Genomic DNA, 115,343 nt, shown 5'->3' with positions numbered 1-115,343 from the left:
GCAGACGCTTACCTGCGCGTAGCAAGATTCCGCCTATGCAAATACTGTTGCCGGTAAAGCAAGCACGCTGGCAAGCGAAAGCGCAGATCGTCTGTTTGTTGTTACTGCTTGCTATACCTTTGCAGACCGGGCAGCTGCGCGTTGCTGCCGGTCTGGGATTCGCATTCACTCAGATCTGGCTGGGGGCATTATTGTTGCGGGTATTGTGGAAATTCCGCGTGTTGCAAAAGACCTGAGAACTCCGGATAACATTGATTTCCTGCATTATTTTTATTAATAAGGATATTAATAAAATAATTTTACGTGTTTTTACGTATGAAAAAAATGTCTCTTTTCGAAAAAAGTTCTTGACCGTTTTTTAAAGTCGATTTACAGTAGATCACATGAAATCTCAAAAGCACATCACCGTTGCGCAACAAACAGAAGCCGGCAAACAGCTGGCTGTGACTGTTTCCGCACTGATGCTGCTATCCCTACTAGTTATCCTAGCGCTACGACTAAGCTGATTTGCTGCGTCGTCTGAAGTGCCTGCACTTCACCAGGTTCCGCCAGCCGGAATCCATTCCAACCCGGTACACAATAGCGTTTCATCCAGTCACCAGCGTGACTGACAGGATAACAACATGATCATTTTTTTCAGCTTACTGACAGTTTCTCTGCTGCACACCGTCTTCGCCGGCCGTAAGTCCGCATCACTACGACTAACGCGCGGCTGACCGGCCTCGTGTCCCGTGGCAGCCGGTCGCCTCTGACGCCACAAATCTTAATTTAATTATTTAATTTTAAAATCAGGATCAGCTATCGCTGAGGGCTTGCTGCATCCTGATCGTCAGAGAACAGCCATGATCACAACGCCATCCGTAAAATACCGACCAGCCGCCACAGTGAATTTGCCGGACCGCCAGTGGCCTTCGCAACGTATAACCGCTGCACCGGTATGGATGAGTACGGATTTGCGTGATGGCAATCAATCGCTGATTGAACCTATGAGCATCGCGCAGAAACTGCGGTTTTTTAAGATGCTGGTACAGATCGGTTTTAGAGAAATTGAAGTGGCGTTTCCTTCAGCATCTGACACGGAATTTCAGTTCGTACGTGAACTGATCAGCGGCGGCCATATTCCCGATGATGTGACGATAGAAGTGCTGACACAGGCGCGTGAAGACTTGATCCGGCGCACGATTGATGCGGTCGAGGGCGCGAAAAGTGTGATCGTCCATTTGTATAACCCTGTTTCTCCGAGCTTCCGGCGTATCGTCTTCGGAAAAAGCCGTGCCGAAATTCTGGCGCTGGCAAGCACCGGCACGCAGTTAATCCGTGAACTGACGGATGCGCGGCCTGCAACCAGCTGGCGTTATGAGTATTCGCCGGAAACTTTCAGCATGGCGGAACTGGATTTTTCGCTCGAAGTCTGCGATGCCGTCAGTGATATCTGGTGTGCTGATCGCCACAGCGAAACGGACATCATCATTAATTTGCCAGCCACAGTCGAAGTGTCCACGCCGAATGTCTACGCGGATCAGATTGAATGGATGCACCGCCATTTAAAACGACGGGCACAAACCGTATTGTCCGTCCATCCACATAATGATCGCGGTACCGGCATCGCTGCGGCTGAGCTGGCGCTGATGGCGGGGGCAGACCGTGTTGAGGGTTGTCTGTTCGGTAACGGTGAACGTACCGGCAATGTGGATATTGTGACGCTTGCCCTGAATCTGTATACCCAGGGCATTGTGCCGGGACTGGATTTTTCGGACATCGATGCAGTACGCGCCGTCGTGGAAGGTATTAACCGCATTCAGGTGCATCCGCGCCATCCTTACGCGGGCGATCTGGTGCATACCGCTTTCTCAGGATCACATCAGGATGCGATACGCAAAGGCTTTGCACAGCAGCAACCGGATCAGTTCTGGGAAGTGCCTTACTTACCCATCGATCCGCAGGATATCGGCCGCAGTTATGACGCAGTGATTCGTGTCAACAGCCAGTCCGGCAAAGGTGGCATGAGTTATTTGCTGGAGCAGGCTTACGGCATCAGTTTGCCACGCCGTATGCAGATCGCACTGAGCCGCGAAGTACAAAAGGTGGCAGACGCCACCGGCGCTGAAGTCAGTGCCGACACAGTTTTTCAGGTGTTTTCGCAAGTGTATTTGCAAACGCCACATCATCTCGCTTATCAAGCACATCAGGTTCTGGATCACAGAACATCGCCATCAGACGCCGCGCAATTATCGTTGCGTACGGATCTGCTGTTGCACGGCCAGCCACGAGCGGTCATTGCGGCAGGCTCTGGCTTTCATGACGCCTGTCAGCAAATGCTGAACAATCTCGGATTTAAGGTGCAGTCGGCGCAGTGGACTGTGATGCCGGATAAAAATGCGCACGGCAAAGTGTACGTGATTGCTGAAATTCATACCGATCAGGGTTTTGCCTGCGGTGTGGCGCATCATCAGGACACCGAAGCGGCAGCGATCAGTGCTGTGTTTGCCGCAGTTTCGGCGCAAATACCGCAGCCAGAAATACAGGCAGCAGCGTAAATAGCGGCTATTCCGGCTTACTTGAAAAGGCAGCAGACGCTGCCTTTTTCATTTTGCGAGACAACAAACCTGATGCCCGGAAAACACTTACACTACAGGATGCGCGGTAAATTCCGCATCCGGCTTCAGTTTTCAGCTTCATCGTTCATTCATACAGGAGAAAAAGATGAGTCAGCATCTGGCAAGTATCGTTTGGCAGCGTGGTGAGCAGGTTTTCAGTGACAATCAGTACAGCCGCGCCCATGAGTGGCAGTTTGACGGCGGTTTACGGGTTCCTGCATCGTCCGCACCGTCCTCCGTTCCTTTGCCGATGTCAGTCGCTGAAAACGTTGATCCTGAAGAGGCCGTTGTTGCGGCGCTGGCCAGTTGCCATATGCTGTTCTTTCTCGCATTCGCCTGCAAAAAAGGCTACATCGTTGATCATTATGAAGATCATCCGGTCGGCACGATGGAAAAAAACGAGCGTAACCGCCTGTATCTGGCGAATATAGTGTTGCAGCCGAAAGTGACTTTTTCCGGCGATAGCCAGCCGGATCAGGCAGCGATTAATGCCTTACATGAACTCTCGCATGATCATTGCTACATCGCGAATTCGCTGAAGGCTAACGTGGTAATTAAGCCGCTGTGAAATTGCCCGGACAACAGAGTGATCGCTGCTGAGCCTTGGCGCGGTCACTCTGAATGAAGTTTAAGTTCTCAGGCGAGATGATCAGTTTTTTGCATTTCGCGGCGTATTCCTGTCAGCAAATCGTCTTGTGTAATGATGTCTGAGCCGCGTTGTAAAGCAATCAGACAGGCACTGCGTAAGACATTGATGACAGAGCCACCAGTGATTTCGTATTGATCTGCAATTTTTTCCAGATCGATACTTGTATCCTGTTTTACCGGGTTATCGAAAGCTTTACGCCAAAGCCGCAGACGTTCACCTGCATCCGGAGCAGGGAAATGAATTGCGGAATGTAAACGGTGCATCAATGCGCTGCTGAACGGATTTTTTTGATTTGCAGCCAGAAGTACAACACCCGGATAACTGTTTATGTGCTGCCAAAGACACGCTATAGTCTGTGGAATATTACTTTGGTAATCCGGGCAACCCCCATTGCTTAACAGGTCTGCCTCATCCAGATAGAGTATCCATCGATTGACCGCAGCCAGCTCAAACAGGTTTTCCAGATGTGCTTCCGCATCTTCAGGGGATGCAGAGATGACGAGGGCAACAGAAATTTTGTAAACTCTGAGGCCTGCGCTCTTTCCTAGCAGACTGGCTGTCAACTTCTTACCTGCACCGGGTGGCCCATAGAACAAGCTCCGATAGCCAGGTTGAATAAATTTATTCAGATGCCAGTCGTGCATCAGCTTTTCTGCGTTTACTGTCCAAGTGAGAATTTCTTGTGCAGCCTGCATGGTGGAATCGCAAAGGACGAGATCATCCCACGACAGTGCTGTTTCCAGTCGCTGTGCAGGGAACCGCGTAGATAAGGGCGGATCACTCTCTTCACCGGTCAGAATAAAGGCTAATTTTTCGGGGCGGATTTTTAAGGGCGCAGAAAATACAGAGAATCCGGTAGCGGTGATATTTCCGGCTGTAGCAAAATCGAGTATCCCGGTGCTGTAAAAAAAATGTGTGGTTTCGAACAATGCCGCTAATGCGAACCGGCGCGTCAGACTTTCGCCTGCCAGAATAAAGACAGCAGTTTCTACGCTTGGCAGAAAGCCGGTTCCGGAATTGTCCGGCACTCCGCCAAACTCTGTAAACCCGCGATCCATCGCGGTATTTTTTAGCAGAAAGGGGGCCAGTAACTGTGGTCGGAGGACCGGTGCCAGTGCCAGAATCAGGATCAGTCTTTCACTGGTGCTCATGCAGTGCTGGCGCACAAGCTTCGCGTATGGAGAGGGATCATCATCAACAGGCGGAGGCAATAGTTCGGATATGTCGCGATGGACGCATTCCTGACCGAAATACAGGCTGATGGCGGTGTCTATCATTTCTGCGCACCAGGTCAGTTCGCGTTCAAGTGTGGCGGCGTTGGCCGCAGCAGTATTTGTCATTTCCAATCCACTGTTAAGTCAGTTTGCATCCGGGGAAGTCGGATCAACGTCATATTGAAGGGAAAATCCTTCAACTGCACATCGTAAGCTTCAGATTCGACTTGCAAATGCCAGTGCGCAGTGTCTTTGTACAGACTGGCGTTGCGCAGTATAAAATAGCCACGCAATGCGTCAACAGACGAATCCCGAATCGTGCTTCAGTTGTATAAAATAGCCTGAAGTTCTCATCCGGATACAAATCGTTCAATGATAGTCATCGGCATTACTGCCGGCAGTTGTGCTTCCGGTGCAAGTCCGCAGAGTATTTTATTCAGATATTGACTACGCATTGCGACTGACACGGGCAGAAAAATACTTCTTCAGTGACGCTTACAATGGTGCTGCCGCCCGTGGCAAAGTCAGAACAAAACACACCCCGTCATCCAGATTGCTGACGCTGATCGTGCCGCCCATTTTCGCCATATAGGTTTTCGCAACGAACAGGCCCTGACCGCGCTGGCCCATTGCGCCGGCTTCAGCCTGATCCGAAACACCGTATTCAAAAATTTTATCGATCATTTCTTCAGGAATTCGCGGGCCACGGTTTTGAATACGGATCACTGCATAGCGTTCATCCGCCTGTAATCCGATTTCAATGGCGGTATCCGGCAGGCGGTAACGCAGCGCATTGTTCAGGATGTGACTGAACACATCTTCCAGCGAATGTGCATCGGCCTTAATCCAGATGTTTTGTTCCGCGGCAGGGCGCGGTTCAGTCCAGATCAGATCCGCTATTCCTGCGTCCGGCGCATATTCGATCAGAGTGCTCACGAACTGCTGCAACACCAGCGGCGCAATATCCAGCACACTGGCCTGAAATGCTTCAGAAGGGGAAGCGTTGCCGTACAGGATAGTCAGCGCCTGTTGCATACGCTGCAGATAACGCAGGCTTGGATCATCCTCGCGCTGATGTAATGCTAGCAAAGACTGCAGCGGTGACATGATTTCGTGCCCGACCGCATGCCACATATCTTTTTCCTGAGCAGCGCGGATTTGTTCCCGTTCCAGATCTTCGCGCACGCGGCGCAGCAAATCCTGCAGACAGCTGGCCAGTACGCCCAGTTCATCAGCGCTGCGTAAGTCATTCAGATTAAACTGATCGATACCCTGACTGGCTTTGACGTGGCTGGATAAGGCTTTGGCGCGTTTTGACAGTAAAGTGATGCGGCGCATGATATTCACTTCCAGTAAACCCCATGCCAGCAACAAAGCCAGCAGCATCGCAGCTACATACCAGCTGATACGCGCTGCCACGATGGTCAGATTCTGCAGGGCACTGCGCTGATCGCCGGTCAGGCTGAATTCCACCGGAAACGCCGCGGTGTTCAGCACTTCTTTGCGCTCCAGCCGCCAGATACGTTTTTCCACTGGCAGCCAGTTTATTAAACGAATTAATAAAGCCTTCTGATCCAGCGCCTGTGCGCTGTCTCCCTGCAATTGCAGATACGATTTTTGCTGATCCAGCCTGCGGATTTCAATTTTTTCACCGGCCAGCAAATGCTGCTGTAAATCGCGCAGAGAAAAAATTCCGCTGCGGTTTTCATGGTCGCTGTCCAGCAATACCTGCTCACTGTTGGCCGCTTTGATTTGCGCATGAATACGCAGACGATTCAGATCAGTCGGCGGCCATGCCGGATTGCGGTTGGTGTAAATGGCCGCCTGCCATTGTGGAATTGCGATGCGCACAGAAAAGAAAGCAGTGCGCTGGCACTGGCTTTCATCGCCATTGGCCGGTGGCTGATTACAACGTCCCTGTTGCCAGACCAATGCACGAAAGTCTTTGTACGGCTTACTTTTACCTGCTTCCAGATCGCTGACCAGAAAACCAGTGAAGCGTCCGCGTAATACGGGTGCGGCATTGTTTTTACTGGCGTCCGCTTCGAACGGGGCGATCCAGTGAAAGTCCTGATCATCCACATTCAGGGTCAATTCCAGCCGGTCTGCTTTACTCAGATCGCGTTCGCCGCGTTCATGTTCGGTCAGTGCAGGCGCATTGAAATGCCCTGCCAGATACAGGAAGGCACCGCCCCACGGGCTGTTACCGATGCCGGCGCATAAATCACCGTTTTCGCCGTATTGCTGCAGACACCCGGACATCGCAATCGCTTGCTGCACCTTGCTCTGATCATCAAAATCCAAAGCAGCGAATGGCAAAATCACCGGATGCAGGCCGGTGCTGGCTTCGTTCAGCATGCCGGGATTCAGCAAAGCCAGTTGCCCGCTGGGATGGCGCAGTAGCGCGGATAACTGTTGCTGGGTTTTATCAAAATGCGTCTGGTAAGCATCCAGCGCAAGTTGTTTTTCCTGTTGCAGCAGCGATAAAGCCAGCGCTACCGTGGCAATCGCCAGCAGTAAAAAAATACCGCGAAAGACAATACGCAGCCGGTAAGCTGCCAGCCACAGGCGCTTCATTCGCTCACCCAGCGGAAGCCGCGCAATGGCACGTTTTCAATCAGATTAAAGTTCGCATCAATTTCGCGGAAGGCGTCGCGGATAGTGGACACATGCTTACGGATATTTTCGCGGTTGCGTCCGCTTTTCACCACTTCGTATAAATCGTCATAAGTGACGACCTGTCCCTGATGTTCCAGCAACACCGCAAGAATACGCTGCGCTGTCAGCGGCAGATTCACGCGCTGGCCGCGCCAGATCGGATTACGCTGGCGTAAAGGATCAAGGCTGATGCTGACCGGTTCCGGTGCTGCTTTTTGCTGTGATTTTTTTTCACGCACGGCACGCAAAATTTCCAGCAGTGTCTCGATGAAATCATCTTCGCTGAAAGTGGCTTTTTGCAGATAATCCCAGGCATCCAGCGCTTTCATGATGCTGCGGTAGATGGTGGCAGGCATCGCAGATACCACCAGCACCGGCGTCGCGCTGTGCTTATTGATCGCATTGATGATGGCGACACCGGCATGCCGTTCGCGCCCGAGCTCAATATCCAGAATCACCAGATCGTAGTGTTCGCGCAGCAAGGCAGCTTCGGCATCGTCGCGGTTAAACCACTGATCCACCCGCGCTTCCGGTTTGGCAGCATTAATCCACTGGCGCAACTGGTTACTGGTCGGTTCGTCGTCTTCTATCAGGGCGATCTTGATCATGATGGCTTGGCAAATATAGCAATCTGCCAAGCCTAAACGGAGTGCCGTAAAAAAGCCAGCCATCCGGCTGTGAGTGTTTCTTCACAGGCGACCGGCGGCGGTCATTTCGGGCAAAAAACAGGCTGAATGCTGTGTTCAGCACAGCAATCCGGCTGTCGTCGGCAGAAAGTCTGGTTGTCCGGAAAACAGAAATGACGATATTTGCACATCCAGACTGTTCAAAGTCTGGCGACGCTTTTCCATCAAGGACTGTTGAGGTGATTAATAGTGTCGTAGTCTCTGTCTATGTTCCTGAATGGAAGCAGTATATGGATGTTGATAAGACAGCATTTAAAATGGAAAACCTGTTTGATGAAGTATCAAACATTGTATTGACCAAACCTCAAGTTTTTACAAAAAGCGCAATTGAATTAAAGAGTGTGCCAGCGTTTCATTCGCAATATGGATTTCCTGAATCGGTATTTATTGATAAAACAAAAGGCCAATGTGACGAATATTTAATTACTGTTTCAGATTTTAAACGTTTGTAAGCGACTCTTTCTCCTCACGCATCCTTCTCATACTCCGCATCAATCAATGGAAATCAAACACTGGAAATTCCATTTGTTTGAAATGATGCAAATAACTAAAAAGGGGATGATTACCCATCTTTAGTGCGCCATTGCACTCAACAGTTCTTTACTTAGAACTATTGCCGAAAAACTTGATGCAGGGCGTTTTGTATTGAAACTCAATTACTACATCAAGGTAGTTGAGATTGTTCCCAAAATTAGGAACCTTGGCATTTGGATTGTCACTTTTGACAACGACTTTCGTTACAGCTGAACCGTATTTTTTCTCTACCTGCATATCTATTTTATTTATTTCCGCAGAGAAGTCGCTATTAACCTCATCGAAGGATTTCTGTTGGTTTTCAGCTAGAGTTTTTGCCTTGTCAAACGCCAATTTTTCTAGTTTGATAAGATCTTGCCCGCCAATCATAAGCTGATGAGAATGGATAGCGTTTGCCATCGATGCACATTTTACTGATTGAGAATACGTTGGTGTGTCAGTATTACTTGTGGTTTGACTTTGGATGATGGTCGAGCTGTTGTTGTTTGAGACGCATGCACATATTGAGAAGCAAAGTGTGAATATACCAACGATTCTAGTTTTCATTACTTACCTTTATTTTAGATGTCTATAGCTAACTGTAGTGGTCAACTAATTTTGGTCACATCGTTATAGCCAAGCCAACAACTGTGCTCGGCTTCGTTGGATGCCAAACCACCATTATGGTGATGCGGTCTGAGCTGGCTGTTGTGGCACAGACTGTAATCCAGTATTGCCTTCTCAGCTTGCACAAATGAACCGTAGCACGTAGGGCGCATTAAAATGCGTCGAACCCTGTTATTTTAACATTTTAACATCAAAATGCGGTGTTCAGCACAGCGCCCCGGCGCTCGTCGGCAGAAAATCCGGTTGTCCGGAAAACAGAAATGACGATATTTGCACAGATGTCAGAACCAACCGCTGTTTTACGTTTTTTAGCCGCAACCCGGTATCACACTCAATCGGCGCATTGCAATGCGCTCTACGAGGTAGGGGATACGCCTCACGGACTTTGGCTCATCTTCCGCGTGGGCACAAGAGCGGTGCCTGTCCTACTTGGCTGCGTTACGCTTTACCGCGTTATCTTGTGTTCGTCGAAATTCCAAAACAGCATGACTCTAACCTTTACCGACTCCCCACAAATTCGGGTGATTTCTATCCTGAATTTTTAAACGCATCGTTAAAAAAAATTCTTTGATTAGCATTTTTATTGCGCGAAAAACTTTTCCTGAAGAGATAGCAATGCTCGCCAAATACCGATAGGCAAGCGGAAACCCTCCGGTTGCAGCCGTTAAAAAAAACTGCTCAGCCTCTTCTAGATTTTTTTCACTACCAACACCAAACATACTCATTATTCCTAAGTAAATACCAGCCTGAGGAACATCATTGATATAAGCTTTATTTAAATGAATCTGGGCTTGAGACACATCCCTTTTAACCGTCACACTTCCTTCAAAGTACATCCGTCCGAGACCAAGGTGCGCAATAGGATCATCACTTTCAAAAATCGATTTACGATACCATTTAGCTGCCTCTTCTAAGTCTCTCTTGAATTCACATTTGTGGTGCTTGTATCCGGTTTCATACAGTTCTGCAATACGTGCAGTTATTTGCCAAACTCCCGCTTGCTCCATTTCCTGAAAGATTAAAATCACCTTCAGAATATCTCCTACAGTTAAGGCTTGCTCAGCTTTCTCACGTAGAGAATCGATATAACTTTCATCTAAATTCATAGTATGAGCTTCCCTTGGTATTTAGTTCACCATCAGGTAAATCGCTATTATTTCTTTTTTGCTAATGCTTTTGCCGATTCCACCATTTTCCACGCGCCACCTTGTGACTATGCTTCCCTCGGTATTTAGCGCGTAGGGCGCATTAAAATGCGCCAAACCCTGTTATTTTAACGTTTTAACATCAAAATGCGGTGTTCAGCACAGCGATCCGGCGCTCGTCGGCAGAAAGTCTGGTTGTCCGGAAAACAGAAATGATGATATTTGCACAGTGGTAGTGCTGCGAGGCAATCAAAGCCACGGGTTGCAAGTGCCGTATGGTGCAGGGAGCAAGAGAGAAAAATCCCCCGCACCATTGCGGCGCGGGGGATGTTGTGATTAGTAGCCGAAGCCGCTCAGGAAGGCTTTCGTGAAGCCCAGCGTGCCGGCTTTGCCATAGGTGTTACAGGTTGGCGAAGCGTAGCCCGGTGCGCAGTCTTTATCACGGTCGAAAGACCAGAAATGCACGCCGGCAAGGCCGTTTTGCTTGGCGTAACTGACTACGACGCTGATGTCTTCCAGACGGAAGGTTTCGTTCGGCGTATCGTTACCACCGATCATCGGCGTGATTTCGATTTTGCTCAGCGGAATGCCGTATTGCTGATTCAGGTTGATCGCTGCCTGAACTGCCGACGCGCCCATATCGCATTCGCCATTTTTGACGATGCAGTTACCACCGGAAGGGCTGCCGTAATCCATGGTCATCAGATTGATCGTGTAATTACTCAGTTGATATTTCTTGATGTACTTAATCACCAGTTCACCGTAGTAGTTCAGGCTGGGGCTGACATTCCCACCCAGCGTGGCGATGGTGAAACTGTAGCGCAGCTTAGGCCACTTCTTCTGCGCATTGGCCACGCGTTGCACCAGATTGCTGATATCGGCTTCGGTCTGACCCGCTTCAATATCAAAATCGATACCGATCAGATTGGCGGAGCTGTAGCGATTAATGAAGGCGTCGAAACCTGCATCGCTGGCACAAGTGAATGAGCCTGCTGCACCGCCGGTCGCCAGAATGTATTTCTTGTTCTTGCTGACCAGCGCAGGAATGTTGGCAGACGCAATCGTTGCACCGGCAACGCCGCCCCAGTTTTCAGCGCCGCATTCGCCGGTGGCAAAAGCCAGCGTGACAGTCGATAAATTTGCAGGCATCGCATCTGCCAGCGTTTGTGAGGAACCGGTTACCGTGGTCATCGCCATATTGGTATTCCAGTTCATATTGATGCTGATGTCTTTGTAAGGACTGAAGATAAAGCCCGGTGCAACACCGGTTGTGCCTGTACCGCCGGTTCCGCCCGTGGAACCGCCAGTAGAACCGCCCGTCGATCCGCCGGTAGAGCCGCCAGTGGAACCTCCTGTCGATCCACCCGTGGAGCCTCCGCCTGATCCGCCGGTCGAACCGCCAGTCGAACCACCTGTTGAACCACCGGATCCGCCGCAGACGCCCTGATCTGTCCATGGCTGACCGGAACCGGCAGGGCCGCTGAATTGTTGCGGATCATTCGCCTGTGTCCACCAGTTGGCTTTGTAGTTATGTCCGTTTTCGCTGGCGAAACTGCCACCGGCGTAAGCCACACTGCTGCTCCATGCAGCTGCGCAACTATTGCTGTTACCGCCGGTACTGCCACCTGTACTGCCGCCACCGTTTCCACCGGTTCCGCCCGTGTTGCCACCGGAACCGCCCGTACCTCCGCTACCACCGCCGGTATCGCCGCCACCACCTGCAGTGCCGCACGCGCCCTGATCTGTCCACGGCTGTCCGGTGCCGGTTGCACCATTGTTCTTCAAGGGTTCATTTCCCTGCGTCCACCAGTTAGCGACATAGTTGCGACCATTTTCGCTGACCAGTTTGCCGCCGGTGTATGCCGTTTTTGCATCCCACGCTGCCGCGCAGCTGGCGACTGCTGCAGCCGTCGCTGATAACTTGCCGGAAGGTACCAGCTTACCTGACGTGTTCTGAACAACAGACTGGCCGTTCAGTACGACCGGCAATGCAGTGCCGGATAATGCTTGCGCAGATTTCGGCGCAGAGTCCGTGCCGCCGCAGGCAGTTAACAATAAGCCCACGGTCAGCGGGGCCAGTAAATGCAGATGGTGTTTCATGATATTCCTTTCTGTAGAGAAACGGATACCAATGTAATACCATCAAATTGAGCCTATTTTTTAAACTGGCTATTGAATATTAAAAATCGATCAAAAATACCAATAAAGATCGAATATGTTAAGAAAAAAGCAAACATTGCTTACAAGTAGATTACATTTTTCTCATGGAAGTGTCAGATAGCATGGCTTTAAGTGGTATTGCCTTATTCGGGATTCCACGGAATCCGCCACAGCTTGCCACCAAAAGCAATACACTGAAACTGGACTACGATGTTTCTTTTGCTATGCAAAAAAAGAAACAATAAGTTTATTGAGAAATGCGCTGTGCCATAACATCTTGTTGCAAAAAATATTGTTGTCAGCGGCGTGGCAGAAATGCCGCACCGCAGGCTTGGCTTTCCAGTAAAACAGCGTCAAATGTCTATGGTGATGGGCTGATCACGCGGGCGCTGCGTCGCGAATCTGCGCGGAATACAGAGTAATCCGCCATTTTGTGAGGAAAAAACAGGGCAGGCGGTCTTCGTTATTTTCTGTTTGCCGCCTGAACCATGTTCTGAAAACGACCTGCTTGCGCTTACAGCTTGGCGCTGCGCATTTTCAGTCGCAGCCACTTTTCTATACCTTCCAGTGTGGCATTACCATCTTCACCACCCAGCTGATTCGCGTAAACCGTGGTAACCAGCTTGCCATTGCGATCAAGCAGAGCAAACGAAGGAAAAGATTTCACACCAATCTGATTGAACAATAACTGGTCAGCACCTGCAGCTACCGGCCATTGCAGCGCATATTGCTGCAGATATTGTTTCGCTTCTTCGGCTTTATCCGGGGTGATGGCAAGGACATGAATATCCTTATTACGCAGCATGATCTGATTCAGCACCGGCACTTCACGGATGCAGGGCGCACAGTGTTCGGAATAAAAGTTGATCAGCACATATTTACCCTGAAACTGCTGTTCGGACAGCGCTTTGCCGGATAAATCTGTCAACTGCTTCAGCGGAAATTTGTCACCAGACGCAAGGCTCAGGTTCGGTAATTGCAGGTATTCGTATTCGGCTGCCTGCGTCAGCGGGGAAATCGCTGTATTCAGCAGCATCAGACTGACCAGTCCAAAACGTTTTAAGCCAGAAACGAATCGCATGTACCGTACTCCCCGATCACATATAAAATTTCCAGCGTGAAATTGTATTTTTAAATAGAACGACTTGCAATGCAATTTGCATGCTGACAATGTTGAGCATGACCAGCTGCCTGCAGGCTGGCGATGAATGTGTGAATTTTTCTTCACAGCGCGGAATGAACATCACCGAAGTATGTAAAGACTGGCAAGGCGACGGCATTGTTTGCTCGGCAAGGGGCGGCGCATGATGGCATCACGTTGCAGCGAACACTGCAGCCCGTCAGACAAATTACTTAACGGAGATGATCATGTGGAGTGGCTTAAAAAAAATCACAGCAGCGATTCGTAACAGCCTCGGCTGGGGCGCAAGAAAAGGTTTGCAGGGCGCAAGCAATGCCAGCCATCTGGCGGTGAAGGGTGTGCGTCAGCTGAATACCCGCATGATCATGGTGGTGGCCGGTGTCAGTCTGAGCGTGTATGGCGTCTACACGCATACGCCGGTACACAGCGTTGCACGTGGCGAAGCGGTGTTACGCAGTAATCAGTGGACTGGCAGTATTGATGTGATTCGTGAAGGCAGTTTTATCAGCGTGCCGGGCTTTCATCAGATTCAGCAAGTATCGCTGCGTGATCAGTTATACCGTCCGGACAACAGCGGTAATGCGCAGGGCGGTGCGCCGTATCAGTCGGTAGAAGGTTTGTCGCTGGGCGTGGAACTGGCAGTGCGCTATGCGCTGGATAACGGCAAGCTGCCACAGTTTTCCGGTATGGATCAGCATCAGATCGACAGTCAGATCGTGGAACCTGTGGTGCAGGCTGTGATTTATAAGGCTTTTTCCCGTTACACTGTGAAAGAAATCTTCTCCAGCAAACGGGCGGAAATTCAGCAAATGATTGAAACAGAACTGCGCCCGCGTCTGGCTGCAGACGGTATCACGCTGCGCAATGTAATGCTGGGTAAAGTCGATTTACCTGCCGACTACAAAAAAGGCATGGAACGTCTGCTGGCAGAAGAACTGGCTTCAGAGAAAATGCGCTACACGCTGGAACTAAAGGAGAAAGAAGTGCAGCAAACCGCGCTGGAATCTGAAGCCCAGAAAATCCGCCGTGAGAAAGAAGCTGAGGCGGCCGCAAAAGAACAAATCATTGCCGCCAGAGCGCAGGAAGAAGCGATGAAGCATGTGCTGCCATTCAAGCAAAAGCAAATTGAACAGCGTCAGTTTGAAGCGGAAGCCGAGAAAGTGGCACGGATTAAATCTTCTGAAGGTGCGGCACAGGCAAGGGTGATTGAAGCTGTCGGTGAAGCGGACTCGCGCCGCAAGCTGGCCGATGCTGAGGCCTACCGTCAGGATCTGATTGGTAAAGTCACCAGCACGCAAATGGAAAGAGAAGGGCAGTTACTGAGCAAACATCCGTTGCTGATTCAGAAAACCATGGCAGATAAACTGTCGGACAAAGTCTCGGTCATCATTGCGCCGCCACCAGCTGACGGTGGTTTCATCGGTGCCAGCTTGTTGGGACAGAAAGCAAACAGCAATCCGGCGATGAACCGTGTCAGTGATACGCAGCAGCCGGGTAATCTGAATACACAAAATCAGGAGAATTGATCATGTTGTTCAGTTTTGTTGCTGCCAGCAGCTTTGCTTTAGTGATTCAGGATGCCGCTGCCTTAAGAGCTGCTCCCCGTGACAGCGCCTTACAGCAAACGGCCTTGTATCAGGGAGATATGGTGGAAATTCGCGGCAGCAAGCTGGATTATCTGCAAGTGTATGACTACCGCCGCGAACGCGGCGGTTATATCCGCGCCCAGCAACTGCGTCCGCTGGAGCTGAATCCGGCGCAGGCTGCCGATAACCGTATGGTGTGGCGTTATCTGCGCGATGTGCCGGGTGCAGAAAGTCTGGGAATCGCCTACACCGCGGCTTATCTAAAAGCAGCAGCGCCTGCCGACATCGACGCAGAAGCATTTGATGCGCTGGGCAGTTTTGCAGACCGGCTGGCGAAGCGGGCGAACAATAAACCTGCCGGAAAAAGTGCGGAGCTGGCGCTGGCAGGTCACTTAGAATCCGCTGCGTATTACGGCGTGCAAATCAAACGGTATGAGCGTGATGGTAAAGCCTGGTTTTGCTATGACGGCGAAGCTTACCGTCGTGTACTGGCGATGCGCGCTACGGCAGAGCAGCAAGCGAAAGCAGCGCTGGCGCTGACCCGCAGCGATTGCATCAATCCTGCGGTGCTGGAAACTGACAGGCAAGCGCACGATGTATGGCGTGCCGAGGTGCTGGATAAAGTTGATCAGAAAGAATTGCCGGATTTGCTGAAGCAGCGTCTGCGCTTGCGTAAAGCCGGTATCTGGTCAGCGATTGCGTTTCAGCAGGCACGTAAAGGTCAGCCATATCAGGTGGCGGGAAGCCGTGCTTTGCAGGAATTTACCGGATTAAAAGCGTCTGAACTCAGCGATGAAGATCAGCCACTGTATAACGAAGCAGCGTTGCGTGTTGCGGCAAGCCGCTGGGCCAGCCTGCCGGAAAAATTACCGCAAACTGCCGCTGCATCCGGTTTGCATCTGACCGCACAAGCCGGTGCGCCGGGTGAAACCTGCCTGACGCTGAGCGACGGTGCGGCGCCTGCCAAAGCCGGACAAAACAATACACTGGCGCGTCGCTGCACCTACGGTATGGCATGGATGGCATCGCAGCGCGTGCATCCGCAAAATCAGGCGCTGGTGCTGGCAGTGCAAACGCTGGAAGGCTGGCGCGAATTGTGGCTGTGGCACAAAGTAGACCAGCAATGGGTGGTGGATGTGATTCCACCGGCAAACAGCGATCCTGATCTGGCCTACGTGGATTTTGCCGGCTGGATACCCGGTAGTAACGATAAGTTTTTACTGGCACGCGAAGCCCGAACCGATGGCCGCTATCAGCGCAGCTATGAAGTCTTCAACCGCCAGAACCTGCAAACCGAAACCAGCAGCGAACGCCTGCGCAACGTGGCGCTGTTCAGCAAATGGCAGGATGCGCAATGGCAGGGGGCCAGTCTGATGCAGCGCTGAAAAGCGCTTATTTAGGTCAATTAAAGGCATGACGGGTGAGCAACGATTCTCGCTCCCCCATAAGCGACTTAAACAAAAGAGTCTGATTGAACGTAGAAATCATGATTAGTTCAGATTTCTCATCATGAATGATTTGATTCTATTCAGATTCAAATCAGTCAAATCCCGGCATTGACCTCGCGTTTAGATTTTTATAGCATCAGCTGTGATATATAATAACGTGGTCCAATTAAATTTCCCATAGGAAATAAATGTCATATTTAATTTTGATGTTGATCTTAATGTGGAAATTCTCTGCTCGGAAGAATGGGTGAAGAGAAATATGCTACTTTAATTTGTAAAAAATTATAGTTGACACTAATTGCTAAACTATTTCAGCGGGAAAATTTTTCATGATTTCATCACATTCAAGAATCAGCAAAATTCAGAATCTGCTTGCTTCGGAAATTGACGGCAAGGTGATTTTAATGAACATTAAATCCGGAAAATATTTTGCCTTTGATGATGTCAGTAGCGACATCTGGAGTCGCATCGATAGTTATCCACTTTTCATGGATCTTTGCAGTTCACTTGTCAGAGACTATGAAGCAGATCCGGCTGTAATAGAAACAGATGTTGGCAACCTGCTCAACATCCTTAAAGAAAATCATCTGTTATCCATTACCGGCGAAGAATAATCGATCACATACTCCACCATGTAAGGACAATACGAAATATGCCTGATTACTCACTGTGCGGTTGGCATTTAAGATCAGATCGATCACTCCCTCTGGTAGCTCCTCTCTGCAACAGTTCCGCAATACCTGACATCGATCTGAAACACGGTCCGATTCCTCAGATTGATCTGCCGGTTATTTTCTCAAGCCCTTTTATAACCATTTATGCGGATAACCTGGCACTGATCAACGTCGGAGAGACGGTGTCTATTCTGGTGTCGGATGGGCGAAAGATCATCGTAGACGCTCCGGCAGCCACGCCTCAGGCAGAAGTCATGACCTTTTTACTTGGTCCGGCATTGGGTATGATTTGTCATCAGCGACAGATATTGCCTCTGCACGCCGCTTCAATCAGAATTGGAAATACTGCTGTCGCTCTGGTCGGCCAGTCCGGAGCAGGAAAATCAACTTGTGCGACGGCACTTATCAGCAGAGGACATCAACTACTGTGTGATGATATCTCAGTCATTAATTCAGACAATGCCACGGTTCGCCCCGCTTTTCCTGCTATTAAGCTTTGGCAGGACGCGGCGAAAGCACTTGAGATTCGAACGGATGAACTCTGTAATGTTCGCACCGGTTTACAAAAGTTCCATTACCCTGTGACATCTGTGTCCGAAAGTGTACCAACAGAACTGAGGGCAATCATTATCCTCGAACCAAGAACCCATATTGCATCAGCAAGGTTGACACAGTTGAGCAAGATTAATGCCCTTGCGCAGCTACGGAGGCATATTTACCGGGCCCGGCTATCCCAATTAACCGGGGCAGAACAGGCCTGCTTCAAACAACTGGGGCAACTGGTCAGCAAAGTGCCAACTATGCTATTAACTCGTCCCGACAATCTCTTGCAGCTGGATCAAACCATTAACCTCATTGAAGAAACCTTCTCGGCATGAGTACTTTTATCTGGCTGGCCTCCTATCCCAAGTCAGGCAATACCTGGATCAGAGCTTTCCTCAGTAGCGTAAGGCAAAATGGCAGCTCTGTTGATATCAACCAGCTGGATGTTGTCATACAACCTTCCGCCCGAATGTTTTTGGATGATCAGCTAGGAATTGCGACCGTTGATCTTACTCAAGAGGAAATCTTGCTAGCGCGCCCGGCAGCGCTATCAGCTTGCAGTTTATATGCTGATGACGTGGTGATGCATAAGGTTCATGATGCCTGGATACGTAACTCAGTTGAGCAAGCGCTCTTTCCACCGGAGCTTACCCGCGCCAGTGTCTACATTGTCCGCGATCCGCGGGACGTCGCCATTTCATTTGCCCATCATTTAGGCAAACCGATTGATTACGCGATAGACCAAATGGCTTCAAATGACGCGTCTTTGGGGGTAAATATTGGCCGATTTACCTACAACACTTGCCAGCCACTGCGCACGTGGAGCCAGCATGTAGAGAGCTGGCTGGACCAAGCCAGCCCGGTTCCTTTGCTGGTCCGGTATGAGGATATGCAGGCAGACCCGGTAGAGCAAGGCACTTTGATAGCGCGCCACGTAGGTTTCGACTGCCCCGCATCAGTGTATGAACGCGCGGTTCAAAACACCAGTTTCCACGAACTAAGTAAGCAGGAAAACCAGAATGGTTTTCTGGAAGCGCTGTCCCCGGGGCGGCGTTTCTTTCGCGCAGGTAAAGTGGGGGGCTGGAAAAATGTACTCTCTTCGGAACAAATTACTCGTATTGAGCAAGTGCACGGACCGGTAATGCAGCGGCTGGGATATCTTTAAAAGAATAATAAAGGCAAGCAATGAGTGCTATTTGCGGTATTGTGCAATTTGATAAAGCGTTAATTGCAAAACAACGCTGTTTAACCGTTCAGGCAGCACTGGAGCCATATGGCCGGCATGGACAGGGGTTATGGGACGGTCAGCACATTGTGTTGGGCAGTCGGTTAACAAAATTACTACCGGAAGACCAGTACGATCAGCAACCATTGCAGGGTGGAAATGGCCGGTTTGTCCTGATTGCCGATGTGCGCCTGGATAATCGGGAGGAACTTGGCCGTAAACTGGGTATTCCTTTAGCCCGCTTACGAATGATGGCTGACGCAGATGTACTATTGGCTGCCTATGAACTTTGGGAGCAACAGCTGCTGGAGCATCTGGTGGGCGATTTTGCCTTTGCAGTGTGGGACAAGCAGCAGAAAACTTTGTTCCTTGCCCGCGACCAGATGGGCAGACGCCCGCTCTTTTACCATAAGGGCGACGGCTGGTTTGGTTTTGCCAGCATGCCCGCGGGACTGTTAGCCTTACCTGAAGTGCCAATGGCACCTGATGAAGAACGAATAAGGGACTTATTACTACTTCTGCCAGATTCAAGCTCTGATCACAGTTATTTTGCAGGTATTTACCGATTGCATCCCGGTCATTACGCGATTCTCGAGGCAGATGGAAGTTTTTATTCTAAACGCTATTGGGCGCCGCCAACAGAAGAACGCATTTTTTTCAAAAACGACGATGACTACGTTGAAGCTTTTCTGGAAAAACTAGAAGAGGCTGTTCGCTGCCGTTTACGTTCTGCCGGGGGGATAGCCAGTCAACTTAGTGCAGGCTTTGATAGTGCCACGGTCACCAGTATTGCAGCCAATTTACTGGGAAAAGACGGGCAGAAGTTACATGCTTATACATCGGTGCCCAACCCGGAAGGGCTCTCTTCATCATTTCAGAATCGCATCGTAGATGAAAGTCCTTTGGCAGCGCAGGTGGCGGCACTGTTTCCTAACATTCAGCATCATCTGATAAGAACCGACGATCAGAGCATTGTCAGCATGATGGAGTGTATGTTTAAACACTATAATCGCCCGGCAAAAAATGTTATTAACTTGCTGTGGGATATGTCTATCGCGCAACAATCCTCGGCTATGGGGGCGACAACTCTTTTAACGGGGGAGTTAGGAAATCTCACGATCAGCTATCATGGCCCGCTGGTACTTAATACGCTGTTGCGTGAAGGACGGCTGATTGAGTTAACAAAGCAACTGTCGATGCAGCTACGTAATGGTACTCCGCATAGCCGTCTCTCTGTTCTGTACCATATGCTGATGCCGTCGCTTCCCGATAGCTGGCAGTCCGCTCTGGAACAGACGGTTGACCGGATGAAAAAAAGGAAATCACCGGGCATGAATATTCATCCGGACATCGCCACAAGTCGCGCTTTTCAGCAATATTGCTGGCAATCAGGGCGCAGGTTTAACGGAACTAAAGTTTGGTATGAGAGCAGGGTATGGCGCCAAAAACTGCTTACCAAACGTGACTTCGGTGAATTTGTTAAGGGGACCTTGGCCATCTCTGGTATTGACCGGCGTGACCCAACGGTAGATATTCGCCTGATTCGCTATTGTCAGGCGATTCCGGTTGAGCAATTCAATAAAAACGGCATTAATCGATGGCTGCTTCGCCGAACCTTAACCCGCTACTGGCCGCAACAGGTAATTGTGTCGAGAATAAAGGGGCTGCAAGGGGCGGACTGGTTATACAAAATCACCAAAGAGCAGCATGAGTTATTCAGAGAGTTTATATTGCTCCCAGAGCAGCCAATGGCTAGTCGCCTTTTCGACCTGGCTTCAGTACAAAAAATGCCCGACACTCAACTAACTCATTACCAGCAGGCAAACAATCTACTGAGCTTAGTTGCTATAGCACATTTTTTAAGGCTTGCATCAGAGTAACAAAAAATAAAAAAATAATAATTTTTCTATGGAGATTTTTAAAAAGAAAAGCCCGTTAATTTACGGGCTTTTCTTTTTGGAAGCTATTTTTTACCTTAACTGGAGAAAGTACCACCATCATTAGCACCGTCTGGTCCTGCCATTGTTAAATCCTGAACATGATGTATCTCGACAGTGGGCGTAGACCATTTCTTGAGAGTTGAAACAGTTTCTGTTTTTGCTTCAGCAAGAGACTGCGATAAATCCAGTGTCATAATTCCTCCTATCCTCAAAATTAAATTAATACTACTGCATTCTGTTCGAACCGGAATCTCAAGTCAATAACAAAAATTTTAATGCAGAAACTTGCAAGAGATTTGTGAAAAAACCACTGATTTTAGTGGTTGATATCTCAAAAAACAAAAAAATACCATATGATAATTAAAGGCACCTGTAAATGCCTGCAGCAGCATAGCGATACCGTTTATTCACAACTACCAACACCCCCGGCAATACCCTTCAAAAATCTGAGCATATTATCGCTGTAGCAATTAGATGGACATTGCGGACGGTGGCTTTTTTTTTAAGAGAGGTAATATGGATCCATATGTAGGTGAAATTACCCTGTTCGCGTTTAACAGGGTTCCTCAGGGTTGGCTGCCTTGTAATGGCCAGCTCCTGCCTATTGCGCAATATACTGCGCTCTACTCATTACTGGCAACAACCTATGGCGGTGACGGCAAAACAACCTTTGCCTTGCCCGATCTGCGTGGCAGGGTTACGGTCGGCATGGGCTCAGCCCAGGTTTCTCCTTCCTACACCATGGGACTAGCTGCAGGTGAAGAAAGCGTAACACTGACCACCAGCACTATCCCAGCTCATACCCATCCTGTAGAAATGGTCAACGGCGCACCAACCAGCAATAACCCACTGGGTAAAATGCTTTGCCAGTCAAAAACGAATATTTACGCACCGGGCACATCAGGTATTCAGCCGCTTCATTCAGGCAGCATGAGTATTGCAGGCGCCTCCCAGGGGCACGAAAACCGACAACCATCTACGGCACTGCAGTTCTGTATTGCCACCGTCGGTTTATATCCACAACGGCCTTGAACCAGCGCCGGTAAACAGATCACCATCAACAGAAAGGAAGCAATATGGAGGCTTACCTGGGTCAAATCCGTATATTTGCCGGGGACTTTGCGCCGAGTGGCTGGTCGCTATGCGATGGTTCCACGCTGAATATCAGTGGAAATGAAGCGCTGTTCGCACTTATCGGCACCACCTATGGTGGCAATGGCAGTACAAACTTTAAATTGCCAGACCTGCGTGGTCGGCTCCCGTTACATTTTGGTAAGGGGCCAAGCACATCAACCCCAACTACCTACACAATTGGGCAAACAGTGGGTGTTGAATCGGTGACAATTACCGAAGCTAACCTGCCAGCGCATACGCACACAGTCAATGCGACCCAAACTACTGCCAACCAGACTAGTCCTATGGGCAATCCCTTGCTGGGAACTACGGCCAGTGCGTTTTATGAGTTAAGTACATCTTCAGGGTTTGCGACAGTTGCTTTCAACAATGCGGCCTTACAGCCAGCCCCCGGGGGAGGTACAAGCCACGACAATAATATGCCTGCACTTGTGCTGAATTACATTATTTGTACCGTAGGCCTGTATCCCGATCTGCAGTAAATCAGACACTTACGAACATAAGACAAGAGGATAATATGGATGACGCATATATCGGTGAAATCCGCATCGTACCCTGGGGCTGGGCGCCAGTCGGATGGCTAATATGTAATGGCCAATCATTGCAGGTCATGCAGTATCAGGCTTTGTTTGCCGTTATCTCCAATAGGTTTGGCGGAGATGGCAGAACTACTTTCAGTGTCCCCGATCTGCGTGCCAAAGCAGCCGTCTGCCAAGGTCCGGGTATGGGTCTGACTAACCGGGTACTGGCTCAAAGCTACGGAACCCCAACAGTGACTCTGAACATTAACCAGGTACCTCCGCATAACCATACCTTGATGGCGGGACAAAATTCAGCCACACCGGGTGCCTACATTTCAACCCCGGCCAACAACACCTACATTGGTCATGGTACGGTGCAAGGTGACCAGAGCTATACTACACAGGTGACTCCCCTGGTTCCTATGAGTTCTACGGCAGTATCATCCGTAGGAGCAGGTGGCGCACATGAAAACCGGCAGCCATTTCTGGTAATGAACTACATTATCTGTTACGACGGAGAATTCCCAGTCAGGCCATAAGCTCATGGCTTGAAAAATACCGGGTCATAAATGCGGATAACTGAACCACTACGGGAATAGGGAATATCCTGTTCCGGATAACAATCGTGGGAAAGGTTCGCATTTATGCACCGGTGCGTGACATCAGAGGACGGCGTATAACAAGCAGGGCCAGGTGACTGTTTTCTATCCTGAACCTCAGCTTGAATTTCTAATCCTCTGCCTGCAGTAAATTCAGCAATTGTCCAGGTTCGTCAACATAGATAAAGAGAAATTTCGGCGCAGGTCGGGAGAGCATCAGACACTGCAATACCGGAGTCGTATCAGGTTTGAGTTCGATCACAATATTTGGTGTATCTGCCGGTGTGATGTTGATGGTGTCCAAAACAGAAATTTTTTGCTGTAACAGCCACAGACGCTTGTCCTCTCGCATGATGAAGGCGTGTTGTATAGCATTGCGTGGAATGCTGGCTTTAAAGCGATCGCCGATTCGCAGAAGCAATGCGTCGCCGGTGAGTACATGCTTGGTGGCTCGTACCGCATAGCGGTCAGCCAGCAATGTCAGCAGAGTGTAGGCAGCAATCGCAAACAGAATCGTTTCAAGTCGCGCTCTGAGGTGTAGGTCTTCAATAACCAGCGATAAGATCAGTCCGTGCAGTGGCAACTCCACAAACAAGCCAAGCAGTATGATGATGACGATAGTCTGATATTGCCCTTTTTTCAGATAGCCGAAGTGGTGACCTGCGGGCGCTTGCCAGGGATAGGGCTTGCGTCGCAGCCAGCACAGCAAACTTCTTAGTAACCGCCATTGCATTGTCAATAGTGCAGGTAGAACGGGCGGTGCCCATCCCAGCAATGCTAACAAGCGATAGTGTCGGCGCCAATTGTGTTGCTGTCGCCGAATAACCGGAAGGTCGGCCTTGTACTTCATTCCCAGCAAAATGATGGCGATCGTCGCTGCCAGCGGCATTGCCAGTGCCGGAAAGTGCAATAAACGGCTGAGCTTGGCAACGAATAAACCGCCCGCCAGTGCCAGAAAACTAATCGCATACCAACTGAGTTTTTGTATCCAGACGGGCACTGTTGTTCTCCGAAGTCGGGGAAGTATCTGTGTCATACAGTAAAGTCATTTTATCAGTATTTGCATTCTGACATCTGCAGGTCTTATGCAGGTCTCCGCATGATCAATTTCCTGTCAGCCAGACTTTCTGCCGACGACAGCCGGATCGCTGTGCTGAACCCCGCATTCCGGCTGTTTTCGGGCTAAAAACAGACTTTCGGATGTTCTCTGGTAGCAGATGTGGTTGCACATGCGGAATCGCTTTGCTTTTGTACTAAGCTGTTACCGATGCCGGCGGCGCGTGCTGATCAGCAGAACTGTCCTGAATGTGCTTTTAAGCGGAGTGAAACCATGCATCAGCCAGCAGGTTTTCAGACCGTGGTGCCGTATCTCTTTGTGGATGGCGCAGCGGCGTTTTTGCAGTTTTTATCGGAAGGTCTCGGCGCGCGTGAAATGTTGCGCCATGCCGAGGGCGAGCGCATCGCGCACGCACAGGTGCTGATCGGTGATGCGGTTATGATGGTCAGCGATACCGCGCCGGATTTTCCGGCAATGCCGTCATCGTTTTATGTGTACACCCCGAATGCTGATCAGGCGGTGGCAAAGGCAATCGCCGCAGGCGCGGTGCTGATCAGTGCGGTGGAAGATAAACCGTATCATGACCGGCAGGGCGGTGTGCGAGACCGCTGGGGCAATATCTGGTGGATCTCGCAGCGGCTGACTGCTGAATTGTACTAACCCCCCCCTCTAAACTCTGCAGTATTCCCCCGCGCCGGAATGGGCTGCGGGGATTCAATACATGCCTTACACAGAGGCAATGCAGTCTCTTCTATGAAATTATCATAAAAATATTTATTCATAGAAATGTTGATTTTCATTAACATGTAATATTGCATATTTATAATATATTTACATGGCAATAACACGGTGCGTTGATGGCTTTCCGGTTGATGTTTTCTTACCGGAGGCGTTCTCTATCGCCTGCCGGCGGAGATCAGCGACAGTCATACGGGCCCCGCTGATAAAGATTCCGTACCGGAGCTGCCAGCGGTCCGGCGGAAACCGCGCTTGATAATTTCTACGGAGGAGAAGTGCATGAATTTTTCCCAGATGCCGGTACGGCAGAGTTTGCTTTTGGTGACAGGGTTGCTGATGGCTTGTTTGCTGGTGTGCGGTTTCACCGGCCTGCACAGCCTGACGGCAATGCAGACGAGTTTGCAATCTGTGTATGAGGACAGGCTGATTGCAATGGCGCAGCTGGATCAGGTGATCCGTTCCGAAGAACGTGTGCAGGCAATGCTGGCCCGAATCAGCCAGAGAGGTGCAGATGACTCAGCCAGTGAGATTGTGGCAATCGGACAGTTGCAGCAACACGCAGACCGCTACTGGCAGGACTACATGGCGACATATCTGACTGAGGATGAACAAAAACTGGCGCGGGAGTTTGCGCGGTTACGTCAGCAATATCAGCAGAGCGCGGTAAGTCCGCTGTTACAGCCGCAGCGAGGCGACAGCGAGCGCGCGGCGTGGCTGGTATCAGCCATCCGTCAGTTTGAAACGATGCGGCTGCAGCTGGATAAGCTGATTCAGCTGCAGCAGGATGTGGCGCAGCAGGAATATCTGCTGGCGCAGAAAGCCGTGGCACGGCAAAAGATACTGATGATTGCCGGTGTTCTGTTCGCATTCCTGATTTGCGTAGTTGCTTTGCGCTGGCTGAACAAAACCGTGGTGCAGGCGCTGCAGCATGCTGTCAGTGTTGCGCAGCAAGTCGCACGTGGCGATCTGACACATCCGGCCGGTGTGCACGCGAGGAATGAAACCGGACAATTGCTGACGTCGCTGGATCAGATGAATTGCGGGCTGGGTGATCTGGTCTGGCAGGTGCGCGATGGTGCTGCACATATTGCACGCGCCAGCAATGAACTGGTCAGCGGACACGAAGATCTGGCACGCCGCACGGAGATACAGGCGGCGGGTTTAGAAGAAACGGCCTCGGCAATCGAGCAACTGACAGCCGCCGTCACGAATAATGCAGCGCATACCCAGGAGGCAGACAGGCAGGCTCAGGCTGCCTGCACGGATGCCGGTCACGGCGAACAAGTGATTGCACGTCTGGCTACCACCATGTCCGGCATTAAGCGCGGATCTGAGCAAATGGCAGAGATTATTAATGTGATTAACAGTATCGCGTTTCAGACCAATATTCTTGCGCTGAATGCAGCAGTGGAAGCGGCGCGTGCCGGTGAACAGGGGCGCGGGTTTGCGGTGGTGGCATCGGAAGTGCGCAGTCTGGCGCAGCGTTGTGCCAGTGCTGCGCTGGATATACGCAGGCTGATTGAATCGTCGGTTGCGCAAGTCCGTACCGGTGATCAGTGTGCGCGTGATGCCGGTGAGGTGATGCAAAACATACGTGCTACGGTGCAAAGCGTTTCCACGTTGCTCAGAGAAATTTCTACTGCCAGCCTTGAACAAAGCGAAGGCATCGTTCTGATTAGCCAGACAGTCGGGCAAATGGAACAGTCAACCCAGCAGAATGCGGCGCTGGTCGAGCAAGTGAATGCCGTGACCTGCCAGTTGCAGGGGCAGGCAGATGCACTGAATTTGCTGGTCAGCCAGTTCCGTTTGCGCGAACAAGTCCGGCGCTCTGCCGCACTGATGCTGGGATCTGCCGGAACAACCAGGGATAGCGCAGCTGTTACTGAGTCCCGCCTTACTGCGTGAATGGCGGAATGGTGAGGTCGCTAATTCGCGAAGTTGCTGTAACTATGATGCAGATATCCGCATGTGCAATTTCCCGTCCCCCAGACTTTCTGCCGACGACCGCCGGGGTGCTGTGCTGAACTCCGCATTTCGGGCATTTTTGGCGGTTTTCCGGCTCACCCCGGGCTGACTCTGGGCAGATTCTGATGAGTCTGCGCCTTGCGTGTTTTGGTCCGCACCAATCCGTCAGCCAGCATTTCCTTCGTCCGGCCACGCTGGTACCGGCCGGAACGAAAGGAAGTAAGTCAGGGCAAAGAGGGTGATCAGGCGGCAGGCAATGCAGCCAGTGCTTCTGTCACGCTGGCAGCCATGGTTGTGGTGCTGCGGCCGATCAGCTGGCTCAGTGTATGGCTGTCATCGAATAAACCGCCTTTGGACGCACCTTCGTCAGAATCTGCCAGCAATGCGGCGAAACCGGCTGGGAGGCCGAAGGATTCCAGTGCAGCCTGATATGCAGCCGTCGGCATATTCTGAAATTGCACAGGTTTGCCGGATTGCGCTGCGATTTCGGCAGCCAGTTCACTGAGGCTGTAGCTGGTGTCGCCAGCCAGTTCCAGCACTTTCCCGCCAGCGTTTGCATCCTGTAAAACTGCTGCCGCCGCTGCTGCATAATCCGCTCGGCTGGCAGAACTGATGCGGCCTTCGCCGGACGCGCCGAGTACAGCGCCGTACTGCAAGACCACCGGCAGGCTGCCCAGATAGTTTTCGGTGTACCAGCCATTGCGCAGAATGGCGTGCGCAATGCCGCTGTCGCGCAGGATTTGCTCAGTAGCGACATGTTCCTGCGCCAGTGCCAGTGGTGAACGGTCGGCATGCAGCAGACTGGTGTAAGCGATCAGTTGCACACCTGCTGCTTTGGCAGCCTGAATCACATTGCGGTGTTGCGCTTCGCGCTGGCCGATTTCACTGGAAGAAATTAACAGCAAGCGCTGCACGCCTTGCAAGGCTGCCTGCATGGCGGCGCTGTCATTGTAGTCAGCCTGACGTACCTGCACGCCTTGTACTGCCAGATCCGCAACACTGGACGGCTTACGGACAATCGCGATTAACTGCGATGCCGGAACGGTTTTGAGTAACTGAGCTATCACGAGACGGCCGAGCTGGCCGGAAGCACCGGTAATTGCAAACATGTTTTTTCCTTTAACGAAACTGGTGAAGACAGGCAGATTCTGCTACCGTTCCTGATGTTCAGCCAGCCAGCGACAGGCAAGGGTGAATTTCTTAAAAGGAAATGATGATGGATCAGCTCAAAAGTATGCGCCTGTTTTGTGCAGTGGTGGAAAAGGGCAGTCTGGCCGCCGCTGCGGAAGTGCTGGAGATGTCCACGCCGATGGCGACCAAGTATCTGAACGCGCTGGAAACCCGGCTGGGAACGCGCCTGATTCAGCGCACCAGTCGCCAGCGGCGGCTTACGCCTTCCGGTGAAAACTACTATCTGCAATGCAAACAGGCGCTGGGGCTGATTGATCAGGCGGAAGCGGATCTGATTGAAAGCACAGAGCTGCCGCGCGGCAAACTGAAAGTCAGCGCCCCGACATGGCTGATACATCCGGGTTTTGGCGGACTGGTGGCAGCATACCGTCAGCAGTGTCCGGATGTGACGCTGGATTTACGGCTGGATGAAAAACTGGTCGATCTGGTCGCAGAAGGTTTTGATATTGCACTGCGTGCTACCCAGCAACCCGCGCCGCAACTGGTGGCACGTCCTTTGTGCACCGTGCATTTTGCCGCAGTTGCTTCACCGAAAAGTCTGGCGATGCATCCCGTCAACACGCCGGAAGATTTGTTGCAGGCACCGGCAGTTGCGCCCGCAGAAGTCGATTTGTCATCGATGTGGCTGATGCATAAAGATGGTCAGCAGCGGCCTTTGCATGTCAGCGCCGGTTTGCTGACCGACAGTGCAGCAATGGCGAAATGGTGCGCAATGGCGGATGCGGGAACCGCTTTTCTGCCCTTGTCCATGGTGGCGGAAGAGCTGGAAGACGGCCGCCTGCAACGTGTACTGCCCGACTGGCAGATTCGTCCTGTTACGCTGTTTGCGGTGTACACCAGCCGCCGCCAGATGTCGCCGCGCCTACGCTGCTTCATTGATTTGCTGGTGGAGCGTTTGCCGGAATTGCCGGGATTTACGCGCCAATAAGCCATTTTCAGATACAAAATCTTGCCTGATCTGCTGTGCCGGATAATGTGTGACGGCAAAGATAACAGCGCATTGCAACAAAATTCTGCTTGACGAACAGCGCCGGAATTTTTAGGATATTCCAAAAATGACCGACGGTCATTTATTTTTGATCGGTAACTGACCAATGGTCATTTAAAGGAATTTCATGGAAAAAGTAAGCGGAAAATGGGCGCTGGTAACCGGTGCCTCCAGCGGTTTCGGACAGGATTTCGCCAGTTTGCTGGCAGAGCGCGGATATGATCTGGTGCTGGTGGCACGTCGGGCAGCGCCGATGGAAGTACTGGCAACGGAATTGCGCAGCCAGCACCGTGTGCAGGTCAGCGTCATCGCACAGGATCTGGCGAGTGCCGCAGGTGCTGATGCACTGATTGCAACGCTGGCAGCACAGAATATTCAGATTCATACGCTGATCAATAACGCCGGTTTTGGTGTGTTCGGCGAATTTACTGAACAGCCATACGAAAAAACCGAAGAAATGCTGCAACTGAATATGATGTCGCTGACCCGCCTGACTTATGGTTTTGCACGCCAGATGCAGCAACGCGGCGAAGGGCAGATACTGCTGGTGGCCAGTATCGGCGGGTATCAGGCAACGCCGTTTTACGCAGCGTACGCCGCATCCAAAGCCTATGTGCTGTTGCTGGGTGAAGCGCTGAACGTGGAAATGGCAAAATACGGCGTGAAGGTCAGCGTGTTATCACCGGGCATTACGGCAACCGGTTTTCTGGATGTGTCTGGTCAGAAAGCCACACTGTACCAGCGTTTAATGATGATGCAATCGCGTCCGGTAGCGGAGATTGGCCTGCGCGCAATGTTTGCCGGTAAGCCAAGCGTGATTCCCGGCATCATGAACAAGCTGACGATTTTTTCGAATCGTTTTGCACCGCGCTGGTTACAGGCGAAAATTGCTGCGTCGCTGATGAAAAACTGACTTCTGGTGCGTGTCAGTTTTTCGTTAAACCTGAACCGGTTTTCTGTAAGGATTCTGCTTATGAATAAACATCTTTTAATTCTCGGCGCTACCGGACTGGTCGGGCAGCAATTATTGCAGCAAGCCTTGCAGGATACGTCAGTCAGCCGCGTCACGGCACCTACCCGCAAACCGCTGCCACCGCATCCTAAGCTCGACAATCCAATCGTGGATTTTGCGGCACTGCCGGAACATGCGGACTGGTGGAAAGCCGATGCTGTGTTGTGCGCTTTCGGTACCACAATCCGGCAGGCCGGTAGTCAGGCAGACTTCACTCGCATCGACCATGATTATGTGATTCAAGCCGCGCAGCTGGCGCTGAAAGCCGGTTGCCAGTGCATGGTGTATAACTCCTCACTCGGCGCAAACCCTAATGCTGCTTCGTTTTATCTGCGCTCCAAAGGTCAGACCGAAGCAGCATTGCAGGCACTCGGATTTGCATCGCTGAACATTGTGCGCCCTTCATTGCTGGGCGGACAGCGCACTGAGCACCGCCCCGGCGAAGCAATCGCATTGCGGGTATTCAGCTGGCTGGCACCGCTGATTCCGCGCAAATACCGCATCGTACCCGCCAGCCGCGTTGCGCAGTGCATGCACCGCATGGCAGTGGAATCCGGCGCTGGTGTTCACATTCTGGAATCTGCAGCCATTCTCGCAGACGCGGTCTTGGAGTATTAATTTTATGACATATATGTTATAAATAGTTATTTAACAATTTGATTTCGACGATTGTGAGAAATTAGGATTTGACATATGAATTTGATATCTGCTGAAATGCATAAGTCGGCTTATGCGACATCGCCTCATCCAGTTTTAGCAATTGATGGAACACCGATTGAACTTTGGATAAAATGTATAGCTGAAAATGCCTCATGCGAAGACGATACATTTGGATTAGTTCCCGCTCAAGGCTGGTTATTGGATGAAAATGAGCTAAATTCAGCTTGGAAACTGTTGATTCCGCATAAAGAAAACTCTTCAACATTCGTACCGCTTCTAATTTGTCCCGATGATGTAGATTTGGCTTGTACGGTTATCGTGGTTGAGCAAGTAGTTGAAAAAGACAAAGTTATTTGGGCTCGTTTTGGGTTTGCTGTGGAAGTCATCAATGGAATAGTTACCTCAGTTCAGTGGAGTAAGAATGAGCAAAAAGCAGAGTTTGATAAATCTGAATTTATATCAGCATGTTCAGAGTTAAAACGATTGACTGAAAACGAGTGGGTTTAAATCGCTTAACAAGGCATTGCAGTACCTTGTCGCTTTACGCCGCTGTGACCAGCTCCCCAAATTTGTACGCAACTAATTTAGAGTCCGCGGATAAAAACTGTCCACAAGTTGGTTCGTTCGGATGTACTTATACTTTTAGCCCGCCGTGAAACTGAACGTCAGATCCACCATATCTCTCGACGCCGAAGAAAAAAACGCGCAGAAATGACGATACCCACGGAACATGATTTTTATCAGTTCAGTTTCTTACCTGTGCACAGGTAAGGCTACAATAGCCGTCTTGTGTTTTGAATCCTGTTATGAAAACCCGTGCCCTCAGTCATCACGATAAACAAGCCAAACGCAGCCTGATACTGGATGCGGCCCGTGCCTTATTTTTGCTGAACGACCGGCAATTGCCGTCTGTGATCAGCATTGCGCAGCAGGCGGGGTTGGCAAAGGGGACGGTGTATCTGTATTTTCAGACCAAGGAAGAAATTTTTCTGTCGCTGCTGGAACAGGAATTTCACGGCTTGCTGCAAACGTTGCGGGAGCAGCTTGGGGTGGTGGCAGATGGTATGGCGGACGGCGATATGTCTGCAGATCAGCGAACTACGCTGGCGGGGCAGCTGATTGCCGGTATTCTGGCGTATCTGGATGCGCATCCGGCGTTTCTGCGGCTGGACGCGATGACCTACAGCGTGCTGGAACAAAATCTCAGTGAAGCATTCCTGCGTGATTTCAAAATCGGCTTAACCCTTGCGCTGAACAACACCGGAAGTGCACTGGATAAAGCGCTGCAGTTACCGGCCGGGCGTGGCACCAGTTTGCTGTTGCGCAGCCATGCGCTGATCCGGGGTTTGTGGCAATCGCTGGATTATCCGGAGCATTTGCGCAAATTGCTGGAAGCGCCGGAATTTGCCGCGATCCGGCCGGATTTCCGTACCGAACTGCAACAGGCGCTGGACGAGTACTGGCGCGGTGCGCTGGCCTGAGGCGGCGAACGCGCCGCTGCCGGTCAGAATGTTCACTCTGATTGTGCAGAAATCTGCATTTGATGATTCTGGAGACCCGGACTTTCTGCCGACAAGCGGGGAATCGCTGTGCTGAACCCCGCATTTCGGGCAATTTCAGGTAATTTCAGGCGGTATTGCCGCAGTCCGGCCGCTTCAGTCCCTGTTCTCCACCGGTCCGTAGCCGTGCAGCATGTCCGCCAGTGCCTGCTGATCCTCTGATCCGGCCTGACGCAGACCTTGCACCAGCGAGTCATGATTCTGGCGTGTCTTATCCTGACTGACTTTCCATTTGCCATCCAGCGTGTGGACATCGAGTTCGATACCGACAATCGCGGCGCAAAGTTTATCGAGATAGTCCGCTGGCGCATCATCGACGCTCCACGGGTGGAACTGGCTGCTTTCATGCTGATCAGTGAGCTGCCGCAGAATAGCCAGCAGGGCCGTCGGTTCGCTCACAGTGCGCAGCGTGCAGCGTGCATGAACCACCGCATAATTCCAGGTCGGCACTACGCGCGGGTCTTCGGCTTTGCTGGCGTACCAGTTTGGCGTGATATAGGCTTGCGGCCCCTGAAAAATCACCAGTACCTTTTGCCCGTCTGCATGTTTCCAGAGCGGATTCGCACGCGCCACGTGGCCGATCAGCCTGCCATTGCCGTTTTCTGTGGCGATGTATTGCAACGGTATGTGATCGGCGCAAGGTTCGCCATCCTGACTGGTAACGATGGTGGCCAGCGGAAATTGCTGCATTAACGCAGCCAGAACTTCGGGGCGGTTTTCCTGAAAACGGGTCGGGTTGTACATGGGCGGGTTGTTATCAGTTCAGGGTTAAAACGCTGATAGTGCAGGAATTTTCAGCAAACGATGCATGACAATCGGTCAGGCAAACTTGCGATATCTGTATCGGAAAACCGCGCCGCTTTACAGCAAATGCACCCCGAAACGCCGCATGATCAGTGCAAACCCGGCAAACAGGGCAATCGTCAGCAAGGCCGATAAAATCAGCGCAGGCCAGAAACCAAGTCGTGAGAGCAGGGCCGGGAACACCAGAAACATTGGCAGCGTCGGCAGCACGTACCAGAAGGTGTACCACGCATGCGAAGCGATTTTTTCCTGTGGCTGTTGCTCGATATGCAGCCAGATCAGCGTCAGGAGGGTGACGAAAGGCAGCGCCGCGATCAGGCCGCCCAGTTTATCGCTGCGTTTGGCAAGTTCTGAAATCGCTACCACCAGGCCTGCGGTTACCAGATATTTTGTGATTAACCAGCTCATATTGTTTCCCTCGTGAAGCGCGAAATTATAGAGGCTAGCTGCGGTATGCAGATGTCAGTCTGTATCCGGTTACGGTTTCGGGGAAAAAACTGACGCTTCATGTCAGAAAAATAGTTCGAAAGAACTATATGGTCTAGCCAGCCAGAGCAATTGTGCGTTGTCTGCCGCTGGCAGAGAATGGACATTATGCCTGCTATTCCTTCCATTGCTGAGCGTCAAGAACAAAGCCCCGTGCTGCGGGACCGCTTCGGGCGCGATATCCGCTATCTGCGTATCTCGGTCACGGATAAATGTGATCTGCGCTGCAATTACTGCATGCCTAAAGGTTTCCGGGACTTTACTGAGCCGGCGGCATGGCTGACGTATCCGGAAATTCTGCGGCTGACCCGCATTTTTGCCGCACTGGGTACGCGTCGCGTGCGCATTACCGGCGGCGAACCGCTGACCCGCAAAGGCTTACCGCAACTGATCGCCGGTATCCGTGCGATCGAGAGAGTGGAAGATATTTCTCTGTCCACCAACGGTACGCTGCTGGCACCGGTGGCCGCCGAATTGCAGGCAGCCGGACTGAATCGCTTAAACGTCAGTCTGGATAGCTTAGACCGTGCCTGCTGGGCCGGTATTACCGGTGCGGACAAGCTGCCACATGTGCTGGCAGGGCTGGAAGCAGCGCGTGCTGCAGGGCTGGGGCCGGTAAAGGTCAATATGGTGCTGCTGAAGGGCGTGAATGAGCATGAAATTCCGGCCGTCGTGCGCTATTGCTTTGAGCATGGCTATATTTTGCGGCTGATCGAAGAAATGCCGATGGGGCAAACCGGCAGCGTACGCGGGATGGCTACGCTGGAAACGATACGACAGCAACTGGTCAGCGAATTCGGCCTGATTCCTGTCACCAGAGAGCTGGGCGGTGGCCCGGCGCGTTACTGGGAAACGCCGGATGGCCACAATTCACTGGGCTTTATCACTCCGATGAGTCAGCATTTCTGCGCCAGTTGCAACCGCGTGCGTCTTGCTTCCGATGGCCGTCTGTATCTGTGTCTGGGGCAAGAGCACAGCGTTGATCTGCGTGCGCCGCTGCGCGATGGCTGCAGCGATGCGGAGCTGACTGCGATTATCCGTCAGGCGATAGAGCTGAAACCGGAAAAACACGAATTTCGTGAGCAACCACAGCAGATTATCCGTTTTATGTCGCATACTGGCGGCTGATCATTCTGACACTGAACATTCCGCCATTTATGGAAAATCTGCTGCTCCCTTTACGCCAGCGCCTGACCTTCCGGATTCTCGCATCCACGCTGATTGGCCTGATGCTGACACTGTCGGCGGTTGGCTATACCTTGCTGCTGTCATGGCAGCTGGAAGGCGGCGCAGCAGCTATTAATGAGGCCGGTACGATGCGTATGCGCTCGTACAAACTGCTATCGCAAATCAGCCTGAATGCAGCGCCCCAAGCGCTGCAGGATGAACTGAATGAATTCCGCCAGACCTTCATGCTGCTGCACAAAGGTGATCCGCAGCGCCCGCTGTTTTTACCGGCCTCTCCTGCAATTCAACAACAGTTAAATGATGTGGAAAAACGCTGGCAGCAGGAAATTCAGCGTTACACCGAAGCTGTACTGAACGCGCAGGATATGCCGCAGCGTCAGGCGGCTTTATCCGTATTGCGGGATCACATTCCCTTGTTTGTCGGGAATATCAATCAGCTGGTATCTGCGGTCGAAACTGAACTGGCTGAGAAAACGACCTGGCTGCGCCTGTGTCAGACCGCGCTGATTTTTATGTCGCTGGCGGCCAGTGTGGCAGTGCTGTATTTGCTGTTCCTCTGGATCATTTCGCCGGTCAACCGCTTGCAGCAGGGTATTGCGCTGATGACACAGAATCATCTGGATGCCAGAGTGGAAGTGGACAGCGAAGATGAATTCGGTGAGCTGGCAAAGGCCTTTAATCAGATGGCCGATAAAATTCAGACGGCTCAGCGCACACTGGAAGACAAGGTAGCTGAAAAAACGGCGAAATTGCGTTCGCAGAATCATGAAATGTCTACCCTGTATGAAATCGGCGGATTTCTGGCGGGCCCTCACACCATTGAAGAACTGAGCAGGGGATTTCTGGCACGTATCATGCAGCGCACCGGTGCAGACGGCGGTACAGTAAGAATACTGGATGGCGACAGCGACAATCTGCATCTGACTGTGCATGAAGGTATTTCAGAAGACATTACAGATAAAGAGCACTGCATGAAAGTGCATTCCTGTTTTTGTGGTGAGGCTACCCGCAAAGGCGTGATTGTGATTCAGGATTTGCAGGCGCTGAGCACGCCGAAAACCTATTTGTGTAAAGAAGAAGGCTTTCACGGTCTGGCGGTATTCCAGATCACCGCGATGGATAAAGTGATCGGCAGTTTTTCTCTGCATTTTCGTGATACGCGTTTGCTGACAGCGGAAGAGCGCCGTTTGCTGGAAACGCTGGGCCGCAATCTTGGCACGGCCATTGAGAATCAGCGCCTGATTGCGAAAGAGCTTGAATACGCGGTATCGCAGGAACGCAATCTGATGGCGCAGGGTTTGCACGACAGTATTGCGCAGGGGTTGAACTTCCTGAATCTGCAGGTACAAATGCTGGAAGATTCGCAAAAGCGCGGACAATTCACGGAAGTCGAAGATATCATTCCGCTGTTGCGCGCCGGTGTGCAGGAGAGTTACGAAGATGTGCGCGAATTGCTGCTGAATTTCCGTACCCGCTTGCAGGAATCGGATTTTGAAGCAGAGGTGCAGAATGTGCTGAAACGCTTTGAACGTCAGACTGGTGTGCATGCCAGTCTGGATGTGAGTGGGCAAGGCGCACCGCTGGGGCCGGAACAGCAATTGCAGGTTTTATTTATTTTGCAGGAAGCGCTGTCGAATATCCGCAAGCATGCGCAGGCAGATCAGGTAGTGGTCAGCATTCTGAACGAGCGTGATTTCAGCCTGCGGGTGGAAGATAACGGACGCGGCTTCAGTGCAGCGGAACTCGCCGAAAAAGGCGATTCCCATGTGGGATTACGCATTATGCAGGAACGCGCCGCGCAGATGTCGGCGACTCTGGATATTCAGAGCGCCAGTGGTGAAGGCACACGCGTGATACTGAATCTGACGCGCCACGAACGGCGTGTCGCCTGATATTCAGACAGAAACTCAGGCAAAAGAAGGAATGACGATGACGATCAAGATTTTACTGGTGGATGACCATACGCTGTTTCGCACCGGCATCCGCTTACTATTGCAGCGACAAACGGATTTTGAAATCGTTGGTGAAGCGTCGGATGGTGCAGAGGGCGTCAAACGTGCGCGTCAGTTGCAACCGGATGTGGTGCTGATGGATCTGAACATGCCCGGTTTGTCTGGCTTGGAAGCCATGCGCCTGATTGTCGCCGATATGCCATCGACGGCGGTGCTGATGCTGACTGTATCCGAAGAAGCAGAGCATCTGGGTGAGGCTTTACGTACCGGTGCTAAAGGTTATCTGATCAAAAATATTGAAGCTGATTATCTGGTGAATGCTGTGCGACGTGCCGCTGCCGGTGAGCCGGTGGTTTCTGAAAGCATGACGGCTAAACTGGTAATGCAGTTACAGCATCAGCACAATAGTCCGGCAGCGTCAGAAAAAGAGAAACTGACCCCGCGTGAACGTGAAACGGTGGCTTGTCTGGCGCAGGGACTGAGCAATAAAGAAATTGCGCGCCAGCTGGATGTGGCCGAGAGCACCGTCAAAATTCATGTTCAGAATATTCTGAAGAAACTCAATTTGTCCAGCCGTGTCCAGATCGCAGTGTATGCGGTGGAGAACGGGCTGGATAGATCCTGATAAAAGACAAGATTTAAATATTTAAGTTTTTTTGGAAAAGCCGGATTGTTCTTCCGGCTTTTTGTATTGAAAAAATCCAGATTTTACTTTTTCACATTATTCTTTGCATGCTACCGGCCGATATTTTCCGGGAACGCTACCACCAGAGCAACTCCACGTGTTACCGCCATCAGCTGTTGACATTTCGACAGTGCTAGCATTTGCTTGCCCAGATGTCATTGTCGCTGTTAATGTGCCGCTTGGGAAGTTACCAGTCAAAGTATCACTTATTGTCGCGTACTTTCCCACCAGAGTCGCTGTTAATTCATCCGCAGCCGGTGTGCCTGTAGAAGGAACTAACTTTGAAGGCCACGCATTTTTCTGATATCCGTATTCAGAAAGTGGTCCTTTGAGACCGCCCATTAATTCAACTGCTTCAGAAACTTGCGCACGGGTTGTGTAGTCGTTATATGCAGGTAAAGCTACAGCCGCCAAAATTCCAATAATCGCCACAACAATCATCAGTTCAATTAATGTAAAGCCACGCTGAATCGAATTTACTTTTAACATTTTACGATTTCCTTAGTTAATTAATTAAACAAAAGTTACATTCTGACACATTGTTGTGCAGCATTCAATAATATAAGTTTGTTTTTTGGTAAACATGGTGTTTTTTAAATTTACATGTAAATCAAGTTTTGGGGAGGAAATTTAGTTTGCTTAATTCTCCTTGAAGATGACTTTCTTTTGTAAAAATAACAAATTTTTAACTATGTTAATTAGTTCTCTTGACGTATAGTCAGTCCGGCGCTGTTTACTTAGACTGTGTGCAGACAGGAGGGAGCACATGGACTTTGATACCGTTACCGGCGTACTGCAGAATCAGCGCCTGTTTAAAGATGTCAGTACCAGTGAGCTGCGTTGTATTGCGCCGGAACTGATACGGACAGAACTCCGGCGTGGCGAGCATTTACGCAAAACGTATGAACTGAACGACGCGATTGATCTGGTGGTGTTCGGACTGATACAGCTGGTTTTACCCTCTGATCAGGGCGCACACCGGATTATGGAACTGATACGACCCGGGCAAAGTCTGGGCGAAGTCATGTGGATGCGCAGCAAGCCTCTGCCGTTTTGCGCTGTCGCCGCTGAACCTACGCTGATTTATCGCTTACCGGCAAGTACCGTCAGCTGGCTGATGCGTACTTCACTGACGTTTAACCGCAATCTGGCGGAAGGTCTGGCCGACCGGATGGCGGGTCTGATGCACAATATAGAACGTCTGAGCATGCAAAATGCGACCCAGCGCGTGGCCGACTATTTGCTGCAGTCCGCTGAAATGCAGGGATCAGACCGCTTCCGTCTGGAATTAAAAAAACACTTAACAGCGTCGTTTCTGGATATTTCCGCAGAGACACTATCGCGGGTTTTTCACCATCTGATGCGTGACCGCATGATACAGGTCAATGGTTCAGAAATTGCGATTCTCAGCAAGGAAGGCCTGGCACGCCTGCTGCAACCTGCACCCATGCAAAACACCATGCGCGCCTGAAACGGAACACTATGCAATTACTTCGTATTGCCCCGCACCGATTGTATTTTTTCAGCGGCATGCTGGCGATTCTCGTCATGTTTGGCTGGTGGGGGTACCGTTTACCAGCTTTGTCTGCAGGTGGATTGCAAACGCACGCGATGCTGATGCCGCTGGGTTTCTTTCCCTTATTTATTCTTGGATTTACCTTTACCGCAGGGCCGAAGTGGCTGGCGATGCCGGATGAAAAACGAGGCTTTGTGCTGGCAGGTGCCAGCTATCTGACCGGTGTGGCCGCGCAGATTTTTTCAGATATCAGCGGGTTGTCCTGGACAGGGCTGGCTGGCAGCGTACTGATGCTACTGGCCTGGCTGGGTGTGACATTACGCTGGGCGGGAATCTGTGGCAGCAGTGCGGTCAAAGACCGCTGGCATGGCTGGGTATTATTATTTGGCATGATGCATGGCGCCGTTGCAATGTTCACTCTGATGCTGGTTCGGGCAGGGCTGTCGCAATACGCAGTACCGACAACGGCACTGGCAGTGTTCGGTTTCTTATTGCCAGTGTTTCTAAATGTCTGTCACCGTATGCTGCCATTCTTCAGTCAGAATGTGGTGCAGCCTTATCAGATGTGGAAGCCCTACTGGCTACTCGCAACATGGGTGGTTTGCTGTGAGCTGATTGTCATTGGTCAGGGATTTGCATTACCTGTCATGACAGCCATAGGCGCGGCGGGCTTATGTCTGAGCAGCATGACTGCACTGTATCGCTGGCAAAGTTATCGCTGCCTGAATAACCGCTTGCTAGCGATGCTGCATTACGCGTTTGTATGGTTACCTGTATCAGCGGCATTGTTGCTGGCGCAGGCATCAGGTCTGCATACCGGTAGCGCTGCAGTGCACGGATTTGCACTCGGGCTGATGGGAACGATGCTGATTGGTTTCGTCAGCCGTGTTTCTTTCGGACACAGCGGACGCCCTTTGCAGGCACCAGACTGGTTATGGCTGGTTTACTGGGCAGCACACTTCGCAGCAGCATTGCGCGTACTGGCATCGTTACTGCATCAGGCTGTGCTGATGCAGGTATCGCTGACCATCTGGATTATCGCCTTACTGGTTTGGGGAGCGAAATTGTTACCTGTATATCTGCAACCGAGAGCGGATGGAAAAGCCGGCTGACGATCTGGTCGCAGAAAGCTGAACAGATCGTTAAATACACCGATGCCGGTCGTGTCATTGCGCTGATTTGTTTTCTTGTATATACGATTTGGATACATGGTGCCTGCATGGTATCGTTCTGCATCTTATGGAAAGGTGAAGATGATGCAGCGTTTCATGCCGCCCGTGGCAACCGTAATTTCAGTGTGTTTGCTTTTATTCTCCGCAACTACAGGAGCAGACACTGGTGAACCGGTGAAAAAAACGCAGACGCTGACTGATACAGTGCCGCCTTTGCCGGTGTATTCTCAACCACCACAACGTCGCCTTCCGGTACCGGAACCCGACAATGTACCAGCATCCGCTTCAGCGGCTTCTTCAGCATCAGAAAAACAGACTGATCAAAACCGGCATGACGCAACCCGCGAAGCCTTCCGTCAGCGGCTGGAAAAAGGGCGGTCAAACCGTACCGAGGGCGGTATCGAAGAACAGCGCATTTACGAAACCGATGGCCGTCCGGTATCGCAGGTCAAAACCCCTTACGGTACTTACTGCGTTCGCCATCGCAAACCCGGTGAACCGGATCATCTGAAACCGCCTTCTGTTCCGGGTAAGTGCCCGTAAGTACCTTGCTTATGTTGCGCAGGTCCCTCTCGCGTTGATGTGGTATACGGACTCCGTTGTTGTGCAGAAAGCCGCATTTATAGTTTTCGGAGAGCCGGACTTTCTGCCGACGAGCGCGATTTCGCTGTGCTGAAATCAGCATTTGAGCTATTTTTGCCGCTTTTCACCCCTCCGGATCTCCCCTGATTTTGTATTTCGGATGCACTGCCTTAGACTTGCCGTAGTGCGGGCTTATCCGCTGAATTTGCGACGGGAGCGGTAGACGATGAAATATTTGCTGATGAGTCTGGTATCAATTCCGGTGCTGGTATCCGGCCGTGCAGTGCTTGCTCAGGAAATGCAGGGAACCACGGCTCCCGCTATCGTCTCTGCGACAGTAACAGGCAAAAAGAATTTCCCGGATGGTTCCGAATATACCGGTGAACTGCAAAACGGAAAGCGCCACGGTAAAGGCGTTGCTGTCTGGCCGGACGGACTGCGCTATGAAGGCGAATGGCAGGACGATAAGCGGCACGGGCACGGTAAGTCGAGTAACAAAGGTGAATCCTATACCGGAGAGTACCGCAATGATCTTAAGGACGGCGTTGGCCGGTATGTATGGGCGACCGGATCAACATACGAAGGTGAATTTCGCAATGGTGCACCGCATGGTTTTGGGGTGATTCGCAATATCAGGGGGCTTCGTTACGAAGGCGCAATGGCGAACGGTAAAGAGAATGGTTTTGGCTGGACAGAAGTGAATGCCGACAATGCCATTACGCTCGACATCGCAAAGGTTTTATTCGGTGTTCCTACCGGGGCCTACGAGCGCATTTCGCTGGACGTCGGGGATACCTACACCAGTGAGTACCGCAACGGTCTGTTCTTCGGGGCGGGCTGGTTTGTACAGAAAAATGGCAAACGACAACAGACACAGCGTCTCGAAAACGGAACACTGAAACTGAGTGGTGACAGCACCGAGCCAACTGAACTGACTACCAATGTCGCAAAAGCCCGGCAGGCTGCGCAGGATGCGCAGCGACGTGCGACAGAACAAGTCGCAAAGGTGCAAAGTATTCTTCAGCAAATGCAGCCTGCAGGTAACGGCAGCAATATGCAGGCGACGCTGGTACCTCCGGTTCCGGTAAATCCAAGACTGGCATACACCGCGACGGCACAGACTCCGCAAACGAATCCGCCGGAATCTCGTACCGCTAGTCAGGGCAGTGAGGGAAGCATCAGCAATCCGGGGGCCACCGGATCGTCAGCATCTCCGGCCGCAAATCAGGCTGATACCCTGACGGCGGTGATAACCTCAACTGTAGCGAGTACGCCGTTTGATGCGAGTCCGGGTAAGCCGGTAACGGTGAATACAATCCCAAACGCAACGGCAACCAGTCCCGGAAAGCCACTGCGCTATCCCGACGGAAGCAGTTATACCGGTGGCTTGCTGAATGGTAAGCGTCACGGCAGCGGCATCATGCTTTGGCGGGATGGCGACAGCTACAGCGGAGAATTTCAGCATGATCAGAAACAGGGCGTCGGGCGCTATGGATTTGCCGATGGCAGTTTCCTGCTGGGTCAGTGGCAGAAAAATCAGTTCAGCGGCCTGGGTTTGGCGGTTTTCAAAGACGGAACGCGCTATGAAGGTGAGTGGCTGAACGGCGAAAAACACGGTTACGGGCGAATTACGCTGGCCAGTGGTAAAACTTACACCGGAGAATTTCGGAAAGATAAGCTGGAGGGCTGGGGACGCGCGGTGCAGCCTGACGGCAGCCGGACTGATGCGAAGTGGACAAAAGATGCACCTGACGGTGTCGCTGTGTTTGTCTGGCCAAATGGCGCAATTGATGATCAGGTATTGCGTGCAGGCTTTATCCGCAGTGAAGTACGGCGTCAGCCCGGCGCGTTACCTGCTAAACCGGTGCAGGCCTTGAGCGAGCAGGTTGAGAAAGCGGTGCAGGCCGCTTTGACGGCAAGCAATCGTGCAACTGAGCAAGCCAATAACGCACAGGCAATCGCGCAATCGGTTAATCCTGCGATACCGCCGGTTCCTGTATTCCAAGCTGTTACCCCCGTTATCGTTGCCACACCGAATACTGTCCCTGCGCCTGTGCAGGGCGTAGCAGCGAACGCAGCGGTTGTACAGCCGGTTACTGCACCTGCACCGAAACCCGTAGCGCAAACAGAAATAAACGGAACGAAAGTCTTCGGTGACGAAGTCGGCAAAGCGCAGCAGGGTGTTTATGAAGGTGCGCTGGTGAACGGGGTTCGTCAGGGCTACGGCGTTATGGCTTTCAGTGACGGGCGGCGTTATGAAGGTGAGTGGCGGAATGATCAGTTCAATGGTTACGGTGAGTTAATCCGCGCCAATGGTATTCCTGTCTATGTGGGAGAATGGAAAAACGGTCAGTATCACGGCAAAGGGCGCGCAACTTACGGCCCCAATGGCAACGTGGAATGGCGTGAAGGCGATTGGAATTACGGGCAACCCAGTGGCAGATCAGTCTGGCATCAGCGAATAGACGGCCTGGAAGTGCTGGAAATTTATAACGCTGAAGGCGACCGGATCAGTGAACAGGTTGTGACACCGGCTCAGAGTCAGGGAAATAATTCGTCGATTCTGGCTGCCGCAGCAACGGCGCTTGCACAAATGCGTCAGAAAGCCAGTTTACCGGATATTGTTGCGGCACAGCAGCGCGGAATTGCGATGGCACAGCAGGCTCGGCCACGGCCAGTGATACCTAGTCCGCAACCGGCAAATAACAATTATGTTGCGGCAAATACGGTGCGCGTAGCAATACCGGAAACCAGTACGGTAACGCCAGTAAAACCGGCCAGCTCATCCACCGGCATACCGTATATCAAATTTGCCAGCATTGCACCGGATCACCCGCATAGCGCTTGCGCTGAATTGCTGCGGCCGTTGCAAGCGAGTGCAGCAAAAAACATTACCTATGATTGTCCGCTGGGACCGTGGGGTGAAAAGAGTGATGATGTCAGTGCTGCTTCACAGAACCGGCTATGTGAAATCGCGAAATCACAGGCAATCAGTGAAGCGACGACAGCATCAAAAATGCAGATCGCCAATAAAACACTCAGAGATTTTTCGTTTGTCGGCGCGGTTTGTCAGTGCTCCGGTGATAGCGGAAGCAGTGATGCATCCGGAAATTTTCTGGCACCGGGGTCACGCCGTTATACGTTCTGTCGCGCCGCCGTTGCCCGCAAACGGACGGAGCCCTGAGCACAGACTGGCAAATCTGACGCGCATATTGATTGCTCAACCCAGATTGCAACAAATCCGGATATCGTGACAGTTGCAGCGATATCCGGGATTGTGTTGAAAGCAGATATTGAGTCGCATATCACTGGTTTCAAAGATTGCCGTTCAGTTGCACTCTCTGGTGCTTAGTTTCGCTATAGGCCAACAGTTCAGGCAACATGCAGTACTTTCTGACGCAATGCCCGTATGCTTTGTTTCAGCTCCGGCACACAGGAACCGCAACGTGTGCCGCATTGCAGATGTTGCTGCAGTCCCAGCAGTACAGCCTGTTCAGCTTCTGGTGTCGCGGGTGTTTCCTGTTGTTCCAGATATTGCGTAATCTGCGCTGCACTGACGCCGAGACACTGACAAACCTGCACGCTGCGTTGCACGGCGATTCCGGCCGGCGCTTTGTCCTGTAACAGCAAAGAAACAGGCACAGTGATTTCTTTCGCTTCCTTCAGCCATTGCACTAACCAGTCAGGCAGTGTTTGACTGCCAGTTTGCATCACCGTATGCAATTGCCGGTTTTCCAGACGGATCAGGCGCGTACTGCGCTGTGCGTCCTGATACCGCAAATGGGCATGCTGCTGCAATCCGGCAACTTCGGTCAAGGCTGCAAATAAAACGGGTTCCGCTTGTTGCAGACAGGCATACAAGGCAATGCCGGAAGCTGTGCCGCCGAAAGGAATACATTCCACATAAGGCTGATCGCGCAGGAGCTGGCGACAGGCGCGCTGCATTGCCGGAATCTGATGCGGGTCCGCTCTGCAGATCAATTGCAGGCTGTATGGGAATGACTGTTTTTGCAGGCTGACCGTGCTGAATTTCAGTTCAGGCTGAAAGGACTTCGGATCCAGCGCCGGACTGACCAGATTGTTAACGCCCAGTCCGGTATAACCGTTTGCATTACCCCAGACAAATTCCTCTCCCCAGTGCATAGGCAGCCACAGCATACCGCTGCGTAAGGCTGGATTTGCGCGGATACGCCAGATTTGCTGGCCGCGTGTATTGCGAATACAAACAGTATCGCCATGTTTCAGAAAACGCGCTTCCATATCCTGCGGATGCATTTCCAGCATGGGTTCCGGCTGGTGCGCAAATGCCGCCGGTGTGACGCCGGTACGGCTCATGCCATGCCAGTGATCGCGCAGGCGGCCAGTGCTCAGGACAAATGGCGTTCTGGCATTCACTTTATCCTGTGCAGGCTGGTAAGGCGTACAGATCAGACGCGCCTTGCCGTCCGCATGTGCAAAGCGAAAATCGGTGTACAGGCGTGCCTGACCTGTATGCTGTCCTTCTGGGCAAGGCCATTGTTGCGGTGACTGCTCCAGCAAGCGGTAACTGAGTCCGGTGATATCCAGATCGCGTCCGCGTGTCAGTTCGCGGTGTTCATTCCAGATTTGTTCGGTGTTGTCATAAGCTAAACGCAGTGTCTGTTTGTGCGGAAAATGCTGCGGGAAGCGGGTTTGTATCGCTAATCCGATCTGACTGGCAATCCACCAGTCGGCTCTGGCATTGCCGGGTGGTGCGATGGCAGCGCGTACCCGCGAGATGCGGCGCTCAGAATTCGTGACTGTTCCCTCTTTTTCCCCCCAGCTGGCAGCCGGCAGCAACACATCGGCATAGGCCGCGGTGGCGGTATCGCGGAAGGCTTCCTGCACGATTACCAGTTCGGCCGTTTCCAGCGCAGCTCTGACTTGCGCCTGCGCCGGTAAGGAATGCGCCGGATTCGTGCAGACTATCCACAAAATGCGGATCTTGCTCTTACGTGTGGCTTCAAACATATCGACTGCGGTACTGCCCGCTTGCGCCGGAATTTCGGGAATTCCCCAGAAATTCGCCACTTCTGCACGGTCATCTGCATTGCTCAGATCACGATGCGCACACAGCAAATTCGCCATACTGCCGGTTTCCCGTCCGCCCATCGCATTCGGTTGACCGGTCAGTGAAAAGGGACCTGCGCCGGGACGGCCTATCTGCGCTGTCATCAGGTGCAGATTGATTAAAGCGCTGTTTTTAGCTGTACCGGCACTGGACTGATTCAGGCCCTGACAATACAGTGATAAGCTGGCTGCAGATTGCGCAAACCAGCGTGCCAGCAAATATATGTCATCAGCAGAAACGCCGCACAGCGTTGCAGTTTGTTCCGGTGTGCAGTCGCGCACACTGTCACGCAATGCTTCCAGTCCGCTGGTATGTGCGTCTAACCATGCGGCTTGTGTCCAGCCTTCCCACAGACAGATATGCAGCAGCCCGTTCAGTAAGGCCACATCGCTGCCCGGTTTAATCGCCAGATGTAAGTCGGCATCCTGAGCGCTATCGGTACGGCGCGGATCGACCACCACCAGCTTCATTTCCGGTTTTCTGGCGCGTGCTGCTTCCAGTCTGCGGTACAGCACAGGATGGGCATAGGCAGGATTTGCCCCGATGATCAGCACCAGATCCGCATGATCCAGATCTTCATAGCTGCAGGGTGGGGCATCGCTCCCCAGAGATTGTTTATAGCCGGCAACCGCGCTGGACATACACAGCCGTGAATTACTGTCGATCTGATTAGTGCCGATCAGACCGCGTGCCAGTTTATTGAACAGATAGTAGTCTTCGGTCAGTAACTGGCCGGAAACATAAAAACCAATGCTGTCCGGCCCGTGCTCAGCCACCGTGTTGCTGATACGTTCTGCCACATAAGCGATACTGGAATCCCAGTCGCTGATGGTCAGCGCCTGATCGCGCCGCTGACGCAGCATGGGCTGGTGCAGGCGGCGTTGTGCTTGTATCAGCGGCGTACTGGTCATGTGCAACTGACTGCCCTTGCTGCACAAACGACCGAAATTAGCGGGATGATCCGGATCACCGCGCACGCCGGTAATCTGACCCTGTTCCGCCGTGATAATGACACCACAACCTACGCCGCAATAACAGCAGGTACTCTTCGTTTCTGTGCTGGCTGACATTGTGCAGGTCTCCGTGTGTTCAGATCAGATTTTTCCGAGACACTGCAATTCCGTTTCATCCAGCAACACTTGCTCATGTTCCAGCCGGATCTGAAAGCGGGCGGCGCAACCCTGATCCGGCGCTACGGCTTCACCGGTAGCCAGATCGATATGCCAGTTATGCAAAGGGCAGGCCACTTTGTCACCGATCAGCATGCCCTGCGACAAGGGACCGCCTTTATGCGGGCAACGATCAACCAGTGCAAAAATCTGATTCTCGCCGGTACGGAAAATAGCGACATCCGGCAAGCCCTGACGTTGCAGTATGCGTGCGCCCTGACGCGGAATATCGCTGACCAGACAAACAGGTTTCCATGCAGACATGTGATTTTCCTTTCTTTCAAACGCTCAGCGTTGCGAACTGACGGGTATCGACTTGCGCGGCCTGTGGCTGATGCCACGGATCAGCTTCACCACTCAGTGCAAACAGTAATTCTTCATACAGTGCGCGGCGTTTTTCCGCATCCTGCAGAATGACGGATTTCACATAGTCCAGCCCGACCCGGCTGACATAATGCACAGTGCGCTCCAGATACCAGCCTTCCAGCCGGTATAACTGCAGGAAAGCGCCGGTGTATTCCATTACTTCTTCAGCGGTTTTTACCTTCACCAGAAATTGCGCGACTTCGGTTTTGATACCGCCATTGCCCGCGACATAAATTTCCCAGCCGGAATCCACGCCGATGACGCCCACATCTTTGATGCCGGCTTCGGCACAATTGCGCGGGCAACCGGATACCGCCAGTTTGACCTTATGGGGTGCATACATGCGCGCCAGTGCGCGTTCCAGCTGCTTACCCATCGACGTCGAGTCCTGCGTGCCGAAACGGCACCATTCGCTGCCTACGCAGGTTTTGACGGTACGCAGCCCCTTGGCGTAGGCCAGGCCGGAAGGCATGCCCAGATCGGCCCAAACCGCCGGCAAATCGGCTTTTTTCACACCGAGTAAATCAATACGCTGACCGCCTGTTACTTTGACGGTAGGAATCTGATATTTTTCGACCACATCGGCGATGCGGCGTAAGTCTGCCGCACTGGTTTCGCCACCCCACATACGCGGAATCACCGAGTAAGTGCCGTCTTTCTGGATATTGGCATGCGAACGCTCATTGATCATGCGCGATTGCGGATCATCTTTCGCTTCCTGCGGCCAGGTGGATATCAGATAGTAATTCAGTGCCGGACGGCAACTTGTGCAACCGTCTGCGCTGCGCCATTGCAATTGTTTTTGTACCGCCGGAATCGTCAGTAAATGCAGGTCGCGGATCGCAGTTCTGACTTGGGCATGCGTCAGGTCGGTACAGCCGCACATGGCTTTTTTACGCGGACTGGCCGAATAATCGCCACCGGCAGTACTGACAATAATTTGTTCCACCAGTCCGGTACAGGAACCGCAGGAAGCCGATGCTTTGGTATGTTTGCGCACATCCTCAATCGTGAACAAACCCTTTTCCCGTATCGCTTTGACGATAGTGCCTTTGCAAACCCCGTTACAGCCGCAGACTTCCGCTGTATCCGGCATGGCTGCGGCCAGCGAATGTCCCTCGTGCCCGGTGTCGCCGATACTGCTTTCGCCGAACATCAGCTGATCACGGATGCTGCTGATATCTTTTGCTTCGCGTAACAGTCGGAAATACCATGCACCGTCTGCTGTATCACCGTACAGGCAGGCGCCGATCAGTTTGTTATCCTGAAGTACCAGTTTTTTGTAAATACCGCCGTTAGGATCGGACAGGACAATTTCTTCCTTGCCTTCTCCACCCATGAAATCGCCGGCAGAAAACAGATCAATGCCGGTGACTTTCAGTTTGGTTGAGGTCACCGAACCCTGGTAACGGCCGATACCGAATTCCGCCAGATGATTGGCACAGACTTTCGCCATATCGAACAGTGGCGCAACCAGACCATAGGCGGTGCCACGGTGATTAACGCATTCGCCGACGGCGTAAATACGCGGATCATAGGTTTGCATGGTGTCATTCACCACGATGCCGCGCTGGCAATGCAGGCCGGCCGATTCCGCCAGAGCAGTATTCGGACGTATGCCAACCGCCATCACAACCAGATCAGCGGCGACTTCGGTATCGTCACTGAAACGCACTGCACGCACGCGACCTTCAGTGTTGCCGAGCAGCGCAGCAGTGTTTTTGCCGAGTAAAAACTGTAAGCCTTTTTGCTCCAGTGACTGCTGCAGTAAACCGGCAGCAACCGGGTCCAGCTGTCTTTCCATCAGCCAGCCCGGCAAATGCACCACGCTGACTTCCATACCGCGCTGGCGCAGGCCATTCGCTGCTTCCAGTCCAAGCAAACCGCCACCGATCACTACCGCATGTTTGTATTGCTGCGCCGCCTGTATCATCGCCTCAGTATCCGCAATATCGCGGTAAGCGATCACGCCTTGTAATTCGCGACCCGGCACCGGCAGCATAAATGGCGTAGAACCAGTCGCCAGAATCAGTCGCCAGAATCAGCCTGTCATACGGTGTGACGCTGCCATCATCAGCAATTACTTCGCGCCGGTGGCGATCGATTTTTGTGATGGTGGTGCCGGTACGCAGGGTAATGCCATTACTTTTGTACCAGTCCCAGTCATTCAGCACGATATCCTGCAGGGTTTGTTCACCCGCCAGTACCGGAGATAGCAGAATGCGGTTGTAGTTCGGCCAGGGCTCGCTGCCGAATACCGTGATTTCGTATAAATCCGGAGCAAGCTTCAGCACTTCTTCGATGGTACGCACACCGGCCATGCCATTGCCGACCAGTACCAGACGTAATTTTTTCATCGCAATTCTCCTGTGTTCAGGCGGCGTGTTCGGAAGGATGCTGCTGACGGTGATACAGAAACTCCAGCACGGCACTGCGGTAGCGCTGATATTCACTGTCCTGCGCCAGTGCAACCCGGTCGCGCGGATGGGCGAGCGGTACTTCCAGCACTTCACCAATGGTGGCGGCAGGGCCGTTGGTCAGCATAACGATACGGTCAGACAGCAATACCGCTTCATCCACATCGTGGGTCACCATCACTACGGTGGACTGTGTTTGTGCCACGATTTTCAGTAATTCATCCTGCAAATGCGCACGGGTCAGCGCATCCAGTGCACCGAAAGGTTCATCCATCAGTAAAACCTGAGGCTGCATAGCCAGCGCACGGGCAATTCCTACCCTTTGTTTCATACCACCGGAAATTTCATTCGGACGTTTTTTCGCTGCATGTGATAAGCCCACCAGTGCCAGAGCGGCTTCAGTGCGGTCGCGCAGTTTGTGGGCAGACTCTTTACGCGAAAATACGCGCTCCACGCCGAGATACACATTTTCAAAGCAGGTCAGCCACGGTAACAGGGAATGATTCTGAAACACGACAGCACGTTCCGGGCCTGGCCCGCGCACTTCGCGCTGCGCACACAGCACATTACCTTCGCTTGGTGTCGTCAGACCGGCGATCAGGTTCAGTAAGGTGGATTTGCCGCAACCGGAGTGGCCGATCAGCGAAATAAATTCACCGCGACGGATTTGCAGATTGATGTCTTTCAGCGCATGAAAGGCTTTGCCCTTACTGTGAAACACCATGTTCACTTGCTGAATCTCAATATACTTTTTATCGTGCGCCGTAAGGTTCAGTTCAGACATGTCAGGCTCCTGTATCCTCGTAAGTCACCATTTTCGCCAGTGCAACCAGTGCCTGCTCCAGCATCAATCCCACGATACCAATCACAAAAATCGCAATCAGGATATGGGGCACGTTCAGATTGTTCCATTCATCCCAGACCCAGAAACCGATACCGACACCGCCGGTCAGCATTTCAGCTGCCACAATCACCAGCCATGCTGTACCGATTGCCAGCCGCACGCCGGTCAGCAGATGCGGTAATACTGCGGGAATCAGAATTTTGGTCAGAATTTTCCACTCGCTCAGATTCAGTACCCGTGCCACATTCAGATAATCCTGCGGTACCCGCTGAACACCGGTGGCGGTATTAATAATCAGCGGCCAGATAGAACAGATAAAAATGGACCAGATCGCGGCCGGATTGGCAGATTTGAAAATCAGTAAACCAATCGGCAGCCAGGCCAGCGGCGATACCGGTTTCAGCAGACTGATCAGCGGTTGCAGCATGCGGTGAGCGAAGGCAGAACGACCGCTGAGAAAGCCGAGCGGAATGCCGACCAGCGCCGCTAAGCCAAAGCCCAGCGCAACCCGTTTCAGCGATGCCAGAATATTCCAGCCTATGCCCTGATCATTCGGGCCATGCTGATAAAACGGATCGCTGAATACAATGCGTGCTTCTGTCCAGGTTTGCTCCGGGCTCGGAATGCTGCTGTTTTTAAACGAAATGATTTGCCAGATTAAAACCAGCAGAGCAAGGCCAGCCATGGCCGGTATCAGTTGTAACAGTAAGCGGCGCACAGAAAATGCCTGCCACCATTGCTGAAAAAAACGCTGCACGCTTGAAGACTGTGGCGAGCGCGGCAAGGCAGCGGGTTTATCGCTGATACTGGCGGGTAAGGATTTATTCATGATGATGTCCTCAGGCCTTGATCTTGAAACCAGCTGCATAGGCCGCCGGATTTTTGCCATCCCAGACCGTACCATCCGCCAGCTTGCTGCTGCGCATTAACTCTTTCGGCACACTGACACCGGCTTTTGCAGCGCCGTCTTTGTACAGGTCGATCCGGTTAACGGCTTTCGCTACCGCCAGATAATCCGGATCAGCTTTCAGCAAGCCCCAGCGTTTGTGCTGGGTCATAAACCACATGCCGTCCGACAGATAAGGGAAGTTCACCGCGCCGTCATTGAAGAATTTCATGTGATCAGGATCGTCCCAGGTTTTTCCTAAACCGTTCTGGTAACGGCCCAGAATGCGCTGGTTAATTACATCAACCGAGGTATTGACGTAGGCTTTATCGGCGATGACTTCCGCCATTTTGTTTTTATTCGACAGCGAAGCGTCAATCCAGCGGCTCGCTTCCAGCACAGCTGCGATCAGCGCACGCGCGGTGTTCGGATACTTATTACTGAATTCGGCTGTGGTGCCCAGCACTTTTTCCGGATGGTCTTTCCAGATTTCCTGAGTGGTGGCAGCAGTAATGCCGATGCGGTCCACAATTGCACGATGATTCCACGGTTCACCCACGCAGAAACCATCCATATTGCCAACCCGCATATTGGCTACCATTTGCGGCGGCGGCACGGTAATGACTTTGGCGTCTTTCAGCGGATGAATGCCATGTTGCGCAAGCCAGAAATACAGCCACATCGCATGGGTGCCGGTAGGAAAAGTCTGGGCAAAGGTGTATTCGCGCTTTTCGGTCTGCATCAGTTTTGCCAGTCCCGCACCATTCACTGCACCCTTATCCGCCAGTGCTTTCGACAAAGTAATGGCCTGACCGTTATGGTTCAGTGTCATGAGGACATTCATATCCTTTTTCTGGCCGCCTATGCCTTGCTGTACACCGTAAATCAAACCATACAAAACATGGGCTGCATCCAGTTCGCCATTGACGAGTTTGTCGCGCACGCTGGCCCAGGACGATTCCTTGGTCGGGATAATTTTGATGCCGTATTTTTTGTCAAACCCAAGCACGGATGCCATGACAACCGATGCGCAATCGGTCAGCGGAATAAAGCCAACCCGGACTTCTTCTTTTTCCGGCTTATCGCTGCCCGCCGCCCAGACCTGCGGGGTTTGCCCCAGTAATCCTGCTCCCAGCATTGCACTCGCTCCTTGTATCCATTTCCGGCGTGGCAGATCGCAGGTCTGTGACAGTGTGTCGGTTTCAGACGCGGACTTCAGATTGACTTCACTCATCGCAGCTCCTTCGTGATTAAGATTCAGAAAAGCAAAAAGGCGTCTGTTCATTCCGCAATGCAGAATGAAGAGACACCTTTGTCTGATGTGAACAGCCGCCGTTAGCCGGTTCACAGGGCGCACCTTCTTTGGTGCAAACACTGTTATGCAAACAGTGTGCCAGCCGGAATCACCTGTTTTTTGACCAAAAATCCCGACTGGTTTTCTGTTCTGCTCAAAAAATGAGCAATATTTTGGTGCGCCGCACCAAAAAAGATCAGCCTATCAGGTCGGCGGCATCAAGAATGCGTTTTGCCAGATCACCGATACGCAGGTTTTTTTCCATTGCTTGTTTGCGCAGGCGCTGATACGCCTCTTCTTCCGAGAAAGAAAAGCGCTGCATTAAAAAACCCTTGGCCTTTTCTATGTATTTGCGCTCTGCAAGGCGGGTGCGGGTTTCTGCCAGCTCGTTTCTGACCTGCTGATCAACCTGAAAGCGCGCCATCGCTACTTCCAGCACCGGTTTGATGCGTTCACTCTGCAGACCGGCGACCACATACGCCGAAACACCCGCCTCCAGCGCACTGCGCATATGGCCGGGGTCTTCATCATCGGTGAATAAAACGATAGGACGCGGTGCCTGCTGCGACATGATCACCAGATGCTCCAGTACGTCGCGTGCATCAGATTCGGCATCAATAATTATCATATCCGGCTCCAGCTGGCGGATACGGTCGATCAGAAACATATCGCCGGGCAGAGAGGCAATGATGTCGTAACCGGCTTGCAGCAAGCCGATACGCAAAGTGGCGGAACGCCGCTTTTGTGCTGCGTCCGCTTCAGTATCTTCCGATGACAGCGTACCGGCAGCATTCACCACCACAATACGCAATGCTTCGGCATTGGCCGTCCCGGACTTCGCCATTTTTCACCCAGAGTAAACGAGATGTAGTCTGAGGATGCAAGAAACAGACCAGTCGGGTACAGCGTCAGCGAGGCGTCATTTGGAAATACCGGTTTATCCGTCATGAAAATTTCTGTAACGAAATTGCAAACTGCGCACGCAGACTGCTACAGTCTTGTCTTTATGATGAAATTTGCATGTCTGTAATGCAAGGTCAGACTGACGATGAAAATAATGCGCGCACTGTTTATCTGTACCCATAATAAACTTCGCAGCCCGACGGCAGAGCAGGTGTTCGCCAGCTGGCCCGGTGTGGAAACCGATTCTGCCGGTATCGGTGCGGATGCCGAAGTACCGCTGGCGCCGGAGCAGATTGCGTGGGCTACGGTGATCTTTGTGATGGAGAATGTCCATAAGCGCAAACTGTCGCAAAAGTTTCAGCGCCATCTGCACGGCAAACGTGTGATTTGTCTCGGCATCCCGGACGACTACAACTATATGCAGCCTGAGCTGGTGGCATTGCTGCAAAAGAAAGTCACTCCGTTTTTGCCTTCCAACTGAATACGCAAATGATAAAAATGACGAAAATGAAGATGATGACATTCCGAAAAACAGCATCGGCGCTGTTAATCGCGACAGTACTGCTGAGTGCCTGTGGCAAAAAGGAAGAGGCCGCAGACATAAATGCAGCAACGGCCACGGCTACTGAATCTGCACCCAGCAAGCCAGCTACTGCAAATAAAACGCTGGCCTATGAGCACGAGCTGAACCTGAACGTCAGTGAAGAGGCGTTACCAAAAGTCTTTAACGGTGTGAAAGCCGCTTGTCTGGCCGAACCTGATCAAGGCTGTACGGAACTGGGTTCCAGCATACGCACCGGTGATTATCCTTCTGCCAGTATCAAACTGAGAGCGAAGCCTGAAAGTGTGCAAAAGATCGTAAAAGGCTTGTCGCAGCAGGGGCGCATTGTTTCTCAGAACAGCCATGCCGAGGATTTATCGCATTCTCTGGCAGACAACGCCAAAAAGATTCAGATGCTGCGCGATTACCGGACGCAATTAGAAGAGCTGCGTAAACAAACCGGAAAAGACGTTGAGACGCTGATGAAAGTCAGTAAAGAACTGGCGGAAGTACAGAGTAACATCGAAGCACTGGAAGGCAAGCAGGCGGGTATGGTGCAGCGTGTGCAAACAGAGCTGCTGACCATCTCAATGTCTGTGGAGGGCGCTGGTCATCAGCGCTCTGAGGTAAAGCACGCCTTAGCTGCGTTCGGTGCGAACTTTTCCAGTGCGCTGGCTGCCGCGATTACCGCGATTGCGTATATGCTGCCGTGGGCCGGATTACTGGTTGTTGTATGGGTGATTATCAGTCAATGGCGTCTGCGCAGAAAACGTCTGCAAAGCAAAGATCAAAAATCATGATGCAAAATGTTCCGGTTCCTGACGCTTTTTTACAAGCCTGCGACATCATCGATGCTGATCATCCTGCTGTGCTGGCGCAAGCACAGCAGCTGGCGCTGGGTGCAAATGGTACGGCCGAGATTGCGCAGCGCTGCTTTGAATTTGTACGTGACCAGATACAGCACAGTTCGGATTTCAAACGGAATCCGGTGACGCTGCGTGCATCGGATGTACTGGCGCATGGCACCGGTTACTGTTATGCCAAAAGTCATTTGCTGGCGGCTTTGCTGCGCGCCAACGGCATTCCTGCCGGTATGTGCTTTCAGCGACTGACGGTGGGGGACGACGGTGAACCGTATTGCCTGCATGGCCTGAATGCTTTGTATTTGCCGGAGTATGGCTGGTACCGTGTGGATGCGCGGGGCAACAAGCCCGGCGTGAATGCGCAGTTTTGTCCGCCGCAGGAGCAACTGGCGTTTGCGATTCGCCCGCCACAGGAACGGGATTTTCCCGGTGTGTACGCCAAACCGGTTGCGGTGATTTGCGATGCATTGCGTACCCACGCGACTTATGATGCGGTGCTGGCAAATCTGCCGGATGCCGCAGTATTGCCGCAATCAGCCGACTGGTTGCCCTTGAGCTGAAAAAAAACGGCGTTGCGCTTACTGCAGCGATGGCATTGCGACCACTGCAGGGCTTACAATCAAAAGCTGTTTGAGTAAGCAGGAGAACAGGCGTGATTAATCGTTTGCCGAAATGGGTGGAGATCGGTGGTTTTTTTCTGGCGCTGAATGCCGGTGTGATTAATGCGATTGCTTTGCTGGGCTTTAAGCATCAGGCGGTATCGCACCTGACCGGTACGTCCACCTTCCTGTCGCTGGAACTGGCTAATCTGCAATGGAATGACGCTTTGCATCTGAGTTTTGTGATGCTGAGTTTTGTGGCAGGTGCGGCGCTCAGCGGCGTCATGATAGGCAATACCGCATTACAGCTCGGGCGCAATTACAGCGTTGCATTGCTGTTTTGCGTGCTGATGCTGCTCGCCGCCTGGTATTTTCTGAATCACAATTCCCCTTATGGTCATTATTTTGCTTCCGCTGCCTGCGGCTTGCAGAACGCGATGACCAGTACTTACAGCGGTGCAGTCGTGCGTACCACGCATGTTTCCGGCATTTTTACCGACCTCGGCGTTTCGCTGGGTTTATGGTTGCGCGGTCAGGTGCCGGATCGTCGTAAAGTGATTCTGTACATCACCCTGATCAGCGGCTTTATTGTGGGGGGTATTGCCGGTGCGCGCGGCTTTATGGCGTTTCGCTTTGATGCGATGCTGCTGCCGGTCTGGATTACTTCATCGATTGGTGTAGCCTACTGGCTGCTGGTACACAGAGTCAAACAGTCACCGGACAATCCTGCCTGATGTGCAGTTATCGTCATTTGTGATTTGCGGAGGCCCGGACTTTCTGCCGACGACCGCCGGATCGCCATGCAGAAATCCGCATTTGGGGTGTTTTTGATGCTTTTCAGTGCCTGCGGGAGGCTGACGCTGACCCTCGCCAGCCGTACCACGGAACCAGCGGTGGCGCCCGCGGTTCCGTGCTGCTTCTGATAAGGGGATTTTCTGAACGGCGTTCGGGCTTAGTCTTTGTACTGCGGTCCGGTCAGAATGAAGCCGCCGCCCTGATACGTCGTGGTGACATCATCTGCTGCCGGATAATGGCCGCTGTCCGGGAATAAATGCACGAAAGGATCTGAACTGTCTTTCGGGCGGAAACCCAGATGCGCGGCTTCACGGTTATCCCACCATTGCTCGCGGTTGTTGGAAGCGCCGAAAACGATGGTGTGGCCAACACGCGGTGTCATCGCAGCGCAGCGCAGCAGTTCGAATAAATCGTCGTAACTCAGATAAGTCGTCAGCATGCGGCGGTTTGCCGGTGCAGGGAAGGCAGAACCAATACGAACACAGACGGTTTCGAGACCGGTACGGTCGTAGTAGTAGCGCGACAGACTTTCGCCAAAACACTTACTCACGCCGTACATACCATCCGGACGCGGCGGCATGCTGGCGGTCAGCTGATCGGTGGTTTTGTAAAAGCCGATGGTGTGGTTGGAGCTGGCAAAAATCACGCGCTTGACGCCGTGTTTATGCGCCGCTTCGTAAATATTGTAAGTGCCCTGAATATTGGCACGCATGATGTCTTCAAAGCTGGCTTCGACCGAAATGCCGCCGAAATGCAGAATCAGCTCCACATCTTTCACCATCGCCAGCACGGCCGCTTTGTCGGCCAGATCGCATTGCACGACTTCTTCACCGGCTTGTGCGGGGCCGAGCTCAGACAGATCGCTGACCACCAGTGTGTCAGTCCAGGCTTTCAGGCGCTCACGCAGGATTTTACCGAGGCCACCGGCGGCACCGGTCAGCAAAATGCGGCGAAATGGTTTGGCTGCTGTTTGTGTAGTCATGTTATTCCTTGTCTCTCAATCGTTATTTCGTGTTATTCCGTTGCGGTTGATGCAGATGTTGTGGCGTTTGCACAGCAGGGTGTGCAAGCCGTTTCAGGTAATCGGTGCCGGATTAAATAACACCAGCGCATTCTGCAATTTCCAGTGTTCTGCCCAGGTTTTCTTGCCACTCGCGACTTCCAGCATCAGATGGAATAATTCCCAGCCCAGTTCCTCAATGGTGGCTTTGCCAGTCGCGATTTTGCCCGCATTCACATCCATCAGATCATGCCAGCGGCGCGCCAGATCTTCGCGGGTGGCGACCTTAATCACCGGAACCGGAGCCAGACCGTAAGGGGTGCCGCGTCCGGTGGTGAAAATATGCAGGTTCATACCGGCCGCCAGTTGCAGGGTGCCGCAGATAAAATCGCTGGCAGGTGTGGCGGCGTAAATCAGGCCGCGCTGCTGCAGTTTTTCACCGGGAGAAAGCACGCCGGAAATCGGCGAGGAGCCGGATTTCACTATCGAACCCATGGCTTTTTCTACGATATTCGATAAGCCGCCTTTTTTGTTGCCGGGTGTGGTGTTTGCACTGCGGTCAGCGCCGCCGCGTTTCAGATAATCGTCATACCATTGCATTTCGCGGATCATGGCATCCGCCACTTCCGGCGTTACTGCACGCGAAGTCAACTGGTCAATGCCGTCGCGGACTTCCGTAACTTCAGAAAACATCACGCTGGCACCGGCGCGCACTAACAAATCGGTGGCAAAACCGACTGCCGGATTGGCGGTGACACCCGAAAACGCATCGCTGCCGCCACATTGCACACCGACGATCAGTTCGGAGGCAGGGCATACTTCGCGCTGGCGACTGTTCAGGCGCTCCAGATGGGCTTTGGCCTGCGTCATGATGGAATGAATCATGGAATCAAAGCCGGTATGCGCAGCATCCTGCAGGCACACGACCGGCACTTCTTCTTGCGCGCGCAGCGGAATGCTGCCGGCAGGGAACAGTTTGGCTGGTTGCAGCTTTTCGCAACCGAGGCTGACCACCATCACTTCACCGCCGAAATTCGGGTTTTTGGCCAGATTGCGGATAGTGCGGATAGGAATCTCGGCTCCGGGGGCATCAATTGCCACGCCGCAGCCGTAAGTGTGTTCAAGTCCTATCACATCATCCACATTCGGATAGGCAGGCAATAATTCCGTCTTAATGCGTTGCACCGCAAACTCCACCACGCCGGAAACGCACTGTACCGTCGTGGTGATTGCCAGAATATTGCGGGTGCCGACGGATCCGTCCGGATTACGGAAACCCATAAATGTATAGCCGTCCAGCGGCGGCAGGCTGGCAGGTGGACGGCTGGCTTTGGGTAAATCACTCAGGGTGCGGGCATCCGGCATCCGGATCAGACCTTCATGCAGCCACTGACCGCGTTGCACGTTTTCGATGGCATAGCCAATCACCACGTTGTAGCGGCGTATCGCATCGCCTGCCTGCATATCAGTCAGTGCAATTTTATGTCCCTGTGGTACCTGGCCTGTCAGCGTCAGCCCGCAGGGAAATGCCGTTCCGGCGGGTAGTCCGCCATCGTTGGCAACAATGGCGACATTGTCGCTATCGTGCATTTTGATATACAGGGGCGCTTGCTCTTGTGCCTGTGACATGAAAAATCCTCTCTGAATTGACGCTGGCTGAACTGATTTCGCCGGATTACAACAGAAGTCGCAGAGTTTTGGTCTGTCCGCTTATAAATTGGACTGACCAGTAAATCATAAAAGAGAGTATGAAGTAAGCATAAAATTTCACCCTGAATGTTACGTGGCATTGAAATTAACGCTTAAAATTCAATGATTTACCAACAAAATCTAGGTCGGCTTGCCGTGTCTGGGTATAATCAGAAATTACAGACTGTGTGGCGAGTATGCCACTTTGAAAAAATTTTGGCTAGTCCAGATTGATGTTTTGGTCAGACCACTTTAGAATGGCCTGACCGAATAAAAATGACTGGCCTTTCGTTTGAACAGGATCGTCAACATGCATAAGAAAAATCAGGTGGGACAAACTGACGCAGCTATTCATGAGCCGCGTCTTTACAGAGTTGTTGCAGACAAAATTCAGGCGCTGATTGCGTCGGAAGCGATTCAACCGGGGGAGAGACTTCCTTCCGAGCGCGATCTTGCAACCAAACTGAATGTGTCGCGTGCTTCCTTACGGGAAGCCCTGATTGCTCTTGAACTTGGCGGTGTGGTTGAAGTGCGGGGCGGTTCGGGGGTGTATGTCAGTCAGCAACCCGAGCCGGATGCGGCATTGCCGGAATCCGGCCCGGGACCTTTCGAAGTGTTATCGGCACGCCGGTTAATTGAAGCGGAAATTGCAGCGATTGCTGCCCGCGTTGCAACTGACTCAGCGATCGATGAAATTCTGAAGGCAGTACTTGAGATGGAAAAGCATCACGCAAATTACGCCAGCAATGAAAGCGCGGACCGGAATTTTCATTTATCCATCGCCAAAGCCACTGGTAACAGTGCGTATGTCGGTGTGATTGAATATCTGTGGGATCAGCGCGGCCGCTTGTGGCATAAGTTAAAGGAGCATTTTCAGACAGAAGAATTACGTCAGCAGACACTGACAGATCACAGAAATATTCTGGAAGCTATTGCATCCCATGATCCGGCTGCTGCACGCAAGGCCATGCGCGCACATCTGGAACGGGTAACCAGAACTTTCTCACGCGGATAACGGTTCGTCAGAAATCACCGCGCAGAGACAAATCAACAAGGCAAAGACACATTTGCCAGCGTAATACCAAAGAATCAGACCTTTTTTCGACCGGCTGAGACCCCGGTGGGGCTTCGTGCGCCCATCTTCGTCGCAGTGGCAAGGAGTACGCGAGGTGCTCCAGATTCGTTATTAGATGCCAAAGGCACGGTAACGTCGTTGATGAAAACAGGAGTTTGAGGAGACATCGCAATGAAAAGCAAAGCAACAAGCCGTCAACGGTTTGTGTTGACCAGTATCAGCCTCGCTGTTTTAACACTGGCAGCAGAGGTCTATGCACAAGAAGCACAGCGCGTTGAAGTGACAGGTTCGTCGATCCGCCGTGTCGCTGCAGAAGCATCTTTACCGGTAACCATGGTTACTGGTGAGGAGTTAGAAAAACGTGGCATGACCACGCTGGCCGATCTGATGATGGCATTGCCGGAATCAGCATCGCTGGCCCCATCGAATGCCGGTTCCGGTACGAATATCAATCTGCGTGGTCTGGGTGTTAACCGTACGCTGGTATTGCTGAATGGTCGTCGTCTGGCGAATGAAGCGATTGCCGATGGTTACGCGAATCTGGATGTCATTCCGATGAGCGCGATTGCCCGCGTTGAAATTTTGCGTGACGGTGCATCGTCGATTTACGGATCGGATGCGATTGGCGGCGTGGTGAATTTCATCACCAAGCGCTCCTTTGAAGGCAAAACCATTTCTGCGCAAATGGTACAGCCGCAGAAAAACGGTGGTGCGGATGAGCAGCGCATCAGTTCTACCATCGGTTTCGGTAATCTGGAAAATGATGGATGGAACTGGTACGCGACAGTTGACGGACACCGCCGCAGTCGCTTGCTGGCATCTGATCGCGCTGAACTGAGCACACCGGAATTGCTGACCAGTATCGGCCGCGCGCCGACACTGGGCAGCGGTGGTTATGCGATGCCGGCTAACTTCACCACGGCAACCAATAAAACCGCACAAAACCCTTATTATTCGCAAGGCTGTGCTGCGCCGTACTCAATTCAGGGTGCAAAAAATACCTGTATTCTGAATGCCAATTACTACGGCACGGCTTTGTACGCGAATGAGCAGCTGACGTTCTATACGCGCTTTACCAAGCGCTTCAGCGAAGATCACACACTGACTGTGGATTACATGCGTGGTCAGGAACATATACTCGGCACAAAAAATCCGAGTACCAGTCTGGCCGCAAACGGCGTGACAGCGCAATTACCGTCAACCAGTAAATGGTATCCGGGCGGCAGTGGCGGCGTGCCTGCGGTTGCCGGTTTGAAAGGCGAACCGCTGACGGTGACCTGGAGTGTCGCAGATCTCGGCGAAGCAACAACCAAAGACAAACAAGTCAATCAACGCATCGCGGTGAATGATGAAGGCCGGATCGGTGGCTGGGATTACAAGCTGGGTTTTGTGTATGGCCACAGCCTGCGTGAAAATTATTACGAATCCGGTTATGTCAGCGGTCCCGGCTTGCTGGCGGGGCTGGCGAACGGCAAACTGAATCCGTTTGGTTTGCAGGATGCTGCCGGAAAAGAATATCTGGCGAGTATTTCCGTCGATGGTGCAATGAACCGCCATTCCGTCAGTACTTTCACTGGTCTGGATCTGACCGGTTCACGTGAACTGATGAGTTTGTCTGGTGGCCCGGCAATGCTGGCTGTGGGCGCAGATTTGCACCGTGATACAACAGAAGATCAGAAGACAGACATCACTTCCATCGTTACTTACGCGAATGCATCGCCGTCTTACGCAAAGTCATCACGTAATGTGATGGCAGCGTACGCAGAGCTGGAATTGCCGGTCACGAAAACCCTGAATCTGAATGTGGCAGTGCGTGATGACCATTTCAGTGATTTCGGAAACACGATTAATCCGAAATTCAGTTTCCGCTACCAGCCAACGAAAGCAGTAATGTTCCGCGGCTCGGCGAATACCGGCTTCCGTGCACCGACTTTGTTTGACCGCTACGGATATCGCTTACCGGGGGCAACGACCACCACTTCCGCAAAATGGGATGACCCTGTGCAGTGTCCGGGTGGTACGCCGGGTGTGGCGGGGACCGGTAAAGCACTACCGGGACTGGTTGCATCAGCCGTATGTAACACGACTTTGCCAAAGCAAACCGGCAGTAATCCGGATCTGCAGCCGGAAAAATCCAAAGGTTACACACTCGGTCTGGTGGTAGAGCCAGTCAAAGATCTGATGATGTCGGCGGATTACTGGCATATCGAAATGAAAGATATGCTGGCCAATTTGCCGGAGCAGGTGTACTTCCTGAATCCGGAAAAATACGCAAGCTACTTTGTGCGTAATGCGGACGGATCACTCGCATATCTGAAAAATGTCACCATGAATCTGGGCGGACAAAAAGCCAGCGGTATCGACGTTTCGCTGTCGTATGCCTTCCCGAAAACTGCACTGGGTAATTTTAAGGCGCAACTGGACGGCACCTATCTGACCCAGTTTGATAATCAGCTCGAAGCGGATGGCCCTTACATTCCTAACGTCGGACGGTTTGGTGCTGCCAGCAATGGCACAACTTCCAGCATGCCTATCATTACTTTCCGCTGGAAACATACGCTGACGCTGTCATGGAATCGCGGTGACTGGGCTTCGCAACTCACACAGAACTTTAATACCGGTTATCACGATCAGAATCTGGTGGCTGCACAGTATTTCCGTGACATCGAATCCTATGCAGTATGGAACTGGACCGTCAGCTATCGCGGATTTAAAAACACCACGATCTCTGCCGGTATCACCAATTTGCTCGATGCAAAACCACCGGTCACCAACCACAACGCTTATACCTTTGGTTATCTGAGCAGTGCTGCAAGCCCGATTGGACGTGCATTTAATGCACGTCTGACTTACAACTTCTGACCGGCCAGCCCTCCGGCAAGCGTCCGGAGGGCGTCACAGGAATGATGATATGAATGAACTGATGAATCCGAAACGTCGCACCCTGATTCAGGCCGCATCTGCTGCCGGTTTATGGATGGGAACAGGCATGCAGGCGGCAAGTGCTGCAGTGACTGCAAAAGCTGATCCCTGGAAACAGGCGCAGGCAATTATTGACCGCTTTGCGCGTCCAATCCGTTTTCGCAAGGAAGACTTCCCGGTCACAAATTACGGCGCAAAATCCTGCGACGTAAAACCGGTTGAAGCATGGGTTTCTTTTGTTGACCGTAAAACCCTGAGTACACCGGTGGAAGGTGCGCATGATTGTTATCCGGCAATCCGTGCTGCAATTGAAGCCTGTCATAAAGCAGGTGGCGGCAGAGTGCTGATTCCTGCCGGTAACTGGTTTTGTGCCGGTCCGATTGTGTTGTTGTCAAATGTAAATGTGCATTTGCAGGCAGGAGCGCATATTTACTTCAGCAACCGGCCTGAAGATTATGCGAAATACGGCGAATTTGACTGCGGGCCGCGCGGTAAGCTCTCGATGACGCGCTGGGAAGGCAATGATTGCCTGAATTACTCATCAATGATTTATGCATTTGGTCAGCGCAATATTGCGCTGACGGCGGATGACTGGACTGCCGTTCTGGATGGACAGGCTGGCGTGAATTTTCCGGACAGTGAATATTGCTGGTGGTCATGGAAGGGGCGGGAAAAACCAAGTTCTGCCGGTGATATCGCACCAGGCAGCGGGAACTGGGTTAAGCATAAAAAAGGTGAAACAGAAGTTTCGCTGAATCCGCTGAATCCTGCGTCGCTTGCTGAGGTTGCGCCGCATCTGAGTGAAGAAAAAATCCGGTTTATTCAGGGGGAGGGCGATAAATGGCGGCGCGACTCGAATTATCTGCGTGCGCTGGCAGAAGCCGGTGTTCCTGCAAATAAACGGGTATTCGGAATCGGGCATTTCCTGCGGCCGCATATGGTGCAAGTAATCAACTGCACTAATGTTCTGTTTCAGGGCTATCAGCTGACCAATTCCCCGTTCTGGCAACACAATCCGGTGGGATGCCGGAATGTGCATGTGAAAGGTATTTACGCGAACAGTATTGGTCCGAACAGCGATGGTTTTGATCCTGAATCCTGCGAATACGTGCTGATCGAAGATTCGACCTTTGACACCGGCGACGACTGTATTGCGGTGGATTCCGGAAAAGGACCGGATGTTCAGTACGGGCCTTCAAAAAATATTGTGGTGCAGAACTGCAAGATGCACAGCGGTCACGGTGCAATGACCTTCGGCAGCATTATGTCCGGCGGTATCGAAAATGTGTTCGCACAGAATCTGGTTTTTGAAAACAGCCACTGGCGTACCGATCCGCTGAATATTGCGATTCGTCTGAAATCGAATATGAGCCGTGGCGGGTATCTGAAGAATCTGCATATCCGGAATATTCAGATTCCGAACGGTATCCGCACCACACCGGCATTTTATTCGACGCTGCCCGGATCGCTGATTCCGAACAAATCTGTGGCAACTTCAGCCGGTGGCATTATTACGATTGATTGCGGCTACGATCCGGTGAATGACAATGTCAGAACAAGGCCGCCGGTTGTTCAGGACGTGCATATTTCGAATGTGCAGGTCGGAAATGTCGATACCGGAAAAGGACAATTCTCCTGCTATCAGGCCATTGTGATTCTCGGCCCGGTTGCCAGTGATTACAACGGTCCGGCAAATCCGCCGCCGAATATTGTTCCGGTACGCAATATCACCATTTCGGATTGCAACCTCGGCAATCCGGTCAATGCTGAGCAGCCATTGTATTTGTATAACGTACGCGATCTGACACTGAAAAATGTCCGTATCGGCGGTACAGTACATAACAAAACCCTTTCGGCCTGAGTTTTTCTCACGGTGAGTTCGAGCCTCCTTCGCGAGGCTCTTTTTTCGGATACACCATATGCAAATCAGTTTTTTCAGCCTTTTTTCGCGCTGGTGCAAGCTAGTACCGGTGCTGCTGGCGCTGGGCGCATGTCAGAACGTTGCAGTGATGACGCCGTCTTCCAGTGCACAAACGATCATTCTGGTCGGCGATTCCACCATGGCCCCTAACAGTGGTTACGGCAATGCCTTTTGCGCCCGCTTTCAGGCGCCGGTCTCCTGTCTGAATATGGCAAAAGGAGGGCGCAGTTCAGGCAGTTACCGGGCTGAGGGCTCGTGGGAACAGGTGATGAAGGTACTGCGTGCCTTACCTGCCGGTGAACGCGGTCTGGTGCTGATGCAGTTTGGTCACAATGATCAGCCGGGAAAACCGGGGCGCTCCACCGATCTGAAGACAGAATATCCTGTCAATCTGCAAGGCTATATTCGTGATGTCAGGGCAGCCGGGGCAGATATCGTCCTGATTACACCACTGGCCCGCCGCACCTTCAAAGAAGACGTGCTGCCAAATGATCTGCGACCCTGGGCATTGTCCATGATATCTGTCGCTGCGCAGGAAAAAGTCGCTCTGATTGATCTGAACTTACAAAGTCACACCGTTCTGAGTCGTATGGGGCAGGATGAGGCAGACACGCTGGCAATGGTACCCAGACCAGCTCAGACTGCAGCACCGGCACAAAGCGGCTTAGCCGCAACGGAACCGCAGGGTGCGGCAAAGAGTGCTTTTGACCGGACTCACCTCGGACAAAAAGGTGCTTTGCTGTTTTCTGAAATGGTGATTCGCGATTTAACCGCCATACAGCCGTCAGTCATCAGCACATTACGTCAGGGAGGAAATCCATGAACGGAAGTTTATGCGGCAGCCTGCTGGTTGCCACGGCTCTTGGTGTGTGTACGCTGCCTGCCAGCGCACAGGACAGTCGCCAGATTAAAGAACCGGTTGCACCGCCGATATGTACGCTGGTGGCAGCTGAGTTAAACGATGCACAGATCAGCCTGCAACAGGCTGCCGCACCGGATACCGGTCGTTTGCAGGCCGCCATCGACAAATGTGCCAGCGGACAGGCTGTCCGGCTGGTCGCGTCAGCAAAAAATACAGCGTTTCTGTCCGGTGCACTGCGCTTGAAGCCCGGGGTTTCATTGCTGATTGATGGCGGTGTCACTTTATACGGTTCCCGGCTGCCGGCAGATTTTGACCGCGGGGCAGGCAGTTGCGGCAGTAATGATGAAAAAGGCCGGGGTTGTTTTCCATTGATACTGATGGAAAAGTCAGCGCATGCAGGCATCTATGGCGACGGCGTGATTGACGGACAGGGCGGACAGAAGATGCTCGGTGCATCGGAATCTTGGTGGGAGCTGGCACGCCGTGCACAACGCGAGGATAAACATCAGAACGTTCCGCGCATGATTGAAATTCAGCAGTCGGAAGACATTGCACTGCATCGCATCTGGCTGAAGAATTCAGCGAATTTTCATGTGACGATGACCCGCACGGATGGTTTAACAGCCTGGGGAATTCACATCGATACACCAGCGGATGCACGCAATACGGACGGGTTTGATCCGGTATCGTCACGCAATATCACGCTGACCCGGAGCTATATCCGTACCGGTGATGACAATGTTGCGATCAAAGCGGGTAATCAGGGACTGACGGAAAACATCAGTATTACCGATAATCACTTTTACAGCGGTCACGGTATGTCCATTGGCAGCGAAACCAATGGTGGTGTACGCAATATTCTGGTCAGAAATTTGTCGATTGATGGTGCGACTTCCGGCTTGCGTATTAAGAGTGATGTGTCGCGTGGCGGACTGGTCGATCAGGTGCGCTACGAACAGATTTGTATTCGTAACAGTAAAGCACCGCTGGACTTTGACAGCTTTTACGGGAAGCGTGCACAGGGAAGCTCCATTCCGCAATATCAGAATATTTCTCTTGATAAAGTTTTTGTGCTGACACCGGGCAAGCTGATTTTCCGTGGCTTCGATGCTGCGCATGCGATGCAACTGAAAGCAAAAACCTTGCGCCTGCACAGCGGTAGCACAGTTACTTCGCAGTTTGCCATTCTGGATGCGGATGACAGTGATCTGAGTCCAAAGGTCACATTACAGCCTGCCAGTGAAACAATCAGTACTGACGCCTGTACAGACGCATTTGCCGCATATCCGGATCGGGATGCCATCAAACGACGGCCGCAACTGACAGCGGTGCAGGCTGAGCACTATGCGATGGAGAAGGTGCTGGGTTATGCCGGATTGCCCGGAAAAGAAGCCTCTGACCCGTGGAATCCGCTCGCGACGCCGGTGCCGGCAGCAGATAAAGTTAATGCCGATTATGTGGTCAGTCAGAGCCGTAAGGCAGACGGCGTACGCGTCTTCAGCCGTTTGCAGGATGCATTTAACCGCGTAATTGCAGACACGCAACAGATTCCGCAGGCGAGACAGCGCATGTATATCCGTATAGAACCGGGCGTATACGAAGGCCTGGCTTATCTGCCGGAAACGGCAGTGCCGGTAACGGTGACTGGCAGTGGCATCGATACAACCCGTCTGCGTTCAGCACCCGAAGCAGCCATGACCGGCGAACAGTTTGCAGCCTTGTACGATAGTACTTTTCAGAATGCGCCCGCAGCTGTCATGGCGATGTATGACAGTATCAGACGCAGACCCGTTATCGGCACCTTTGGCACACCGGTACTCTGGGTGAAAAGTCATGGCTTTCAAATGCGCGATATCACGGTGGAAAACAGCTATAACCGTGACGGGGCGGCCTATCAGCCCGGCTGTAAAGGTGCTGGCTGCGAAGGCGATGGTATTTACGCCAAAATGAATATGGTGCATCACCAGGCACTGGCGCTGATGATGGATGGCACTGACAAGGCGCAGTTTGAACAGGTGCATTTGCTGGGTTTGCAGGACACGCTGTATATGCGTGCCGGTCCGGATGGGAAAACTGCACGTCACTTCTTTTACCGCAGCCTGATTGAGGGAGATGTCGATTTCATCTTTGGAGATGCGACAGCCTATTTTCTCGAAAGTGAAATCCGTTCAGTCGGCACCCGCACAGGATCCTATGCGGTGGCACCGAGTACCAATCTGATGAGTGCGTATGGTTTCGTCTTCAACCGCAGCAGGTTCACCAGTGATCACAGCTTAAATGCGAGAGCGGGGCGCTTTCATCTGGCGCGCCAGTGGTTTCATAACCAGCGTTGTACGCCATATGACCGTGTTCCGATTGCCGGATATCGCTGTGTCATCGGTAGCGTGAATCAGTTTAACAATCCGGAAGGCAGCATTACCCGTGCAACTCTGGAAACAGTCGGAAAAATGGTCGTGATGAATTCCGAAATCGGGCCACATATCCATCCGTTAACGCCGTGGTCAGACTGGAATAAACGCGGGACTCTGCCATATCGTCCTGCGCAAACCAGCATCGCCGGATATTTCAGTAATCTGCGTGCAGCGGGCATAGATCCGGTACGCGATCTAGGTTATCGGGAGCCATTGCCGGAAGGCGTGATACTCGGTGAGTTTCAGAATACCGCTGGCGATTTGCAAGCAAGGTCAGCAACAGAGAATAAGGAAAAGCCATGAAGCATGAATCTGATTCCGCACTTTCGCAATTTCCACCAAATTTGACACGCCGCCGTCTCCTTCAGGGCTTGTCGGCAGCAGGGCTCAGTACCGGGCTGGGAGGTTCACTGTTGCAGCCGGTGCAGGCGGCACAGACGGCACAGACAGATCCGTGGCAACAGGCTGATGCGATTGTTCGCCGGCTGCGTCAGCCATTGCAGTTTCGCCGTGCAGATTATCTGATCACAGCATACGGTGCACGCCCGTGTCAGTTAAAGAAAATTACTGCCTGGATTTCGTTTGAGGAACAGGCACTGACAGAAACACCTGTTGATGATGCTGCAGACTGTTACGCTGCGATTCGTCAGGCGATCGAAACCTGCCATCGTGAAGGTGGCGGACGGGTACTGATTCCCGCTGGGAACTGGTTTTGCGCCGGGCCTGTGGTTTTACTGTCAAATGTGCATCTGCATTTACAGGCGGGTGCGCATCTGTATTTCAGCCATCAGCCTGAGGACTATGCGCGGCATGGTGAGGTGGATTGCGGTGGCAACGGTAAACTGACGGTTTCGCGCTGGCAAAGCAATGATTGTCTTAATTATTCGCCAATGATTTATGCACGCAATCAGGAGAATATTGCGCTGACCGGCGAAGACTGGACAGCAGTCTTGCATGGCCAGGGTGGTGTCGCTTTCAACGAAGCCGGAGATTGCTGGTGGACCTGGAAAGGCAAGCTCAAAACGATCAACGCTGTCGGGCAAAGTTCAGTACCGAATTACAAGGCCGGCAAGCCATCGGAAAATGCTGTGAATCCTTTAAATGCTGAATCCTTACGCCAGATTGCGCCTGCTCTGGGCGAAGAAATGCAGATGCTGATTCAGGGACAAGGTGATAAATGGCGCGCCGACGCAAATTATCTGCCAGCACTTTCCGAAGCTGGCGTACCGCTGGAAAAGCGGATTTTTGGTAAGGGGCATTTCTTACGTCCGCCGATGATACAGCTGATAGGCTGCCGCAAAGTTTTACTCGAGGGTTATGAGGTCAGAGACACGCCATTCTGGCAACATCATCCGGTTGCCTGTACGGATATTGTGATCAGAAAAGTCCACGCGAAAAGTCATGGTCCGAACAGCGATGGTTTCGATCCGGAAGCCTGTAATTATGTGCTGGTGGAGGATTGCACCTTTGATTCCGGTGACGATTGCATTGCGATCAAAGCCGGTAAAAATCGCGATACTCAGTATGGCCCGTCACAGAATATCGTGATTCAGCATTGCACCATGCAGAGCGGACACGGTGCTGTCACGCTGGGGAGTGAAATGGCTGGCGGTATTCAGCATGTGTATGCACGCCATCTGCTGTTTGAAAACATGCACTGGAAAACAAATCCGCTGAACACAGCAATTCGCCTGAAAACGAATCTGAACCGTGGCGGTTATCTGCGTCACTTCTACGTCAAAGATGTGCGTATTCCGAATGGTGTGCAAACCAGTCCGTCGTTCTACACATCTTTACCGGGCTCACCGATACAGTCAAAAACGGTGGCAACGGCTGCGGGTGCGGTGGTGACGTTTGACTGTGATTACACGCCGGTCAGCGATAATGTCCGGATTCGTCCACCGGTAGTGGAGGATATTCATATCTCCGGTATCCGGGTCGGGAATGTTGATACCGGAAAAGGCAGTTACTCCTGCTATCAGGCGATTGTGATTCTTGGTCCGGTCGCGTCTGATTACAATGGACCGGCTCCGGTGCCACCGGTCCCTGCGGTACAAGGTGTCACGATACAGGACTGCGACTTCGGTTCGCCGGTAGCAACTGCCAGCCCGCTGTATCTTTATAACGTCAAAGACTTACAACTAAAGGGTGTAACGATAGGCGGAAAAGCATTCAACGGGCGTTTTTCGGGCTAAAAAAAAGCCGGTACCTTTTTTGAAGGTACCGGCTCAACAGCCATTTCTGTATGAGGAAATGGCCGCCCAGAGCTTATGCTTTGTCGGACCAGCGAATGGCAGGTGTACGGCTTACAGTTCTGGCCGGATAAATGCGGCCAACAGAAGTTGCAGCTGCAGCCTGCGTTTCTTTGGCAGGTTCATCCGGTAAGGTAAATTCACGCACCAGCGTAGCGAGTCCCGCGGCTTGCAGCTGCAGGCTGTCGGCAGCTGCAGCGGCTTCTTCCACCAGTGCCGCATTCTGCTGCGTCACACTGTCCATCTGACGTATCGCTTCACCAATCTGCGTAATGCCGGTATGTTGTTCTTCGCTGGCGGCAGTAATTTCCTGCATGATGGCAGCCACCTTCCCGAACCCGTCCACAATGCGATGGATGGATGTTCCGGCTTCCTGCGCAAGCTGGTTGCCTGCATCAACTTGCTGTTGTGATGCATCAATCAGTACTTTGATTTCTTTGGCAGCTGAGGCGCAGCGCTGTGCAAGGCTGCGCACTTCGGACGCAACGACTGCAAATCCGCGTCCCTGTTCACCGGCGCGCGCTGCTTCCACAGCGGCATTCAGCGCCAGAATATTGGTCTGGAATGCAATGCCGTCAATCATGCTGACGATATCCACCACAGCCCGCGCAGACTGTGTGATGGTTTCCATGGTGTTCAGCATATTGCCCATCACTTCACCGCCCTGGCTGGCCAGCATTGTCGCTTCACGCGTCAGGTTGTTTGCATGGCGGGCATGTTCCATATTCAGGCGTACGGTTTGCTCCAGCTCGTGCAGCGTCGCCGATGTTTCTTCAAGTGCGCTGGCCTGTTCCTCCGTACGTGAAGATAAATCCAGATTGCCGGCAGCGATCTGGGTGGATGCAGTTGCAATCTGATCGGAGCTGCTGCGTATCCGGTGTACAGTGTCTGCCAGATGACCTTGCATGACTTGCATGTAGCGCAGCAGGCTGTTTTTGTATTTAGGGTTAACATCAATCGCTACCGATAAATCACTGCCTGCAATTCGTTGTGTGATTTCGGTCGCGTAAGCGGGTTCACCACCGAGTGTGGCAAGAATAGAGCGGATGATGCTCCAGCCCGCAGTGATCAATATCCCCAGTCCGATGACAAAGATCGCCAGCAGAATTCCCGCAGCATTCCAGTAGGTTTCCTGAATGTCATCGCTGAAGAAACCGGTGCCTATCCACCAGTTCCACGGCGTGAACTCGACAAGCCCGTTCAGTTTGGGGGCAAGTGATCCGTCGGGGCGGCGCGATTGCATCGTCACCAGCGCAATATGTGCGTCGCGCAATGCTTCGCGATAGGCTTGCGCATCCGGTTTGCCATCCATGGTCTGACCCTGTGCGATCGTGCCGATTTTTTTTGCGTCGGGATGTACCAGATTCAAGCCGTCCGGCAAACGAACCCAGTAATAGCTGACTCCGTGCCTGAGCTGAGACAAAGCTGCTTTTGCCTGCTTTTGTGCTTCTTCACGGCTGAATACGCCTTTTTGTTCCAGCCCGTAATAATGTTTGACCAGATTTTCACCCATATACAGCATGGTTTCGATCTGGTACTGACGGTCTTTCAGTAAGACGTTGTACAAAGATGAAAGGCCAACACCACCAACGGTGGCAATCGCCAGCGCAGCGGCTCCGACTAACAGCAATAATTTTCTGAAAATATTCATGTTGATCAGGAAGTAAGGGTTGCCGGAAGACGGCTACGCAATTGTGAAAACAGGGAGTGCGCGGAGGTAGAACTCCGCGCACTCCCGCAGTATCAGATCAGTCTTATGAAAGAAGCCGATCTGTCTTCCGGTTAAAAAGGCTTATTTGTCCCATCCTGAGCCGAAAATATTCGACTGGCCGATAGCAGGAAAATCGACGAACGCCTTACTGCAATCCAGCACTTTGTCACCGTCAACCGCCCAGGTTGCAACGCCGTTCACCGTGACGCGGTTTTCCGCCGATGCCAGCACAGGCAGGTTCACACCTTTAATCGTTAGTTGTGCATCAGATGCTGTAATGCGTACATTCGACGGGTTATCGGTAACAACATTGGTCATCGTCATAATCAGCGGATACGCGGGCAGATTCAGACCACCGGTGTTCGCCTGAAAGCCTTGCAGCTTGACTGCGGTATCGCCGAAGATGCGAACGTTTTCCAGACGGATATCATGGAAATTCGGAACACGCGGGCCGGTAGCCGGTAATGGACGTGTGCTGTAGTAAGTGGTGAACAGCAAGGCGTTGTCTGCATCACGAATACAAATATTTTTGTAATTGATATTGCTGACTTCGCCACCGCGCGCGTAATCGGATTTGATACGCAAGCCTTCTTCAGAGTGCATGAAGGAGTTGTCGTAGACTTCCATATTGGTTACGCCGGCATTGGTTTCACTACCGATAGAAATGCCGTGGCCCCAGTAAATATGATTATGTGCAATCACCATACCGTATTTGCGGTCGCTGCGGACATCACGGTTTCCGTCAATCGCTGGCAGATTACTGCCTGCCGGACTCGGATTATTGGAACCCTTCATCGCCACATCATCATCACCGGTACTGACATAGTTGTAGGCGAAGACGAAGTTTTTCAGATAGCCGTCAAATGCGATTTTTGCTGACGAGGTAGTGGACTTACCGGTCGTCAGTGCAACGATGGTCGGACTGGATGCAGCACCCGGATCAAATGCATCCGTGTTTTTCACATTGTCTTTGGTGTAGGTGTCACCTGTGTACAGCGGATTACCGTTACCGGCAGGATTCGCAAATGCAGCCAGCGATGGCGTCTGAACCTTTACACACCAAACCGTCAGGCCATCAACACCACTTGGTACGACGTGGAAATTGGCACTGTTGTTCAGCGTTACACGATACAGCGTCAGATTTTTCGCATAATTGAACACCATCATGCGGAAGTTCGATTGCGAGCCGGAACCGGTAGAGCCGTTCTGTACCATATTGCCGAGGTAAGCCAGATCCCACCAGGTCATATTACGGGCAGTGGTTTTGGAGTTCACCAGTGTGCCGCCGTTGTCGCAAGCGGTACCATCGGCTGCCTGTTGACCTTTTGCATATGCCACATAGGTGTTGGAGCAGGTCAGGTCGACTTTCATCAGCGGATACAGCTTATCGGTTGTGACGATTTCTGAATATCCGCGACTATCAATCGCACCGTCACCGACAACCGCAGAGTTAATCAGATTATTGCCGTTGATCAGCGCAAGGCAGTTGCCGGAACTACCGGCTTTGCTGGAGCTGACGGCGGTATTCGCGCAGTAAGGCCCTGCAATATTCGGCGAATACGCTTTCACGTCACGTGTCGCGTACATCGTCACACCTTTGTCGATCCACAATGTCACACCGGAAGGCAGGGTCAGCGGACCGGTGATGAAGCTGTCACCGACGCCTTTACTGTTGACAACCAGGCGCACGGCAAATTTGCTGCCTCGGTATTGTGGTTTGGCGAGTTCTTCACCGGAAACACCGGCAATGTTTTTATTCGGAACAGCGGCGGCCTGTTGCTGGGCAACGGCAGCGGCATCGGCTGCTGCAATCGCAGGGCCAACTTCCTTGTCAACTGCTGCACCACAGGCATCCAGTGCGGCCTGAATACGTGCCTGATCCGGATTGACGACAGCCGGATCAGCTGCAACACCAACCCCCGGTTTTGACGGATCGGCTTCCGGCGGCAGAGAGCCATCGGGACGGCGTACCAGATTCGTACTGGCTTCCAGTGTTGCGCAGACTTGCGCATCGGTTGGTAACGTCGGTTCAGGCGGCAGGGCTGGATCGTAGGTGGTTGTGCCGACTTTAAATACTTCACCCGGTGAATAGCTGACGGCAGTACTGTCGCTGCCTCCGCCGCCACCGCCACCGCAGGCGGCCAGAACCAGTGCAGCCGCCAGTGTGCTCAGCGTTGCAACAGAAGATGTGTAACCGTATTTTTTAATCATGATGTTTGTCTCCGGCATTCAGTATCAGAAGCGGGCCAGCATGCCGACGCCGATGGCGCGCGGGCTGTCACCCGGTGCGAGGAATGCGGACGATGTACCCAGATTGTTGCTCTTCAGCGGGGACTGTCCGAGATTGATGCTGGCTTGTGTGTTGTTTGTGATTTTTGTGAAATACACATACGGCGTCAGCATGTCGTTCAGTTTGTAACGCAGCATCAGCGAGACTTGTTTTGCTTCAAAGTCGCTTTCTGCAAAGCCACGTACGCCCTTCAGGCCGCTGAGTTTGCCGTAGCCAGCCAGAACACTGGTTTGTCCGAAATCCTGCGCTACGGTCAGAACAAAAGCGCTCTGTTTCAGCGTATTGTCGGAGTTGCCGGTGTAAATGCTGGAGGCAGTCGGATTATTAAACTGAGAGATACCAAAGCGTGCAGTCTCGTAACCGGCGCCCAGCGTGGTGCCGGTAGGCAAGGCGTAACTGGCAACCAGTTTGGTGTAGGTGGTTGCATTACCATCCTGCGCATTCAGTATCACACCGAAACCGCGCTGCAGCTGGGTTGTATCGATACCGGTATTGCTCTGGCGGTCATAGCCTATGCCAACACTCAGTGCCTCCCACTTGTAGCGGGCAGCCAGCGAAAAGCGGCTGCGGTCACTGCGGCTGACACGGGCTTCATCGAAACCATATGAGGCACCTGCCTGAAAGCCGTACAACTCCGGCGACAGATAATGCACGGAGTTTTTCATACGCGATTCACCGCGGCTGAAAATGCTGTCCTGATTGCCGGATAATTGCGCCGAGCTGTTATTGAATCCGTCGATGCCGTGTACGGTCATGCCCAGATTGCCGCCCAGTGCGCTGCCCGAGCCGACCAGACTGCGGTAGACAGAATCACTGTTACCAATGATCAGACGACCAAACCGCGCACTTTCCATACCAACAAAGGTATTGCGCGATTCCAGTGTCGCCGTCTGGCCGTTATCGCTGGTGCCGCCTTGCTCAAAATTGTTCAGGCCGCCTTCGATTTGCCAGATTCCTTTGATGTCGTCATTGACTGCCACTTTGCCGGTAAAGCCAATACGCGAATTACCGTCAGAAATACGTCCGCGACGTTCATACGGCGTTGCGCCGCCTTTTGCTTCTACTGACTCAATTTGTCCGTTGATAAAACCATATACGCTGACGTACTGATTCAGTTCAGCGGCCATACTGGTGCCGCCGGCGCTTGCGCAGACCAGTGCTATGGCTGACTGCAATATTTTTCGGGTGAAACCATTTTTCTGCATGATGCGCTCCTGTTTAAAGAGAATGAAAGACGGTGAAATGCAAGCGCCGGAGCGGCTATGGGCAGGCTGACGCAGTCATACCGGTGGGGTGACTGGTGCGGAACGATTGCGCGGATGGAATATGAAACAGACTTCTGACTTGCCGGACATCACCATGCAGGTGAAGATAAGACGAACAGCGAGAATATCTACCAATTCTAAATTACGACATCGTACAACTTAAAAAGCGATTAAACCTGAACAGAGCAGCTGGCAGCGACGAGTTATCTCCTGTTTTCGGACTTTTTCCAGCGCAGTTGCGATGATTGCTTGCGTGGAAATCCTGTTCTTTTTATTTTAAGTGGTATGTTATCGTATAACTTGGCTTTTGGAAATATCCGAGTAAAAAGGTTTTGACGGCGGTCAGGTGGTATGCACACGCAAGGGGAATGCCCGCCGTCAAAACAAAACCAGTCTTCAGATGTCCAGAGGAAACAGTGTTTCTGCAATGCCTTGCGCGCCCGGACGAATGATCAGAGTTTGTCCGGCCCAGGCATCAGGCGTTTGCGGATCGGGATTTATCGAGGTAATCATCAGCTCATCCAGATTACTGCCACCGAAACTGCACATTGCGGGCTTTTTCATCGGCAGGCTGATGGTCCGGTCGACTTTACCTTCCGGCGTAAAACGAACCACAGCAGCGCCGTCGTTCGCGCAAATCCAGTAGCAACCATCGGTATCTACGGCAGCGCCGTCCGGACGACCTGCCATATTGGTCATATCAGCGAAAACACGCTGACCATGCGGTGTGCCACTGTCTGTATCGTAATCAAAAGCCCAGATCAGCTGGCGCTGCGGGTGCGAGTCGGACAGATACATAGTCTTGCCATCCGGTGACCATGCCAGACCGTTCTGGGTTAATAACTGACTGACCACCGGCACAGATAATCCGTCATCGGTGGTGTAGCGGTACAGATTGCCGATATCCCGCGCTGCAGCCATATCCATGAACATGGTGCCGCTCCAGTAACGCCCTTGACGGTCGCAGCGACCATCATTAAAGCGTATGCCAGGCCCCGCTTCCGGCAGCGCCGCCAGCAAGCTGGCATTGACAGCCGGACCATCCTGGAGCGTGATATGGAAAATGCCGGATTCCATTGCAGCGATCAGGGTTCCTGCGGTTGTCAGCGCAATATTGGCGACCATCTCACTGCACAGCCATGAATGGGTCGATTGCGTCGCTGGATCGTAAGACCAGATTGTTTTGCGCGGAATATCCACCCAGTACCAGCGTTGCTGAAGCACGCTCCACAGAGGGCTTTCGCCCACGATGCAGGCTTGTGTACTGACGAGCTCAAAATTGTTCGGGTTCATGTCGTATCAGAATAGTTATGACGGTAAGGCGAAGCTGCGATCAGAGATCAGTAATATCTTTATGCGCAGGAACCAGCAGTTTCATCACGGTCCATGCCAGCAGATAAGCAACGGCACAGAAAGAAAACATGATGGCGTAACCCGTCTGAATGCTGCCTGCAGCTTTGTAGTAATCAAACAGCCAGCCGCCTGTTTTCGACACCAGCACGCCACCCAGACCACCAGCCATACCGCCGATGCCTACCACCGAAGCGACTGCTTTTTTCGGGAACATATCCGATACGGTGGTAAAGATATTGGCAGACCATGCCTGATGTGCAGAAGCGCCGATACCGATCAGCAATACAGGAACCCATGCGCTGATGTAACCAAATGGTTGTGCCAGCAGCACCACCAGCGGGAATAAAGCGATCAGTAACATAGCGCGCATACGGCCTGTGTACGGTGCCATGCCTTGTTTCATGAAATACGCTGGCAGATAACCGCCGCCGATACTGCCTACCATGGTCATGCTGTACAGCACGGTCAGCGGCAGCACGATATCGGTTTTCTGCATTTTGTACTGCACTTCCAGATATTTCGGCAGCCAGAACAGAAAGAACCACCAGACACCATCGGTCATAAATTTACCGAACACAAACGCCCAGGTCTGACGGTAAGTCAGCAATTTCAGCCAGGAAGTTTTTTCACTGGTGATAGCGCCAGGCTCTGCAGGCGTGTCGTGTTGCTGAATGTAAGCCAGTTCTTCTTTACTCATGCGGCGCTGATGTTCCGGTTTGGCATACAGCATTTCCCAGAACAGCATCCAGACAAAGCCTACCGCGCCGATTGCAATGAATGCTGTCTGCCAGCCCCACTTGGCTGCAATCCACGGCACTGTCAGCGGTGCCAGAATCGCGCCGATATTCGCACCGGAATTGAAAATGCCGGTGGCAAAAGAACGTTCGTGCTTCGGAAAATACTCTGCGGTCGCTTTGATCGCCGCCGGAAAATTGCCTGCTTCACCCAGCGCCAGAACTGCGCGGGATAACATAAAGCCAGCAACGGAAACCGGTACCACCGCCAGACCAAGTGCACTCAGTACATTGACAGTTGCCTCACCGGCAGGAATGGCGAAGGCATGCATGACTGCGCCCAGTGACCAGATGACAATCGCCAGCGTGTACGCTGCTTTGGTGCCGATTTTATCGATCAGGCGCCCCGCGAACAGCATCGCAATCGCATACACAAACTGAAAAACTGCGGTGATATTGGCGTAATCAGTATTTGACCAGCCAAATTCTTTACTCAGATCCGGTGCCAGCAGGCTCAGTACCTGCCGGTCAAGATAATTGACGGTAGTGGCAAAAAACAAAAGGGCGCAGATAGTCCAGCGGTATTTGCCGATAGAAGTCGAACTCATCAAGATGTCTCCATGTAACCGATACTTGCACATCTGTAGTGTGTGCTTTTAGTGACCAGCCGGAAGCCCGGGCAGGGTACGGCTGGCAAAAATCAGCAGACAGCGTTGTGCCGTCTGCTGATTACGTTTACAGCTTCAGTTTTCCATCGATTGTGCGTGCCAGCTGCCACGGGTTGTGATCCTGCAGGCCTTCCGGTAACAGCTCCGCAGGAACAGCCTGATAACACACCGGACGCAGGAAACGGTCGATAGCGGTTGCGCCGACCGAAGTACTGCGGCTGTCAGATGTCGACGGGAACGGGCCGCCATGCACCATGGCGTGACACACTTCGACACCCGTCGGAAAGCCGTTAAACAGAACCCGTCCGGCTTTGGTTTCCAGTTTGTGCAGCAACACACGTGCTTCTTCATAATCTGCCGGCAGCGCGTGAATGGTGGCGGTCAGCTGACCTTCCAGATGGGCGGTGACTTCCAGCATTTGCGCCATGTCGTCGCACAGAATGATCAGTGATGACGGGCCGAACACTTCATCCTGCAAAGCATGGTTACTGATAAAAGTATCCGCATCGCAGGATGAAATCATGGCGTAGGCAGTGTTCGGTGTTGTTCCGGTCTGACCTTTACTCAGTACGCTGACCTGCGGTTGTTGCTGCAGTTTGTCGCAGCCGGATGCGTAAGCACTGTAAATACCCGGTGTCAGCATGGTTGCGGCAGCTTTGGCTGCAACTGCTGTTTTAGCTGCTTCGATAAACTGATCAGCCGCTTCGCCTTTTTCCAGTAATACCAGACCCGGATTGGTACAGAACTGACCTGCGCCCAGCGTCAGCGAATCAATAAATTGCTGTGCCAGTTGCACTGCCTGCTGTGAAAGACTGTTTTTCAGCAGATACACAGGATTGATTGCACTCATCTCGGCATAGACCGGAATCGGTACTTTACGTGCATTAGCAGTGTTCACCAGTGCCAGACCGCCATTACGCGAACCGGTAAAGCCAACTGCCTGAATAACAGGATGCGCCACCAGCTGCTGGCCGACTTCCGCACCCGCACCAATGACCATAGAGAATGTGCCTTCCGGCATATTGCAGGCGATGACCGCTTTCTGAATCGCACGTCCAACCAGTTCAGATGTACCCAGATGCGCATTGTGGGCTTTTACGACCACAGGACATCCGGCAGCCAGCGCCGATGCGGTATCGCCACCGGCAACCGAGAACGCGAGCGGGAAATTGCTGGCGCCGAATACCGCAACCGGGCCCAGCGGAATTTTCTGCATACGCAGATCCGGACGTGGCGGCGTGCGTTCCGGCAGCGCGGAATCCAGTGTCGCGTTTAACCAGTGGCCATCACGTACGACCTGCGCGAATAAGCGCAACTGATTCACGGTACGGCCACGCTCACCTTCAAGACGCGCAACCGGCAAACCGGTTTCCAGATGTGCGCGGGCGATCAGCGCAGGGCCGATTGCCATGATCTGATCCGCAATCGCTTCCAGAAATGCTGCGCGTTCAGTCAGTGAGGTCTGACGGTAAGTATCAAATGCCTGATAAGCGAGCACGCAGGCACGATCCGTTTCATCCGGTGTGGCGAAGCCGTAGAACGGCGCCATTTTTTCACCGGTAGCCGGATTGATCGCGTGCGTGCCGCCGGATTTTCCCATGACCTGCTGGTGACCGATCAGCATTTGTCCTTGCAATTCCATACTTCATTCTCCGATAAGGGACCGGCAGGTGCCGGGAAAAATTGTGGTGTATCAGACTGCTTGCGAACCTTGTTTCAGGATCAGCTGGCGCAGCATGTCATCTTCTTCCGCTGTCAGATCTGTCAGCGGTGCGCGTACCGGACCAGCACTGTGTCCGACCAGACGGGCACCGGCTTTGACGATACTGACCGCATAACCGGACTTACGGTTCCGGATTGCCAGATACGGCAGGAAGAATTCATCAATCAGACGATTGGTTGTGGCTTGATCATCTTTTGCGATCGCGTGGTAGAAATCCATCGCCAGTTTTGGCACAAAGTTGAAGACGGCGGAAGAATACACCGGCACGCCCAGTGCTTTGTAGGCTGCGGCATACACTTCAGCAGTTGGCAGACCGCCGAGATACGTCAGGCGGTCGCCCAGACGACGCCAGATCGATACCATCAGCTCGATATCGCCGATACCGTCTTTAAAGCCGATCAGGTTAGGGCAGCGTGCAGCCAGCACTTCCAGCGAATCAGCAGTCAGGCGGCAGATGCCGCGGTTGTAGACAACCACGCCGAAGCTGACAGAGTTACATACCTGTTCGATATGCGCGATCAAACCATCCTGACTGGCTTCGGTCAGATAGTGCGGCAGCAGCAGAATACCGTCTGCACCCAGACGTTCTGCTTCCTGCGCGCAGGCAATCGCATAACGGGTAGAACCTCCGGCACCGGCCAGCAGCGGGACTTTGCCACGACAGGAATCCACTGCAACGCGGATCACGTCACCGTATTCATTACCGTTCAGAGAGAAAAATTCACCTGTGCCGCCTGCGGCGAACAAGGCGCTGGCACCGTAAGGGGCGAGCCATTCCAGACGTTCAGCATAGGTTTTCGCGTTGAAGTTACCTTGCTGATCAAAGTCAGTCAGTGGAAATGACAATAAGCCAGAGGACAGGATTTTTTTCAGTTCTTGCGGATGCATGATGTCTCCAAAGGTTAAGGGCAGTGGTGTGATGTCTTGGATGAACGGGGTGCCGTGTGTGATCAGTTTTAGCGTTCATTCGTACGACATCGTACAACTGATTTTTGAATCATGCAATCACTTGCCCGAAAAATTCCGGTCAGCCGGAATTTTTCTGAGATTCTTCGAATTTTTGCTGTGCCAGACGTAAACGTTCGCGACTGTTACTCAGATGCGTACGCATGGCGGCACGTGCGCCTTCGGGATCTTTGCGCAAAATGGCGTTATGAATATCTTCATGTTCGCGGTTGACCCGCTCCAGATAGGAATTACTCGCCTCCTGACTGATCGCGGCAGAATCCAGTCGTGCACGCGGAATCAGTGTGTTGCCAAGATCTGACAAAATGTCGACAAAATACCGGTTGCCGGTCGCTTTTGCGATCAGCTGGTGGAAGCGCATATCAGCATTCACCGATGCAGTATCGCGCGGAACATGACGCTGGATATCGTCAAATGCCGCTGTGATCGCTGCCATTTGTTCTTCCGTGCGGCGTGAAGCTGCCAGCCATGCTGCCTCTGTCTCCAGACTGATACGCAGCTCCAGAATATCCAGGACATCACGCACGGTGACGATGGTGTCTTTTTGCAGACTCAGCGGATTGGATAGCGGCGGTTCCTGAATAAAGGTGCCGACACCGTGGCGCGTGTGTACCAGTCCGGCTGCCTGCAGGTGCGAAATCGCTTCGCGCACCACAGTGCGGCTGACTTCATATAATTCCATAATTGCCGATTCGGTCGGGAGTTTTTCGCCCGGCTTGAGTATCCCGCTGCGGATATTATTCGTAATGCTCTCTGCAAGACTCTGTGACAGGCTTTTATGGCGGCGTTTTGTATTATTTGTAATTAAAGCTGGCTTTTCCATGCACGGATCTTCGTAAGGGAGGGGTTAGTCAAATGATTGTAGCGGAAAAGCCTGCTTATATGTTGTATGATGTCGTATGATTAAAATAGGCGGTTTGCAGAATAATTTTATGGGTCCGGTCTTGTTATATACCGCAGGCGGTGCGCAGTGCACGATACTGCGGGAAGGTGCGAATCTGGTGTCGTGGATACCGGCGAATGGTGAAGAGCAATTGTTTATCAGCCGCTGTTCCGGTACGGTAGCCGGTCTGCCGGTGCGCGGCGGCATTCCTCTGGTATTCCCGCAATTTGCCGAAATGGGTCCGTTGCCAAAGCACGGCATTTTGCGCAACGTGATCTGGGACCTGATCGCGATCAGCAGCCAGCCTGACTGCGCAACTGCAACACTGCAAACAGAATTCCGCGCCTACGCTTTACCCGGCTGGCCTCACCCGTTTCGCGCCAGACTGGTGGTTGAGCTGCAGGATCATGCCGTGTTTCTGCAATTCAGCATTCAGAACACCGGTACGCGGACTTTTGCATTCCAGTCTGCAATGCACACTTACCTCAGACTGCCCGGCGGTACACCGGTAGATATTCACGGCTGCATTCCTGCAAACTATTTTGATAAACAGTTGCAGACGTGGTGTGAACCCGCGATGTCTGCACCTCTGCATATCAATGCAGCCACCGACCAGATACACCAGTCGCCCGCAACCCGCTTGCAATGTCAGACCGGAGCTGGCCGAGTGACGCTGCAGTCCGGCGGTTTTCCCGAAACCGTGATCTGGACGCCGTGGCGTGAAGGCGCAGCCGCGATTCCCGATCTGGCCGACGATGAAGGGGATCAGTTCATTTGCATAGAACCCGCTGCCATCTATCAGGCGCAGGAACTCGCACCCGGCAGCCAGTGGCAGGGACGATTATGCTTAGTGGCAGAGGCGGCACCAGAATCTGAGACTAAACCTGTACAGGAGCCTGAGCCGGACAACTGCACGCAGTCATAACGTCGCCATCATCGCCGTTGCCATTTCGCATTGCCGGAGCGCAAACGCGCCGGAAGCCGCTGGTAAGGCTTCCAAAGGCCATTTTTATGCCATTTTGCGGATTCCTGCATACCAATCTGGCGGTCGTCGGCAGAAAGTCCGGCTCTCCGGAAATCACAGATGACGATACTTGCACAATCGCGATATATTGACGCGTGTTTGTCATTACGCTAATGTGAGCAGCCCTTTCATTCCGGATATCACCATGAATGCAGCGGCGACTCATACCGTGGAACTGCGCTTCCGCGTTTTTGTTCATCTGATCACTGTTACCGGCCAGCCGGGCAACTGGCAGGCGTGGCTGACCGGCAATGAAGGCAAGCGGCGTCCTGCTGACCTTTGCATCCCGCCGGATTTGCAGCAACACGAACTACAGGAATATCTGGCGGATGTGTTCCATGAAGATGCCACGCCGCGCTACAACGAAGTGCTGCAGCTGAGCAGCGAATAATCCCTTTTTTTATCAACCACTGTCCCAAGCCGCCGTACTATCTGGCAGCGATGACCGTCCGGCAGTGGCGCAAACAAATTTAAACATGAACTACCAATTCAGAGCAGCAACACCGGAAGACATTCCGGCCTGTATTACCCTGCGGGGCTTAACACGCGAAAACCCTGCCAGCGCTGAGCGGTTGGCGGAACTTGGCGTCACGGTGGAATCGTGGTCAGCGCAGGTGCGCAATCAGGAACTGACCGGCATCCTCTGCGAGGATAAGGGGCAAATGGCAGGCTATTGTTTTGGCGATCTGCACAGCGGCGAAATTGTTGTGCTGGCGCTGTTGCCTGCGTATGAAGGGCAGGGCGTCGGCCGCCAGTTAATGCATGCAGTGATGCTCCAACTCCGGCACGCGGGACATCAGCGCCTGTTTTTAGGCTGCAGCTCTGATCCTGCTGTACGTTCTCATGGCTTTTATCGCCGCCTGGGCTGGAAACCCAGTGGTAAAACCGACAGGCTGGGTGACGAAGAACTGGAATATTTCTTTGCGCAGCAATGATTTCTTCCATACACATATGAAGAAAATAGTTAATACATGATGCAATCTGCTTTGCAATTTCGTGCGGCAACCAGCGCAGACCTTTCTGCAATCGCCGCTCTCAGCCAGCTGGTATGGCTGCATACCTACGCACCGGAAGGCATCAACGCGGACGTTGCAGATTATGTTTTGCAGGAATTTACGACAGCCAATACCCGCCAGCGTTTTGAGGATGAAAACCAGCGCTATCTGCTGGCAGAATCAGACGGAAAGCTGATCGGTTATCTGTTGCTGCAACTGAATGCAGTTTGCGAAGCCGATGTCAATTGCAACGCAGAAATCGCGCGTTTATATGTGATACCGCAGTTTGCCGGCAAAGGCGTTGGTCGTGCCTTACTCAGCGAAGCACGTGATGTACTGCAATCACGCGGACACCATGCGCTGTGGCTGACCGTGTATGCCGGCAATCATGCTGCGATTGGTTTTTATCAGCATTGCGGCTTCAACCATATCGGCGACACCTTCTTTCAGCTGGGCGAACAACAGCACGCCAACCTGATTCTGCAATGGCGTTTCTGAGCGAGGTTGGCCGCGCATGCGGCAGCCTGCCATGGTGCCTTTGAATACGCTGCACAGCGCTTTATCTGTTTTTTCTGGTATTTAGCAAAAAATTAACGTAAAACCATGGACATGTCCGCCAGTTGATTTGATCCACTGACCGCATTACGATGCCAGAATGTTGCCGGATTGTTCAGAACAGACCGGTCAGCCACAAGGCAAATTCCAGAACAGAACAAAGGAGTCTAGTATGCAAGTACAGTTTCAACGTCCTACCGGTGCCTTTATCGGTGCCGCATGGTGCTCAATGGCCGTCGGCGCAATCGCCTACCTTGCAGGCTTGTGGAATTCCACCATGCAACTGAATGAGCAGGGCTATTACTTCACCATTCTGATGTACGGCCTGTTCTCAGCAGTATCCCTGCAAAAATCCGTCCGTGACCGCTCCGAAGGTATTCCCGTTACCGGCATTTACTACGGCCTGTGCTGGACATCACTGGTCATCGCCATTCTGCTGATGACGGTCGGCTTATGGAACGCGACCATGGCAATGACAGAAAAAGGCTTTTACGCAATGTCATTCTTACTCAGCCTCTTCGGCGCCGTCGCCGTCCAGAAAAATATCCGAGACGCTGCACTGTTTGACAAAATGCATCCACAGGCAGGCTACGGTGATGACAGCCAGAGCTGATTAAGCCTGTTCAGCACCGAAAAACATGAAGAGGGATTTCCTGTCGGAAGTCCCTCTTTTTTATTGGCTTCCGGAAATATCATTGCCCGTCGCGTGTCGTGCTGTAATGCTGCGGCAGGATTTGCAATTGTTTGCGCCTTATAAACTTTGTAAACATTGCAAACAAATATTGTTTTTACATTGTTTCCTGTTTGTTCACACTATATAACTTCTGTACTGATGAAAACGATCAGCCCCGCTTTGCAAACGGCGGGTAACGCGGTGGTGCTTTGCATCACTTGAATAATCACACAGAGGAAAACAGGTGCAATGATGGATGGGGTACAACTGAACAAACTGCAGGAAACGGCAATGAATATCGCTACGGAATTTGGTGTCAAAATTCTCGCGGCGATTGCGTTCTGGGTGATAGGCCGCTGGCTGATTGCAAAAGTGGTGGCGGCGGTACAAAGCTCGGCGCAGAAGCAGAAAGTCGATGCGACCGTGATGCGTTATCTGGGATCGGTAGTCACGGTCACGCTGAATGTGTTGCTGGTAATTGGTATTCTTGGTTACTTCGGCATTCAGACCACGACGTTTGCCGCGCTGATGGCAGCTGCCGGTGTGGCGATTGGTATGGCGTGGTCCGGCTTACTGGCGAACTTTGCAGCCGGTGCGTTCATCATCGTGCTGCGTCCGTATAAAGTCGGTGACTTTGTGACGGTGGCAGGTGTGACAGGTACGATCAAGGAAATCGGTCTGTTCACGACATCCATTGATGCGCCGGACAATGTGCTGGTAGTGGTTGGTAATAACAAAGTGTTCGGTGACACGATTCACAATTACTCCAGCAATCCGTATCGTCGTGTGGAACTGAAATGTCAGTTATCCGGTAAAGCAGACAGCACAGCGGCCATGTTATTGCTGCGTGAAAAACTGCAAACGATTCCGAACGTGGTTGCCAGTCCATCGGTGGAAGTCGAAATTCTGGAATTCAATCTGGTGGGGCCTGTGCTGGCGGTGCGTCCTTTCTGTCACACCGATCATTACTGGCAAGTGTATTTCGACGCAAACCGGATGCTGGCAACTTGCCTTGCAGAAGCCGGTTTCCCTGCGCCTATGCCTGCGCAGCAAGTGCTGCTGCAGCAATTGAATTAATGTTTTTTTGCAACAGTAACAGCACAGAAGTCCTAAGCCCGGTGAACGCCGGGCTTTTTTATTTTGCTGAACGGTTATGCATCAGGCAGGCAAGATAGCGATGGCGATTCTGAAACGCCATTTTCACAATCCACGTGACAACCGGCGTCATCCATGCCATGCGTGGTGTGAACTGCAATTCATCGGTGACGGTGCAGCCTGTGGCAGTGGCAGTCACGAAACGTCTGTGCTGCCAGGTTTTGTTATTCCATGACGTGGATGTTTCGATGAATTCATGTTCAGCCGGAAAATCCAGTTTTTCAAAGCAATGCCGGTCAAGCGGAATCAGACCGAACAGTAAAACCCAGCTGGCGAACAGCGGTGTTTCACCTTTCCAGTCTTTCAGTTGCAGCTGGCGGTATTGTGCTGGTGCTGTCATCCGCAGTAACGGTGCCATTTCCTGATTAATCGTTGCAATTGACTGGCGCTTCCAGAACAGGTCGGGATCGGTGCTGACGTCGGTCTGAAAGCGCAGTTGTTGCATGATTTATTCGCCTTAATGGGTTTTCTTAATGAATGGTTTTACGTTTTTCACCGCCTGATACTGATGACGGCTGTAGTGTTCATGATCTTCCATGTTTAGCTGTGCCTGTGCAAGCATATAGGTCAGCGCGCGAAAGCTTTCTGTCTCCAGACGCAACGAAAGGTTTTGTACGGCCAGATGCACGATACCGCAATCAGCGCAGTATTTGACATCACCAATCGGGCTGGTCGCCAGTTGCATATGCTGGCAGGGATTGTTTTGCTGGGTCATGGCGTCTCCTTAGGTTTGCTGTTGATGATCAGGCCCGCGCAGGGATCGGGACGTGCCTGTTTGCTGATCTGTGTTTGTGCATCTGCTGCAGCGGCATTGATGGCTGATTCTGCATACACATGGCTGTATGCTGGTTTTGCACCGGCAAAACGCAGCCAGTAGGCCACACCGATATCTTTACGCACATGGCCGTTACCGGCGATCAGGATGCTGCGGCTGGGTTGTTGTAATAACTTGTCCGCCATCACAATATCGCGCGCCATCTGCGCTTTTGCCATGCCCTCTGCCATGCTCAGTGGTAACTGACCGCAGTGCGCCTGTATCACTTCCTGCTGCTGCATTTGCAGTACGGTCTGGTGTGGCTGCTGATCCGTCGGGCTGTTGTTTGTACCGTTATCACGTAATTGCCAGCGCTGTAGTGTTGCTGCATCAAACACTGCGCCGTAGCCTTCCTTCATCACCCTGCGCGCCTGTTCGCGTGACAAATTTCCGGCAATCATGGGAATTTTCTGGTCCAGCGCCAGTTGTATCAGTGGCTGATACAGCGGCCATTGCCATTGAGCACCGGGCTTTCTGAGCTTTTGCAGCAGGCAGTCCGCTGTGCTGCATACGCGCTGTGCTTCATCCAGCGCTGTTTGCTGATCGGTATCGAATTGTTCCAGTACCATTGTCATGGACTTGTCTTGCTGCAGTGTTTGCCTGATGGCTTCCAGTCTGGCCTGATGTCCGGCGCTGTTGTCGTGGACTTCGCCCAGCAGCAGATATTGTGCTGTCGCGCTGCTGGTGGCGGGTGCTGTACTTTGACAAGCGCTGAGCGTAATCAGCGTCAGCGTTAGCAGCGCGGTGCGGCACAGAAATTGATTCAGCTTTTTCGTGGTGTTCATTTGTTCAGGCATGTTGAGTATGCTGGTGTAAGGGAATCACATCGGCGGCTGGTTTGCGTTGCCGGTGGCGTGGCAGGCAATGTAAAACCGGTTCGCCATCATCACTGCGCAATACCTGCCAGCCGGTCTGATACAGATTTTCTAAATGCGGGATAGCTTGCAGGCTGGCGGCACAATCGGCCAGTAACTGACCATCACGGATCAGCCACAGGCGCTCAAAATACTGTAGCGCCTGATTCACATCATGCAAGACCGCAATCACGGCATGGTGACGCTCCGCCGCGAATTGCCGCAGCCGGTGCAGTAATTCCGGTTGCAGGCCGGGGTCGAGTGCGCTGACCGGTTCATCAACCAGAATCACACCACCCTGTGTATCCCACAACTGAGCAAACACCCGCGCCAGTTGCACCCGCGCCTGTTCACCACCGGAAAGGCTGTTGTACTGGCGCTGCATTAAATGACCGGCTTCCGCGAGATGGGCAGCCTGATGAACAAATTCCTGTTGCTGCGAATCGGCATCCCGCGCGATGCGGCCCAAGCCAATCACCAGTTCCACCGGTAATGAAAACGCCATCTGATGGCTTTGCATCAGCACAGCGCGTTGGGTTGCCAGCATCTGCGGGGAAAACTGATCTAAAGTTTTTCCGTTAACAAATACCGATGTGTGCAGGGCGGGTAAATCACCGGACAGGGCTTTCAGCAAACTGCTTTTGCCGGCACCGGAAGGCCCGAGAATCGCAATGCGTTCTGCGCCGCGTACCTGTAATACAAAGGGTCCGATGGCGCTTTGTCCTTGTTGCCAGCTGCCGCAGCGTATCATCAGCCTTGCACTGGCTGCTTGCTGATTCGGAATCGTTTGCATAGTCTGCATCGTTGTCAGTAAAGCCGGTGACGGCTTTGGTATAAGAGCATTAATAACACCGGGCTGCCGCATAAAGCGGTCAGAATGCCGACCGGAATTTCGGCAGGCAGTGCCAGAGTACGCGCCAGCGTATCTGCCAGCAGCAAGACCAGCGCACCGGAAAGCATTGCACCCGGTAAAACGATGCGCTGATCTGCTCCGTATTGCATACGAACCAGATGGGCCGCGATCAGGCCGATAAAACCAATTGCACCGCACCAGGCCATCACCACGCCGGTCAGAATTGCGACTGTCAGAATCACACGCCAGCGCAGTGCAGCGATATTCACACCACTATGCGCCGCCGTTTGTGCGCCCAGCGACATCGCATTCAGTGCTTGCGCTGTGCGTTTCAAACGCTGTAATGACAGCAACAGAATAATGCTTAAAGCGATCAGCGCAGGCCAGCTGGCGGCGCTGAGTGAACCCAGCGTCCAGAACGACAGATTGCGTAACTGCTCGTCGGTACTCAGATACGTGCAAATGCCGATGACCGCTGCCGCCAGCGCATTCATCGCAATGCCGGTCAGCAATAAACCAGTAACCGAACCCGGTGTCAGCCAGCGTGCAACCGCATCCAGCAGCAGGCACGTAATCAGCGCACCGCTGAATGCCGCCACCGGTAACAGCCAGCCGCGCAAAGCAGGTGACAAACTCCACGGCAAACTGCCCGCCACTACGATGCTGAGTGCAGCTGCGCAGGCAGCGCCGGTGGTCACACCCAGTAAGCCCGGATCAGCCAGCGGATTGCGGAACAAGCCCTGACACAGCGCTCCGCTGTATCCCAGCGCCGCACCCGCCAGCAGGGCAAACAGTACACGCGGCAACCGCATATACCAGAACACATACAGCTGACTGCTGTGCGCTGCCGATGGCGCGTCTGCCAATCCCAGCCAGTGCTGCACGGCATGCAGACTGCCTTCCGTCAGCACTGGCCATTGCAGCTTTACTGCACCGGCGGCCAGTGCGCTGGCGATCAGCACGGCACTCAGCATGATCAGCCACGGCCAGCGCCGGTTTGCAGTACGAACATGCGTGTTGACTGCGCTGTAAGCGATTGCCATCGTTCAGACCTTCTTACGCATTTGCTGCTGTGCCGCGTCGCGCAGACTGAGCACAGCCTGTGGCAGACGCGGACCAAAGCCTAGCATCAGCATCGCTTCCTGTACCACTACACGTTGCTGACGTGCGGCCGGTGTCTGCGCCATGCCGGGCAGTGCCAGTAAAGCACTGTTGCCACCCAGCGTTTTGATGCCTTGTTCGGTGGCGATCAGCAAATCCGGCGCACTCTGAATCAGCGCTTCTGCATTGATGGCTTTATAGCCGCTGACATCGGCAAACGCATTCTGCAGACCGGCATATTCCATGATGGTGTGCGCATGGGTATCGCGTCCGGCCAGCATGACTTGTCCCGGTGCATGAGCCATCACAAACAAGGCGCGGGCTTTCACTGCCGGACTAGTGGCGAGGTTCTGCACCTGTGTCCATTCCTGCGTCAGCTGCTGCTGTAATTGCTGCGCTTGTGTTTGCCGCTGCAACAGATTGCCTATGCTGGCGATGGTGTTCAGCAAATCTTTAAAACTGCGGACTTCCGGCAATTGCTGCACTTTAATGCCTGCCGCTTCGATCTGGCGTAACACCACTGAAGGGCCGGCTTCATGGCTGGCAATCACCAGTTGCGGCCCCAGACTTAAAATACCTTCCGCTGATAACTTGCGTGCATAGCCGACATTCGGCAGCTTTTGCAGTGATGCCGGAAAGTTTGACGTGGTATCCACGCCTGCAATGCCGGCTTCACCCTGCAGCCTGACCACAATTTCTGTGATCGCACCACCGATGCTGACGATGCGTTTCAGATTGCCGGATTCAGATTGTGCGGATGCGGTTTGCCACAGCGCGGGTGCAGCACCGGCGATGCTGAAAACACCGGCCTGCATCAGAAAACGACGACGCGGATTCATGCTTTGCATAACAGATGCTCCGTCCGCATTTGATCCAGTAAGCCACGCCATTCGCAGCGTTCCGCTTGTCCTGGTTTACGTTCACCGAACAACATACAAATCAGTTCGCCATGCACGTCAAATAATTCCAGCGAACACACCAGCCCGTCGGTGGTGGGCTTGCGCACGATCCATGCTTCCGCAATCAGATCCGTGCGCAAGTGCAGGTTAAAGCTGGCATCCAGCACATTGATCCACGGGCCGGTAGGCAACACCTTGCTGACGGGGCCGCTGTGAATCTGAATCATGCCGTGGTTGCCGGTGAACACCATCACCGGTACTTGCTCCTGCGCTGCTGCCAGCAGAATATCGCTGGCCACCTGTGTATCCAGTTGCTCAGCATAATCCGCACCGGCTTCGCGCAGCGCCAGAGTGCGGCTGATTTTAAACTGCCGCAGCATGCTGAAAAAATCATGCGTGTCGCGCAATGAACGCCATGCATCGCGGAAAGCGGCCTGATCAAAATTGTCCGGCATAGCTGCAGTGTTGCGTGCCGGTGCAGCCTGTATCTGCAACGGCGCAGCACCTGCATCAGAAAACGCAGTAATCAGCGCATCCAGTGCGGCCAGATTACTTTCCGCCTGCAAAAAGATTTTATGAATCGCAACACCGTACTGATCAAAAAACTGCAGGCTGTGCTGCACGCTGTCAGTCAGGGTTTCGCGCACCGCAAAGCCGCTGTGCCAGTGCTGATAAAAAATCCGCAGATCAATATCACCCGCCAGCACCAGACCAGTCTGACCATTGACACTGCTGTGGTGGTACACGCCTTTTTTCTCGTGTACGCAGGCTTCATTGCGGGTTAAGGCCATGACCTTACCGAGCTTTTCCACTTCTTTGATCAGTTCCGGCCAGCGCGGCTGCAGGCGCACCGCAAACAGACTGACACCGGCATCAGGCAGCGCGCTGCCGCTGTGAGCTGCAATCAGTTCGGCTTCACTGATACCGAGTTCCTGCGCGATATCGCGGTGCCGCTTCTTCTGGGTACGACGCATCTCGGTAAATGAACGGGGAATGTTCAAGCTGTTATTCATGGCTGCTCCTGAAGTCGTAACGTAAGCTGAGAAGGAACTGGCGTCCCGGGGCGGTATAAGCATCTTTCACGGTGCTGCTGTCGGCGACACCGCGCACATCGGCCCAGCGCCAGTATTTGCGGTCAGTCAGATTGCTGATCTGTGCCTGCAGCGTCCAGCCTTGCGCCAGTTTCCATGCCGCACCGATATCCAGTGTGGTGAAAGATGGCGGCGCAAATGCCGGTGTGGTGCTGACCGGAATATCCGCCAGCGCTTTGCCGCGCTGATGCTGAACCTGCAACCAGCCGCTCAGCGCATCATGGTTGTAGTGCAGCGTGGTTTGCAGGCGCGCCGGATTGATGGTTTCCAGCGGATCACGCTGGCTGCCCTGTGTGGTCTCGCCGCGACCCTGTGCCCATGCACCCTGTACGCGCCATACCGGATCAAGTTGCCAGTCCAGACGCAGTTCTGCACCGCGTATCGTGGCCTGCGCCAGATTGATGTACTGGAAAATCATCGGATCACCGGGCCTGCCGCTGCCGCCGGTCACTTGCTGTTTGATGAAGTCGTCATAGGTATTGCAGTACATCGCCCACTGGTAACGCAATCCTTTGATCTGACCGCGCATACCCAGCTCCAGACTGTGCGCAGTTTCCGGCCGCAAATCCGCATTACCACGGGTTTCATAACCCATCACCGGATTGCTGAAACCGTTATTCACCTGATCCGGTGAGGGGGCGCGGAAGCCCTGTGCGATCTGGAAATAGGTCTGATGCGCCTTTTGCAGTTGCCACACCAGCCCCAGACGCGGGCTGACCGCCTGATCACTGAGCGTGACGGTTTTGCCGCTGTAACCGGCCGCATCCGGACTCAGCTTGTAATGATCCAGACGCACGCCGGGCTGAATGCGGAACGCACCGGCTTGCCAGTCACCCTGCCAGAATGCACCGGCGACTGTGTACTGCGTATCCGGAAACGGTTTGGACGGGAAGGTTTCGCCTGCCGGTGCTGTCACACCACCACGCAGCGCAGACACTTGTGTGCGGCTCCAGTCCAGACCGTAACTCACCGGCGCACCGGCCATTTCACCCTGTGCTGTGCTGGAAAAATGCCAGCCACGGTTTTCATAACGGTTATCGCGCACACGATCCGGATCGCTGTAACGGTCTTCAACACTCAACTGACGCGCTGATGATTTCTGATAACTGAGGCGGCTGTCTGCCTGCTGCAACCAGCGCAGACCGGCAGGTTGCCAGCGGTGTTCTAAGGCGATTTTGTCGCGCTGCGTTTCATCTTCCGCCGTTAAGCCAATCACACTGTTGCTGCGATACGGCGCGGTGGCGCGGCCACTCAGTACATTGCTGTCAGTCTCTTGCCGCAGCGCTTCCAGCGTTATTCCCAGCCTGTGCTGTGCATCCGCTTGCCACTGGCTTTTTGCCAGCAGATAGCGGCCGCTGGTATCGGTAGGATTCGGTTTGGTGCGGCGGCTGTCCGCACTGGCATCATCGCCCTGATTTGCGACTTCATGTCCTGTGCGGCGACTGACAAAGACCAGATTGCGGACATCACCCGCTTGCCACGCAACCGCGCCACTGCTGAACCAGCTGCGATCCAGACTGCTGTAACCGCTGCGGAGAAAACCGCCGAAGCGCTGTTTTTCAGACAGAAAATCATCCGGCTCTATCGTACGGAAACTCACCGCACCGGCCAGACCATCGCTGCCATGCTGCATCGACGCCGGACCGCGCAGCACTTCCACGGATTTCAGCGCATCCGTATTCAGATACGCACCGCGACCGGTGCTGAATGCGCCGAAACTGAAACTGTTCGGCAACGGTACACCGTCGCTCATCAGCAATACCTGATTGTCTTCCAGACCGCGGATATTGATGCTTTCCTGACCGGCGCGACCAAACGCGCTGCCAGCAGCGGTAAAGCGCGGCGTTGCGGCACGCACGCTCAGATCCGGTTCCATACTGAACAAGTCTCCCAGCCGTCCGGTTTGAGCGCGTTCTATCTGCTCCGGTTCGCTCTGCGTCACCGTTACCGCCTGCTGGCTGCGATCACCGGCACTGCGCGTCGTGCGCACATGAATATCCTGCAGAATCTGTTCGGGACGTTTCTGCGCCTGTTCCAGTTCTTGCGCCGTAATCGTGTTATCCGCAGCGTACACCGGTGCAGAAAATGGAGACAAAGCCAGCGCAACCGCCGCCGCCATCGAAGTTTTCTGAATCATTTTGCTTCCTGAAAAATTCAAACGTGGCTGGCACAAAGCTGGCAATCTTAAGAAAGGTCAACAGGAGAATGGCCGCTTCACCTGTGAGGGCAGGGAAGCAGCCACCGTATGCTGTGCCGTATCGCATTGGATTGCGCTGAGCCGGAAAGAGTGAGGGAGATCCCCGGCCTGTTCAGCACAACAGCGCCTGAGCCACAGCGGAGCGTGTTGACCATGACCGATGCAATGACAGCAAACCAGCACCGCACCGGCGACCATGTGCAAACATTATAAATGCGAATCATTATCATTTGCAACAAAGAAGTGAAAATTTATCTAACGTACTAAATGACGTTGATTGCGGGAGAAATCACAAGGCGGTGGTAAGGCGGGGATGGCGTGGCGCTGGAAGCGGGAGGAGCGTTCAGATGTCCCACCCCACCCCTTCACTGGATGCACTTGTTGCCAGTAAGCCTTCTGCAGGCGTCAAAACGATGATTTATGCGCCAAATGCGGTGTTCAGCACAGCAACCCGGCGGTCGTCGGCAGAAAGTCTGGCTGTCCGGAAAATGTCGATGCGGATACTGGCACAGTAATTTCCTTGTGAAGGGTATGTAATCTGCGGTTCTGACATGTCAATTTACTTGCCAGTGCTGGCGTTTCTGCGGCTGTCGCTGCAGCGGGAGGCGCGCTGGCAGGCGTGGCACGATGATTGCAATTGACGGCAAACGCGCTATCCAGCGTGTTTGCCGCGCCGCCGGTAACCTCACCTTGATGAAGGAAAATGAACATGGTTGCGACTACATTTATCATCAGTAACAATCAAAAGACTTATACGCCAGAGGAAATCTGGGTCAGCTTTGACAGTAGTATGGCGACCACAGTGACCGTCGCCGGGAAAGTGTATACAGACGCCGGCTGGCAGTCGTTTAAACTGAGTGCGATGCAGGCTGAGGTCAGCCTTCCTTACTTCAGCAGCAACCCGTTGCAATACACATTTTCGCTGGATAACTTTAACGGCCGGATTTATGTGAACTATGGTGCCGCTGCATTAACGGCTTCGCCGAATCCGGGGCAGCCCGGCAATGTGCCTTACATCGTTTTTGAAACAACGGTGTTGCCAAGCAATTCCAGCAATATTGATCTTTCTTACGTGGATGGCATTTCAGCCGCGGCAGGTACCATGCTGCGGGATGCAACGACAGGCGCAGCCTTGCTTGCCACTTCGGTTAATCCGGTCAGTGCCAGTCCGGACATCGTCAGTCTGGTTGCAGCGCAGGTTCCTGATGCAGTGATCCGGAATGATAAGGAAATTTGCCGGGTGATGTCGGCTTCCGCGTCACCATCCAGTTATCACGACTGGACTGCACTCCTGACTGCGCTGCAAACCTCAACCAGTCAGACACCGTTAACTATTGCCGATTACACTAGTCCTGCTAAAGGACTCCCCGCAAAATCTGAGCTGAACGGTGTGCTGTTTGGTTACTCCGGTGCACCTGCCATACCGGGACAATTAAGTGGTTTCGATCTGCAGCAAAGCTATACGTTAACGGCAAAGTTTCAGACAGATCTGAATCCAGACAGCGATCAGACGCTGACCAGTCTGAAAATTCCGAAAGGAACAGCGGGTGTGCTGATGACAGGCAGCGGCACGGTGAGCGGAACGTTTTCGATCTACATTACGAATGCCGCGATGAATGCGGGAACAGGTATTTACGGGAATAATCCAGCCTATGTTGTTGTGCCATCGGATAGCACTCAGGGGAGCGCGTATGCCACCAACGGCATTTACAACGACCTGAGCGGACGCATCGTTGGCGATCTGATGGCAGGCATTGTCTTTGGCTGGAGTAACAGCGCAACGAGCATTGCGGATCATGCGAAGAAAACAAATACGAATTTGTACGGCATGACATTCAGTTCGGATACGGTTTCCGGTATCAAGACCGGTGAACTGTTCTTTCTGCTTTCGCTGGCGGCCACGCAGGGAAAACTGAGTGACTGGATCGGTGCCGGGATCAGTAACAACCCGCTGTACTACGACCCGTATTTGTATGCAGTTTCTCAATATACCTACGCCTACGCCAGCGGGTTTACCGATCGCTTACAAGGCTTTGCAAATCCGGATACCTACTGGTACACCAGCAACCCACCGGCGATTCCGTGGAATGCGCAAGAGAATTTTCCGCTGATCGGTTTTGTACAGCTGACACTGGGCCCGACAACCATCGACTATACCGTGCAGGCAAATCAAGCCTGGCAGGATACGGGGCTTGCAGTGCAGGCAGACAGCAAAATCAGCGTAAGGTATTTGTCCGGCAGCTGGACTGCTGATCCGAATACCGACAACGGGAGTTTATACGACGCTGCAGGCTGCCCCGGACTCATCATGAAGCAGCACGGTTATCCTTCGGTCGATGCTGACCTGCAGGCGAATATGGGCGCTTTGATGGGACGCATCGGCGGAGAGGGTGGAAAAGTCATACTGATCGGCAATGGTCCGGTAAGCCTGCCTGCCGGCTACAGCGGCAATTTGGAGTTATGTATTAACGACGATCTGAAAGGACATTACGGCGCCGGTCTGACTGACAATCGGGGAGCTGTCTGCGTGTCGATTCAGCTTGGTTAAATGCCGGATAGAAACAGGAAAATGCAAGATAAAAAGGGAGCTGGCATCAGCTCCCTTTTTACTTCAATTTGTACCTGATAACGGTAACTCCGCGTTCGCCTCAGCCTACCATGCGCATACGGAACTGGCGGCCTTTGATCTGGCGGTGAAAAAAGGCAGTTTCAGCATTGCAACATTTAAAAAAAACGCGACTGACGGTATGCGGCAACTTGCTGAAATGCCATATTCCACCGGTTAAACCCCCGATTTTTGCAGTTCGTCGCATTCCCCAAAACGGCAGCATGTGCCGACGATAACATGCGCCTGTCTGACCAATACGACCTTTGTATACGACCTATCAACCATCAGGACATCCTATGACCGCGATATTCCAAAAACTATATTTAACACCGATCGCAATCGCCGCGCTTTTACTGGTGCAATCCTCTGTCACACAGGCACAAACAGAGCATCCATCGTCGTCAAGCTCGATAAATGTGCTGAATACGGACCCGGTCACTCAGCAGCTCGATCAGATCGGTGCCACCTATTACAAAGCTGATCAACCCGGTGCCAGCATCATCGTCGTGAAAGACGGTAAAGTCTTATTGCGAAAAGGCTACGGACTCGCCAATGTCGAAAAACAAGAAGCACTAAAAGCTGACCATGTCATGCGCTTAGGATCGATTTCCAAGCAATTTACTGCAGTCGGAATATTGCAACTCGTGGAAGAAGGAAAGATTGCTCTGGATGATCCGGTGACTAAGTTTTTTCCGGACTACCCTGAAAGCGGAAAACGTATAACGATCGAACACTTGTTAACGCATACTTCCGGCATTCCAAGTTACACCGGCAAGCCGGGTTTCCTCGCGACCGCCGGTAAGGATATCAGTGTGCAGGCAATGGTAGACAGCTTTAAAAATGATCCCTTAGAGTTTGAACCGGGCACTGCCTATAAATACAATAACTCTGGATATTTCTTGCTCGGCGCTATCATTGAAAAAGTCAGCGGCGAGACCTATGCGAAATTTGTCGAGAAGCGTTTGTTCACTCCGCTCGGGATGAAGGATTCTTCCTACGAAGGTTACGAACGTAGCCAACAAGTGCGTGCGGCCGGTTACACGCAAAGTGCCAGCGGATTCGAGCCAAGCATCAGAATCAGTATGACTCAGCCATATGCCGCAGGCGCACTGACATCGACTGTTGACGATCTGGCGAAATGGGATGCTGCAATCAATGCCGGAAAATTGCTGAAGGCCGAGCATTGGAAACGTGCCTTCACACCATACAAACTAAAAAACGCTCAGGATACTAACTACGGTTTTGGCTGGGCTGTGGGGCAGTTTGAATCTCAAACGATGATATCCCATGGCGGAGGCATTCCCGGTTACGCTACCTATGCTCTGAGTCTGCCGAAAGAGAAAGTTTTTGTGGCCGTGCTGACCAATGCCGATAGCGGTCTGGCCCAGCCTGAGATGGTCTCGATGCGCCTAGCTGCCACTGCGATTGGCAAGCCGATTCCGGAATTCAAACCAGTTAAACTCGATCAGAAAACACTGGATCAGTTTGCTGGCGTTTACCGCATCGACGACAAGAACCGGCGCTTCTTCGTGCGCGAGGGCGAGAACTTAGTGATGACGAGGACAAATGGCCCTCGCACAGTCTTGAAGGCATATTCGCAAAATGGCTTTTTTAAAGACCATAATTCTTTACTGCGTATCGAATTCAAGCGCAATGCAGGTGGTGAAGTAACGGAAGCAGTCGTACATCAGCAAGGTACTGTTGTTTCACATCCAAGGTTGAACGAAGCCTTGCCCGAAGCACCAAAAACCTTCGCCATGTCCCCGGAGCAATTTGACATCTATGTCGGTAACTACGAACTCAATCCTGATTTCATTCTGAGTGTGCGTCGTGAAGGAAGCAAGTTCATCGTACAAGCAACGGGACAAGGGCCTGTGACGATTAGCCCTGTCAGTGCAGATACTTTCAATGCGCCGGATGTGGGGGCAATATTTAAATTCGAGAAAACTGCAGATGGTAAAGTTCAGCAGTTAATCTTGACACAGGGCGGGCGTAACCTGCCAGCCAGGAAAATAAATTAAAACACAACGTAAAGGAAAGTGGATAAAGAGCTTAAAAAGCTACACCCGGGCCCGCGCAGCAGCGGGTCAGCGGTGGGGCTTCATGTAATGGGAAGTGGCAATTTGTAATGTGCCGGGGCGACGAGTATCGGGCACAGCAGGATATGGGCTCTTTGACGGGGTGCAGTCTGTACTTCGATTCAGCTTAGTCAAATTCCCTGTCGTATCAGCAGAACGTAAGTTAAAAAGGGAGCTGGCATCAGCTCCCTTTTTACTTCAATTTGTACCTGATGACGGTGACCCCGCGTCCGCTTCATCCGACCATGCGCATACGGAACTGGCGGCCCTTGATCTGGGTGCGTGACAGGCGTTCGAGCGTGTCTTCGGCAATGCTGCGTTCGATGGCGACGAAGGTGACGAAGTCGCCGACGTTGATTTTACCGACTTGTGCTTTTTGCAGACCGAGGTCGGCGCACAGCGCGCCGAGCAAATCGCCGGGGCGCATTTTGTCTTTTTTACCGGCCTGAATGCACAGTGTCATCATCGGAGCCTGCAGCGGAGCATCGTTATTGACATCAAGACTGTCCAGCTCCAGCCATTGCGCCTGTTCGCCGCTGTATTCTTCGATATTGCGCACCCATTTCTTTTCGCCCGGCGTGACCAGAGTCAGCGCCAGACCCTGTTCACCTGCGCGTCCACTGCGTCCAATACGGTGGATATGCACTTCGCTGTCTTTTGACACATCAACGTTGATTACAGCGCCGAGATTCTGAATATCCAGACCGCGTGCGGCAACGTCGGTCGCGACCAGTACCGAGCAGCTTTGATTCGCGAAGCGGATCAGCACTTCATCGCGGTCACGCTGTTCCATGTCGCCATGGAGAGCAAGTGCGCTGATGCCTTGCGCGTGCAATTCTTCGGTTAATTCGCGGCAATGAATTTTGGTATTACAAAACGCAATGCTGGAAGCCGGTTGATAGTGTTGCAGTAAGCGGCCCACGGCAGCATTGCGCTGTTCCGGCGTGGTCTGAAAAAACCATTGCTGAATCTGATTTGCGCTGTGCTGTACTTCGACCTGAATTTCTTCCGGCTGATTCAGCAATTGTTCGCTGGCGGCGCGGATATCATCCGGATAGGTTGCTGAGAACAGCAGCGTCTGACGGCGCGGCGAGCAGGCAGCGGCGATATCGTAAATATCATCATAAAAGCCCATATCCACCATGCGGTCTGCTTCATCCAGAACCAGCGTTTGAATGGCATTCAGTCGCAGCGTGCCGCGGCTGATGTGATCAATCAGGCGGCCCGGTGTGCCAACCACGATGTGCGCACCGAATTCCAACGAGGCAATTTGCGGACGCATAGGAATGCCGCCGGTCAGCGTGACGATTTTGACGTTTTCGATGCGGCGCGCAAGGCGGCGTAATTCGTTGGCAACCTGATCTGCCAGTTCGCGTGTCGGACAAATCACCAGACCCTGCACCGCAAAGTATGTCGGGTTCAGCTTGTTCAGCAACCCCAGCCCGAATGCCGCCGTTTTGCCGGAACCGGTTTTTGCCTGCGCAATCAGATCGCGCTGCTGCAGGATGACCGGCAAGGCCGCCGCCTGAATCGGCGTCATTTGCTCATAGCCAAGGCTGGCCAGATTGTCGAGCAGGGCGGCTTGTAAGGGAAGGGAACTGAAGGAGAGTGTGTCTGACATGGAACGCTTTACATAAACTGGCAGGCAACAGGCCCGCCGAAGGCGGTATTGTAGGTGATGTGAGACCCTTCTGCGGTTTTCTTGCAGAAAGAATGCATTGCTCTGAGGGAAATCTCTTGCAAAATACATATGGCAAGTGTATGTTCGCGCTTGTTATCACTTTGTGCATATTTCCATGCGTAAAATTCAGATTTCAGCGAAGGTTTTTGCGGTTCAGGCGGCGTTCAGACTGGCGTTGACTGAGCTGGCAAGTATCGCGGCGTTTTTCATGGTTTTGTTTTCGGGTGTGCTGAACGGGCATCTGCCTGAGGGAATTATGCTGGCGGGGTTGGTTCTGTCTGTGTGCTGGCTGGGCTGGCGTGCGCTGCGGCAGCTGAAGGAATGGCGGCGTGATCCGGCAAACGGTGATGCACCGGTGCCGTCTGGTCAGGTGCTGGCTTCTCTGGAAGGATCTGCGCTGGTCATGCGTCAGGGGTTGTTTGAAACCCGTATCGGTCTGACTGCGGACTCGATGATAGCACTGGAACAGATGGCGCCAGCGTCGCTGAATACATCCGGTGCGGAAAAAGGCTTGCGTCTGCGTCTGAACCGCTGGTTGTCGGTTCGCCTGACCGGCTCTGTGCCGTATGTGAATCAACTGATCAGCGGTATTGCTGCATTCCGTAACGTCGAAACACCTTTTACCGCGTTGCCAGCCTGATCTGAATACGACGGAATCCGGCTGAATCCGGTAATAACAAAAAACGCTGGCCTGCGAAGCCAGCGTTTTTGTTTTGTCGTGTCAGATCCTGATGCAGGCTAATCGCTCAGTAGTCCGCGCTTGCGTGCAAGGCGCAGCATCATGCAGCCGCCAATCAATGGGTTGATGGCGATTGCGCCGAGAAACAGCGGTATATGTAAGGTCAGTGCCGATGCCAGCGGAAATAGCAGAGTGTATACGCCTAAGGTCAGTAATTCGGCGAAAACCGCGCCGCAGATGAATGCGACGGCGATACGAAAGGCTTTGCGCGGTGCGTTGAAGGGCAGTGCAATGAAAAAGATGCAGGCCAGCAGCAGAGCACCTGCAGTTGACATCAGTATCAGTGAAAACAATGACCCCATTGGCTTGCCATAAAGTAATAGACAAGCGCGATGATACCGGATGTGTTGTTTTTGATAATGCTGAAAAGCTGGAGTAAACCGTCGATTTCAGGCAAATGTGCTGACTTCAACGACTTCAGAGTGAGCGGCGGGAAGTTCCGGCGGGATGAAGCGCTATACCTGCAGCTTGTGCAGGCATAGCGCGGAATCGTCAGTGGCTTATTTTTTGAAGCTGTTGACGGCGGTTTTACCGACGGCGGAATCGTCAGTAAAGAAACCGTCCAGTCCGGCTTTCAGATAAGCGTGGATTTCGCTGATGGAATCACCGCGCTGGCTAGGCGAGTTGACGTCGCCCTGACGCAGACTGACCGGCAGGAAAGGGTTTTCCGGACGCAGTGTCCAGGTATGTACTTTCAGACCAGCGGCTTTGGCATTGGTAATGAAAGCTGTCGGCGTACCCAGTTCATTGGCGGCAGTGCGCGGAATGATGACTTCTTTGTACGGTGCCACCACATCGGCATACGCGGCGATTTCTTTCAGACCTGCCGGTGTGATCAGATCGGCGTAAGTACGGCCATTGCCGGCTGCCACAAAGTCATACGGTGCATTGCGCGGTACGCCATTCACCGGTGCATTATTCGGGTTATCAATCAGTTGCACGATGCGGTAATCGCTCATCGCGCGGATTTCTTTCAGGTTCGCCACTTCAAACGACTGAATATACACGGCAGCATCTTTACCCTTGTAGCCATTCGCTTTCAGTGTATCCACCAGACGCTTTTCCAGTGGCAGACCAATGCTTTTGAAGTAAGTCGGATGCTTGGTTTCCGGATAAATGCCGATGGTGCGGCCTTTTGCCTGCGATTGCTGGCGCACCAGATCAATCACTTCCTGCAGCGTCGGAATTTCAAACTGACCGTCGAAAGCCGTATTCGCAGGACGGTTCAGCGGAATGCGTTCTTTGGCACGCAGGGTTTTCAGTTCTGCCAGCGTGAAATCTTCGGTGAACCAGCCAGTGACCGGAATGCCATCGATGACTTTGGTTTTTTTACGGTCGGCAAACTGGGTTTTGGATGAAACGTCGGTGGTGCCGGAAATTTCGTTTTCATGGCGGGCGACCAGTACACCATCTTTAGTGCTGACCAGATCCGGTTCCACGATATCCGCGCCGTCATCAATCGCTTTCTGGTACGAGGCCAGCGTATGTTCCGGACGCAGTGCGGATGCGCCACGGTGACCGGCAACCGCCACGCCGGTTGGCCACGCGGTGCCGGGATTCAGATAATCCGTTTGTGCCAGCGTGGTTTTATCGGTGCTGCCACCGCATGCAGTGACCAGTGCACACAAACCAGCCGCTGCGCTGACGCGGAAAAATTGCTTCGCCTTCGGGTATTTCACAGACATCTCCTGTTGATGTGGGGAAAGAAAACCAAAACGGGGGCGAATATAGTCAGCCGGTATGACAAAGTGATGACGAACAGACAAAGGGTGGCACAGAAAATCAACTGGTCTGCTTAAATCCGGATAGGTGTTGATGCCGCTGCCAGAGGCATTTTTTCTGAAAATGCCGGCATCTTCCGGCTTTGTCTTTCAGATGCCGGTATTTTGCGTTTTGAATGCTTTTGGGTAGTCGCGGTACTAATCCGAGGGAAGGCTCTACATCAGAATGTCATATCCCTTCTGCACGGAAGGAAATGCCAGTCTGACTCTGCAGAAATCGTCATATGCCATTTGCGGAGAGCCGGACTTTCTGACGACGACCGCCGGATCGCTGTGCTGAACACCGCATTTAGCCTGTTTTTGGCAGCCTGGCGGGATGCAGCCGCGCTGTGGTCAGACTCAGCGCGGATCGGGCGGTTTGAATTTACGGTGTTTCCGACGCGGGTTTCAGATAAAAACTGGCGATTGCCGGAATAAACCGTTGCGGATTTGCGCCGGCAAGATTGGTTAATACGATGATGGCCAATGCATCATCCGGATAAATAAAGAACGCAGCACGTGCGCCACCGATCCCGGCGACCAGCCTGTGCGGGGCTTTCTGCAATACGGGCCAGCCGGATCCCCAGTCACCATCGTTGCCGTCGATCAGCGTTCCCGGCGTCCACATCATTTGCAGATGTTCACGGGAAATGAGCTGGCCATTACTGAGTGCTAATATCCAGCGCGCCAGTTCGCTGGCATTTGTCTGCAGTCCGCCGCCTGCCCACAGGCTATAGGAAATCTGATAAATCCACTTCGATAATCTTTGCTTGTCATTTGGTGCCTGACTGCCGCGTGGCGAGGTGGCATAGATCGTTGCAGCGTTAGGGATCAGGTCATAACTATCGCCAAAAGTAGATAAAGCCATCTTTGCTGGCAACAACTGATGGCGGGCGACATACTCATTGTAGGGTAAATGACTTTGCTTCTCGATGATGCGGGCCAGTAAGCCGTAATTGGTCTGGTTGTAAGCGAATTGCAGACCCGGCTTGGTTCTGACCGGCATTTTTTTTACCATCTCCCAGGCTTGCGCTTCACTGACTTTGCTGATCAGATCGCCATTGTCATCGACGATGTCAGGCAGACCTGACGTGTGGCTCAGCAATTGATGGACGCGTATTTGCTGCCACGCATCAGGTAAATCCGACAGATATCGTGAAATTGGCGCGTGTAAATCAATTTGTCCTGACGCGAGTAATTGCATGATCGCGACACCGGTCAGCGCCTTGGTGGCAGAGTTGATCGGAAACAAAGTTGTGCTGGTGACGGGGATTTGATTTTCGACATTTGCCATCCCAAAATTTTCTGAAAGCACAACCTGCTGATGCCGGATAACGGCAATCTGCAGTCCGGGAATGCGTTGTTCCCGCATCGTATTTTGTATAAAGCTACGGGTCTGTTGATTGGCCGCTTCTGAATTGCCTGCCAGAGCTTGCGACAAGGGTAAAGCGTAAATCGCAAAAACGCACATGCCGAACGTAAGCCGTTGGACGAACTTCATAATTGCTCCCGGATTAAGATTTCCATGCCCGGTTTCCGCATCTGTTTGCCGGAAACGCCGTAGCGGTCAGCGGCGGGCAGGTAAAACCGCCGCCGGAGACAAGACCAGACTTTGGAGTCGGTCTCTGGCGCAAAGTTCGCATTTACCGGAAAGCAGGGGGGGAATAAGGTGCGAAATGTTGTCAAGACTCGCCAGAGGTATGCTCAGTTGCTGCTGCAGGAGCGTGAAACGGAGCGGTATATTTCTGAAGCCGGCCCAGACTTTTAGCCTGGTGAAACAGCGCCTGCGGCTGGCCAGTCGGTATCACCAAGTCGTTTCAGACGCATTTCGAAAAACTTCTGTGCTGGCTGCCCCGGTACCATGCGTTCACCGATTTCCACCCATTCATTGTTTTCCATCGTCATGGTGTAACGTACTTGTACCGGCCCCATCGGAATTGTCCAGTAATAACCTTTGTCGGTCAGTACCATCGTAAAGTCACCGGCATAACCTTGCGCATACGAGCGCATCTGGTAGCTTTCTTTCTGCACATCATATGAGATGGTCGCAAATGCATTAAAGCTGACTTTACCATCCGGCTCGTAGCCACGGCCTTCGATCACTTTCACGCCACCCTGCAAAAATGGGCCTATACGTTCGGTCTGGATAATCTGATGCTTGCTGCCGTCTGGCAGTATCGTCCATGCGGTGCCGCGCCAAGCGCCGTCCATAAAGGCAAGTTTCTGCATGGCGCTGACTTGCGCACGGATCAGGGCTGCCGTATCGGGCATGCTCTGTGCGGATGCGTAGACGGGTAATAGAACGCAACAGGTAGTCAACAGCGTGCAAAAGGATGAGCGGAATCCAGCAGAATGCATTTTGTACCTCCGGTAGGCTGTTATCTGGGGGATGGTAAGCGAGCCATGACAGCAGGCTGGCGGCTTGAGTATAGAAAGCGTGGCAATGAAAACAAGATAAAGACGGGTGGATGGTGCAGAAATCGTCATGAGCGGTTTCCGGAGAGCCGGACTTTCTGCCGACGACCGCCGGATCGCTGTGCTGAACACCGCATTTGAGGCTGAAAATGGCGTTTTCGGGTGCTGGCAGGAGGCGGAGTGCGGTCCTGGTGGTTAACCGCAGCCTAAGTGCCGGAAGATGAATCTCAGCGACGCCCGTTGCCAAACCCGCCAAGTGAAGCGGATGTACCGAATCCGCCAAATCCACGGATTTTTCCAATAACAGGTCAGCAATTTTCTGTCCTTGCCTGCTTCTTATGCATTTTTACCGGTGTTGCGCATCAGAAACAGCGACAAAAAAAGATAAAGATTTAGCAGTTCAGATATTTGACATCTTACATCAGATCTGAGAAGATCATTCTTAACGGTACTTTCCATACAAACGGGTAATTTCATGATGAAGGTAGAAACCATGCTTCCAGCGCTGCCAGTGGCAGTGGTCAGCGGTGCCTGCGGGCAGAGCGGCCAGCGCTTGTTTGCCGGACTCGGCAGCGCAGGTCAGGCATGGTTCGGGCTGGACCTCGCGAATACGGCGGCAGGCTGGGTGGCGCTGGCACCGTTTCCGGCGGAAGCGCCACAGCAACCGGCGTATGTGACGCTGCAAGACCGCATCTTCGTGCTGGGTGGCAGTGTCTTGGATCAGCGCAGCGCCTGTATGCGTCAGAGCACCCGCATCTGGGCTTACGACATGCAACAGGATGTCTGGCACTGTATGCCGTTTGAGCAGCACAGCGATTTTCTGGGGGCGGTGGCATTTGCCGATCCGCAGCGTGGTCTGATGGTGGCCGGTGGTTATCACCGTGGTCAGTTCGATGATTTCTGTATCCGGATGAACAGTCTGGCGCAGGAAGAAAAAGAACGCTTCCGTTCGGACTATATGGCAAGGGAAATCGCTGGTTTCCACTGGAATCAGGGTTTGCGCCGTTTTGATACGCGCACAGCTTGCCTTGATCTGGTGACGGAAAATCCTTTACTCGCGACTTGCGGCAGCGCCTTGCTGCAACAGGATGGTCTGGCGTGGCTGATTTCCGGCGAAGTCAAACCCGGCCTGCGCCGGAATGGTATCGTGCGTCTGGACACCGCCCGCTGTGAAGTGACGGCGACAGAAGCGGTGACAGGTGGTCAGGTATTTGGTGGCGGTGATGGTGTTGCATCGCCATTTGCAGGCATATTGCAGCAAACACCGGTATTTGCCGGCGGAACTTACTTTCCCGGTGCAGCGAAAAACTATCAGGCAGGCAGCCTGTTCGCGCATCAGGGACTGGAAAAACGCTGGTCAGATGAATGCTTCGTGCGGACTGGAGAAGGCTGGCAACTGGCAGGAAAACTGCCTGCCGGTCGTGCGCACGGATGCAGTTTTGTACTGCCGGAAGGAATATTACTGACCGGTGGTGACAGTCAGGATGGCGTACCGGTACTGGAAAACTGGTTGTTGTCAGATATGTCAGTTAATTAGAAAATAATGACTCTTATTTAAAATTTTTACAGTCCGAGGTCGATATGGCGACAAAAATTCCTGCATACAAATTAGCGCAGGGCGAAATCAAGCAGTACATCGAAAAGAATAATCTGCGCGAGGGCGACGCTTTACCACCGGAAGGAAAACTGGCGGAAGAACTGGGTATCAGCCGTCCTTCGCTGCGCGAAGCCGTGAAAGCGCTGGAATCGCTCGGCATTATCGAATCGCGTCACGGCGAAGGCATTTATGTGAAGCCTTTTACCTTTGATTCGATTCTGGAAAACCTGCCGTATTCCATGATTACCAATGACTCACAAATCAGCGATCTGCTGTATGTGCGTACGTATCTGGAAGTGGGCGCACTGTCTTCTGTCGTCAAAAATATCCAGCCGGAAAATATTCTGAAACTGCGTCGTCTGGCAGAAAAAATGCTGGAAAAAGCACGTCAGAACGAGACTTTTGCGGACGAAGACCGCGAGTTTCATGCGGAAATGTACCGATGCCTGGACAACCGCTTTCTGCTGGCGCTGATTGATTTGTTCTGGAATATCTTCAATAACATGCTGAAACAAAGCGGACCGGCGAACACCGACCCGTGGGCAGCTGAAGCGACTGCCAATGACCATCTTTCTATCGTGAATATGCTGGAAACCAAAGACGAAGCAGGCTTGCTGAAAGCCCATATCGGTCACTTTGAATCTATCTTTAAACGATATCCCAAAGGAGTTGCATGATGCGTTAGTCCGGATAGCGCATCGGGCGACTCAGTTCGCTCAATCCACCAAGCCTGAATAGGATAGGAGACTTATGTTGACTTATCGTGGTACTGGCAGCATTGCGCTGTCAGCGGCTCTGGCCGCACTTTTGCAGGTAAGTTTGCCCGCAGCGGCGACCGATACAGTGTTTACCGGTGCGTTTGATGTGGGGCCGCAAGGCAACCCGCAGAAGTTTAATCCGCTGACGGCATCTGCCGGTTTTGGATTTTATAATAAATATTTTAACACACTGACGCTGTATGATCCAGCGTTTCAGAAAATATCCGGTGATCTGGCGGAAAGCTGGTCATTTTCTAAAGATGGTAAGAGTTTTACCATCAAACTGCGCAAAGGTGTGCGCTGGCATGACGGTGCGCCGTTCACTGCCGCTGACGTGAAATTCACGCTGGGGCTGATTAAAGATCCGGACATGGCCAGTGTGTTTGCCGTACGTTTTGCCGATGTGGTGAATATCCGCGTTGCCGACGAGCAAACCGTGGTGCTGGAATTGCTGAACATGGATGCATCGCTGCCGGATGCGCTGACGAATGTGATGATTCTGCCGAATCATTTGCTGTCCAAATTCACCGCCAAGGAATTGCGTACTTCAGACTGGTGGAAAACACCGGTTGGTACCGGCCCGTTCAAGTGGAATAAATACGTGCCGGATCAGTATGTGGAGTTGCTGGCAAATCCGGATTACTTCCGCGGCAAACCAAAAATCAATCGTCTGGTGAATCGCTATTTCAAAGACAGCAGTTCCGCTGCGATTGCGCTGGCCGCCGGTGAAATCAATTACAGCTATTTAACCCAGGACCAAATACGTGACGGCGCCGGAAAAAATGTGCAGGTGATTTCCGGACAATCGATGGTGCTGAACTATATTGGTTTAAATAATCAGGACCCGCGTTTTAAAGATGTGCGTGTGCGTCAGGCTTTGCTGTATGCGATTGACCGCGCTGCAATTGTCAAAAACATTTATAAAGGCAGTGCGGTTGCCAGCAACTGCGTGCTGAGCTCTCAGAAATATATTCCGCAGGATGTGAACAGTTACGACCTGAATCTGAGTAAAGCCAAAGCACTGCTGGAAGAAGCAGGATGGAGCAAACTGAATCACGGCGAACCGCTGGAGTTACTGACCTACTATAACGACCAGTTATCAAAAGACGTAGTTGCCAGTCTGCAAGTGATGTTCGGACAAATCGGCGTGACCGTGAAACCGCGTTTTGTCGATGCGCCGACTTACGGACAAATTGTGGATGCCGGTAAATTCAGTATGGTATTCGCCGGTGCCGGTAACGGCCCTGATCCGGCTTCTCTGATGCCACTGCTGCATTCATCGTATGCGCCGCCAAAAGGGGTGAACCGTATGCGTGTGCGGATTCCGGAACTGGATAAACTGTTCGATGCAGGGCAGGCGGAAACCGATGATGCGAAACGCAATGATGTGTACAGGCAGCTGTGCCGTATCACCAATCAGCAATTGCCGTGGATACCGTTGTGGGTGGCGAACCGCTATGGCGGCTATACAAAGAACGTGACGAACTTTATATGGACACCATCGCCCGGCGGTGGCCGCTATCAGGACAATCCGGAAAACTGGACCCTGCGCTGAAATGCTTTTTCCCGGATTGCAGATGCAACTCTCCCTTTGTACCGGCTGTTGAAATACAAAGTGTGTCTGCGATCCGGCTGACGATTTGCTCATGCTGAAGACATCATGTGGACTTATTTGCTGAACCGCCTTGCTGTTAACATCCCCACGCTGTTTGCGATTCTGGTGGTGGTGTTTGTACTGATGAATATGGCTCCCGGTGATCCGGTGGATGCCTTTGTACCGCCGACAGCGGTGCTGACCGATCAACAAAAAGAAGTGCTGCGGCATGAACTGGGACTGGATCAGCCTTTGCCGCTGCGCTTTGTCAGCTGGCTGCAGCAAGTGGCGCACGGCGAACTGGGCTTGCGCTACAAAGATGGTTCGCCGGTATTGCAGGAAATCGCACGCCGTGCTGTGCCGACCGGTTTGCTGACAGTTGCCGGATTAGGAATGGGCGCGCTGCTTGGTGTGCTGACTGGTCTGATTTCAGCGCGCGCTTACCGTCGCTGGCCGGATCATGTGCTGTCGGTACTTGCGTATATTTCGATTTCCAGTCCCGCTTTTCTGGTCGGTATTATTGCGATGTATGTGTTTGCGCTGCAGTTAGGCTGGTTTCCTTCCGGTGGTTATACCGATCCCGGTGATGAAAGCTGGCGCAATATTCTGTACCACCTTGCCATGCCTGCGATGGTGTTATCCCTGCAGTTTATCGGCATCCTGATGCGTTACACCCGCGCCGGACTGCTGGAAACCATGAGTCAGGATTATGTCCGTACCGCCCGGGCTAAAGGCTTAAACCCGCAGCAAGTCTTATTCCGTCATGCTTTCCCGAATACCCTGATTCCGATTATTACCGTGATCGGTGCGAATTTCAGTGCGCTGATCGGTGGTGCGGTCTTCATCGAAACCGTATTTTCCTGGCCGGGGATGGGCATGCTGTTTCTGGATGGCATAGAAAGCCGTGATTACCCGCTGATTATGGGAATTACGCTGGTGATGGCGGTGGTGATTCTGTTCATCAATATGCTGACCGACCTGATTTACTCACGTATCGACCCGCGCATTACCTTGCGCTGAACCTTTCGCTTCAACCTGTATTGCACTGTATGTCAGGCCTGTGTTCAGGCCGGCAGGGGACGATGCAACCTGAAACCTGTCAACTACATCAGAGGAATTTATGTCTAGTGTTACCGCCATGCGTTGGCAAAAGTTTCGCAAACACCGTCCGGCAATGGCCGGCCTGCTGATCTTCGGTGTGATCAGTCTGCTTTGCCTGTGTTCCGGCTGGCTGTTTCATGCCGATCCGAATGCGATTGATCTGGATGCTACCTTGCAGGCGCCGGGCAAACTGCACTGGCTGGGAACGGATCAGACTGGCCGCGACATGCTGGCACGTACCTTCGCTGCAGGCCGTGTGTCTTTGCTGGTAGGTGTGCTGAGCGTCAGTCTGGCGCTGGTCATCGGTACCTTTCTTGGGGCGCTGGCCGGTTATTTCGGTGGCTGGATTGACAACCTGATCATGCGTTTCGTCGATATGGTCATGACCTTCCCGCCGATTATTGTTCTGATGACGCTCGCCGCGGTGCTTGGCCCTGGCACGGAAAAAACCATTGTGGTGATTGGCTTATTGTCGTGGCCACTGATCTGCCGTCTGGTGCGTGCACGGATTCTGACTATCCGCGAAATGGAGTATGTGGCAGCGGCACGTACGCTGGGGGCAGGTCATACATATCTGTTACTGCGTCATTGTCTGCCAAACACCATGGACGTACTGGTGGTGTCGTTTTCGCTCGGTTTTGTGTCCGCGATCATGGCGGAAGCAGGTCTGAGTTTTCTGGGGCTGGGTGTGCAGCTGCCGGATGCAAGCTGGGGCAGCCTGATCAGTATTGCCCGTGAGGCTTCTGTGCTTCAGCAAAATCCGTGGATCTGGCTGCCATCCGGAATCCTGATCGTTCTCACGGCGTTGTCTGTCAATTTTATCGGTGATGGCCTGCGTCAGTCTTTTGATCCTAAATCTTTAAAGGAATAAATCTATGTCCGCTCTGAAACTGCATGGCATCGTGCCGCCGGTCGTTACTCCTCTGACGCCTGATTATCAGGTGGATGAAGTCAGCTTGCGTAAAGTCATCCGTCACCTGATTGATAACGGTGTGCATGGTTTGTTCCTGCTTGGTTCCACTTCCGAAGTGGTGTTTCTGAATGCTAAACAACGTGCCGATGCGATCCGTATCGCACTCGATGAAGCCAACGGTGCTGTACCGGCGGTTTGCGGTGTGATGGATCCGACGACTGATCGCGTGATTGAAAATGCCCGTCTGGCCAAAGAACTGGGTGTGGATGGTCTGGTCGTGACCTCGCAGTTTTATCCGCGTACCAGCCAGAACGAAACCATCGTGCATTTTTCGATGATTCGTGAAGCCGTGGATTTACCAATCATTGCCTACGATATTCCGGTTTGTACGCAATTAAAACTGAATCGCGAAACCCTGATGAGCATGTATGAACAGAAGCTGATCTGCGGCCTGAAAGACAGCAGCGGTGATGACGGCAATATGCGCATGGTGATGAAGGATTTTGAAGACAAGCCGGATTTCTCTATCCTGACCGGATCTGAAACCACCGTTGATTATGCCTTGTTAGGCGGTGCTCACGGCAATGTGCCGGGACTCGGGAATGTGGATCCGGCAGGCTACGTGCGTTTGTACGATGCTGCGAAACGCGGAGACTGGGATGCAGCACGTGCCGAGCAGGAACGCTTAATCCGCGTATTCCAGATCGTATTCCAGGGTGTGCCGCATACCAGCCCGAATGCTTCCGGTGTGGGTGGTTTCAAAACGGCGATGCACTTAATGGGGCTGATCAGCCACCGTCATATGAGCCGTCCGAATCAGTTGATTCCGGATGCCGGCGTGGAAAAAATCCGCCAGATTCTGACCGAAACCGGTTTACTGCATTAATCAGAAGGTGTCAGCCATGTCCGATGAAACGCAGATCATTCTCGATGTGCAGCAATTGCGTACCTCATTCGCCACACCGGCTGGCACTGTGGTGGCAGTCAGCGATATCAGTTTTCAGGTCAGGCAGGGGGAAACACTGGCGATTGTCGGTGAATCCGGCTGCGGCAAATCCGTAACCTCCTTTTCCCTGATGGGTTTGCTGGCGTCGAATGCCGTCACAACCGGCAAAGCACGTCTGCAAATCGCAACAGGAGAGTACGCCGATCTGATACGCGGCAGCGAAGCGGCAAAGCAGGCATTACGCGGCAAGGCGGTCAGCATGATTTTTCAGGAACCGATGACCTCACTGAATCCGCTGCAAACCGTCGCAGATCAGATCGCCGAAGCAATCACGGTACACGGTGTAGCGGGTAAAAAAGCAGCGCAGGAAAAGGCGTTGCAATTGCTGAAGCTGGTCGGTATCTCGGATCCGGAAACGCGCGCAAAGCAATATCCGCATCAGTTATCCGGTGGTATGCGCCAGCGCGTGATGATTGCAATTGCACTGGCCTGTGAGCCGCGTTTGCTGATTGCCGATGAACCGACGACTGCGCTGGATGTGACGATACAGGCGCAGATTCTGCAACTGATCCGCGAATTACAGCAAGCCACCGGCATGGGTGTGATTTTCATTACGCACGATATGGGCGTGGTGGCGCAAATTGCTGACCGGGTGGCGGTAATGTACGGTGGTCATATCGTGGAAAGCGGTACGGTTGCGCAGATTTTCCAGGCACCGGTACATCCTTATACCAGAGGCTTACTGGCCGCGATTCCGCGCCCGGGTCCGGATGCCGTGCTCAGCGGTATTCCGGGGCAAGTGGAAAGCGTTACGGGAGAACACCGGCAGTGCCGGTTTGCCAATCGCTGTGAACACGCCAGTTCCCTGTGTCATCAGCAATTGCCCAAAGTAACACCGGTTGCGCCACAGCATACGGTCGCTTGTCATCACTGGCGTCATACCACGCCGCAATCAACAGGAGTAGCGATATGAGCGCGATTGTCACCGGTGACGCTGAGATCTTGCTGGAGTTTGATCAGGTCAGTGTCAGCTATGCCGGTAAATCTTCTTTATTCCGTCCTGCGCGTAAAGTCCGAGCGGTGAACGCGGTCAGTTTTCAGTTAAAGCAAGGCGAAGTGCTTGGCATCGTTGGCGAGTCCGGCAGTGGTAAATCAACCATGGCAAAACTGGCGATGCGGATGCTGAAGCCGGAGCAGGGTGAAATCCGGTATCGCGGCAAAGCGCTGGCGGATTACCGTGGCCGCGATGAAAACTGTCTGCGTAAAGAAATTCAGATGGTGTTTCAGGACCCGAACGCCAGCCTGAATCCGCGCTTGACCATAGAACAAAGTCTGCGCGAACCGTTTTATCTGCATGATCTCGGCAGCAGCATAGAGCAGCACGAAGAAATCACCCGCTTGCTGAAGCTGGTGGGTTTGCCGGTGTCGGTGCTGCACCGCTATCCGCACGAATTGTCCGGTGGTCAGAAACAAAGGGTGGTGATTGCGCGTGCACTGGCACTGCAACCCAAAGTGCTGATTGCTGATGAAGCGGTGGCGGCGCTGGATGCGTCGGTGAAGGCGCAGATTATCAATCTGCTGCTGAGTCTCAGAGAACAGCTGGGACTGACCATCATTTTTATTTCGCATGATTTACCGCTGGTGCAGATTATGTGTGACCGCGTACTGGTGCTGTATCTCGGTCAGAAAATGGAACTGGCCAGCCGCGCTGCGATTGCAAGCGGCGGAGCGCATCCGTATACACGCGCATTGTGGGCCAGTTCGCCGGTAGCTGATCCTTCCCGTCGCTTACAGCGCGAACAATTACTGCAAGGGGAAATTCCGAGTCCGCTGGCACCGCCCTCCGGTTGTGTGTTCCATACCCGCTGCCCGCAGGCGGCTGCCATTTGTCGCGAAAAACCCGTTTCGCCACCGGCACAGTCGGATGCGCATCAGGTGATTTGTCATTTTACGCAGGGAAATTCAGTATGAAACAGGAAGTTCAACAGTTAGCAGGCGGGCTGGTGGTGTCTTGTCAGCCTTTGCCGGAAAGTCCGATGAACCGGCCGGATATTGTGGTGGCGATGGCTGCCGCTGCGATGCAGGCAGGCGCTGCCGGTCTGCGGATAGAAGGCGCGGAGCATGTACGCCTGGTCAGACAGGCGCTGCCGGATGCCTGCATTACCGGCATCATCAAACGTGATTTAACTGACAGCGATGTGCGTATTACACCGTTTCTGGAAGATGTGAAAAGTCTGGCCAGTGCCGGAGCCACCATCATTGCGTTTGATGGGACCGCGCGCGGCAGACCGGTATCCGTTCAGCATTTGTTTCAGGCGGTGAAGCAGGCAGGTTGTCTGGCCATGGCAGACTGCGCCACACTGGCAGACGGCATACTTGCCTGGGATATCGGTTGCGATCTGGTTGGCACGACTTTGTCCGGCTATACCGCAGAAACCGCGGATCAGGATATGTCGGCACCGGATACCTTGCTGATCAGCCAGCTAGCACAGCGCGGTATTCGTGTAATGGCAGAAGGCCGCATCCGCACACCGGCCGATGCGCAGCGTGCGCTGACTGCCGGTGCATTCAGTGTGACGGTGGGTTCTGCAATTACCCGCATCGAGCATGTGACTGCCTGGTTTGGCGATGCACTGCGTGAACTGCAAACGGCAGAAGGTGGCTGAGATGCTGGCAACGCTGGATATCGGCGGTACCAAAGTTGCTGCCGCACTGACGCAGGGTGGAAGGGTGCTGGAACGGCGTCAGTTGCCGATGGTGAGTCAGCGTGAAGACTTAACACCTTTGCTGGCGAGTCTTTTACAAGGGTGGACCGGCATACAGAAAATCGGTGTTG

100 protein-coding genes and 1 pseudogene (2 of these 101 cut by a window edge) are annotated in these 115,343 nt (G+C 52.7%); 57 read left to right on the top strand and 44 right to left on the bottom strand.

Annotated features, from left to right (window positions below; translation table 11 throughout):
• The 3 genes from IE092_RS06255 to IE092_RS06245 form a co-directional block, all read left to right on the top strand.
• Positions 1-236: the 3' portion of a hypothetical protein gene (locus tag IE092_RS06255; protein WP_189356170.1), read on the top strand. 1,033 nt of this gene lie to the left of the window's left edge; only the last 236 of its 1,269 coding nucleotides appear in the window; its start codon lies off the left edge, out of view; its stop codon occupies positions 234-236.
• A 606-nt stretch (positions 237-842) separates the two neighbouring features.
• Positions 843-2,537, top strand: coding sequence for a 2-isopropylmalate synthase (locus IE092_RS06250; protein ID WP_189356169.1), 1,695 nt, complete (start codon positions 843-845; stop codon positions 2,535-2,537).
• 166 nt (positions 2,538-2,703) lie between these two features.
• Complete coding sequence (locus IE092_RS06245; protein ID WP_189356168.1) at positions 2,704-3,165, top strand: OsmC family protein; 462 nt, start codon at positions 2,704-2,706, stop codon at positions 3,163-3,165.
• 68 nt (positions 3,166-3,233) lie between these two features.
• Here IE092_RS06245 and IE092_RS06240 read toward each other — a convergent pair whose 3' ends face one another.
• The 4 genes from IE092_RS06240 to IE092_RS06230 all read right to left on the bottom strand — a co-directional run bounded on the left by IE092_RS06240 (position 3,234) and on the right by IE092_RS06230 (position 7,726).
• The gene (locus IE092_RS06240; RefSeq protein ID WP_189356167.1) at positions 3,234-4,175 is read right to left on the bottom strand and encodes an ATP-binding protein; all 942 of its coding nucleotides are present in this window, start codon (positions 4,173-4,175) and stop codon (positions 3,234-3,236) included.
• A gap of 407 nt (positions 4,176-4,582) precedes the next feature.
• Positions 4,583-4,777 carry a contractile injection system tape measure protein gene (locus IE092_RS19040; RefSeq protein ID WP_373295322.1) on the bottom strand — a complete coding sequence of 65 codons (195 nt, stop codon included), beginning with the start codon at positions 4,775-4,777 and terminating at the stop codon, positions 4,583-4,585.
• Between the two features lie 178 nt (positions 4,778-4,955).
• Positions 4,956-7,037, bottom strand: coding sequence for a sensor histidine kinase (locus IE092_RS06235; protein WP_189356166.1), 2,082 nt, complete (start codon positions 7,035-7,037; stop codon positions 4,956-4,958).
• A complete protein-coding gene (locus IE092_RS06230) occupies positions 7,034-7,726 on the bottom strand; it encodes a response regulator transcription factor (RefSeq protein WP_189356165.1) in 693 nt (230 codons plus the stop codon). The genes IE092_RS06235 and IE092_RS06230 overlap by 4 nt, the downstream gene beginning before the upstream one ends.
• A gap of 191 nt (positions 7,727-7,917) precedes the next feature.
• Between IE092_RS06230 and IE092_RS06225 the strand changes: the two genes are divergently transcribed.
• Complete coding sequence (locus IE092_RS06225) at positions 7,918-8,256, top strand: DUF6174 domain-containing protein (RefSeq protein ID WP_189356164.1); 339 nt, start codon at positions 7,918-7,920, stop codon at positions 8,254-8,256.
• A 148-nt stretch (positions 8,257-8,404) separates the two neighbouring features.
• Here the strand turns inward: IE092_RS06225 and IE092_RS06220 are convergent, their stop codons facing one another.
• The 4 genes from IE092_RS06220 to IE092_RS06205 all read right to left on the bottom strand — a co-directional run bounded on the left by IE092_RS06220 (position 8,405) and on the right by IE092_RS06205 (position 13,330).
• Positions 8,405-8,737, bottom strand: a complete 333-nt coding sequence (locus IE092_RS06220; protein ID WP_189356163.1) for a hypothetical protein — start codon at positions 8,735-8,737, stop codon at positions 8,405-8,407.
• A gap of 698 nt (positions 8,738-9,435) precedes the next feature.
• Positions 9,436-10,050 carry a tetratricopeptide repeat protein gene (locus tag IE092_RS06215; RefSeq protein WP_189356162.1) on the bottom strand — a complete coding sequence of 205 codons (615 nt, stop codon included), beginning with the start codon at positions 10,048-10,050 and terminating at the stop codon, positions 9,436-9,438.
• A 375-nt stretch (positions 10,051-10,425) separates the two neighbouring features.
• A complete protein-coding gene (locus IE092_RS18775) occupies positions 10,426-12,189 on the bottom strand; it encodes a carbohydrate-binding protein (protein WP_229793062.1) in 1,764 nt (587 codons plus the stop codon).
• Positions 12,190-12,763: 574 nt separating this feature from the next.
• On the bottom strand, positions 12,764-13,330 hold the full coding sequence (locus tag IE092_RS06205) for a TlpA family protein disulfide reductase (RefSeq protein ID WP_189356161.1): 567 nt from the start codon (positions 13,328-13,330) through the stop codon (positions 12,764-12,766).
• 287 nt (positions 13,331-13,617) lie between these two features.
• On the opposite strand from IE092_RS06205, the gene IE092_RS06200 reads away from it, so the two are divergent.
• From IE092_RS06200 to IE092_RS06175, 6 genes are all read left to right on the top strand, one after another.
• Positions 13,618-14,916, top strand: a complete 1,299-nt coding sequence (locus tag IE092_RS06200) for an SPFH domain-containing protein (RefSeq protein ID WP_189356160.1) — start codon at positions 13,618-13,620, stop codon at positions 14,914-14,916.
• Positions 14,917-14,918: 2 nt separating this feature from the next.
• On the top strand, positions 14,919-16,361 hold the full coding sequence (locus IE092_RS06195) for a hypothetical protein (RefSeq protein ID WP_189356159.1): 1,443 nt from the start codon (positions 14,919-14,921) through the stop codon (positions 16,359-16,361).
• Positions 16,362-16,753: 392 nt separating this feature from the next.
• Positions 16,754-17,038 (top strand): PqqD family protein, encoded by a 285-nt coding sequence (locus IE092_RS06190; protein WP_189356158.1) that lies wholly within the window; start codon positions 16,754-16,756, stop codon positions 17,036-17,038.
• Positions 17,039-17,076: 38 nt separating this feature from the next.
• Positions 17,077-17,976: a phosphoenolpyruvate carboxykinase (ATP) gene (locus tag IE092_RS06185; protein WP_189356157.1), complete on the top strand. Its 900-nt coding sequence runs from the start codon at positions 17,077-17,079 to the stop codon at positions 17,974-17,976.
• Positions 17,973-18,806: a sulfotransferase domain-containing protein gene (locus IE092_RS06180; protein WP_189356156.1), complete on the top strand. Its 834-nt coding sequence runs from the start codon at positions 17,973-17,975 to the stop codon at positions 18,804-18,806. Before IE092_RS06185 ends, IE092_RS06180 begins: the two co-directional genes overlap by 4 nt.
• 20 nt (positions 18,807-18,826) lie before the next feature.
• The gene (locus IE092_RS06175) at positions 18,827-20,746 is read left to right on the top strand and encodes an asparagine synthetase B family protein (RefSeq protein WP_189356155.1); all 1,920 of its coding nucleotides are present in this window, start codon (positions 18,827-18,829) and stop codon (positions 20,744-20,746) included.
• 95 nt (positions 20,747-20,841) lie between these two features.
• On the opposite strand, the gene IE092_RS06170 is transcribed toward IE092_RS06175, so the two are convergent.
• Positions 20,842-21,000, bottom strand: a complete 159-nt coding sequence (locus IE092_RS06170) for a hypothetical protein (protein WP_189356154.1) — start codon at positions 20,998-21,000, stop codon at positions 20,842-20,844.
• A gap of 322 nt (positions 21,001-21,322) precedes the next feature.
• Between IE092_RS06170 and IE092_RS06165 the strand changes: the two genes are divergently transcribed.
• From IE092_RS06165 to IE092_RS06155, 3 genes are read left to right on the top strand one after another with little or no spacing between them, the layout of a single operon-like run.
• Positions 21,323-21,838, top strand: a complete 516-nt coding sequence (locus IE092_RS06165; RefSeq protein WP_189356153.1) for a phage tail protein — start codon at positions 21,323-21,325, stop codon at positions 21,836-21,838.
• Between the two features lie 44 nt (positions 21,839-21,882).
• Positions 21,883-22,422: a phage tail protein gene (locus IE092_RS06160; protein ID WP_189356152.1), complete on the top strand. Its 540-nt coding sequence runs from the start codon at positions 21,883-21,885 to the stop codon at positions 22,420-22,422.
• 35 nt (positions 22,423-22,457) lie between these two features.
• Positions 22,458-23,000 carry a phage tail protein gene (locus IE092_RS06155; protein WP_189356151.1) on the top strand — a complete coding sequence of 181 codons (543 nt, stop codon included), beginning with the start codon at positions 22,458-22,460 and terminating at the stop codon, positions 22,998-23,000.
• Positions 23,001-23,190: 190 nt separating this feature from the next.
• Here IE092_RS06155 and IE092_RS06150 read toward each other — a convergent pair whose 3' ends face one another.
• Entirely contained in the window at positions 23,191-24,060 is an 870-nt protein-coding gene (locus IE092_RS06150; protein ID WP_189356150.1) for a hypothetical protein, read from the bottom strand.
• 330 nt (positions 24,061-24,390) lie between these two features.
• Here IE092_RS06150 and IE092_RS06145 point away from each other — a divergent pair, with 330 nt between their 5' ends.
• Together IE092_RS06145 and IE092_RS06140 are read left to right on the top strand one after the other, a co-directional pair.
• On the top strand, positions 24,391-24,777 hold the full coding sequence (locus IE092_RS06145; protein WP_189356149.1) for a VOC family protein: 387 nt from the start codon (positions 24,391-24,393) through the stop codon (positions 24,775-24,777).
• A 357-nt stretch (positions 24,778-25,134) separates the two neighbouring features.
• Complete coding sequence (locus IE092_RS06140) at positions 25,135-26,760, top strand: methyl-accepting chemotaxis protein (protein ID WP_189356148.1); 1,626 nt, start codon at positions 25,135-25,137, stop codon at positions 26,758-26,760.
• A 302-nt stretch (positions 26,761-27,062) separates the two neighbouring features.
• Here the strand turns inward: IE092_RS06140 and IE092_RS06135 are convergent, their stop codons facing one another.
• Entirely contained in the window at positions 27,063-27,929 is an 867-nt protein-coding gene (locus IE092_RS06135; protein ID WP_189356147.1) for an SDR family oxidoreductase, read from the bottom strand.
• 107 nt (positions 27,930-28,036) lie between these two features.
• Here IE092_RS06135 and IE092_RS06130 point away from each other — a divergent pair, with 107 nt between their 5' ends.
• The 5 genes from IE092_RS06130 (at position 28,037) to IE092_RS06110 (ending at position 32,152) form a co-directional block, all read left to right on the top strand.
• The gene (locus tag IE092_RS06130) at positions 28,037-28,939 is read left to right on the top strand and encodes a LysR family transcriptional regulator (protein WP_189356146.1); all 903 of its coding nucleotides are present in this window, start codon (positions 28,037-28,039) and stop codon (positions 28,937-28,939) included.
• A gap of 187 nt (positions 28,940-29,126) precedes the next feature.
• Entirely contained in the window at positions 29,127-29,912 is a 786-nt protein-coding gene (locus IE092_RS06125) for an SDR family NAD(P)-dependent oxidoreductase (protein ID WP_189356145.1), read from the top strand.
• A 60-nt stretch (positions 29,913-29,972) separates the two neighbouring features.
• Complete coding sequence (locus tag IE092_RS06120; RefSeq protein WP_189356144.1) at positions 29,973-30,629, top strand: NAD-dependent epimerase/dehydratase family protein; 657 nt, start codon at positions 29,973-29,975, stop codon at positions 30,627-30,629.
• A gap of 75 nt (positions 30,630-30,704) precedes the next feature.
• Positions 30,705-31,178, top strand: a complete 474-nt coding sequence (locus IE092_RS06115; protein WP_189356143.1) for a hypothetical protein — start codon at positions 30,705-30,707, stop codon at positions 31,176-31,178.
• A gap of 299 nt (positions 31,179-31,477) precedes the next feature.
• Positions 31,478-32,152, top strand: coding sequence for a TetR/AcrR family transcriptional regulator (locus IE092_RS06110; RefSeq protein ID WP_189356142.1), 675 nt, complete (start codon positions 31,478-31,480; stop codon positions 32,150-32,152).
• Positions 32,153-32,326: 174 nt separating this feature from the next.
• On the opposite strand, the gene IE092_RS06105 is transcribed toward IE092_RS06110, so the two are convergent.
• Together IE092_RS06105 and IE092_RS06100 are read right to left on the bottom strand one after the other, a co-directional pair.
• Positions 32,327-32,974 carry an FMN-binding negative transcriptional regulator gene (locus tag IE092_RS06105; protein WP_189356141.1) on the bottom strand — a complete coding sequence of 216 codons (648 nt, stop codon included), beginning with the start codon at positions 32,972-32,974 and terminating at the stop codon, positions 32,327-32,329.
• 117 nt (positions 32,975-33,091) lie between these two features.
• A complete protein-coding gene (locus IE092_RS06100) occupies positions 33,092-33,442 on the bottom strand; it encodes a DUF3147 family protein (protein WP_189356140.1) in 351 nt (116 codons plus the stop codon).
• A 177-nt stretch (positions 33,443-33,619) separates the two neighbouring features.
• Here IE092_RS06100 and moaA point away from each other — a divergent pair, with 177 nt between their 5' ends.
• From moaA to IE092_RS06085, 3 genes are read left to right on the top strand one after another with little or no spacing between them, the layout of a single operon-like run.
• Positions 33,620-34,648 (top strand): GTP 3',8-cyclase MoaA, encoded by a 1,029-nt coding sequence (moaA, locus tag IE092_RS06095; RefSeq protein WP_229793061.1) that lies wholly within the window; start codon positions 33,620-33,622, stop codon positions 34,646-34,648.
• A 29-nt stretch (positions 34,649-34,677) separates the two neighbouring features.
• Complete coding sequence (locus IE092_RS06090) at positions 34,678-36,600, top strand: type IV pili methyl-accepting chemotaxis transducer N-terminal domain-containing protein (protein ID WP_189356139.1); 1,923 nt, start codon at positions 34,678-34,680, stop codon at positions 36,598-36,600.
• Positions 36,601-36,637: 37 nt separating this feature from the next.
• Positions 36,638-37,285, top strand: coding sequence for a response regulator (locus IE092_RS06085; RefSeq protein WP_189356138.1), 648 nt, complete (start codon positions 36,638-36,640; stop codon positions 37,283-37,285).
• 96 nt (positions 37,286-37,381) lie between these two features.
• Here IE092_RS06085 and IE092_RS06080 read toward each other — a convergent pair whose 3' ends face one another.
• Positions 37,382-37,834, bottom strand: coding sequence for a pilin (locus IE092_RS06080; protein ID WP_189356137.1), 453 nt, complete (start codon positions 37,832-37,834; stop codon positions 37,382-37,384).
• Between the two features lie 277 nt (positions 37,835-38,111).
• Here IE092_RS06080 and IE092_RS06075 point away from each other — a divergent pair, with 277 nt between their 5' ends.
• From IE092_RS06075 to IE092_RS06060, 4 genes are all read left to right on the top strand, one after another.
• Entirely contained in the window at positions 38,112-38,816 is a 705-nt protein-coding gene (locus tag IE092_RS06075) for a Crp/Fnr family transcriptional regulator (RefSeq protein ID WP_189356136.1), read from the top strand.
• Between the two features lie 11 nt (positions 38,817-38,827).
• Entirely contained in the window at positions 38,828-39,973 is a 1,146-nt protein-coding gene (locus tag IE092_RS06070; protein ID WP_189356135.1) for an NnrS family protein, read from the top strand.
• A gap of 234 nt (positions 39,974-40,207) precedes the next feature.
• Entirely contained in the window at positions 40,208-40,576 is a 369-nt protein-coding gene (locus IE092_RS06065; protein WP_189356134.1) for a hypothetical protein, read from the top strand.
• Positions 40,577-40,856: 280 nt separating this feature from the next.
• The gene (locus IE092_RS06060; protein ID WP_229793060.1) at positions 40,857-43,799 is read left to right on the top strand and encodes an MORN repeat-containing protein; all 2,943 of its coding nucleotides are present in this window, start codon (positions 40,857-40,859) and stop codon (positions 43,797-43,799) included.
• A gap of 188 nt (positions 43,800-43,987) precedes the next feature.
• Here IE092_RS06060 and IE092_RS06055 read toward each other — a convergent pair whose 3' ends face one another.
• From IE092_RS06055 to IE092_RS06025, 7 genes and pseudogenes are all read right to left on the bottom strand, one after another.
• The gene (locus IE092_RS06055; protein WP_189356132.1) at positions 43,988-46,774 is read right to left on the bottom strand and encodes a nitrate reductase; all 2,787 of its coding nucleotides are present in this window, start codon (positions 46,772-46,774) and stop codon (positions 43,988-43,990) included.
• 24 nt (positions 46,775-46,798) lie between these two features.
• On the bottom strand, positions 46,799-47,137 hold the full coding sequence (gene nirD / locus IE092_RS06050) for a nitrite reductase small subunit NirD (RefSeq protein WP_189356131.1): 339 nt from the start codon (positions 47,135-47,137) through the stop codon (positions 46,799-46,801).
• Between the two features lie 16 nt (positions 47,138-47,153).
• Positions 47,154-49,596, bottom strand: a pseudogene (nirB, locus tag IE092_RS06045) (nitrite reductase large subunit NirB).
• Positions 49,597-49,612: 16 nt separating this feature from the next.
• Complete coding sequence (locus IE092_RS06040; RefSeq protein WP_189356130.1) at positions 49,613-50,440, bottom strand: ABC transporter ATP-binding protein; 828 nt, start codon at positions 50,438-50,440, stop codon at positions 49,613-49,615.
• A gap of 1 nt (position 50,441) precedes the next feature.
• Positions 50,442-51,329: a nitrate ABC transporter permease gene (gene ntrB / locus IE092_RS06035; protein ID WP_189356129.1), complete on the bottom strand. Its 888-nt coding sequence runs from the start codon at positions 51,327-51,329 to the stop codon at positions 50,442-50,444.
• Between the two features lie 10 nt (positions 51,330-51,339).
• A complete protein-coding gene (locus IE092_RS06030; RefSeq protein WP_189356128.1) occupies positions 51,340-52,620 on the bottom strand; it encodes a CmpA/NrtA family ABC transporter substrate-binding protein in 1,281 nt (426 codons plus the stop codon).
• Between the two features lie 256 nt (positions 52,621-52,876).
• Positions 52,877-53,524 (bottom strand): ANTAR domain-containing response regulator, encoded by a 648-nt coding sequence (locus tag IE092_RS06025; protein WP_189356127.1) that lies wholly within the window; start codon positions 53,522-53,524, stop codon positions 52,877-52,879.
• A 213-nt stretch (positions 53,525-53,737) separates the two neighbouring features.
• Here IE092_RS06025 and IE092_RS06020 point away from each other — a divergent pair, with 213 nt between their 5' ends.
• From IE092_RS06020 to IE092_RS06005, 4 genes are all read left to right on the top strand, one after another.
• Positions 53,738-54,064 (top strand): low molecular weight protein tyrosine phosphatase family protein, encoded by a 327-nt coding sequence (locus tag IE092_RS06020; RefSeq protein ID WP_189356126.1) that lies wholly within the window; start codon positions 53,738-53,740, stop codon positions 54,062-54,064.
• Between the two features lie 17 nt (positions 54,065-54,081).
• Complete coding sequence (locus tag IE092_RS06015) at positions 54,082-54,924, top strand: DUF4349 domain-containing protein (RefSeq protein ID WP_229793059.1); 843 nt, start codon at positions 54,082-54,084, stop codon at positions 54,922-54,924.
• Positions 54,921-55,547, top strand: coding sequence for a transglutaminase-like domain-containing protein (locus tag IE092_RS06010; RefSeq protein WP_229793058.1), 627 nt, complete (start codon positions 54,921-54,923; stop codon positions 55,545-55,547). Before IE092_RS06015 ends, IE092_RS06010 begins: the two co-directional genes overlap by 4 nt.
• Positions 55,548-55,639: 92 nt before the next feature.
• Positions 55,640-56,320, top strand: a complete 681-nt coding sequence (locus IE092_RS06005) for a YoaK family protein (protein ID WP_189356124.1) — start codon at positions 55,640-55,642, stop codon at positions 56,318-56,320.
• Between the two features lie 218 nt (positions 56,321-56,538).
• On the opposite strand, the gene IE092_RS06000 is transcribed toward IE092_RS06005, so the two are convergent.
• Positions 56,539-57,363: an NAD-dependent epimerase/dehydratase family protein gene (locus IE092_RS06000; protein ID WP_189356123.1), complete on the bottom strand. Its 825-nt coding sequence runs from the start codon at positions 57,361-57,363 to the stop codon at positions 56,539-56,541.
• A 93-nt stretch (positions 57,364-57,456) separates the two neighbouring features.
• Complete coding sequence (garD, locus tag IE092_RS05995) at positions 57,457-59,010, bottom strand: galactarate dehydratase (protein ID WP_189356122.1); 1,554 nt, start codon at positions 59,008-59,010, stop codon at positions 57,457-57,459.
• Positions 59,011-59,380: 370 nt separating this feature from the next.
• Between garD and IE092_RS05990 the strand changes: the two genes are divergently transcribed.
• The 6 genes from IE092_RS05990 to IE092_RS05965 all read left to right on the top strand — a co-directional run bounded on the left by IE092_RS05990 (position 59,381) and on the right by IE092_RS05965 (position 70,456).
• On the top strand, positions 59,381-60,085 hold the full coding sequence (locus tag IE092_RS05990) for a FadR/GntR family transcriptional regulator (protein WP_189356121.1): 705 nt from the start codon (positions 59,381-59,383) through the stop codon (positions 60,083-60,085).
• 231 nt (positions 60,086-60,316) lie between these two features.
• On the top strand, positions 60,317-63,007 hold the full coding sequence (locus IE092_RS05985; RefSeq protein WP_189356120.1) for a TonB-dependent receptor: 2,691 nt from the start codon (positions 60,317-60,319) through the stop codon (positions 63,005-63,007).
• Between the two features lie 49 nt (positions 63,008-63,056).
• Positions 63,057-64,928, top strand: a complete 1,872-nt coding sequence (locus IE092_RS05980; protein ID WP_189356119.1) for a glycoside hydrolase family 28 protein — start codon at positions 63,057-63,059, stop codon at positions 64,926-64,928.
• Positions 64,929-64,986: 58 nt separating this feature from the next.
• Positions 64,987-65,811, top strand: a complete 825-nt coding sequence (locus tag IE092_RS05975; RefSeq protein ID WP_189356118.1) for a rhamnogalacturonan acetylesterase — start codon at positions 64,987-64,989, stop codon at positions 65,809-65,811.
• On the top strand, positions 65,808-68,564 hold the full coding sequence (locus IE092_RS05970) for a pectinesterase family protein (RefSeq protein ID WP_189356117.1): 2,757 nt from the start codon (positions 65,808-65,810) through the stop codon (positions 68,562-68,564). Before IE092_RS05975 ends, IE092_RS05970 begins: the two co-directional genes overlap by 4 nt.
• A complete protein-coding gene (locus IE092_RS05965; RefSeq protein ID WP_189356116.1) occupies positions 68,561-70,456 on the top strand; it encodes a glycoside hydrolase family 28 protein in 1,896 nt (631 codons plus the stop codon). The genes IE092_RS05970 and IE092_RS05965 overlap by 4 nt, the downstream gene beginning before the upstream one ends.
• Before the next feature lie 73 nt (positions 70,457-70,529).
• Here IE092_RS05965 and IE092_RS05960 read toward each other — a convergent pair whose 3' ends face one another.
• From IE092_RS05960 to IE092_RS05925, 8 genes are all read right to left on the bottom strand, one after another.
• Positions 70,530-72,164, bottom strand: a complete 1,635-nt coding sequence (locus IE092_RS05960) for a methyl-accepting chemotaxis protein (RefSeq protein WP_189356115.1) — start codon at positions 72,162-72,164, stop codon at positions 70,530-70,532.
• Between the two features lie 141 nt (positions 72,165-72,305).
• Positions 72,306-74,435, bottom strand: a complete 2,130-nt coding sequence (locus IE092_RS05955; RefSeq protein WP_189356114.1) for a glycoside hydrolase family 28 protein — start codon at positions 74,433-74,435, stop codon at positions 72,306-72,308.
• Positions 74,436-74,459: 24 nt separating this feature from the next.
• Positions 74,460-75,719: a porin gene (locus tag IE092_RS05950; RefSeq protein WP_189356113.1), complete on the bottom strand. Its 1,260-nt coding sequence runs from the start codon at positions 75,717-75,719 to the stop codon at positions 74,460-74,462.
• Between the two features lie 456 nt (positions 75,720-76,175).
• On the bottom strand, positions 76,176-77,072 hold the full coding sequence (locus IE092_RS05945) for an SMP-30/gluconolactonase/LRE family protein (RefSeq protein ID WP_189356112.1): 897 nt from the start codon (positions 77,070-77,072) through the stop codon (positions 76,176-76,178).
• Between the two features lie 40 nt (positions 77,073-77,112).
• Entirely contained in the window at positions 77,113-78,474 is a 1,362-nt protein-coding gene (locus tag IE092_RS05940; RefSeq protein WP_189356111.1) for an MFS transporter, read from the bottom strand.
• Positions 78,475-78,601: 127 nt separating this feature from the next.
• A complete protein-coding gene (locus IE092_RS05935) occupies positions 78,602-80,176 on the bottom strand; it encodes an aldehyde dehydrogenase (NADP(+)) (protein WP_189356110.1) in 1,575 nt (524 codons plus the stop codon).
• Between the two features lie 51 nt (positions 80,177-80,227).
• Positions 80,228-81,145: a 5-dehydro-4-deoxyglucarate dehydratase gene (gene kdgD / locus IE092_RS05930; RefSeq protein WP_189356109.1), complete on the bottom strand. Its 918-nt coding sequence runs from the start codon at positions 81,143-81,145 to the stop codon at positions 80,228-80,230.
• A 139-nt stretch (positions 81,146-81,284) separates the two neighbouring features.
• Positions 81,285-82,046, bottom strand: coding sequence for a FadR/GntR family transcriptional regulator (locus tag IE092_RS05925; protein WP_189356108.1), 762 nt, complete (start codon positions 82,044-82,046; stop codon positions 81,285-81,287).
• 76 nt (positions 82,047-82,122) lie between these two features.
• Between IE092_RS05925 and IE092_RS05920 the strand changes: the two genes are divergently transcribed.
• The 6 genes from IE092_RS05920 (at position 82,123) to IE092_RS05895 (ending at position 86,430) form a co-directional block, all read left to right on the top strand.
• The gene (locus tag IE092_RS05920; RefSeq protein WP_189356107.1) at positions 82,123-83,031 is read left to right on the top strand and encodes an aldose epimerase family protein; all 909 of its coding nucleotides are present in this window, start codon (positions 82,123-82,125) and stop codon (positions 83,029-83,031) included.
• Between the two features lie 244 nt (positions 83,032-83,275).
• Positions 83,276-83,521, top strand: coding sequence for a DUF7661 family protein (locus IE092_RS05915; protein WP_189356341.1), 246 nt, complete (start codon positions 83,276-83,278; stop codon positions 83,519-83,521).
• A gap of 85 nt (positions 83,522-83,606) precedes the next feature.
• The gene (locus tag IE092_RS05910; protein WP_189356106.1) at positions 83,607-84,065 is read left to right on the top strand and encodes a GNAT family N-acetyltransferase; all 459 of its coding nucleotides are present in this window, start codon (positions 83,607-83,609) and stop codon (positions 84,063-84,065) included.
• 36 nt (positions 84,066-84,101) lie between these two features.
• Positions 84,102-84,623, top strand: coding sequence for a GNAT family N-acetyltransferase (locus IE092_RS05905; RefSeq protein WP_189356105.1), 522 nt, complete (start codon positions 84,102-84,104; stop codon positions 84,621-84,623).
• A gap of 229 nt (positions 84,624-84,852) precedes the next feature.
• On the top strand, positions 84,853-85,293 hold the full coding sequence (yiaA, locus tag IE092_RS05900) for an inner membrane protein YiaA (protein WP_189356104.1): 441 nt from the start codon (positions 84,853-84,855) through the stop codon (positions 85,291-85,293).
• A gap of 312 nt (positions 85,294-85,605) precedes the next feature.
• The gene (locus IE092_RS05895; protein WP_189356103.1) at positions 85,606-86,430 is read left to right on the top strand and encodes a mechanosensitive ion channel family protein; all 825 of its coding nucleotides are present in this window, start codon (positions 85,606-85,608) and stop codon (positions 86,428-86,430) included.
• Between the two features lie 58 nt (positions 86,431-86,488).
• On the opposite strand, the gene IE092_RS05890 is transcribed toward IE092_RS05895, so the two are convergent.
• The 8 genes from IE092_RS05890 to IE092_RS05855 are packed head-to-tail and all read right to left on the bottom strand — an operon-like array spanning position 86,489 to position 94,257.
• The gene (locus IE092_RS05890; RefSeq protein ID WP_189356102.1) at positions 86,489-86,953 is read right to left on the bottom strand and encodes a hypothetical protein; all 465 of its coding nucleotides are present in this window, start codon (positions 86,951-86,953) and stop codon (positions 86,489-86,491) included.
• A 12-nt stretch (positions 86,954-86,965) separates the two neighbouring features.
• Positions 86,966-87,223 carry a hypothetical protein gene (locus IE092_RS05885; RefSeq protein ID WP_189356101.1) on the bottom strand — a complete coding sequence of 86 codons (258 nt, stop codon included), beginning with the start codon at positions 87,221-87,223 and terminating at the stop codon, positions 86,966-86,968.
• The gene (locus IE092_RS05880; RefSeq protein WP_189356100.1) at positions 87,220-88,107 is read right to left on the bottom strand and encodes a ChaN family lipoprotein; all 888 of its coding nucleotides are present in this window, start codon (positions 88,105-88,107) and stop codon (positions 87,220-87,222) included. The genes IE092_RS05885 and IE092_RS05880 overlap by 4 nt, the downstream gene beginning before the upstream one ends.
• Positions 88,108-88,111: 4 nt before the next feature.
• Positions 88,112-88,978 carry an ATP-binding cassette domain-containing protein gene (locus tag IE092_RS05875; protein ID WP_189356099.1) on the bottom strand — a complete coding sequence of 289 codons (867 nt, stop codon included), beginning with the start codon at positions 88,976-88,978 and terminating at the stop codon, positions 88,112-88,114.
• A 5-nt stretch (positions 88,979-88,983) separates the two neighbouring features.
• Positions 88,984-90,072, bottom strand: coding sequence for a FecCD family ABC transporter permease (locus IE092_RS05870; RefSeq protein WP_229793057.1), 1,089 nt, complete (start codon positions 90,070-90,072; stop codon positions 88,984-88,986).
• A gap of 3 nt (positions 90,073-90,075) precedes the next feature.
• Positions 90,076-90,978: a heme/hemin ABC transporter substrate-binding protein gene (locus IE092_RS05865; RefSeq protein WP_189356098.1), complete on the bottom strand. Its 903-nt coding sequence runs from the start codon at positions 90,976-90,978 to the stop codon at positions 90,076-90,078.
• The gene (locus tag IE092_RS05860; protein WP_189356097.1) at positions 90,966-92,042 is read right to left on the bottom strand and encodes a hemin-degrading factor; all 1,077 of its coding nucleotides are present in this window, start codon (positions 92,040-92,042) and stop codon (positions 90,966-90,968) included. The genes IE092_RS05865 and IE092_RS05860 overlap by 13 nt, the downstream gene beginning before the upstream one ends.
• A complete protein-coding gene (locus IE092_RS05855) occupies positions 92,035-94,257 on the bottom strand; it encodes a TonB-dependent hemoglobin/transferrin/lactoferrin family receptor (protein WP_189356096.1) in 2,223 nt (740 codons plus the stop codon). The genes IE092_RS05860 and IE092_RS05855 overlap by 8 nt, the downstream gene beginning before the upstream one ends.
• 407 nt (positions 94,258-94,664) lie before the next feature.
• Between IE092_RS05855 and IE092_RS05850 the strand changes: the two genes are divergently transcribed.
• From IE092_RS05850 to IE092_RS05840, 3 genes are all read left to right on the top strand, one after another.
• Positions 94,665-94,832: a hypothetical protein gene (locus IE092_RS05850; protein ID WP_189356095.1), complete on the top strand. Its 168-nt coding sequence runs from the start codon at positions 94,665-94,667 to the stop codon at positions 94,830-94,832.
• Between the two features lie 194 nt (positions 94,833-95,026).
• On the top strand, positions 95,027-96,865 hold the full coding sequence (locus IE092_RS05845; RefSeq protein WP_189356094.1) for a hypothetical protein: 1,839 nt from the start codon (positions 95,027-95,029) through the stop codon (positions 96,863-96,865).
• 356 nt (positions 96,866-97,221) lie between these two features.
• Entirely contained in the window at positions 97,222-98,946 is a 1,725-nt protein-coding gene (locus tag IE092_RS05840) for a serine hydrolase (protein ID WP_189356093.1), read from the top strand.
• A gap of 292 nt (positions 98,947-99,238) precedes the next feature.
• On the opposite strand, the gene dbpA is transcribed toward IE092_RS05840, so the two are convergent.
• Positions 99,239-100,624 (bottom strand): ATP-dependent RNA helicase DbpA, encoded by a 1,386-nt coding sequence (gene dbpA / locus IE092_RS05835; RefSeq protein WP_189356092.1) that lies wholly within the window; start codon positions 100,622-100,624, stop codon positions 99,239-99,241.
• 175 nt (positions 100,625-100,799) lie between these two features.
• Between dbpA and IE092_RS05830 the strand changes: the two genes are divergently transcribed.
• Positions 100,800-101,324, top strand: coding sequence for a hypothetical protein (locus IE092_RS05830; RefSeq protein WP_189356091.1), 525 nt, complete (start codon positions 100,800-100,802; stop codon positions 101,322-101,324).
• A 98-nt stretch (positions 101,325-101,422) separates the two neighbouring features.
• Here the strand turns inward: IE092_RS05830 and IE092_RS05825 are convergent, their stop codons facing one another.
• From IE092_RS05825 to IE092_RS05810, 4 genes are all read right to left on the bottom strand, one after another.
• Positions 101,423-101,698 carry a hypothetical protein gene (locus tag IE092_RS05825; RefSeq protein WP_189356090.1) on the bottom strand — a complete coding sequence of 92 codons (276 nt, stop codon included), beginning with the start codon at positions 101,696-101,698 and terminating at the stop codon, positions 101,423-101,425.
• A 225-nt stretch (positions 101,699-101,923) separates the two neighbouring features.
• Positions 101,924-103,108 carry a glycerophosphodiester phosphodiesterase gene (locus IE092_RS05820; RefSeq protein WP_189356089.1) on the bottom strand — a complete coding sequence of 395 codons (1,185 nt, stop codon included), beginning with the start codon at positions 103,106-103,108 and terminating at the stop codon, positions 101,924-101,926.
• Between the two features lie 460 nt (positions 103,109-103,568).
• Positions 103,569-104,684, bottom strand: a complete 1,116-nt coding sequence (locus tag IE092_RS05815) for a serine hydrolase domain-containing protein (protein ID WP_229793056.1) — start codon at positions 104,682-104,684, stop codon at positions 103,569-103,571.
• 263 nt (positions 104,685-104,947) lie between these two features.
• Positions 104,948-105,454 (bottom strand): DUF1579 domain-containing protein, encoded by a 507-nt coding sequence (locus IE092_RS05810; protein ID WP_229793055.1) that lies wholly within the window; start codon positions 105,452-105,454, stop codon positions 104,948-104,950.
• 619 nt (positions 105,455-106,073) lie between these two features.
• On the opposite strand from IE092_RS05810, the gene IE092_RS05805 reads away from it, so the two are divergent.
• From IE092_RS05805 to IE092_RS05760, 10 genes are all read left to right on the top strand, one after another.
• Positions 106,074-107,135 carry a YjhT family mutarotase gene (locus IE092_RS05805; protein WP_189356088.1) on the top strand — a complete coding sequence of 354 codons (1,062 nt, stop codon included), beginning with the start codon at positions 106,074-106,076 and terminating at the stop codon, positions 107,133-107,135.
• A 44-nt stretch (positions 107,136-107,179) separates the two neighbouring features.
• Positions 107,180-107,872 (top strand): FadR/GntR family transcriptional regulator, encoded by a 693-nt coding sequence (locus IE092_RS05800; RefSeq protein WP_189356087.1) that lies wholly within the window; start codon positions 107,180-107,182, stop codon positions 107,870-107,872.
• 73 nt (positions 107,873-107,945) lie between these two features.
• On the top strand, positions 107,946-109,508 hold the full coding sequence (locus tag IE092_RS05795; RefSeq protein WP_189356086.1) for an ABC transporter substrate-binding protein: 1,563 nt from the start codon (positions 107,946-107,948) through the stop codon (positions 109,506-109,508).
• A 105-nt stretch (positions 109,509-109,613) separates the two neighbouring features.
• A complete protein-coding gene (locus tag IE092_RS05790; protein WP_189356085.1) occupies positions 109,614-110,567 on the top strand; it encodes an ABC transporter permease in 954 nt (317 codons plus the stop codon).
• A gap of 100 nt (positions 110,568-110,667) precedes the next feature.
• Positions 110,668-111,519 (top strand): ABC transporter permease, encoded by an 852-nt coding sequence (locus tag IE092_RS05785; RefSeq protein ID WP_189356084.1) that lies wholly within the window; start codon positions 110,668-110,670, stop codon positions 111,517-111,519.
• A gap of 4 nt (positions 111,520-111,523) precedes the next feature.
• The gene (locus IE092_RS05780; protein WP_189356083.1) at positions 111,524-112,447 is read left to right on the top strand and encodes a dihydrodipicolinate synthase family protein; all 924 of its coding nucleotides are present in this window, start codon (positions 111,524-111,526) and stop codon (positions 112,445-112,447) included.
• Between the two features lie 16 nt (positions 112,448-112,463).
• Positions 112,464-113,480, top strand: coding sequence for an ABC transporter ATP-binding protein (locus IE092_RS05775; protein ID WP_189356082.1), 1,017 nt, complete (start codon positions 112,464-112,466; stop codon positions 113,478-113,480).
• Positions 113,477-114,478 (top strand): ABC transporter ATP-binding protein, encoded by a 1,002-nt coding sequence (locus tag IE092_RS05770; RefSeq protein WP_189356081.1) that lies wholly within the window; start codon positions 113,477-113,479, stop codon positions 114,476-114,478. Before IE092_RS05775 ends, IE092_RS05770 begins: the two co-directional genes overlap by 4 nt.
• The gene (locus IE092_RS05765) at positions 114,475-115,173 is read left to right on the top strand and encodes an N-acetylmannosamine-6-phosphate 2-epimerase (protein ID WP_189356080.1); all 699 of its coding nucleotides are present in this window, start codon (positions 114,475-114,477) and stop codon (positions 115,171-115,173) included. Before IE092_RS05770 ends, IE092_RS05765 begins: the two co-directional genes overlap by 4 nt.
• A gap of 1 nt (position 115,174) precedes the next feature.
• A protein-coding gene (locus IE092_RS05760; RefSeq protein WP_229793081.1) for an ROK family protein crosses the window boundary here: on the top strand, positions 115,175-115,343 show its 5' portion. Its footprint extends 710 nt past the window's final position; the window shows 169 of its 879 coding nt (coding positions 1-169); it begins with the start codon at positions 115,175-115,177; its stop codon lies off the right edge, out of view.

Origin of the sequence: Cognatundibacterium squillarum, from assembly GCF_014652435.1 — a bacterium.
In the GTDB taxonomy this organism is placed as follows: Bacteria; Pseudomonadota; Gammaproteobacteria; order Burkholderiales; family Burkholderiaceae_D; genus Undibacterium; species Undibacterium squillarum.
This window is presented reverse-complemented; position numbering and strand designations above follow the sequence as displayed.

Bases quoted from the DNA above. Each gene is read 5' to 3' on its own strand.
- IE092_RS06250 (WP_189356169.1), top strand. From the start codon at position 843: ATGATCACAACGCCATCCGTAAAATACCGACCAGCCGCCACAGTGAAT.
- IE092_RS06245 (WP_189356168.1), top strand. From the start codon at position 2,704: ATGAGTCAGCATCTGGCAAGTATCGTTTGGCAGCGTGGTGAGCAGGTT.
- IE092_RS06235 (WP_189356166.1), bottom strand. From the start codon at position 7,037: ATGAAGCGCCTGTGGCTGGCAGCTTACCGGCTGCGTATTGTCTTTCGC.
- IE092_RS06230 (WP_189356165.1), bottom strand. From the start codon at position 7,726: ATGATCAAGATCGCCCTGATAGAAGACGACGAACCGACCAGTAACCAG.
- IE092_RS06225 (WP_189356164.1), top strand. From the start codon at position 7,918: ATGACGATATTTGCACATCCAGACTGTTCAAAGTCTGGCGACGCTTTT.
- IE092_RS06220 (WP_189356163.1), bottom strand. From the start codon at position 8,737: ATGGCAAACGCTATCCATTCTCATCAGCTTATGATTGGCGGGCAAGAT.
- IE092_RS06215 (WP_189356162.1), bottom strand. From the start codon at position 10,050: ATGAATTTAGATGAAAGTTATATCGATTCTCTACGTGAGAAAGCTGAG.
- IE092_RS18775 (WP_229793062.1), bottom strand. From the start codon at position 12,189: ATGAAACACCATCTGCATTTACTGGCCCCGCTGACCGTGGGCTTATTG.
- IE092_RS06205 (WP_189356161.1), bottom strand. From the start codon at position 13,330: ATGCGATTCGTTTCTGGCTTAAAACGTTTTGGACTGGTCAGTCTGATG.
- IE092_RS06200 (WP_189356160.1), top strand. From the start codon at position 13,618: ATGTGGAGTGGCTTAAAAAAAATCACAGCAGCGATTCGTAACAGCCTC.
- IE092_RS06195 (WP_189356159.1), top strand. From the start codon at position 14,919: ATGTTGTTCAGTTTTGTTGCTGCCAGCAGCTTTGCTTTAGTGATTCAG.
- IE092_RS06190 (WP_189356158.1), top strand. From the start codon at position 16,754: ATGATTTCATCACATTCAAGAATCAGCAAAATTCAGAATCTGCTTGCT.
- IE092_RS06185 (WP_189356157.1), top strand. From the start codon at position 17,077: ATGCCTGATTACTCACTGTGCGGTTGGCATTTAAGATCAGATCGATCA.
- IE092_RS06180 (WP_189356156.1), top strand. From the start codon at position 17,973: ATGAGTACTTTTATCTGGCTGGCCTCCTATCCCAAGTCAGGCAATACC.
- IE092_RS06175 (WP_189356155.1), top strand. From the start codon at position 18,827: ATGAGTGCTATTTGCGGTATTGTGCAATTTGATAAAGCGTTAATTGCA.
- IE092_RS06170 (WP_189356154.1), bottom strand. From the start codon at position 21,000: ATGACACTGGATTTATCGCAGTCTCTTGCTGAAGCAAAAACAGAAACT.
- IE092_RS06165 (WP_189356153.1), top strand. From the start codon at position 21,323: ATGGATCCATATGTAGGTGAAATTACCCTGTTCGCGTTTAACAGGGTT.
- IE092_RS06160 (WP_189356152.1), top strand. From the start codon at position 21,883: ATGGAGGCTTACCTGGGTCAAATCCGTATATTTGCCGGGGACTTTGCG.
- IE092_RS06155 (WP_189356151.1), top strand. From the start codon at position 22,458: ATGGATGACGCATATATCGGTGAAATCCGCATCGTACCCTGGGGCTGG.
- IE092_RS06145 (WP_189356149.1), top strand. From the start codon at position 24,391: ATGCATCAGCCAGCAGGTTTTCAGACCGTGGTGCCGTATCTCTTTGTG.
- IE092_RS06140 (WP_189356148.1), top strand. From the start codon at position 25,135: ATGAATTTTTCCCAGATGCCGGTACGGCAGAGTTTGCTTTTGGTGACA.
- IE092_RS06135 (WP_189356147.1), bottom strand. From the start codon at position 27,929: ATGTTTGCAATTACCGGTGCTTCCGGCCAGCTCGGCCGTCTCGTGATA.
- IE092_RS06130 (WP_189356146.1), top strand. From the start codon at position 28,037: ATGGATCAGCTCAAAAGTATGCGCCTGTTTTGTGCAGTGGTGGAAAAG.
- IE092_RS06125 (WP_189356145.1), top strand. From the start codon at position 29,127: ATGGAAAAAGTAAGCGGAAAATGGGCGCTGGTAACCGGTGCCTCCAGC.
- IE092_RS06120 (WP_189356144.1), top strand. From the start codon at position 29,973: ATGAATAAACATCTTTTAATTCTCGGCGCTACCGGACTGGTCGGGCAG.
- IE092_RS06115 (WP_189356143.1), top strand. From the start codon at position 30,705: ATGAATTTGATATCTGCTGAAATGCATAAGTCGGCTTATGCGACATCG.
- IE092_RS06110 (WP_189356142.1), top strand. From the start codon at position 31,478: ATGAAAACCCGTGCCCTCAGTCATCACGATAAACAAGCCAAACGCAGC.
- IE092_RS06105 (WP_189356141.1), bottom strand. From the start codon at position 32,974: ATGTACAACCCGACCCGTTTTCAGGAAAACCGCCCCGAAGTTCTGGCT.
- IE092_RS06100 (WP_189356140.1), bottom strand. From the start codon at position 33,442: ATGAGCTGGTTAATCACAAAATATCTGGTAACCGCAGGCCTGGTGGTA.
- moaA (WP_229793061.1), top strand. From the start codon at position 33,620: ATGGACATTATGCCTGCTATTCCTTCCATTGCTGAGCGTCAAGAACAA.
- IE092_RS06090 (WP_189356139.1), top strand. From the start codon at position 34,678: ATGGAAAATCTGCTGCTCCCTTTACGCCAGCGCCTGACCTTCCGGATT.
- IE092_RS06085 (WP_189356138.1), top strand. From the start codon at position 36,638: ATGACGATCAAGATTTTACTGGTGGATGACCATACGCTGTTTCGCACC.
- IE092_RS06080 (WP_189356137.1), bottom strand. From the start codon at position 37,834: ATGTTAAAAGTAAATTCGATTCAGCGTGGCTTTACATTAATTGAACTG.
- IE092_RS06075 (WP_189356136.1), top strand. From the start codon at position 38,112: ATGGACTTTGATACCGTTACCGGCGTACTGCAGAATCAGCGCCTGTTT.
- IE092_RS06070 (WP_189356135.1), top strand. From the start codon at position 38,828: ATGCAATTACTTCGTATTGCCCCGCACCGATTGTATTTTTTCAGCGGC.
- IE092_RS06060 (WP_229793060.1), top strand. From the start codon at position 40,857: ATGAGTCTGGTATCAATTCCGGTGCTGGTATCCGGCCGTGCAGTGCTT.
- IE092_RS06055 (WP_189356132.1), bottom strand. From the start codon at position 46,774: ATGTCAGCCAGCACAGAAACGAAGAGTACCTGCTGTTATTGCGGCGTA.
- nirD (WP_189356131.1), bottom strand. From the start codon at position 47,137: ATGTCTGCATGGAAACCTGTTTGTCTGGTCAGCGATATTCCGCGTCAG.
- IE092_RS06040 (WP_189356130.1), bottom strand. From the start codon at position 50,440: ATGTCTGAACTGAACCTTACGGCGCACGATAAAAAGTATATTGAGATT.
- ntrB (WP_189356129.1), bottom strand. From the start codon at position 51,329: ATGAATAAATCCTTACCCGCCAGTATCAGCGATAAACCCGCTGCCTTG.
- IE092_RS06030 (WP_189356128.1), bottom strand. From the start codon at position 52,620: ATGAGTGAAGTCAATCTGAAGTCCGCGTCTGAAACCGACACACTGTCA.
- IE092_RS06025 (WP_189356127.1), bottom strand. From the start codon at position 53,524: ATGGCGAAGTCCGGGACGGCCAATGCCGAAGCATTGCGTATTGTGGTG.
- IE092_RS06020 (WP_189356126.1), top strand. From the start codon at position 53,738: ATGCGCGCACTGTTTATCTGTACCCATAATAAACTTCGCAGCCCGACG.
- IE092_RS06015 (WP_229793059.1), top strand. From the start codon at position 54,082: ATGACGAAAATGAAGATGATGACATTCCGAAAAACAGCATCGGCGCTG.
- IE092_RS06010 (WP_229793058.1), top strand. From the start codon at position 54,921: ATGATGCAAAATGTTCCGGTTCCTGACGCTTTTTTACAAGCCTGCGAC.
- IE092_RS06000 (WP_189356123.1), bottom strand. From the start codon at position 57,363: ATGACTACACAAACAGCAGCCAAACCATTTCGCCGCATTTTGCTGACC.
- garD (WP_189356122.1), bottom strand. From the start codon at position 59,010: ATGTCACAGGCACAAGAGCAAGCGCCCCTGTATATCAAAATGCACGAT.
- IE092_RS05990 (WP_189356121.1), top strand. From the start codon at position 59,381: ATGCATAAGAAAAATCAGGTGGGACAAACTGACGCAGCTATTCATGAG.
- IE092_RS05985 (WP_189356120.1), top strand. From the start codon at position 60,317: ATGAAAAGCAAAGCAACAAGCCGTCAACGGTTTGTGTTGACCAGTATC.
- IE092_RS05980 (WP_189356119.1), top strand. From the start codon at position 63,057: ATGAATGAACTGATGAATCCGAAACGTCGCACCCTGATTCAGGCCGCA.
- IE092_RS05975 (WP_189356118.1), top strand. From the start codon at position 64,987: ATGCAAATCAGTTTTTTCAGCCTTTTTTCGCGCTGGTGCAAGCTAGTA.
- IE092_RS05970 (WP_189356117.1), top strand. From the start codon at position 65,808: ATGAACGGAAGTTTATGCGGCAGCCTGCTGGTTGCCACGGCTCTTGGT.
- IE092_RS05965 (WP_189356116.1), top strand. From the start codon at position 68,561: ATGAAGCATGAATCTGATTCCGCACTTTCGCAATTTCCACCAAATTTG.
- IE092_RS05960 (WP_189356115.1), bottom strand. From the start codon at position 72,164: ATGAATATTTTCAGAAAATTATTGCTGTTAGTCGGAGCCGCTGCGCTG.
- IE092_RS05955 (WP_189356114.1), bottom strand. From the start codon at position 74,435: ATGATTAAAAAATACGGTTACACATCTTCTGTTGCAACGCTGAGCACA.
- IE092_RS05950 (WP_189356113.1), bottom strand. From the start codon at position 75,719: ATGCAGAAAAATGGTTTCACCCGAAAAATATTGCAGTCAGCCATAGCA.
- IE092_RS05945 (WP_189356112.1), bottom strand. From the start codon at position 77,072: ATGAACCCGAACAATTTTGAGCTCGTCAGTACACAAGCCTGCATCGTG.
- IE092_RS05940 (WP_189356111.1), bottom strand. From the start codon at position 78,474: ATGAGTTCGACTTCTATCGGCAAATACCGCTGGACTATCTGCGCCCTT.
- IE092_RS05935 (WP_189356110.1), bottom strand. From the start codon at position 80,176: ATGGAATTGCAAGGACAAATGCTGATCGGTCACCAGCAGGTCATGGGA.
- kdgD (WP_189356109.1), bottom strand. From the start codon at position 81,145: ATGCATCCGCAAGAACTGAAAAAAATCCTGTCCTCTGGCTTATTGTCA.
- IE092_RS05925 (WP_189356108.1), bottom strand. From the start codon at position 82,046: ATGGAAAAGCCAGCTTTAATTACAAATAATACAAAACGCCGCCATAAA.
- IE092_RS05920 (WP_189356107.1), top strand. From the start codon at position 82,123: ATGATTAAAATAGGCGGTTTGCAGAATAATTTTATGGGTCCGGTCTTG.
- IE092_RS05915 (WP_189356341.1), top strand. From the start codon at position 83,276: ATGAATGCAGCGGCGACTCATACCGTGGAACTGCGCTTCCGCGTTTTT.
- IE092_RS05910 (WP_189356106.1), top strand. From the start codon at position 83,607: ATGAACTACCAATTCAGAGCAGCAACACCGGAAGACATTCCGGCCTGT.
- IE092_RS05905 (WP_189356105.1), top strand. From the start codon at position 84,102: ATGATGCAATCTGCTTTGCAATTTCGTGCGGCAACCAGCGCAGACCTT.
- yiaA (WP_189356104.1), top strand. From the start codon at position 84,853: ATGCAAGTACAGTTTCAACGTCCTACCGGTGCCTTTATCGGTGCCGCA.
- IE092_RS05895 (WP_189356103.1), top strand. From the start codon at position 85,606: ATGGATGGGGTACAACTGAACAAACTGCAGGAAACGGCAATGAATATC.
- IE092_RS05890 (WP_189356102.1), bottom strand. From the start codon at position 86,953: ATGCAACAACTGCGCTTTCAGACCGACGTCAGCACCGATCCCGACCTG.
- IE092_RS05885 (WP_189356101.1), bottom strand. From the start codon at position 87,223: ATGACCCAGCAAAACAATCCCTGCCAGCATATGCAACTGGCGACCAGC.
- IE092_RS05880 (WP_189356100.1), bottom strand. From the start codon at position 88,107: ATGAACACCACGAAAAAGCTGAATCAATTTCTGTGCCGCACCGCGCTG.
- IE092_RS05875 (WP_189356099.1), bottom strand. From the start codon at position 88,978: ATGCAGACTATGCAAACGATTCCGAATCAGCAAGCAGCCAGTGCAAGG.
- IE092_RS05870 (WP_229793057.1), bottom strand. From the start codon at position 90,072: ATGGCAATCGCTTACAGCGCAGTCAACACGCATGTTCGTACTGCAAAC.
- IE092_RS05865 (WP_189356098.1), bottom strand. From the start codon at position 90,978: ATGCAAAGCATGAATCCGCGTCGTCGTTTTCTGATGCAGGCCGGTGTT.
- IE092_RS05860 (WP_189356097.1), bottom strand. From the start codon at position 92,042: ATGAATAACAGCTTGAACATTCCCCGTTCATTTACCGAGATGCGTCGT.
- IE092_RS05855 (WP_189356096.1), bottom strand. From the start codon at position 94,257: ATGATTCAGAAAACTTCGATGGCGGCGGCGGTTGCGCTGGCTTTGTCT.
- IE092_RS05850 (WP_189356095.1), top strand. From the start codon at position 94,665: ATGTCCCACCCCACCCCTTCACTGGATGCACTTGTTGCCAGTAAGCCT.
- IE092_RS05845 (WP_189356094.1), top strand. From the start codon at position 95,027: ATGGTTGCGACTACATTTATCATCAGTAACAATCAAAAGACTTATACG.
- IE092_RS05840 (WP_189356093.1), top strand. From the start codon at position 97,222: ATGACCGCGATATTCCAAAAACTATATTTAACACCGATCGCAATCGCC.
- dbpA (WP_189356092.1), bottom strand. From the start codon at position 100,624: ATGTCAGACACACTCTCCTTCAGTTCCCTTCCCTTACAAGCCGCCCTG.
- IE092_RS05830 (WP_189356091.1), top strand. From the start codon at position 100,800: ATGCGTAAAATTCAGATTTCAGCGAAGGTTTTTGCGGTTCAGGCGGCG.
- IE092_RS05825 (WP_189356090.1), bottom strand. From the start codon at position 101,698: ATGTCAACTGCAGGTGCTCTGCTGCTGGCCTGCATCTTTTTCATTGCA.
- IE092_RS05820 (WP_189356089.1), bottom strand. From the start codon at position 103,108: ATGTCTGTGAAATACCCGAAGGCGAAGCAATTTTTCCGCGTCAGCGCA.
- IE092_RS05815 (WP_229793056.1), bottom strand. From the start codon at position 104,684: ATGAAGTTCGTCCAACGGCTTACGTTCGGCATGTGCGTTTTTGCGATT.
- IE092_RS05810 (WP_229793055.1), bottom strand. From the start codon at position 105,454: ATGCCCGATACGGCAGCCCTGATCCGTGCGCAAGTCAGCGCCATGCAG.
- IE092_RS05805 (WP_189356088.1), top strand. From the start codon at position 106,074: ATGATGAAGGTAGAAACCATGCTTCCAGCGCTGCCAGTGGCAGTGGTC.
- IE092_RS05800 (WP_189356087.1), top strand. From the start codon at position 107,180: ATGGCGACAAAAATTCCTGCATACAAATTAGCGCAGGGCGAAATCAAG.
- IE092_RS05795 (WP_189356086.1), top strand. From the start codon at position 107,946: ATGTTGACTTATCGTGGTACTGGCAGCATTGCGCTGTCAGCGGCTCTG.
- IE092_RS05790 (WP_189356085.1), top strand. From the start codon at position 109,614: ATGTGGACTTATTTGCTGAACCGCCTTGCTGTTAACATCCCCACGCTG.
- IE092_RS05785 (WP_189356084.1), top strand. From the start codon at position 110,668: ATGTCTAGTGTTACCGCCATGCGTTGGCAAAAGTTTCGCAAACACCGT.
- IE092_RS05780 (WP_189356083.1), top strand. From the start codon at position 111,524: ATGTCCGCTCTGAAACTGCATGGCATCGTGCCGCCGGTCGTTACTCCT.
- IE092_RS05775 (WP_189356082.1), top strand. From the start codon at position 112,464: ATGTCCGATGAAACGCAGATCATTCTCGATGTGCAGCAATTGCGTACC.
- IE092_RS05770 (WP_189356081.1), top strand. From the start codon at position 113,477: ATGAGCGCGATTGTCACCGGTGACGCTGAGATCTTGCTGGAGTTTGAT.
- IE092_RS05765 (WP_189356080.1), top strand. From the start codon at position 114,475: ATGAAACAGGAAGTTCAACAGTTAGCAGGCGGGCTGGTGGTGTCTTGT.